The organism is Microbacterium sp. NPDC056044, assembly GCF_042267145.1.
Lineage (GTDB): Bacteria > Actinomycetota > Actinomycetes > Actinomycetales > Microbacteriaceae > Microbacterium.
Genome location: NZ_JBHJWZ010000003.1, coordinates 463,242 through 570,226 on the forward strand (window position 1 = coordinate 463,242; position 106,985 = coordinate 570,226).

Below are 106,985 nucleotides of genomic sequence, written 5' to 3' on the forward strand. Positions count from 1 at the left end.
GCCGGACAGGCGCCGGCGGTCGGGCGGGATCGCGAATTCCCCAGGGAGCGATCTGCGCGAACGATACACCCGCGCATCGCGTCGACGACAGTGGGGCAGTACCGGGGTCAGACGCGGGCGACGGCGTCCTGCCGGATCACGCTCGGCCCCGCCGGCGTCGCCTCGACGGCCAGCTGCGCCGGCAGCTGCTCCTTCATCGCGGCGACGTGGCTGATGACGCCCACGGTGCGTCCGCCCTGCCGCAGCTCGTCGAGGGTGCGCATCGCGAGGTCGAGCGTCTCCTCGTCGAGCGAGCCGAAGCCCTCGTCGACGAACAGGGTGTCGAGCCGCACCCCGCCCGCGCGGGCGGTGACGACCTCGGCGAGCCCGAGCGCGAGGGCGAGCGACGCGAGGAAGGTCTCGCCGCCCGACAGCGACTGTGCGGGGCGGGACTGACCCGTGAAGGCGTCCATGATCTCGAGGCCGAGCCCCGAGGCGGCGCCGCGCGCGGCGCGCGCGTCGGTGTGCTGCAGACGGTAGCGCCCGGACGACATGTCGCTCAGCCGCAGGTTCGCTGCGGCCACGATCTCTTCGAGCTCGGCGGCGAGCACGAAGGTCTCGAGGTCCATCTTCATCGTGTTCGGGGCGCGGCCCGCGACGGTGTCGGCGAGCCGGGCGATGGCCGCCGCATCGGCGGCACGCGCGGCGACCCCGGCGTACGCCTGGTCGATCTGCAGCGCAAGGTCGCGGAGGCCTGCCACGAGGGTGCTCGCGTCGCTCTCGGCACGGAGCGCCGCCGTGCGCGCCGTGTCGGCGGCGGCGAGCGCCTGCTGCGACGCGTGCGTGTCGACGGGCTCGGTGGGGGCGCCCGCGAGTTCGAGCTCGAGCTCGAGCATGCGCGCCCGTGCGGCGCCGAGCTGTGTGTCGTGCGCCGAGACCCGCTCGGCGAGCGCCTCGATCTCACCGGGCGAGGCGAGCGCGGCGCTCACCTCGGCAGTATCGGCGAACACGGATGCTGCGACCCTGTCGTCGACGTCGGCCCGCGCCTGTGCGGCCAGCGTCGACGCGCGCTCGGCATCGGCGCGCGCATCGGCGGCCGCGCGGGCCGCATCGCGGATCGAGGTGGCGTGCGCGACGCGGTCGCCGACGCTGGCGTGGTCTCCGCGGGCCGCCTCCACCGCCTCGCGGGCCGCGGCCACGCGCTCCTGCAGCGCGGCGATCCGCGTGCGCGCGTCGGCCAGCTGGTCGGCGAGGGTCGCCCGAGAGGTCTCCGCTTCGAGGTCGAGCGCGGCGAGCTCGGTTCGCTGTGCGGCGAGGGCATCGCGGCGTCCCACAGCCCGCTCGGCGGCAGCGAGGTCGACGGCGGCCGCGGCGAGCTGCTCGCGCAGCGGTTCCGTGCCTTCGCCTCCCGCGCGGGCGGCGGCCGCCGCATGGCGTTCGCGCGCGCCCTTCGCCGCGTCCGCTGCGGCGCGCTCGTGGCGGGCGGCCGCGTCCCGCTGGGTCTCCGCCGCCTCGAGGATCTCGTCGGTCACCGGCTCGTCGGCGAGCGCTGCGGGCGACGGGTGCGCTGTCGCGCCGCACACGGCGCAGGGCTCGCCGTCGACCAGCGTCGTCGCGAGTTCGCCCGCGTACCCGTCGAGCCGGAGCTGCAGCAGTTCGGCGACGCGGGCGGCCGCGGCCGCTGCCGCGGCAGCCGCGTCGCGGTGGACGAGCTCGGCCGCGCGCTGCGCGTCGGCGAGCCCTTCGGCCTCGACTGCGGCGGCGACGCGCGCAGTGAGTTCGTCGTGACGGACCTGCGCCGGTTCGCGGCGGGACGCCGCCTCGCGCTCCGTCTCGAGTTCGGCGTCGATCCGCTCGAGCTCGGCCGGCACCTGTGCTCGCTGGGCGTCGAGGGCGACGATGTCGGTCTCGAGCCTGACCACCTCGGCCGCGGCATCCGTCATCCGCGCGCCGCCGTCGACGAGGGTGGCTTCGTGCACGAGCGCGGCGGTCCACACCGCGAGCTCGCCGGTCAGGCGCTCGACCAGCGCGGCGAGATCGTCGGTGTCCGCGTGGTCTGTGCCCGCGATCGCCCGGGCCCAGGCCGTATCGGCCGAGACGGTCAGGTTCGCGGCGGCCGCGGCGACACGGTCGGCGCGTTGCGCCGCCTCGAGGGGGGCCCGGAGCACCTCGGCCGTCCGCGCGCGATCGAGGCGGCGCCGATCGACCGAGATCTGCGGAGCGGCCTCCTCGAGCGAGGCGAGCCGGTCGCGCGCACGGCCGAGCTCGGCCTGCGCCTTCGCCAGCGCCACCCGCTCGGCGTGCGCCGCCTCCGCGATCGTGCGGGCGTCATCGGCGTCGGCCCGCTCGCGCGTGAGCGTGTCGAGGCGGTACGACGCGCGCTGCTGGCCCAGATCGACCGCCGCGCGCCGGGCGGCGAGGTCGAGCGGCGGCGTCGTCGCCGCGACGTCGGCACCGTCGGCGGGCACCAGCTCGTGCGCGGCGATCAGGCGCTCGGCCTGATCGAGCAGGGTGCGTGCCCGCTCGCCGAGTGCGTCGAGCTCGTGCTGCGCCGCCTTGCTGCGCTCGCCCAGCTCGCGGGCGTACTCCTCGTAGCGGCGCGTGCCGAACAGGGCGCGCAGCAGGGACTGCCGCTCCGTGCCGGAGGCGAGGAGGAACCTCGAGAACCGGTTCTGCGCGAGCAGGATCACCTGCTGGAACTGCTGCGCGTTGAGCCCGAGCACCTCGTCGAGGAACAGCCCGACGTCGCGGGGCTTGCCGGCCCGCCCGATCCAGGCGCCGTCGACGAGCTCTTCGAGCTCGGCGCGCGTGGGCTCGGCGGTGAGCCCGCCGCCGCGGCGCGCGGGCCGCTGGTACTCGGGCGCCCGGGTGACGCGCCAGCGGCGGTCGCCGACCGTGAACTCGAGACGCACCTCGGTCGCGTCCTCGGGCTCGCAGTGGTCGCTGCGCAGGCGCTTGTCGCCGGTCTCGTAGCGGGGCACGCTGCCGTACAGGGCGAAGCACACGCCGTCGAGGATGCTCGACTTGCCCGCGCCGGTGCGGCCGGCGATGAGGAAGATGCCGTCGTGCTCGAACGCCTCGAAGTCGACGCTCTGCTTCTCGCGGAACGGCCCGAACCCCGTGAGCTCGAGGCGGTGCAGCCTCACGCGGTCGCCTCCACCCGTGCGCGCTCGTCGAGCAGCTCGCCGACGAGCTCGGCCTCGCGGGCGGACGCGCCCTCGCCCTCGCGCACGTGCGCGAGGAAGGCGTCGACGAGCTCGGCGTCGTTGCGCGCGGCGCGCACCCGCTCGGCGTACGTGCGGGCGTCGTCGGTGCGCGTGGCAGCCGGTGCGTGGCGCACCTCGGCGCAGAACGGGAACCGTGCGAGGAGGCGCCGCATCGGGTCGCGCTGCGGCAGCGGATCCGTGTACTCGGCGCGCACCCAGTCATCGGTGTGCGCGGCGTAGCGCTCGTCGGCGAGCAGCTCGTCGAGGGTCGCCGTGAGGGTGGTGAGCGTGCGCGGCACCGGCAGCGGCAGCCACTCGACGCGGTCGAGCGGGTCGGGCCCGAGGCCGTCGGCACCGAGCTCGACGAGCCACGACCCGCGCGGCTTGTGGCCCTCGTCGAAGCTGTAGTGCAGGGGCGCGCCGGCGTAGCGCACGCCCGGCGAGAGCTGCTGACGCCCGTGGATGTGCCCGAGCGCCATGTAGTCCACGCCGTCGAAGGTCGACAGCGGCACGATGTCGAGACCGCCCTGCTGGATGTCGCGCTCGAGGTGCGGCGTCGGCTCGACCCCCGCCGCGAAGCAGTGCGCGACCGCGATCGTGCGACCGGCCCGGGTCGCGGCATCCGCCCGCACCAGCTCCATGGCGTGTGCGAGCACATCGGCCTGCGTGCGCACGCCGGGCCAGGCGCCGCGCAGGAGCACCGGCTCGAGATACGGGATGCCGTAGACGTGCACGGGACCGTGCTCGTCGTGGACGGTGACCGGGGTGCCGATCGTCACGGGATCGGTGATGACGTGCACGCCGTCGCGGAGGAGGCCGGCCTGGAAGCCGAGCCGGGCCGCGGAGTCGTGGTTGCCGCTCGTCACGACCACCGTCGCGCCGGCGTCGGCGAGACCCCGCAGCGCGTCGGTCAGGAGCGTGTAGGCGCCCGCGGCGGGGGTCGCCGAGTCGAACACGTCGCCCGCCACGATCACGAGGTCGACGTCGTGCTCGTGCACCTGCGCGACGAGAGCCTCGAGCACGCCGCGGAGCGCATCGAGCGTGGAGTGGCCGTGGAACGACCGCCCGATGTGCCAGTCCGAGGTGTGCAGGATCCGCATGCTCAACACGGTACGTTCGGCCCCCGACATCGCCCGCGAGGCAGGCCGCGGACCCCGCGAACCACCGGGGTGTGAGCGCGTTCACCGCGCAAGCGGCGCGTACCCTCGACGCATGTCCTTGCCCGAGGTCTGCGTGGTGTTCCTGCTGCGCCGCGGGCCGCAGGGCGCCGAGGTGCTGCTGGGACGCAAGCTGACCGGTCTCGGCCAGGGCAAGGTCATCGGGATCAGCGGCTGGGTCGACCAGGGCGAGGGCGCCGACGAGGCCGCCGTGCGCGAGGCCCGCAGAGCGGTCGGCGTGCGGGTCGAGGCATCCGATCTCCATCCCGCCGGAACGGTCGAGTACCACTTCCCCACCCGGCGGGCGTGGTCGCAGCGGACGACGGTGTTCGTGTGCCGGCGGTGGCAGGGCGAGCCGGTCCAGAGAGACGGGATGACGCCGCGGTGGTACCCGCTCGACACCCTCCCCTTCGCGCACATGTGGGACGACGCCTCGCGGTGGCTGCCCGGCGTGCTCCGCGGCGGCACCGTCGACGCGCGGTTCACGTTCGGCGCCGACCTGGCGACCGTGGTGCTCACCGTGGAGTGAGCGGAGTGCGCGCCCGATCCGGCAGGCCACCGGCGGTGCGCCCTCCCCACGGCCTGCCGCCGGACGTATCGTGGAACATGGCGCACAACGCAGACACCGCTCCGCGATCGACCGTGGTGGCGCTCGTCGGAGCCGACAGCGACGAGCTCCTGACCGGCCTCGCCGACGTTCCCGCGCTCGTCGCGCTGTCGCTGCGCGAGGCGGACCCGGCCGTCGCGGCGCACCTCGTCGCCTCGGTGTCGATGCCCTACGTCGTCCACGACGCCGACCCGCTCGAGCACGTGGCGTCGGCCTGGGTCGAGCTGTACGAGGAGCGCGCCACGCTCGGCTCGCTCGAAGCCGAGGTCGGTGCGCTGCTGTCCCTGTTCGCGTCCGGCGAGGCCGTGATGCCCGACTACTACGTCGTCGCGGGTCCCGAGGCGATCGAAGGCACGTGGCGGCACTGGTGGCTCGGGGCGCTCGCCCACCATGCGCCGTCGCGCGTGCTCCCGGTCGAGGCATCCGGCACCGCCTTGCGCGCGAGGCTGCGTACGCTCCCGAGCTCCCGCGCGTGGCCGGAGCCCGCGACCTGGCTGCCGCGCGTGCAGTTCGACATCCCCGACCGCGTGGGACTTCGCGACCAGCCGGGCGCCGCCTGATCCATGGCGGACGTCGAGAGGTTCGCGCACGCCGGCGCGACGCTGGTCGCCGAGCGACGGGGGCACGGCGATCGCGTGTACGTGCTCATCCACGGCATCGGCATGGGCCGCAGCGTCTTCGCCGACCTCGAGCGTCACCTCGGCGACGGCGAGGTCGTCGCGTTCGATCTGCCCGGCTACGGCGAGGCGCCCGAGCCCCGGCGCGTGCTGACGATCGAGCGCACGGCCGACCTGGTCGCCGCCTACCTCCGGGCGCGCGTACGCACGCCCGGGGTGGTGATCGGCCACTCGATGGGCGCGCAGGTCGCACTCGAGGTCGCGGTGCGCCATCCCGCCGTGGTCGATCGCATCGTGCTGATCGGCCCCACGGTGGATCCGTCCGCCCGGACGGCGCCGCGCCAGCTCTGGCGGCTGCTGCGCGACATCGCCGTCGAGAGCCCGAAGGTGATCGCCCTCGGGGCGCGCGAGTACGTCCGCGCCGGGCCGCGGCTGCGCGCGAAGTTCCGGGCGATGCTCCGCCACCGCCCCGAAGACGTGCTGCCCGTCGTGCACGCGCCCGCGCTGGTGGTGCGGGGAGAGGACGACCTCGTGGCGCCGCACGCCTGGTGCCGCGACGTCGCGGACGCCCTGCCCGACGGGCGGCTGGCCGAGGTGCCCGATCACGGTCACGAGACGATGATCCGGGATGCTGCGCCCGCCGCGCGTCTGATCCGCGAGTTCGCCCGATCGGCGTAGCAGGCGCTCACGACTGCCGCGTCGCGGCGGAATCCTGCCATCCCCGTCGCACCCGGCAATGTCGGAACCCCCGCGTAGGTTTCACACTGTCGGAACCAACGGAGGAAACCATGTTCGCTGTATACGCCGCCGAACAGCAGTACCGCCACGACACCTGGTCGCGAGATCGCGAGCACGCGATCCTCGCCTCCATCCGCGAGCGGAAGACCGCTGTCGCCTCGCGTCGCCCGTCTCGCGGGGTCACCCGCCCGCAGCGCGTCGCGTGGGCCCGGCCGATCGGGCTGCGCGTCGCGGAGCACGATCCTGCGGTCTGCGCCGTCGCCTAGCTGCGGTCGAGGTCAGGGGGCCGCGTCGGCGGCCCGCTGTGCCGCGCGATCCTTCGCCACCGCGTCGCCGATCACCTGACCACCGCTGCGCACGAGTGCGCGACGCCACGGGAGCGTGCCCTCGATCTCGATCTGGATCGAGATCGACAGGATGGTCCGGATGAGGACGATGAGCCCCAGGATGGCCGCGTCCTCGAGCGACGGCTTCGAGGTGATCGTGCGGATGAGATCCGCGGCGACGAGCACCTCGAGCCCCAGGAGGATCGCGCCCCCGAGCGTCGTACGCAGAGTGGTGAACGCCTGCTGCCCGCCTTCACGCCGGGCGAGCGAGCGGCCGCCGAGGACGAGCGCGATCACGAAGCCGACGATCATGGCGGCGGCGCCGATCGCCTCGAATCCGACGGCGACGGCGGTGAACACCTCCTCCATGTGCACGCGCCCAGCCTAGGGCCGGGCGCGTGCACATCGGTGGCGGAATCGCGGTGTCAGCCCGCGGTCTCGCGCCGCGGGTGCGCGGGGTCGTCGGTGTCGCCGACGGACACCTGCCGCGCAAGCTCTTCGACGTCGTTCTCCGGCAGCTCGATGCCGGACTGCGTGAGCCGCTGGCGCAGCACGTGCGCGATGCTCTCCAAGGGCTCGGTGCCGACGTCCTGCCGCGTCTGCGCGACGATGCCCGCCACCTTGTCGATGTCGGAGGCGTTGTTCTGCGCCATCGCCGGCAAGCGCTGCTCCTGTTCGGTCCCGAGAGCTCCCGGGGTGCGCTGCGCCTCGCCCGCGGTCTGGGTGTCGCGGGCGCCGTCCTGGCCGTGGTGATCGGTGCCGTCTTCCACGACCCCGATGCCGACCGCCTCGTGGGTCGGCGGGGGCGACGCGGGTGCCGCGGGCTCGGCGTCGGCCTGACCCGGATCGCCCGTCGCGGAAGCGGCATCCTTCGCATCCGGTGCCGGCTCGCCCAGCGTGGGAGGCGCGGCGGGGGCGTCGTCCCGCACCGGCTCGCCCGGCGCCGGCGTACCCTCCGCACCTGCGGCGTTCTCGCGGTCGGGGTAGTTGACCCCCGGCTGCTCGTACTCGTTGCCTGTCGTGCTCATCAGGGCTGTTCCCCTCTGTCGCTGTCGGTCACCATGTCGGGGTCCGCGCCCTGCCGGGCCGCCTCCCCCTCGACGGGGTCGTCCGGCTGCAGCGCGGCGTCGGTGAGCAGGTCGGCCTCGCTCACCGCGGCCGTGCGCTCACGCGCCGCGGTGTCGTCCACCTGCTCCCAGCCGCCGGGCGGGTCGGCGTTCACGACACCGTCCGGGAGGTCGTGGCGTGCTCGATCGCGATCCATGGCGTGCTCCTCTCGTCCTCCCCCAGCCTCCGCCGGCGGGGCGCACGGCGACATGGGGTTGACAAGGGCAGCCGCCGGTGTCGACGCGCGTGCCCCCTCTTATGGACGGGGATTCAGGATGCCGCGGCGCGAGGGATTCGCATCGAACCAGTCCGCGACGTACCAGCACACCGGGATGACCTTGCGATCGCCGCGCTCCTCGAGCTCGTCGACCGCGCGCTCGACGAGCTCGCCGGCATATCCGTGCCCGCGGAACGTCGGGATCGTATAGGCGCGCGTCATGACGACGGTGCGACCGTCGTCGCGGTAGTCCAGCACGCTCACCAGGTCGTCGCCGCGGTGGAGGGTGTACCGCGAGGCGTCGGTCTCTTTGGTGAAGCGGAGCTCGGTCACGCCCACAGGCTACGCCCGCGGCGACGCGCCGGGACGAGTCCGGAGGCATGTCGCAGTGATCGCCCAGCCGGGACTCGGTCTCATGTCACGTGGGACTGAGCAATCTGTCACATTCGGAAACGATCTGGGCTCAGAACCCGTGCGATTTGACGTTTTTGGACAAAGTCGGTAATAATCGGGCTCATGACTGACAACGCGCTGTATCTGTCCGCCCGGGAGGCGAACAGGACTGCCGGCATGATGATGGCCGGTCGCGTTGCCATGTGTTGTCGAATGTGCCACTAGCACGGTGACCCCCGTCGGACTCCCCCTCCGCTTCTGAACACGGATCGTACGGAGTCCCCCGAAGCACCCGTCTGTGCGTCGATCACGCGCACCCGGACCCGCTTCGCACACCGCCCAACGTCGGGCACAGGCCTCCACCGGCCTACGGCCTTTCTCGCCACCGACGACCAGGGCCGCAGCACATCATTCAACCCGGCTCCGCCACCCGGGTTCCTCCCGCAAGGACCATCGTCATGTCGACCACCGCTCTCCTCGACCGTCCCACCACCGCCGCCCCCGTCCGTCACCTCCGCGCCGTGAACCACCCGGTCGCCGTCGAGGCGCCGACGGCCCCGACTCCCGAGCCCGCGCAGCCCCCCGCCGGTCGCGCCCTTCCCGCCGGCACCGCGCCGCGCGGCTTCGCCCTCTACGTGGGCATCGACGAGGCCAAGGCCGCCGCCTCCGGCGTGAACCTCGGCGTCCTCGTCGACGCCCTGCGCCGCACGCTGGCCGAGCTGGCCCCGTCCGCCGAGACCTATGCCACCGTCGCCCTCGCGCCGGTCGGCTCGGGCGGCCGCGACGTCGACGTCGTGCGCCTCGCCCTGCACGAGCCTTCGGCCGTCGCCCGCACCAAGCAGGAAGAGCCCGAGGACGAAGAGCCCGCCTCGGGCGGTGTCGTCGTCGACATCTCGCGCAAGCGCGTGCTCATCGACGGCGAATCGGCCGCGTTCACGTTCAAGGAGTTCGAGCTGCTGCAGTACCTCGTGCTGCGCGAGGGCCGCACGATCGAGCGCACCGAGCTCGTGACCTCGCTCTGGCAGGGCGCCACCGACGAGGACGCCCCGGGCGAGCGCACCATCGACGTGCACGTGCGCCGCCTCCGCGCCAAGCTCGGCCGCTACGAGGACATCGTCCGCACCGTGCGCGGCGTCGGCTACCGCTTCGACCGCCACGCCGACGTCGTCATCCGCTACGGCCACGGCACCCCCTCGCCCGACCGCTTCTGATCGAGGTTCCTCGCACCGCGATGTCGGAGGCCTCGGCGTAGGGTGGGCGGCATGACCACCTCGCTCTCGCGCGTCCCTCGGACGAGGGATGCCGAGCGCTTCGGTCCGCGGGCCGCGACCCGCGATCCCCGGCCCGACTACGGCCGGCCCCTCGAGACGGAGTACCGGCCGCGGCATCCGCTCGATCTCCGCCGCACCGTGCTGTACCAGCGCCACGGAGCCGGCGACCCGACCATGACGGTGTCGGGCACCGTGATCTGGCGCGTCAGCCGCACGCCCGCGGGCATCGCGACGCTCGCGATCCGCGAGACGCATCCCGGCGTGATCCGCGGCGCGGCCTGGGGTCCCGGCCGGGAATGGGCGCTCGCGCAGCTTCCGGCCCTGTGCGGCGCCGACGACGATGCCGGCGACTTCGACGCGTCGCGGCATCCCCTCATCGCCGACGCCCACCATCGCAACCCCGGCCTGCGCCTCTCGCGCACCGACCTCGTCTTCGACGCGCTGGTCAGCGCGATCTTCGAGCAGAAGGTGACGGGCATGCAGGCGTTCGGCGCGTGGCGGCGCGTCGTCACATGGTGCGGCGAGCGCGCCCCCGGCCCGACGCCGGAGCCCATGTTCGCCCCGCCCACCATCGACGGCTGGCAGCATGTGCCGTCATGGGTGTGGCACCGCGCCGGTCTCGAGCCGCCGCAGTCGAAGACCGTCGTACGCGCGGCACGTCGGGGCGCCGCCATTGTGCGCACCGTGGCGGACGCCGACGACGGCGAAGCCGTCGACCGGGTGCTCCTCAGCCAGCCGGGCATCGGCCCGTGGACGTCCGCCGAGACCCGCATCCGCGCGCTCGGCGACGCCGACGCCGTGAGCGTCGGCGACTACCACCTGGCGCACGAGGTCGGCTATGCGCTGGCCGGCCATCGCACGGACGACGATGGGATGCTGCGGCTCCTGGCCGCGTGGCCGGGTCAGCGTCAGCGGGTCATCCGGCTGATCGGGGCCAGCGGGGTGCGCGAGCCCCGCCGCGGTGCGCGCCTGCATCCTGAGGACCACCGCGACCGCTGAATCTCGAGCCGAGCCGCTGCTGCGACCCGGCTCCGCGCGTAGGCTCGCCTCATGTTCGCGGCCGTCATCATGTGGACCTTCTTGGCGCTGCTGTTCGCGATGCCCTTCGCGCTCATGCTCTCGCGCGCCGACACCCGCCGCCGCCAGCGCAACGGGCTCCCGGTGTCGAGCGGCGGCATCGGTGCGATCGACGCCGTGTTCGCCCCGTCTGCGGCGGAGGCACGTGCCGTCTGGGAGGCGCAGACCGAGATCCCCGCACCGGCGCCGACGCCCGGCGACGGCCCCGGCGTGATCCGCCGCGGGCGCATCACCATCGAGCTCGCTTCCTGACCCGGGGCATGCGCGGCGGTCTCTTGTGGATGTCGGAGGCCACGACGACACTGGGACGCGCCACGCGGCCGGGCGCGGCATCCACCACCCACTTCAGGAGTTCGACATGCCCAGCCTCAACCCGTATCTCTCTTTCAAGAACGAAGCCCGAGACGCGATGACCTTCTACCAGAGCGTGTTCGGCGGCGACCTCGACATCTCGACGTTCGGCCAGTACGAGGGAATGGTGCAGGATCCCTCCGAGAACGACCTCGTGATGCACGCGCAGCTCACCAGCCCCGACGGCTTCGTGCTGATGGGCTCCGACACGCCCAGCGGCATGAACTACGAGAAGCCGGCCGGCATCTCGGTCTCGGTGAGCGGCGACGACGAGGCCTCGCTGCAGGGCTTCTGGGACAAGCTCGCCGACGGCGGCACGATCACGATGCCTTACGACACCCCGCCGTGGGGCGGCAAGTTCGGCATGCTCACCGACCGCTTCGGCATCGACTGGATGGTCGCGGTCAACGCGCAGCAGGGCTGAGCCGCGCTCACGCGTACTCGCTGTCGTCGACAGGTGACGGGGCGGGACCGAGCGCCTCGAGCTCGGTCCACACCTCGTCGGGGATCGGCGTGGCGACGAGCTCGTCCAGTTGCGCGAGACGCTGCGACGACGAGATGCCCACGACGGTGGAGTCCACGAGCGGCGAGCGCAGCGAGAAATGCAGCGCCACCGCCGGAAGGCTGACCCCGAAGGCGGCGGCGACGCGCTCGAGACGCGACACCCACTCCTGCAGCTCGGGCGTCGCGGGGCGATAGCCGTACATCGCGCCCTCCCGTGTGCCGGTGGCGAGGATGCCGGCTCCGAACGGCGCCGCGTTGAACACGGTCATGCCGCGTTCGCGGGCATCGGCGAACACCGGCGCGGCAGTCGTGTCGACGACCGTGAAGCGGTTGTGGATGAGCACGGCGTCGAAGAGCCCGGTGCCGACGTAGCGCGCCATCATCCCGACAGGCCCCGCTGCCACGCCGATCGCGTCGACGCGACCCGATTCGCGCAGCTCGATGAGTCCCTCCACCGCACCGCCTCGTCCGACGGCCTCGTCGAACGTGACGGTGTACGGATCGTGCAGATGCAGCAGCGGAAGGCGATCCACCCCCAGGCGTGCGGTCGTCTCGTCGAACGACCGCAGGACGCGGTCGCGGTCGAAGGCGCCGGTCTCGGGATCGCAGTCGACCTTCGAGATCACGCGGGTCGCAGCATCCGTCCCCTTCCGTGCGAGGGCGAGGCCGAGCACCGCCTCGGACCTTCCGCCGGCGTAGTTGTTGGAGGTGTCGATGAAGGCGTGGGTGCTCTCGAACAGCTGCTCGGCGAAGGCGACGGCGGCCTGCTCCTCGGGGGAGCCGGGCTCGGTGCCGCGGCCGAGCGGAGAGGTGCCGAGAGTGACCGGGCTGACGTTGAGGGTCATGGCGTCCGTTCCGTGTGTGGGTCACCTCCAACCTAGCGACCGCCTGAGCGGGCCGCCCCTCGGACTCGGGAGCACCCCTAGGCTGGCGGCATGACCACGACGCGGAAGGGCTGGACGCGCGGCCACTCGGGCTGGGCGCTCGGCACCGCCCTCATGTTCACGCTGGGCATCGTCTTCGGGCTCATCTGGGGCAACGTGCTGCTGGGCGTCGTGCTCGCGGCGGCCGTGTCGATCGGCTGGCTCATGGCGTACGAGTCATGGCGCGGGCGCAACGTCGGGCTCGAGAACCGCGACGACGAAGGCGCCCAGCTGTAGCGGGAGCCCACCCACCCCTACCCCCGGCCGCCGCCGCGTCGTATGGTGAGCGCCAGGAGGTGGTCCGCCATGCAAGCGAGCGTCGGCGATCGCGTGATCATCCACGGCCGCGTCGTCGGTGCTGTGGAGCGCGCGGGTGAGGTCATCGAGGTCCGAGGCACCGGGGACAACCCGCTGCTGGTGGTCCGCTACGACGACGGGCACGAGGCGATCCTGTCGCCGGGAAGCGACTGCGAAGTCCGGCACGCGTCCTGAGACGCGCACCGGACCCGGTCGCCGGATGAGCCCGGCTCAGCCCAGCAGCTCGTAGCGCGACGGCTCTGCGCCGAGCACGTGCTCGCCGAGGAACGCGAACACCGTCTCGTACCAGACGACGGCGTGCTGGGGCTTGAGCACCCAGTGGTTCTCGTCGGGGAAGTACAGGAAGCGGTGCGGCATGCGGCCGTCTTCGTCAGCGTGGTGCTCGGCGAGCTCCGACCACAGCCGCAGGCCCTCGCCGATCGGCACGCGGTAGTCCTTGTCGCCGTGCACCACGAGCAGCGGCGTGCGGATGTCGCCCACGAACCGGTGCGGCGAGTGCTCCGCCATCGCCTCGGGCGTGAAGATCTCCTGCCAGTAGACCGACAGGTCGGTGGTGCCGTTGAACTGGTCGAGGGCCCACAGGCTCGCGTGCGTGACGATCGCGCGGAAGCGATCGGTGTGCCCCGCGACCCAGTTCGCCATATACCCGCCGAACGAGCCGCCCATCGCGGCGGTGCGGGTCTCGTCGATGTCGTCGCGCGCCTCGACCGCGTCGGTGATCGACATCAGGTCGGTGTAGGGCTTGCCGCCCCAGCTGTTCCAGCCGCGCGCGATGAAGTCGAGGCCGTAGCCGGTCGAGAGCGCGGGGTCGGGCAGCAGCACCGCGTAGCCGCGGGCGACGGCGAGCAGCGGCGCCCAGCGCCAGCTCCATGCGTTCCAGCTGTTGAGCGGACCGCCGTGGATCCACAGCAGCAGCGGCGCGGGTGCCTCCGCAGACGCCCCCTCGGGCAGCAGCAGCCAGCCGCGCACCCGTGCGCCGTCCTCGGCGGTGGTCTCGACCTCGGTCATCGAGCCGGGCGCGGCAGGGGCCGGCGCCGGGGTCGCGAGCACGGTCACGGCGCCGTCGCGCGCGATGCGCACGGCGTGCGGCGGCACCACCCATGACGACCGCAGCGCCACGAGGTCGCCCGTGGTGCGGTCGACGCAGACCTGCGCGTACGCGAAGTCGTCGTCGGTGAGGCGCACCGGCGCACCGCCGTCGAGCGGGACGCGGAACACCGGGCCGCGGCCGTTGTCGTCGGCCGCCACGATGAGCGCGGCGTCGTCGTGGTCCCAGGCGAGCTGGCTCGGCCAGCGGTCCCAGCTGTCGGCCAGCCGCCGCGCGCCCGCCCCGTCGATCGCCGATACCCACACCTCGACGTCGCTCGGGCCGGCGGGCGTCGCCTTCGCCGAGCGCACGAACGCGATCGAGGCGCCGTCATGGCTCACGGCCGGCGCCTCGAAGTCGACGCGCGCCTCGTCGAACAGCGTCGTGCGCTCGCCCGACGCCACGTCGATCGCGACGATCGTGCTGCGCCCGCCGCGCGCCTCCTGGCGCTGCACCGACGCGATGAGCGTGGCGCCGTCCGGCGTGAGCGCGGCGGCCGTGTGGTCGAGCGAGCGGCCGGGCTTCGGCGTGAGGTCGCGCGGACGCGGCAGCGTCGCGGGGTACGGCTTCACAGCGGACACGGATGCTGTTGCGCCTGCGTCTGTGCCGGGGGCCGAGGCATCCGTCTCCGCCGCGTCTTCCGCCGCCGCCTCGGCGACCGCCGCCGCGATGGTGTCTTCGAGGGCGTCGATGTCGAGGGCGAGGAGGTGCGGCTCGGCGGGGCCGAGGTCGTGGTCCCAGTAGCGCACGGGGTAGGTGTCGTGCAGGATCGCCGACACCTTCTTCTCCTTGCGCTTGGCGCGCAGCGCCGCCTCAGCCTCGAGCGTGTCGGCGCCGGGAAGCAGGGAGGCCGCGATCACGAGCCGTGCCGACGCGTCGGCCGTCGCGGCGATGCCGTCGACGCCACCCGCGAGCCGCGTCACGGGACGGGCCTCGCCGCCGACGGCGGGCAGCAGCCACAGCTGGCCCGACTCGTCGTCGGCGTCGCCCTCGGCGTCGGGGCGGGCCGACACGAACAGGATGTCGCCGCTCGCTGTGAACGCCGCTCCTGCCTCGCCCTTCGCCGACCGTGTGAGACGGCGGGGCGTGCCGCCGCCCGTCGCCGGCACCGCCCAGAGCGACCGGTCGTAGCCGGTGCCGTCCTTCTTGAGCGCCGCGACCGTGAGCACGGCGGTCGTGCCGTCGGGCGAGAGCGCCAGCGCCTCCACCCGGGGAAGGGCGATGTAGTCGGTCAGCGAATCGAAGGGGGTGGGGTTCGAGGGGGTCGCCATGGCTCCACGCTAACCGACGCCTTCCGGCCGGTGGAACGAGCCGCCGTCAGCTCCACTGCGTGAGCTTGTCGGGGTTTCGCATGATGAAGACGTCGGTGATCCGGCCGTCGCGCACCTCGAGCGAGACCAGTGCGCTCGGCTCGTCGTCGAGCGTCGCGAGGAAGCCGAGCCCGTCGGGCGTCTCGATCGCAACGAGCACCGCGTCGGGCTCGAGACGCGGCAGGCCGAGGAGGAACCGGCCCACCCGGTCGGCGCCGCGCACCGGTCGCAGCGCCGCCGACACGCGGCCGCCGCCGTCGGAGCGCAGCACGACTCCCGGATCGAGCACCGCGACCAGGGCGTCGAGATCCCCCGTGGCGGTCGCAGCGGCGAAGGCCCGGGCGACGGCATCGTGCTCCTCCCGCGAGGCGGCACCGGTGCGGTGCTCGCGGACGCGGCGCCGCGCCTGCGACGCGAGCTGCCGCACGGCGTCGGGGCTCCGCCCCACCGTCTCGGCGACCTCGGCGAACGGCACGCCGAACACGTCGTGCAGCACGAACGTGACGCGCTCCGCGGGCGTCAGCGACTCGAGCATGACGAGGAGGGCCATCGAGACCGAGTCGTCGAGCGTGACGGAATCGATCGGATCGAGAGGAATGGATGCTGCGAGCACCGAGTCCTGCGGAACGGGCTCCGGCAGCCACTCCCCCACGTAGCGCTCGCGTCGGGCGCGGGCCGAGCCGAGCATGTCGAGGCACACGCGACCCGCCACGCGGGTCAGCCAGGCAGCGGGATTGCGGATCGCAGCCCGCTCCTCGTCGGTATGCCGGTACCAGCGCACGTAGGTCTCCTGCACGGCGTCCTCGGCGTCGGCGACGGTGCCGAGCATGCGGTAGCAGAGGCCCAGCAGGGCGCGGCGTTCACTCTCGACCTCGTCGGGTGGCAGCATCCGTTCCCCTTCTTCTCGGCTCTGCTCACATTCTGGCGCGCTGCGTCGTCGGTGTATCGAAAGCACCCGCATCGGGCGGGACGAGAGGAGCAATGCCATGAGGATCGCGGTCGCCGGAGGAACAGGCGTCGTCGGAAGCCACGTCGTGGAGGCGGTGCGCGCGAACGGGCACGACGCCGTCGTGCTCAGCCGCGGCAGCGGGGTCGATCTGATCACGGGGTCGGGTCTCGACGCGGCGCTCGCCGGCGTCGATGCGGTCGTCGACACCGCGAACGTCTCGACGCTGAAGGCGGACGCCGCCGTGCGGTTCTTCGAGACCGCGACGGGCAATCTCATCACGGCGGCCGAGCGGGCAGGCGTGCGTCACGTGGTGCTGCTGTCGATCGTCGGCGTCGACCGCATGCCCTACGACTACTACGCCGGGAAGATCGCGCAGGAGCGCGTGGTCGAGGCGTCGCCCGTGCCGTGGACGATCCTGCGGGCGACACAGTTCCATGAGTTCGCGGCGCAGCTGTTCGCGCAGGCGAAGGTCGGCCCGCTGCACGTCGCGCCGCGCGCGCGGGTGCAGCCCGTCGCCGCCCGCGAGGTCGGCGCGCGGCTGGCGGCGCTGGCGGCCGGCCCCGCACAGGGACGCGCCGCCGACTTCGCGGGTCCGCGCGAGGAGCGCCTCGACGACATGGTCAAGGCGTACGCGCGCCACATCGGTCACGGCGGCTGGATCCCCTCAGTGAGTCTCCCCGGCCCGCAGATGAAGGGCATGCGGTCGGGGCTCGCCCTGCCCGGCCCCGGCGCGCTGCTGGGCACCCAGACCTTCACGGAGTCGCTCGCCGCGCTCGGCTGAGCGGCTCTGCGTGGGGCCGGCTCGGTCGGAGGTCTACGCTGAGCCAGGGGACGGGCCACCCAGGAGGACTCGTGAGACTCGCCATCGCGGGCGGCACCGGCATGACCGGTGGCCATATCGCGGCGGTCGCGCGCGAGCGCGGCCACGACGTCGTCGTCCTGTCACGCCGCACGGGGGTCGAACTGCTGAGCGGGGCGGGCCTCGCCGGTGCGCTCGACGGCGCCGACGCACTGATCGACGTCACGAACGTCGTGACCGCGAAGCCGGACGTGTCGGTGATGTTCTTCGCCGGCGCCACGAAGAGCCTCCTCGCGGCCGGGCGCGTGGCGGGCGTCGCGCACCATCTGGTGCTCACCATCGTCGGCGCCGAGGCGGCGCCTGACGGCTACTACGCCGGCAAGCTGGTGCAGGAGCGGCTCGTCGCCGGCGGCGACGTGCCGTGGACGATCCTGCGCACGACGCAGTTCCACGAGTACGCGGCGATGATGTACCACCGCGGTCACGCCGGCGCCCACGTCGCTCCGGCCGGCCGGGTGCAGCCGGTCGCCGTGCACGAGGTCGCCGCACACCTCGTCGATCTCGCCGAGCAGGGGCCTGCGGGACGCGCGAGAGACCTCGCCGGCCCGCAGGAGGAGAGCCTCGCCGACATGGTGCATCGCTACGCGCATGCGATCGGCCACCGCGCGCCGGTCCCCGTGGTGAACACCCCCGGCGCTCTCGGCCGCGCCTTCCGCTCGGGAGCACTGCTGCCCGGCCCCGAAGCGCTCCGCGGGACGCAGACGTTCGCCGAGTGGCTGGACGCGCTTCCCGACGCCTGAGCCGCTACATCTCCTCGTGGGTGTTCGGGTCGCCGTCCCACAGGCGACCACGCTCGAGGGCGCTGATCGCGGCGACCTGCTCGTCGGTGAGGGCGAAGCCGAAGACGTCGGCGTTCTCACGCTGCCGATCGGCATCGGCCGACTTGGGGATCGGCGTGCTGCCGAGCTGCGTGTGCCAGCGCAGCACGATCTGCGTCGGAGTGACGTCGTAGACCGTCGCGAGCTCCGTGAGGATCTGCTCGGTGAGCAGCTCGCTGCGGCGGGCGAGCGGGCTCCAGCTCTCGGTGCGGATGCCGTGCGTCGCATGGAACGCGCGCAGCTGCTCCTGCGGGAAGTACGGGTGCAGCTCGACCTGGTTCACGGCGGGCACGACGCCCGTCTCCTCGATGAGCTCGGTGAGCTGGTCCTCGGTGAAGTTCGAGACGCCGATCGAACGCACGAGCCCGAGTTCGCGCGCCTCGATCATCCCTCGCCAGGTGTCGACGTACTTGCCGACGCTGGGGTTCGGCCAGTGGATGAGCTGCAGGTCGATGCGGTCGAGACCCAGCAGATCGAGCGAGCCCTTGATGCTGTCGATGGCCTCCTGCCGACCGTGGTGGCGGCCCGGGATCTTCGAGGCGACCAGCAGCTTGCCGCGGTCGACATCGCTGCGCCGCACGGCTTCGCCGACCTCGCGTTCGTTCTCGTAGTTGACGGCCGTGTCGAGGAGGCGGTAGCCGGAGTCGATCGCCGCGACGATGGCCGCGATCCCCTCCTCGCCCCGCAGGTTGTAGGTGCCGAGGCCCAGTTCGGGGAACCAGGCGCCGTCGTTCAAGGTCACGGTGGGGATCGCGCTCATGGTTCCATCCTGGCCCTGAGCCGGCGCCGAGGGGTGCTATCGCGCGATCTCGCGTGGCGAGCGGGTCACGACGACACCGGCACCGATCCGGGGCGGGCGCCGACCAGGGCCTCGGCCGCGCGGGCGGTGCGCGCGGCGAAGCGGGTCGTGTCGGTGCCGCGGGCGAGGGACTGCGCGTTGAGCCCGTCGATCATGCCGATGAGCTCCCACGCCACGTCGCCGGGCTCGGTGGTCGAGAAGGCGCCGGTGCGGCAGCCGTCCTCGATGATCGCCTCGACCAGGGTCTGCCAGCGCTCCATCTGCGCCCGCACCGCGCGCGCGAGGGCGTCGTTGCGGCGCGCCATCGCCCAGCCCTCGACCCACACGACGGTGAGCTCCTCGCGCTCGCCGTCCATGAGGGTGTCGATCAGCGCACCGAGCCGTGCGGCCGGGTCGGCGACGGCGCCGACGACCTGCTCGACGTCGCGCACCTCCTCGTCGACGAGGTCGGCGTACACGCGTGCGACGAGGTCGTCCATGGACGGCTGGTAGTGCGCGACGAGGCCGGAGGCGACCCCTGCCCGCTCGGCGACGGCGCGCAGCGTGAGGGCGCTGAGCCCGTGCTCGCGGGCGATCGCGGTGGCTGCGGCCACGATCTCGGCGGCGCGCTCGGCGGGGGCCTTGCGGGTGCGCGGCCGTGACGATGTGCTTGACATGGTCTCGCCAGCATAGGTATCTTCTCTATTGATCGCTAGATCAATTACTTCGCGAGGCGCGTCTGCCGCCGTCGCGACACCGCTGAACGACGCTGGACGAAGGGGCGACGATGGCCTGGAGAATGCCGCACGAGGGCGATCCGCACGAGCGCACGTGGATGGCGTTCCCGAACGAGGGGCCGACGCTCGGCGACGACCCCGCCGAGCAGGAGCGCTTCTACGCCGCCTGGAGCGCGGTGGCGAACGCGGTCGCCGCCTTCGAGCCCGTCACGATGCTCGTCGATCCGTCCAAGGCCGAGCGCGCCAGCCGCATGCTCGACTCCGCCATCGACGTCGTCGAGACGCCGGTCGACGAGTTCTGGTTCCGCGACCACGGGCCGACCTTCGTCGTCGACGATGACCGCCCGGGCGCGCTGGGCGCCGTGGACTGGATCTTCAACGGCTGGGGCGCGCCGGAATGGGCGTCGTGGGAGAAGGCCGCCCAGCACGCCCGCTTCACCGCCGACCTCGTCGGCGCCGAGGTGGTGAGCTCGCTGCTCGTCAACGAGGGCGGCGGCATCCACGTCGACGGCGAAGGCACAGTGCTCGTCACCGAGACGGTTCAGCTCGACCCGCGCCGCAACCGCTTCGCAGACCGGGCACGCGTCGAGTCGGAGCTGCACCGGACCATCGGCGCGACCAAGGTCGTGTGGCTGCCCCGCGGCCTCACCCGCGACTACGACGAGTTCGGCACGAACGGCCACGTCGACATCGTGGCCACGATCCCGACGCCCGGTCGCGTGCTGCTGCACGCGCAGCAGAACCCCGAGCACCCCGACTTCGAGGTGTCCCGGCAGCTGCGCGAGTTCTTCTCGGGAGAGACGGATGCTGCGGGCCGCCGCTTCGAGATCATCGACCTGCCCGCCCCCGAGACGCTCCGCGATCACGAGGGCTTCGTCGACTACAGCTACGTCAACCACCTCGTCGTGAACGGCGGCATCATCGCGTGCGGCTTCGGCGAGGACCGCGCCGACGCGCAGGCGCGCGACATCCTCGAGGCCGCCTACCCTGGACGCCGCGCCGTGACGGTCGATGCGCGCCAGATCTTCGCGGGCGGCGGCGGCATCCACTGCATCACGCAGCAGCAGCCGGCGGTCGCACGATGAGCGGCCGCTTCCCGGTCGTCGAGAAGACGATCGCCGAGCTGCGCGAGGCCCTCGAGAGCGGAGCGGTCACCAGCGTCGAGCTCGTCGAGGCGTACCTCGCCCGCATCGACGCATATGACGTGCCCGGCACGGCGACGGCCCTCAACGCGGTGATCGTGCGCAATCCCGACGCGCGGGCCGAGGCCGAGGCATCCGATCTCCGTCGCTCCGCAGGGCGCACGCTCGGGCCGCTCGACGGCATCCCCTACACGGCCAAGGACTCGTTCATGGCGAAGGGTCTCACCGTCGCGGCGGGCTCGCCCGCGTTCGCCGACCTCGTCGCGCAGCGCGACGCGTTCTCGATCGAGCGGCTGCGCGGGGCCGGGGCGGTGCTCATCGGACTCACCAACATGCCCCCGATGGCGAACGGCGGCATGCAGCGGGGCGTCTACGGGCGCGCCGAGAGTCCGTACAGCGCCGAGTTCCTGACGTCGGCGTTCGGGTCGGGTTCGTCGAACGGCTCGGGCACCGCGACCGCGGCGAGCTTCGCGGCCTTCGGACTCGGCGAGGAGACCTGGTCGAGCGGCCGCGCACCGGCGTCGAACAACGCGCTGTGCGCCTACACCCCGAGCCGCGGCGTGATCTCGGTGCGCGGCAACTGGCCGCTCGTGCCCACGATGGATGTCGTCGTGCCGCACACCCGCACGATGGCCGACCTGCTCGAGATCCTCGACGTGATGGTCGCCGACGACCCCGAGACGCGCGGAGACTTCTGGCGCGCGCAGCCCTGGATCGAGATCCCGGATGCCTCGGCCCTGCGCCCGGCGTCGTACCCGGCGCTCGCGTCGCCCGACGCCGACAGCGCCGCGGCGACCCTCGCGGGCCGACGGTTCGGGGTGCCGCGCATGTACATCGACGCCGACCCCGACGCGGGCACCAACCCGGACGGCGGCATCGGCGGACCGACCGGCACCCGCGTCGACACCCGGCCCTCGGTGCTCGCGCTGTGGGAGAAGGCGCGGAGGGATCTCGAAGCCGCCGGCGCCGAGATCGTCGAGGTCGATTTCCCGGCAGTGACGAACTACGAAGGCGACCGGCCGGGCGCGCCGACGATCATGACGCGCGGGCTCGTGACCGAGGAGTTCCTGCACCGCGAGATCGTCGATCTGTCGGCGTGGGCGTGGGATGACTTCCTGCGGGCCAACGGCGACCCGGCCCTCGACCGACTCGACGACGTCGACGGCGCCGAGATCTTCCCGCACCCCCACGGCGCGCTGCCCGACCGCTACACCGGCTTCGACGACGACATCGCGACGTACCCGGCGCAGGTGCGCGCGCACCCCTACGCGTCGTTCGCCGACATCCCCGAGATCGCCGACGGCGTGCGCGGTCTCGAAGAGACCCGTCGCATCGATCTCGAGGACTGGATGTCGCTCCTCGGCCTCGACGCCGTCATCTTCCCCGCGGTCGCCGACGTCGGCCCCGCCGACATGGATGTGAACGAGGCATCCGCCGATCTCGGCTGGCGCAACGGCGTGTGGGTGGCCAACGGCAACCTCGCGATCCGCCATCTCGGCATTCCGACGGTCACGGTGCCGATGGGGACGATGGACGACATCGGCATGCCGGTCGGCCTCACGATCGCCGGGCGCGCGTACAGCGACCCCGACCTGCTCGCCTGGGCGGCCGCGTTCGAGGCCCTGCGGCCGCGCCGCACCGCTCCCCCGCGGACGCCAGAGCTCGACGCGTGACGGCGGCGATCCCCGTGGGGATCGCCGCCGCGTACGCCTGAAGGTCGGGCCGTTCGGATCGGGGTCAGCGCCTCGCTTCGATGATGAGGTTGAACGGCGTCTCGGCGACCACGCGGACGCGGGAGAAACCCGCCTCGTTGAGCACCACCGTGAGCCGTGCCGGCCCGGCCTGCGCACCCAGCACGAGCTCGCCGCCATCGGCGATCGAATGCGCGGTGCAGATCATGCTCGATGCCGCGTAGTACGTCTGCCCGACGATGTGGAGGTTGTCCTCCAGCCGGTCGGCGGCGTTCGGCTCGACCAGCAGCAGCGTGCCGTCTTCCGTCAGCGCCTCAGCCGCGTGCCGCAGCACCCCCACGGGGTCGCCCATGTCGTGCAGCGCGTCGAAGAAGCAGATCAGCCCGAATCCTCGTGCGTCGTATGCCTTCGCGCTCACCTGCTCGAACGTGGTGCGCTCCTCGATGCCCGCTTCCCGCGCGTTGCGCCGTGCCTCGGCGATCGATGGCGCGTGCGTGTCGAACCCGTGGAACCGCGAGTTCGGAAAGGCCTCGGCCATCAGCACCGTCGTGTGCCCGTGGCCCACGCCGACGTCGGCGACGGAGATGCCCTGCTCGAGCGCCGCAACGACGCCCTCGAGCGCGGGCAGCCACTGCGAGACGAGGCTCGCCCGATAGCCGTTGCGGTAGAAGGCTGCGGTGCCGTGCGCGAGGCGTGGGTCGTGGTCGCCCCACGCGATGCCCTCGCCGGTGCGGAACGCGTGCAACGCTCGCGCCTCGTCGCTCCACATCGCCGCCGGCGTGTTCCAGGCGGGCGGCAGGTAGACGGGACTGTCCTCGTCGGCCAGCACAAGCGCCTGCTCGGGCGTGAGCGAGAACGTGCCGGCCGCGGCGTCGTACACGACGTAGCCTGCGGCGGCCTGCGAGGAGGCCCAGTCGCGCACGTACCGCTCGGCGCAGTCGGTGCGGTCGGCCAGCTGCTGCGACGTGAGCGGGCCTGCTTCGGCGAGGGCCTGATAGAGGCCGAGGCGCGCGCCCAGGCTCACCATGACCCCGAGGTAACCGGCGCCGAGGTGGTCCACGGCGCGCAGTACGAAGGCGTTCAGCGCTGTCTCATCGACGGTGGTCGTCGTCATGTCGTCGGTCCTTTCTGTTCGATCGACGTGGTGATTCCATGCTCGGGATGCCGCGGCCCCGCGTTGAGAGGCATTCAGACCCTCGTTCGGTCCATTCGTGCCACGATGTGGTGCGAGGAAGGCCGGAGATGTCCGCACGCACGCTCGACGTCAGCGTCATCGCACTGCCCGACACCGGGGTCGCGACGATGTTCGGCGTGCTCGATGTGCTCAACTCGTTCGGTGTGATGGGCATCGGCGATCCCGCCGCTCCCGCTCCGTTTCGCGCGCGGATCGTCGGGGCCGAAGAGGGACCGCTCATGGGAGTGAGCGGGATCCCGGTTCCCGTGTCGCGGGCCGTCGCAGACATCGACGCGACCGACATCGTCATCGTGCCGTCGATCGTGCTCGGGCCGGACGGCTGGCAGCGCGGGCGCTATCCCGAGCTCGTGGACTGGGTGACCCGCATGCACGCGCAGGGTGCACTGCTGTGCTCCGCGTGCTCCGGCATCTTCCTCCTCGCCGAGACCGGCCGGTTCGACGACCGAGATGTGACGGTCCACTACGACTACGCGTCCCAGTTGCGCGCCACCCACCCGGACGTCCGCGTTCATCCGGAGCGGGCACTGATGGTGACGGGCAGGCGGGACGAACTCATCACCTCGGGCGCCTCAACCACCTGGCACGACCTCGTGCTGTACCTGACCGGACGATTCGCCGGCGCCACGCTGGCACAGGAGACCGCCCGCATCTTTGCGCTGCAGTGGCATCAGGACGGTCTCGCGCCGTACATGGTGTTCGAGGGGCGCACCGACCACGGCGATGCGGTCGTCGCCGATGCGCAGGACTGGCTCCGCGCCCACTACTCCGTCACCGCGCCCGTCGAGCAGCTCGTCGTGCGCTCAGGGCTGGCCGAGCGCACGTTCAAACGCCGCTTCACGGAGGCGACCGGAGTGAGCCCGCTGACCTATGTGCAGCGTCTTCGTGTCGAGGAGGCCAAGCGGCGCCTCGAGCAGACCGAGGAGTCCGTCGAGGCGATCGGGTGGCACGTCGGCTACGAGGACCCGGCGTTCTTCCGGCGCCTGTTCAAGCGGGTGACCGGACTGCCGCCTGGCGCGTACCGCAAGCGGTTCCGTGTACCTGTGATCCAGGCCGCGCCCTCCTGAGGACGCGTGTCAGCGCAGGCCGGAGCGCAGGTCCTGCCCGGCATCGCCGATCGTCGCGGCTGCCGACGGGGCTGGGGGCGCAGCATCCGTCCCCTCGTCGTCGGTGTGGAGCGACGGCGGAGCCGCGGCGTACGCGTCGGACAGCTCGCGGTAGGGCTTCGACACGAAGGCCAGCAGCACGACCAGCAGCAGCACCAGGCTCGCGCCGACGAACGCCAGTGCGATGCCGCGCGCCTCGCCCTCGCCGAGCAGCCAGCCCCATGCCTCTTGACCCTCGGGCGAGTTCATGTACGGGATGAGCCAGAACTGCGCGATCGGTCCGATGAGGAAGGCCGAGACCGGCGCCGCCGCCGACTCGACGCTGGCGGCGAAGCCGAACACGCGTCCCTGCTTCTCGAAGGGCACCACGCGCTGCACGATCGTCTGCTCGGAGGCCTCGGCGATGGGCATGAGCGCCATGAAGACGAGGATGCCGAGCGCGTACAGCCACCACAGCTCACGGATCGCGAAGGTCATGCCCAGCAGCGCGATGCCGATGTTGACGAGCAGCATGGTGCGCACGGGGTTCTTGCCGAGACCGAACTTGGCCACGAGCGCGCCGCCGATGATGAACCCGAAGCTGGTGACGCCCAGGACGATGCCCCACATCTCGACCGAGAACAGCGTCAGGCCGTACGGATCCATGAGGGCCATGAAGACGCCGCCCACGAGGTTGTTGAACGTCGAGAAGAGGATCAGCGCGAGCAGCCCCGGCACCACCATCACCGCCGGGATCACGCCCTTGAACCCGAAGCCCTTCGGAGCCTCGCCCTCGACGTGCGCGACGCCGCGCTCGGGGATCGGCACGAACATCAGATGGATCAGGGCCACGGCGGTGGCGGCGATCGCGATGGCGACCGTCCACCCCATGCCGAGCAGGCCGATCGACAGGCCCGAGAACACGCTCGTCACCATGAACGCGATGCCCTGCACGGCGCCGACGAGGCCGTTCGCCTTGTCGCGCCGTTCGCCCGGCACCAGCAGCGTGACGGTGGTCGACAGCGCGATGTTGCGGAGGTTCTCGACCACTCCGCCGACGAGGATGACCCCCGCGAAGGCCCAGAACCAGGGCCCGGTCCAGTCGAGCAGCGCGCTCTCGGGGAACGCGAGGAACATCGCCCCCGCGACCGCGTAGGCGGACGCGGTCACGATGCTCGAGAGCAGCATGACCGCCTTCTTCTTCATGCGGTCGACGATGACGCCGAACACGACGCCGAACACCGCGACGAGCAGCATGTACGACCCGCCGATGATCGCCGTCGCCAGCACCGACTGCGTCTCGAGGTACACCCAGAACGTCAGCGCGAACCACAGATAGCTCGACGTCACGTTGGCGAGCGCGGTGTTGACCAGCACCTGGTAGAAGGCGCGGAGCGTGCGCGCGTCGGGCTGATGCTGGACCGGATCTTCGGATGCTGCGGGCCCCGCTGGGCTCGGCTGGCTCATGACGATTCCTTCGGCGTGTTCACTGATGAGCGGGGACGGGCGAGGGTCTAAAGTGAATGTGGACAGTGTTCACATTCAGTGTTCAGAACGTACACACCCGGCCGGGAGGATGCAATGACTTCACCCGCGCGCGCCTATCATCACGGCCACCTCCGACATGCGCTGATCAGCGAGGGACTGCAGCTCGCCCGGACCGGCGGCCCGGCCGCGGTCACCCTGCGTGAGGTGACCCGCGCCGCCGGCGTCTCACCCAACGCCGCATACCGGCATTTCGCGGATCGCGACACGCTGGTGCGGGCCGTCGCCCGCGAGGCGCAGCTGGCACTCGCCGCCGCGATCACGGCGCGCGTCGAGGCGACGCCGAAGGACCTCTCCGCCGCCGACGCCGCCATCGAGCGGCTGCGCCGCGTCGGCCTCGCGTACATCGACTTCGCGCGCTCCGAGCGCGGCTGGTTCGAGACCGCGTTCTTCACACAGGACACCCACGCCAACGACGGCATCGTGACCCTCGACGACGAGATCGTCGCTCCGTTCCGCCTCCTCATGGACACGCTCGATGCGATGGTCGACGCCGGCGCCCTCGCACCCGACCGGCGCCCGTACGCCGAGTGGGCATGCTGGTCGGCCGTCCATGGCTTCGCCGACATCGCCGTGCACGGCCCGGTCCGGTGGCAGCCCGCGCCGGTCATCGATGCCCTCGCAGCCTCTGTCGTGGAGTCGGCGATCACCGGCGTACGGGGAACACCCGACGCCCCGCCCGCCGGCTGACCCCACAGCCCGACAGGGGCCTCTTGCCGATGTCGGAGCGTGCGGCCAGACTCGCACCGACGGAGGGAGCTGACATGTCAGGATCGGGAACGGCCGACGACCCGTGGCAGCTGAAGACAGCACCGGGGACGAGCGATTACACGATGTACCGCGATGAGGCGGCCGACCCGCCGGCGCTGGTGTGCCAGGTGGGATCGACGACGCTCAAGTACCACCTGAGCGCGATCGACGACCTCGCGGCGTGGCTGCGCGAGCAGGGCGACTGGGTGCCGCTCGGCGCGGCCGACGAGCAGAAGCCGGCCGCCGACGGGACCGTCGAGGCGTGGGGCCGCGACGAGGGCAACCCCGTCGGCGGCTGGTACGGACTGCGCAAGGGCTACCGCGGGAGGTTCGGCATGTACCTGCCGCCGCTGCTCGAAGAACTCGGTCTCGCCGAAGTCACGCACGAGAAGCGCAACAACAGCGTCCGCGCCGTGTGAGCGGGGCCGCCGACCCGGGACGCGGGGCTCCTAGACTTTCGGCCATGCCGCCCTCGCCGGAAGCGTCCACGCTCGCTCGCCCGTCGATGGCGGGGCGCGGGCTGGCGTGGATCGCCGACTACGTCTACGCCGGTCGCCGGCAGCTCGCGGTGCTGTCGCTGCCGTGGGCGATCGGGCAGCCCCGGCCCGTCCCCCGCGCGTGGCGCCGCGGCGACCCTGCACTCCCCGAGGTGTACCTCGTGCCCGGCGTGTACGAACACTGGACGTTCCTGCGCCCGCTCGGCGATGCCCTCGCCGCCGCGGGTCACCGCGTTTCCGTGGTCCATGGCCTCGGCGTGAACCGGCGGGCGATCCCCGCCACCGCCGACCGCCTCGCCGAGGTGCTCGCGCACACCCCGGCTCCCACCGCCGGGCGCGTGCTCGTGGCACATAGCAAGGGCGGACTCATCGGCAAGCACCTCCTCGTCTCCTCTGGGGCCGCAGCGCGCGCCGCGGCTGAGGCCGCCGCGGGCGGCGACCCGGCAGAGGCGGCGGCCGCAGCATCCGATCACGGCAGGCCACTGGGCCTCATCGGACTCATCGCGGTCGCGACGCCGTTCGGCGGGTCGAAGCTCGCCCGCCTGTTCGTGGTGCCGAGCATCCGCGCGTTCCGGCCGAAAGACGAGACGATCCTCACCCTCGGACGCGAGACGTCGGTCAACGGCCGCATCGTGTCGGTGTTCGGGCCGTGGGACCCTCACATCCCCGAGGGCAGCGCGCTCGACGGTGCGACGAACATCGCGGTGCCGACGTCGGGCCACTTCCGGGTACTCGGTGCGCGCTCCACTGAGCGCGCCGTGCTCGACGGCATCGCCGTGCTCACCGGCGCGGATTCCCCGGCCGAGTAGCCCGGCTCAGACCGCCGGCCGGTGCGGCCACCAGTCCGGGAGCAGCGCGAGGTAGATGCGCAGGAAGTCCTCCACACGCGGAGACGGATGCTGCAGCCACCCGTCGATGATCCCCACCGTGCCGTCCGCCAGGAACCGGGCGGCGGCGTCCGACACACTCGCCGGCGACGCCCCCGCGACGGCGACGGGGATCTCGACGCGACCGCGTTCCAGGAGTGTCTCGGTCGTGCCGCGGAAGTGCCGGCTCAGCATCGCGTGGAGCGCTCCCCCGCCGCCGGCCAGCTCGCGGCGGTAGATGTCGACGTGCCGCAGGATGTGGTCGAGCACCCCTTCGGTGACGGTCGCGACGGCGGTCGCAGCATCCGCCCGGTCCTTCATCAGCTCGTCGCGCAGCACGTCGAGCTCGGCCGTGAGCGCGGCCTCGACGAGCGACTCGGGTGAGTCGGCGTGCTCGTAGAACGTCGAGCGGTGCACGCCCGCCGCATCGGCGAGCTGCGTGACCGTCAGGCTCGAGATCGGCCGGTCCGCGGCGAGCGCCAGCGCCGCGGCATACAGGCGATCACGACTGCGCCGCTTGCGGGGGTCCATCGCGCCTCCGGAATTCTTTTCGACAGGTGTAGGTTAACCCATGCATAACCGACAAATGTCGGAGAAGTGATCGGCGCCACCCGATGACGCCGCCAATGGAGGTAATCATGGCCACGTATGACGTCGCGGAGCGTTCCGCCATCGTCACGGGCGCAGGATCCGGCATCGGCCGGGCGGTCGCCCTCACCCTCGCCGCGAGCGGCGCCGCAGTGCTCGTCGCGGACGTGCGGCAGGAGGCCGCGGACGCGGTCGTCGCCGAGATCACGGGCGCCGGCGGCACGGCCGCCGCGTTCGTCGGCGACGTGTCGGACCCGGCCGTCGGCCAGGCGGCCGTCGACGCGGCGGAGGCGCTCGCGCCCCTTCGCATCGCGATCAACAACGCCGGCATCGGCGGCGCGGCCGCACCGATCGGCGAGTACCCGATCGACTCGTGGCAGAAGGTCATCGAGATCAATCTGAACGCGGTGTTCTACGGCACGCGCGCGCAGGCCCCCGCGATCGCGAAGAACGGCGGCGGCTCGATCGTCAACATCTCGTCGGTGCTGGGCTCGGTCGGCATCCCGATGTCGTCGGCGTACGTCGCAGCCAAGCACGGCGTCGTCGGCCTCACGAAGAACGCGGCCCTCGAGTACGGCACGCAGGGCGTGCGCGTGAACGCGGTCGGCCCCGGCTTCATCCACACGCCGCTCGTCGACGCGAACCTCGACGCCGACGCGCAGGCCGGTCTCGCCGCCAAGCACGCGCTCGGCCGTCTCGGCGACCCGCAGGAGGTCGCGAACCTCGTCGTCTTCCTCGCCTCGGACGCCGCCACCTTCGTCAGCGGCAGCTACCACCTCGTCGACGGCGGCTACGCCGCGCAGTAGCATCCGTCGTCCGTCTCCGGACCAGCGGCCCGCGTGCACCCGAAGCGCGCGGGCCGCTTCCCGTCTCCGCGCGAGGTCTACCGCTGCGGCGGGGTCCAGACGAGCGTGTGCCCGGTGGCGGTGAAGGTCTCGTTGCCGGCGAGCTTGCCGGTCGTGGTCGACTCGAGCACGAACCCGAGCGCCTCGTAGAAGTCGCGCGCGGCGTTGCCGTCGAGCACCTCGAGCTCGACGCGTCCGCCCGAGCGGGCGATGAAGTGCTCGACGAGCGCGCGGCCGATCCCGCGGCGGTACCGGCCCGGATCGACGTAGATCCAGGTGATCTCGCCGCCCTCGGGACCGACGCTGCCGGCGATGAACCCGGCGACGGTGCCGTCGTCCTCAGCCACCCACACCTCGTCGTCGAAGAGGCCCTCATTCTCGTAGGTGTCGGCGAGGTCGAGGTATGCGTCGAGAAGGCCGGCACCGCGAAGCTCGTCGAGCCGGGCGGCGTCGTGGATGCGCTGGAGGTCGTCCCAGTCGCGGGATTCATAGGGACGGATGCTGAGACTCACGGTGCCTCCTGGGGCACCGGCGCGGTGCCGCGCCAGGCGGCGAGCACCTCGACGTGACGCAGCAGGAACGCCCGCTCATCGAGCCGTTTGCGCCGCAGCCACCCGGTGACCTCGTCGTTGCTCTTGCTCGCATTGCACGAGCGGCACGCGGGCACGACGTTCTCGAACGTGTAGCGGCCGCCGCGCGAGATCGGCAGCACGCAGTCCTTCTGGAACGGGCCCGCCGTCATGCCGCAGTACGCGCACGCCGCCCATGCCTCGACGAGCGCCTCCCACTCGTCGGGCGTCAGATCGTTGTCGGCGGCCGCCACCCGGCGCGCGCGGCGCCTGGCCGCGCGGGCACGCCTGGACTGACTCACCGCCATGCTCGGAGCCTATTGCCCGGATCAGGCGACGGCGTCGGGCACGCCGTCGAGGAGCTTCTCGATCGTCGTGATCACGCCGTGCTCGAGGTTCGACGGCGCGCGGTAGCGCGCCCGCGACGCCACGTCGGGGTGCGCGTTGGCCATCGCGAACGACAGGGACGCGGCATCCATCATCTCGAGGTCGTTGAGGTAGTCGCCGAACACCGCCGTCTGCGCGGGCGTGATGCCCGTCGCCGCCTGTAGGCGCCGGAGCGCGACGCCCTTGTTGACGTCCTGGTTCATGACGTCGATCCAGTGCGCGCCCGACACGACGACCTGGTGGGTCGCGCGGAGGTCCTCGAGCGACGGCGCGGTGGCCGCAGCGTCCGCGAAGTCGAAGATCGCGACCTTGAGGATCTGGTCGTCGACCGCGAGCAGGTCGGGCACGATCTCGAGGCGCGCGTAGTACTTCTCGGCCTCAGGGAGGAAGGCGTCGTCGGCGCGCTCGATGTAGGCGGACCGCTTGCCGCAGACCACGACCCCGAGGTCGCGGCCTTCCGCGGCGAGCGCGCGCAGGCGCGTGACGAGCGACGCCGTGAACGAGGCATCCAACGCGTCCGAACTGATCTCGGTGTCGCCCTCGACGACGTACGCACCGTTCTCGGCGATGAACACCATGTGGTCGAGATGGTCGGCGAAGGCGCGCTGCAGCGTGGCGAGCTGACGCCCGCTCGCCGGCGCGAAGCGGACGCCGCTGTCGTGCAGGCGGTCGAGCAGCGGCCAGAGGGCGTCGGGGATGCGGCCGTGGCCGTCGAGCAGGGTGCCGTCCATGTCGACGGCGATCAGGCGAAGGTCGGGCGAGGGGAAGGGCATGGTGCTTCAACCCTACGTTCGCGCGCACACGGCACGGGCTGCCCGAGGCTTCACATGAACGGGGCTCGGATGGTGAGAAACACGTAACCAATGCGCGCAGCGACGCGGGTACCTTTGGGGAGGTGACCGCTCCCGTCGATGCCACCACCACGTCCGCCTGGGCCGAGCTCAGCTCGATCCGCGACTCGTTCGCCCCCGATCTGCGCGACTGGTTCGCCATCGATCCGCGCCGCGCCGAGCGCCTGAGCTTCGAGCTCGCCGACCTCCACGTCGACCTGTCGAAGAACCTCGTGACCGACGAGATCCTCGCGGCGCTCGTGAAGCTCGCCGAAGAGACCGGCGTCGCCGAGCGCTACGCCGCGATGCTCGCCGGCGAGCACATCAACACCACCGAGGACCGCGCGGTGCTGCACACCGCGCTCCGCCGCCCGGCAGGCGCCACCCCGGCCCTGGTCGTCGACGGCCAGGACATCGACGCCGACGTGCAGTCGGTGCTCTCGGCCATGACCGCGTTCGCCGACCGTGTGCGCTCGGGCGAATTCGCGGGCGTGACCGGCAAGAAGGTCACGCACATCGTCAACATCGGCATCGGCGGCTCCGACCTCGGCCCGGTCATGATCTCGGCGGCGCTCGAGCCGTACGCGACGGCGGGCATCGAGGCGCGGTTCGTGTCGAACATCGACCCGTTCGACATCGCGAACAAGACGAAGGACCTCGACCCCGAGACCACCCTCTTCATCGTCGCGTCGAAGACCTTCACGACGCTCGAGACGCTGACCAACGCGCGCCTCGCGCGCGACTGGCTGTGGGCCGGCCTCACCGCGTCGGATGCGATCGACGGCTCGGACGAGGCGAAGACGGATGCTGTCGCCCACCACTTCGTCGCCGTCTCGACCGCGCTCGACAAGGTGTCGGCGTTCGGCATCGACACCGATAACGCGTTCGGGTTCTGGGACTGGGTCGGCGGCCGCTACTCCGTGGACTCGGCCATCGGCCTCTCGCTCATGATCGAGCTCGGCCCCGACGTGTTCCGCGAGCTGCTCGCGGGCTTCCACGCCGTCGACGAGCACGTCGCGAACACGCCGCTCGAGCGCAACGTGCCGGTGCTGATGGGCCTCCTCAACGTCTGGTACTCGAACTTCCTCGGCGCCCAGTCGCACGCGGTGCTCCCCTACGCCCAGCAGCTCTCGCGCTTCGCCGCGTACCTGCAGCAGCTGACGATGGAGTCCAACGGCAAGTCGGTCCGCTGGGACGGATCGCCGGTCACGACCGACACCGGCGAGGTGTTCTGGGGCGAGCCCGGCACCAACGGCCAGCACGCGTTCTACCAGCTGATCCACCAGGGCACGCGCCTGATCCCCGCCGACTTCATCGCGTTCGCGAACCCCGCGTACGCGCTCGAAGACGGCGGCCGCGACGTGCACGGACTGTTCCTGTCGAACTTCCTCGCGCAGACCAAGGCCCTCGCATTCGGCAAGACCGCCGAAGAGGTCGAGGCCGAGGGCACCACCGGAGCGCTCGTCGCCGCACGCACGTTCGCGGGCAACAAGCCGACGACGTCGATCTTCGCGCCGGCGCTCACCCCCGCGGTGCTCGGGCAGCTCGTCGCGCTGTACGAGCACATCACCTTCACGCAGGGCGTCATCTGGGGCGTGAACTCGTTCGACCAGTGGGGCGTCGAGCTCGGCAAGCAGCTGGCCCTGCAGATCGCGCCGGCGATCGAGGGCGACGCGGACGCGATCGCGGCGCAGGATGCCTCGACCCGCGCCCTCCTCGCCTACTACGCGGCCCACCGCAAGTAACGCGCACGGCGGCCCGGCGCACCACGCCGGGCCGCAGCATCCGATCTCCCGTCCGCCGCGCTCCAGGCCTACGACCGGAGGCGAGTCGCCAGGCGGGTCGCGGTCATGTACGCGATGGCCTCGATCGAGATCATCGGGTTGACGCCGGACGCCGTCGGGAAGGTCGAGGCGTCGGCGACGACGAGGTTGGGAACCTCCCACGTGGCGCCGTCCGGGTCGACCGCACTCGTGGCCGCGGAGCCGCCCATTCGGGCCGAGCCCATGATGTGCAGGGCCGCCATCGAGCACCGGCCGGGGCCGTAGCCTGCGGCCGCGCAGCGGGCGATGAACGCATCGAGGGGTTCGCCGGTGGAGCGGGTCCATTCGATGCCGGCCTGGTGCCCCGAGAACATCCGCAGCGCGCCGGCCGCCTCGAGGATGCGGGAGGCGCCGGCGACGCCCGCCTGGACCCGGGAGGCGTCGCGGTCCGACAGGAGGTAGTGCATCGTCGGCTCACCGGACTTGTCGACGCGCACCTCGCCCGAGTCCTGGTCGCGGGTGATCACGCCGACGCTCGAGTAGTGCGCGAGGCGCTTCATCACGTCGAGGTGCGCCTGCGCGCCCCGCCACGACTGGAACGCGACCGAGAGGCCCGGGTTCGCCGCAGCCGTCTCGTACACGGCGCCGTAGCCCGAGCCGTCGACGTCGGCGTGCTCGGCGGAGTAGCGCGCCTGCATGGCGCCCTCCCACGGGCGCACCTCCTCGTCGAACTCGGCCCACACGGCGGTTGCGGGGTGCAACCGCAGGTGCTTGCCGATGTTCGGGTTCTCGAGGCCCGAGCGGCGCAGGAGCGCCGGCGTCTGCACGCTGCCGCCCGCCGCCACGACGGCGCGGGCCCGCACCGTGACGGTGTGGCCGGCGGCGGTGCGGCCGGTGACCCCGGTCGCGCGTCCCGCCGCGGTCTCGACCGTGCGCACGTCGACGCCGGTGTACAGGCGCGCACCGGCGGTCTCGGCATCCGCCAGCCAGGTCTTCGTGACCGACTGCTTCGCGCCGATGCGGCACCCGTAGCCGCAGCGGCCGCACTCGAGTCCGGTATCGCAGCCGACGACGTTGCGCTCGAGAGAACCGACATGCCAGCCGAGGCTCGTGAGCCCGCGCTCCATGATGCGGTCGCGCGCCGACGGCTCACTGTACGCGCCGTTGACGCCGAGGCGCGCCCACACCGCATCGAGGGCGGCGTCGTACTCGGGCGTGGTGAACTGCGGCACGCCGTGGGCGGCCCATTCCTCGCGCACGTGGTCGGGGGTGCGGAACGACGTCGAGAAGTTCACGACGGTGCCGCCGCCCAGGCACTGGGCCGACAGGATGCTGAGCTGCCCCTCCGCGGTGGCCGAGGGGCCGGGCGCGTACAGGCGGGCGAGGCCGCCGAGCTCGCTCCCGTCGAAGTCGCGGTCGTCGTAGTACGCGCCCTTCTCGAGCACGATGACGTCGAGCCCCTGCGCCGCGAGCACCGCCGCGGCGGTGCCGCCGCCGGCGCCCGAGCCGACGACGACCACGTCGCAGTCGAGTGACAGGTCCGAGACCGGCGTCTGCGGGTGAAGCGGCGGCGCCGGCGCCTCGGCACGGGGACCCGGCGGGCCCGGGTAGCCCATGGACGCCCACAGCGGCGAGCGCCCGTCGGCGCCCGGGGCGACGTAGTACGACAGCATCGCGGCCGACTTGAGGTTCTGGAACAGCACGCGCTTGAGCGGAACGCGCGAATCCGACAGGGCGATGAGCGCGGCCTCGCGCTTCGCGGCCGGCAGCGCCGAGAACCGGCGCGGCCCGATGCCGAGGAGCACACCGCCGAGGGGCGTGTCCCACAGCGACAGGACGCGGGCGAGGAGCTCCGCCTCTTCCTTGCGCGGATTGGCCTCGAGCATGCCCTCGGCGATCGGGACCGCCCCCAGCCGCGTGGCCGAGGGGATGCCGTTGCCGTCGCCCGGGGCGAAGGTGTCGAAGATGGACTCGAATGTCGCCCGCTGCGCTGCGGTCAACGTCATGGGTGCCTCCAGGTGCGCCGTTGCTCGGGCCAGCATGCCCCATGGACAGGCCGTTCGACAAGGGCTAAGTGAACCGAAATTCACCGCACGCGAACACTTCCACACGTCGTCGCGTCAGTCCGTGTGAGAGATTTCTCATACTCCGATCAGGCCTTTCCCCGAAAAGCGCTCTCACGCTCCGTCCAGGAAACTATCCGCAACCGTCCAGACGCGATGAGGCAGACTCGTGGACTTGTGCGTCCGACCCGAAGGCGCACGGCGCCGATACCCGCGGCGCGAAACCCGAAGGATCGTACGTTCGTCATGCATTCAGAGACCTCACACACGCCTGCCCGCCGCTCACGCCGCCGCTTCTTCGTGCCCGCCATCGCGACCGGAGCCGCCGTCGGCATGCTCCTCACGACCGGCCTCACCCTCGCCTCGCCGGCGCTCGCCGCCGCCGCGCCGCTGGCCGCGTCGGCCATCGCCTCGGCCGCGGCCCCCGAGGCCACCGCCGACTCGTTCCGCGACATCCGCGTCGACGCGCAGGGCACCCTCGTGAGGGCCCGCGTCGCGCTGAGCGACGCAGCCTCCGTCACCACCGACATCGCCACCGCAGGTCTCGACCTGGGCATCGACGACACGTCGGTCGACACCGGCGGCCTCACCCAGGCCGCCGACCGGCTCGCGAAGCTCGACGTCGTTCCGATGCTGCTGGTCCCCGGGCTCACCGCCGACGCGAGCGGCGCCACCGACACGGTGAAGGCCCGCGTCACCGAGCTGCGCGAGCACCTCGACGCCGCCAAGGCGAAGAAGGCGGCCGACGACGCCGCCGCCGCGGCAGCCGCTGCCGCCGCCGAGGCGCAGCGTCAGGCAGAGGAGGCCGCCGCCGCCCTCGCCGCCGCTAACACCCCCGAGGGCGCGAAGGCGACCGCACGCCAGATGGCCGCCTCCCAGTACGGCTGGGGCGACGGCCAGTTCTCGTGCCTCGAGTCGCTGTGGACCAAGGAGTCCAGCTGGAACTTCCAGGCCTACAACGCCGGCAGCGGCGCCACCGGCATCCCCCAGTCGCTCCCCGGCAACAAGATGGCCAGCGCCGGCGCCGACTGGCAGACCAACGCCGCCACCCAGATCGCGTGGGGCCTCGGCTACATCGCCGGGTCGTACGGCACGCCGTGCGCCGCCTGGGGTCACTCGCAGGCCACCGACTGGTACTGATCGGTCAGCTTCTTCAAGAGAGATGGATGCCGCGCCCCGCTGTGGGCGCGGCATCCTCTGCTATGCGGGCTCGGCGGCGTTCCATCGCAGGCGGGCGGGCGCCTCGTCCCACTCCGCCAGCACCGTGTCGGCGGACGCCACCGGGAAGGTCGTGATCAGCCGGCCGTGCACGGCGTAGGCGAGCGCCCACGGGCCTTGCTCGCCGTCGCGGTCGAGCGCCAGCAGCCCGCCCGTCGCGGGTTCGGGCCCGCGCACCGTCGCGCGTGAGACCAGCGAGGTGGCAGCATCCGTCACCCGCGACAGCAAGGTGGACGATCCCTTCCACGGCACGAAGGCGTCGGCGGGGAGGCCGTACGCCGCGGCGAGCGCACCTCCGAGCCAGCGGTCGCGCTTGAGGCCGTACGGTGTCTGGACGGTCGAGAGCAGATAGCCGTAGACGTGCAGCAGGCCGGCGTTGCCGACGGGCCACCGGGCGTCGAGCCCCGCGCGGTCATGCAGCGCGGCGAAGACCTCGGGCGAGATCACCGGGCCGCCGGTGTTCTCGTCGATCACCGTCGACGAGCCCCACGACGCGAACCGCCCGGCCTCGGCGTCGACGTCGATCGCGACGCCGAGCCAGTCGTGCGCGGCGAGCGTGCCGGCGGGATCGTGCCGCGCGCGGCGCGCGGCCTCGTCGAGGTCGTCGAGGGTCGGAATCACGGGAACCCAGCGTAGGCGGTGCCACTTCGGCCGAATTCACGTCGCGTTCACCCTGGGTGGTCATTCCGTCCACACTTCTTGTTCAACATGGACGCTGCGTCCACACCGGTCCCCGACCGCGACGGACGAGAAGGAGTGTTCATGACCCCCACCATCGTCTTCGACTTCGACGGCACCCTCGCGCTCGGCGACGGCCCGATCGCCGCCTTCGCCCGCGCCATCGCGGAGCGCACCGGCGACGCCGCGTTCCCCGCGCGTGCCGAGGCGGCGCTCGCGGCGTTCGCGACCGGCGAGGCCGAGTACCGGGACGGCTACGACGCGGTCACCCGCGTCGCCCGCGCCGAGGGCGTCTCGCCCGAGGTGATCGGCGCGGCGTACGACGCCTCCCGCGCCCTGCTCGGCTCGCCCGATGCCGCCGTCACGGCGCCCGACGAACTCGCGGCGTTCCTCGCCCGCGTCGGCGCCCACGCTCGCCTGCTGCTGGCGACCAACGCCCCCGGCGACGGCGTCACCGCCGTGCTCGAGGAGTGGGGCGTCGCCGAGGTCTTCGACACGCTGCACTTCGCCGTCGGCAAGCCCGACGGGCTCGTGCCCGTGCTGCAGGACGCCCTCGCGCGCGGTCCGGTGCTCGCCGTCGGCGACATCGTCGAGTTCGATCTCGCACCGGCCACGCAGCTCGGCGCCGACACCGCCCTCGTCGGCGCCACCGCCGCGCGGTCCACCGCCGCCGCGACGATGCGCGGGCGCACACTGGCCGATCTGTACCCGCAGATCCAGGCGTGGGCCGAGGCCGCAGCATCCACTCCCGTCCTCTCTTCCTCGTACCAAGAATCCCTCCCGACCGAAAGGCACAACTGACATGCGCAAGCCCCTGCTCATCACCGGCATCGCGGCGTTCGCCGCCCTCGCCCTCGTCGGCTGCAGCAGCAGCTCGACGCCCTCGTCCGCCGGCACCGACGCGGCGACGACCGAATGGCCCGAGTCGATCACGATCTCGCTCGTGCCCTCGGTCGAGGGCGAAGACCTCGCCGAGGCGCTCGACCCGCTGACGACCTATCTCTCGGAGAACCTCGACATCGAGGTCAACGGCGTCGTCGCGACCGACTACGCCGCGACCGTCGAGGCGCTCGGCAGCGACCAGGCGCAGGTCATCATCACCGACGCCGGGTCGCTCTACAACGCCACCGAGCGGTACGACGCCGACCTGATCCTGCGCGACGTGCGCTTCGGCGCCACGTCGTACGCGGCTGTCGCGTACACGAACAACCCCGACAAGTACTGCGACGAGGCGCCGGTCATGGCGACGTACGTGGCCAGCGACATCCAGCTCTCGTACTGCAACGACATCGAGGCCGAGGGCGAGAAGGCCACGGGCTCGGGCGCGGCGTCGCTCGAGGCGCTCGAGAAGATCGACGAGGGCACGCGCGTCGCCCTGCAGGCCGCGACCTCGCCGGCCGGCTACCAGTACCCCGTCGTCGCCATGCGCGAAGCGGGCATCGACACCGACGCCGACATCACCGAGGTGCCGGTCGAGGGCAACAACAACGCCGTGCTCGCCGTGTACAACGGCGACGCCGAGGTCAGCTTCGGCTACTGGGACGCCCGCACCACGGTCACCACCGAGGCGCCGGACGTGGCCGAGAAGGTCGTCGCGTTCGCCTACACCGACATGATCCCCAACGGCGGCGTCGCGGTCTCGAAGAACCTGCCCGCCGACCTGGTCGCCGAGCTCACCGAGCTCATGGCGGGCTACGCCGACTCGTCGGAGGAAGCGGCCACCGTCATGTTCGACCTCGTCGGGCTCTCGGGCTGGACCACCGACACCGCCGACGACGAGATCACCCGCTACGGCGAGATCCTCGCCGTATTCGCGAACTGATCGGACCACGGTGCAGCACACTGAACTGCAGCGCGCGGAGGCCGGGGCTCGCCCCTCGGCCTCCGCGTCGTGGTCGATCCGTCTCGACGACGTGTCGGTGACCTACCCCAACGGCACACGCGCGCTCCGCGGCGTCTCGCTCGACATCGCCGCCGGCGAGATGGTGTCGATCGTCGGGCTGTCGGGGTCGGGCAAGTCGACGCTCATCCGCACGATCAACGGGCTCGTCCCGGCGACCAGCGGCACGGTCACCGTCGGCCCGCACACCGTCACCGGCCTGCGGGGGCACCGGCTCCGGCAGCTTCGCGGCCACATCGGCATGATCTTCCAGGGCTTCAACCTCGCCGACCGCACCAACGTCTACCGCAACGTGCTCGTCGGCCGCTTCGCCCACACGCCCACGTATCGGACGCTCCTCGGCATCACGACCGCGCACGACCGCGACCTCGCCCTGCGGTCGCTGCAGTCGGTCGGCATGCTCGAGAAGGTCTGGACGCGTGCCTCCCAGCTCTCGGGCGGCCAGAAGCAGCGCGTGGCGATCGCCCGAGCCCTCACGCAGGAGCCGAGCGTGATGCTCGCCGACGAGCCGGTCGCGAGCCTCGACCCGCCCACCGCGCACGCCGTCATGAATGACCTGCGCCGGGTGAACGCCGACGAGGGGCTCACGGTGCTCGTCAACATCCACCTGATGGACCTCGCCCGCACCTACACGACGCGCATGATCGGGCTCCGCGACGGCGAACTCGTCTACGACGGCTCGGCCGCCGACGCCACCGAGCACGACTTCGAGACGATCTACGGCCGCCCCATCCAGCCTCAGGATCGGCTGGGCTCGTGAGCACGACCACGATCCCGACCAGGCGCGGGACCGGGCGAGACGCCGTCCCCGCCGAGATCGCGCTGCCGCCCAAGCCCACCACGCGCCTGCGCACCGCGCTCGTCGTCGGCGCGTTCGCGGCGTTCACGATCGCGGCCTGCCTGCCCGCGATCGGCGGCGTGCAGCTCGACTTCGGCGCCCTCATCAGCAACTGGGACAACGGGTCGGGCCTCATGGCGCAGCTGTTCCAGCCCGACTTCTCGTTCCTGCCGCGCACGATCGGGCCGATGATCGAGACGCTGCAGATGGCGCTGGTGGGCGCCGTCGCGGCGGCACTCGTGTCGGTGCCGCTCACCCTGTGGGCGGCGGCGCCGACCAACCCGAACGCGCTGTCGCGCCGCCTCCTCCGCGCCGTCATCAACGTGGTGCGCGCGGTGCCCGACCTCGTCTACGCCACGATCCTCGTGGCGATGGTCGGCGTGGGCGCGCTCCCGGGCCTCTTGACGCTGTTCCTCTTCGACATCGGCATCATCGTGAAGCTCGTGTCGGAGGCGATCGACTCGTCCGACCACTCCTATATGGAGGCCGGGCGCGCCGCCGGCGGCTCGCAGACGCAGATCAACCGGGTCACCGCGCTCCCGCAGTCGTGGCCGCTGTTCGCGAACCAGTGGCTGTACACGCTCGAACTCAACGTGCGCATCTCGGCGATCCTCGGCATCGTCGGCGCCGGCGGCATCGGGCGGCTCCTCGACGAGCGCCGCGCGTTCTACGCCTACGACGACGTCGCGGTGATCGTGCTCGAGATCCTCGTGGTCGTCGTGCTCATCGAGATCGCGTCGAACCTGCTGCGGAGGCGCCTGGTATGACCACCTCGTTCACCAGGGTCGTGCCACCGCGCCCCTCGCGCCTCGTCCCCACGCTCACCGCGGTGGTCGTCGGCGTCATCGTGCTGTTCGCCGTCGTCGGGCTGCCGATCGACTGGAGCGACCTCGCGTCGGTGCCGGCGCAGATCTGGCACTATTGCGTGCTCATGTTCGAGAACCCGAACTGGGAGAAGCTCCCCCGCGCCCTGTTCGAGATGTGGCGGTCGATCTCGATGGCGTGGATCGGGGCGATCCTGTGCGTCCTCGCGGCGGTGCCCCTCGGCATGCTCGCGGCCCGCGGGGTGGGACCGGTATGGATCCGGATGCCTCTGCGCGGGGTCTTCGCGGTGATCCGGGCTGTTCCCGAAGTGATCATCGCGCTGATCCTCCTCACGATCACGGGCCTCACGCCGTTCACCGGCGCACTGGCGCTCGGCATCGCGGGCATCGGCACCCAGGGCAAGTGGACCTACGAGACCGTCGAGTCGGTGCAGGAGGGCGCCTCCGAGGCGGTCCGCGCCGCCGGCGGCAGCACGTCGGAGGTCGCCCGCTGGGCGCTGTGGCCCGCGGCCGCACCGGCCTTCATGTCGTTCGCGCTGTACCGCTTCGAGATCAACATCCGCACGTCGGCGGTGCTCGGACTCGTCGGCGCCGGCGGAATCGGCAGCATGCTCGCGAACTACACCAACTACCGCGAGTGGGATACCGTCGGGATGCTGCTGATCGTGGTCGTCGTGGCGACGATGACGATGGACGCGATCTCGGGCGCGATCCGGCGACGCATCACCCAGGGCGCGCGCCCGCCGCGGAGCACCGCGAGGACGCGCCCCGCCCCCACCCCGACGCCCCAAGGAACGAGGAGCCGCGATGTGGACCGGGTCGCCTGACGCACCGCCGACCGCGCGCATCGCGATGCTCGCGCCCTCGCTTCAGCCGAGCGAGCGCCGCGTCGCCGACGCGATCGCCGGCGACATCGAGGCGAGCATCGAGCGCACCGCCCAGGAGGTCGCCGACCTCGTCGGCGTCGGCCGGGCGACGGTGATCCGCACCGCCCAATCGCTCGGCTACGACGGCTATCCGCAGTTGCGCGTCGCCCTCACGCGCGAAGTCGCGATCGGCGTGCCGGTGGCGGGTGACGCGGCCGACGAGACGATGGTCGGCACCCTCCGCGGCGCCTTCGACCGCTTCGCTGCACGGCTCGGGAACACCGTCTCGGCGGTGACCGAAGAGAGCCTCGAGCAGTTCGTCGGCGTGCTCGACGACGCGCCGCGCCTGCTCGTCGCAGCCAACGGCCTGTCGTCGCCGCTCGGCCTCGACCTCGCGATGCGGCTGGTGTCGGCGGGTCGCCCCGCCGAGTACCTGCCCGACACCCTCGGCCAGCAGATCGCGGCGACGCAGCTCGGTCCGGGTTCGGCGTGCCTCGTGCTGACGGGGTCGGGCGCCAACCGCGCGTCGATCGATGTCATGACCGCGGCGCGCGCGAGCGGCGCGACCGTGCTCGCGATCACCTACTTCCCGCGGTCGGCCGCGGCGGCGCTCGCCGACATCGCCCTCGTCGTCGCCCCGATCGAGGGCTCGTTCCGCGACGAGCTCGTGCACACCTCCCGCGCCGCGCTCATGCTCTTCACCGAGTCGGTGGTCGGCCTCCTGGTCGCACGTCGGGGTGCCCGCGCGCAGGCGGCGCAGTCGGCGACGCTCGCCGTGATCAGCGGGTCGATCTCGGAGCACTCCGCCGGCTGAGCTCCGCGGCGGGGATCATCCGCCTCGGAGCACGGCACGGTCAGTTCGTGGGGAACGGGTTCGGGTCGATCGCCCACGCGGTGACGGCGACCGTCGCCCCCTCCACGATGTCGAGGTCGATCGGCCACGACCCGCGCACCATGCCGGCCGTCGGCGCCGCGTAGACGGTCTTGGTCACCAGCGCGCCGTGCGGCGAGGCCGCATCCCACCCGAGGTACGTCACGGCGTAGCCGCCGGCAGGCACCTCGATGCGCTGCGCACCGGGATCCTGCGCCATGAACGACCCGCCCTGCTCGACTGTCACGTCGAGCAAGTGGGCGTTCTGGTCACCGAACGCGACGTCGGGATAGCCCTCGATCACGCAGGGCTCGTCCGAGAAGTTCATGAGCCGGATCGGCATGCCGCGATGGCCGGTAGCTGCGTCGGGCTCCCCCTTGAGCACTGTCGCCTTCTCGGGGGTGCACCAGTTCGGCTCGAGCGCGACGGATGCCACGTCCGCCGTCTCCGGCACCGGCTCGCCCTGCGCGCCCGGGTCGGGCGGCGCTCCGAAGCTCGTCTGCGCGTCGATCGCGCGCTGCGCCTCGACCTGCGCGGCGATGTCGGCGCGTTCGGCGGCCTCTCCCGCGAGCCCGCCGGCGACCAGCGCGACGATCGCCGCCGCCGCGGCAGCCACGAGCCGGCCGCGACGCCGCGGCGGCTCGGCCCCAGCTGTGTCCGACGATGACCGTGCGATGCGGGCGGCGATGAGCCCCGGCATCCATCCGATCACGAGTCCCCAGAGCGCGCCCGCCGCGGCGGTCGCGCCGAACTCGCCGGTCAGCAGGCCCCGCGCGCCGAACATCGCGAGCGAGTCCCACGTGTCGACGAGGTCGAGCGCGAGTCCGACCGTCGCGCCGGCGGCGACTGTCGCGAACCACGCGCCGAGGAGTCCGCGCGCGACGAGCTGCGCGTACAGCGTGTGGCAGACGACGATGGCGAGTGCACTCAGCGCCAGGCCGACGGTCGTCCAGGCGCCGGGCCAGCCCCACAGGCCGAGGGGCACGACGTCGGGCACGAGCGTGCCGAGCTGCGCAGCCCCGCCCTGGATCTGGCGGAACGCGCCGCGGACGCCGGCGATGAGGAGCCAGAGCACCCCCGCCACGAGACCTGGGACGAATGCTGCCCACGTGGGGCGGGAGGCGCGCGAGGGAGTGCTCATCACCTCACATACTGACGGATGCCGCGACCCGGCCGCAGCCGCGGGTCGCGGCATCCATCCCCCTAGGCGTGGGTGTGCGCGCCCGGGCCGTACAGCTCCGCGACCTTCTGCGAGGTGAACCAGCCGTCGAAGGTGTCGGACTTCGGCCAGCCCTCGGGCGAGTCCTGCCATTCCTCCTGCCGGCCGTACGGGAGCACGTCCATGAGCGGGAAGGTGTGGCTCAGCTGCTCGGTGCCGCGGCCGTTCGTGTGCCACGTGCGATACACCGTGTCGCCGTCGCGGAGGAAGACGTTGACGGCGAACCCGCCGCCGGCCGGGGCGTCGACGTCGGCGCCGAAGCTGCTGCCGGCCGTCGAGAACCAGTCCATGCGGTTGCCGGTGCGCTCCTTGTACTCGAGCGCCTCATCGATCGGGCCCTGCGTCACGATGACGAACCGGGCGTCGTACGCGTCGAGGAAGTCGAGGCGCGTGAACTGCGATGTGTAACCCGTGCAGCCCGGGCAGTGCCACGCCTTCCCCTCGAACCACATGTGGTTGTAGACGATGAGCTGCGACTTGCCCTCGAACACGTCGACGAGGCGCACCGGGCCGTACTCCCCCATCAGCGTGTAGTCGGGCAGCTCGACCATCGGCAGCCGCCGGCGCTGGGCCGCGATGGCATCGAGTTCGCGCGTCGCCGCCTTCTCGCGCACGCGCAGCTCGTCGAGCTCGCGGCGCCACGTCTCGGCATCGACGACGGGCGGAAGGGCGTGAGGGGTCGTGCTCTGCATCGGAACCTCCGAGTGTCGGTTGCGTATGTTGACACTGTACACATCTGGATGCCGCGGTCAAGGGCCTTGCCCGCACCCGCGGTCAGCGTCGTGATCGGCCGCGCACCACCGCCGTAGGGTGGCGTGCATGGGCTGGAAGACGACCGCGTCGCGCACCGTGTACGAGAACCGGTGGATCCGGGTGCGCGAGGACGACGTGGTCGGCCCGCACGGCGCGGGCATCTACGGCGTCGTCGACATGCGGCATCCCGCTGTCTTCGTCGTCGCGCTCGACGAGGACGACCGCGTGTGCCTCATCTCCCTCCCCCGCTATGCCACCGGCGAGATGTCGCTCGAGGTACCCGCCGGCGGATCCGACGGTGAGGATGCACTCGTCGCGGCGCAGCGCGAGCTCGCGGAGGAGACCGGGTACGCGGCATCCCGATGGACGCCGCTCGGCCGCATGAACGCCCTCAACGGCATCGCGAACGCCCCCGAGCACGTCTATCTCGCGCAGGGCCTGCAGCGCGTGACCGATGCCGCGCGCTCGCAAGGCGAAGAGGGCATCGACGAGGTGCGGTGGATGCCGTTCGCCGACGTCCTCGCCCTCGTCGCAGCGGGCAGGATCACCGACGGCGAGACGATCGCCGCACTCGCGTTCGCCGGGATCCACCTCGGCAGATTCCGCTGAGTCCGCCTTCCGAGGAGCCCGCCGAAGGGGACCGTGAGGCTCCCAGGAAACTGATCACGAAAACATAACGGCGGACTCTTGCCAGCGTTATCTGGCCGTTATAGAGTGCTGGCACGGTAGTTGTTTTGCTGTGGCAGCTACCGGCATGTGATTGCAGGACACTCTTGGTGCAAGGGACAAGGGCCGGTCGGTAGCCTCTCCGACCGGCCCTTCACTTTTGCCTTGCGACCAGGCCGTCTCCGCTTTCCGCCCTCGCATCGGCGATGCCTCTCCGACGGGCTGGCGCCCGGCAACGTAGGCAAGTCTGGGAAGATCACGAAAAGATCACAGAAAACCCTTGCTCAGCGTTACCTCACCGTTATAGAGTGCTCGCACGGTAGTTGTTTTGCTGTGGCAGCTACCGACATGTGATTGCAGGACACTCTTGGTGCAAGGGACAAGGGCCGGTCGGTAGCCTCTCCGACCGGCCCTTACTCTTGCCCTCTGCGCTAGTGGTTCACCGCCTTCTCGGCGCCGATGCCGGTGAGCGAGCGCACCTCCATCTCGGACTGCTTCTTCGGGTCTTCCGGCGTCTTGTCGAGCACGCTCACGATCCAGCCCAGGAAGAAGGCGAGCGGGATCGAGACGATGCCCGGGTTCGACAGCGGGAACCACGCGAAGTCGATCGCGTCGGTCTTGAGCATCGACGTCTCGGAACCCGAGACCACCGGCGAGAACACGATGAGCAGGATCGCCGAGGCGAGGCCGCCGTACATGCTCCACAGCGCGCCCTTGGTGGTGAATCGCTTCCAGAACAGCGAGTAGACGATCGTCGGCAGGTTGGCCGATGCCGCGACGGCGAACGCGAGCGCCACCAGGAACGCGACGTTCTGCCCGTTTGCGCCGATGCCGCCGATGATCGCGACGATGCCGATGATGACCACCGTGCGGCGCGCGACCTTGACCTCCGCGCCCGGCTCGGGCTTGCCCTTCTTCACGACCGACGCGTAGATGTCGTGCGCGAACGACGCGGCCGCGGTGATCGTGAGGCCGGCGACGACCGCGAGGATCGTCGCGAACGCGATCGCCGAGATGAGACCGAGCAGCAGTGGTCCCCCGAGCGAGAACGCGAGGAGCGGCGCCGCCGAGTTCGGGCCGCCGGGCGCAGCCGCGATGACCGCGGGGCCGACGAGGGCTGCCGCACCGTAGCCGAGCACCAGCGTGAACACGTAGAAGATGCCGATGAGCCAGATCGCCCACACCACCGACTTGCGCGCCTCCTTGGCGGTCGGCACGGTGTAGAAGCGCATCAGCACGTGCGGCAGGGCCGCGGTGCCGAGCACCAGCGCGAGGCCGAGCGACAGGAAGTCGATCTTCGAGGTGTCGGACACGCCGTACTTGAGGCCCGGGTCGAGGATCGCCGGGTTCTCGGCGACGGCCACGGCCTTGTCGAGCAGCGCCGAGAAGTCGAAGCCGTTGAGCGCGAGCACCCACACGGTCATGACGCCGGCGCCCGCGATGAGCAGGACGGCCTTGATGATCTGCACCCACGTGGTGCCCTTCATGCCGCCGATGAGCACGTAGAGGATCATGAGCGCGCCGACCACCGTGATGACGACGGCCTGGCCGAGCTGGTCGCCGATGCCGAGCAGCAGCGACACCAGGCCACCGGCGCCCGCCATCTGCGCGAGCAGGTAGAAGAAGCACACCACGAGGGTCGTGGTCGCCGCCGCGATGCGCACCGGGCGCTGCTTGAGACGGAACGACAGCACATCGGCCATCGTGAACTTGCCGGTGTTGCGCAGCAGCTCGGCCACGAGCAGCAGCGCGACGAGCCACGCGACGAGGAAGCCGATCGAGTACAGGAACCCGTCGTAGCCGGTCATCGCGATCGCGCCGACGATGCCGAGGAACGACGCCGCCGACAGGTAGTCGCCGGCGATCGCCGAGCCGTTCTGGCCGCCGGTGAACGAGCGCCCCGCGGCGTAGTAGTCGGCGGCGGTCTTATTGTTGCGGCTGGCGCGGAACACGATCACCATCGTGACCGCGACGAACGCGCCGAAGATGGCGATGTTGAGCCAGGGCTCGCCGGGCGACGTGGTCGCCGCTTCCATGAAGCCGCGCATCAGCGTGCCCCTTCCTTCTCGAACTTGCCGGTCTCGATCTCGTCGCGGATCTCGCCCGCGAGTGGGTCGAGCCGCTTGTTGGCGTAGTGGACGTACCAGGTGGTCACGGCGAAGGTCGTGACGACCTGCGCCATGCCGAGGACCATCGCGACGTTGACGCTGCCGAACACCCGGGTCGACATGAAGTCGTGGGCGTAGCTCGCGAGCAGCACGTACGCGAGGTACCAGGCCAGGCACGCGCCCAGCACGGGGAAGACGAAGCTCCGATGGGTGCGCCGGAGCTTCTGGAATTCGGGGGATGCTTGCACCGCGCCGTAGTCGACCTCATCGAGGTTCGTCGTGGCGCTGGGGGCCTCGTTGCCCATGGCGTCTCTCCTTCGAGGGGATCGGCGCGCCCGTCGGCCGCGCCGCTGCGTTGACAGTGCGACCATGCTCGTCCTCGCGCGGAGCAGCCGCAGGCGTGCGCCGTTCGTCGTCGGTGAGCGGTGTCGACGGTGCGACGAACGGCGGCCGGGTCACGACGAACGACGACTACGCTGGCCGCATGCCCGAGTCGATGCTGCTCGCCGCTGCCGCCGGCGTCCTCGCCGGGGCTCTTGCGGTCGGCGTGGTCATTCTGCTCCGGCGCATCGTGGTGGCGTCGAAAGACCTCGGCACCGACGTCGAACAGGCGACGTACCAGACCCTCCATCTCGCGAGCCGCGCCGCCACGCACCTGCGCGGCGGCATCGCCGAGGGCGACGCGACGCGCGCCGGACGCCACCTCAGAGCCCTCCTGGGGTGCGAGACGCTCGCGCTCGTCGACGCCGCCGGCACCGTGACCGTCGAGGGCGACGACGCCGTCCGCGAGGTCGCCGGGCGGCTGGCCGCCGAGGCCCTCACGTCGCGTCGCCCACAGATGCAGCGTCGTGCCCGCATCGGCGAACAGGAGACGGATGCCGTGGCCGCACCGATCATCGCCGCAGGGGCGCCCGCCGGGGCCATCGTCGCGTTCGCGCCGCGCGTGCGGGCAGGGCTCGTGCGCGCGACCGGCGAGGTGGCGGACTGGGTCGCGGCCCAGGTGGAGCTCGGCGAGCTCGACGCCTCACGGGCCGCGCTCGCCGAGGCCGAGGTGCGGGCGCTGCGCGCCCAGATCAGCCCGCACTTCATCTACAACTCGCTCAACGCGATCGCCTCGTTCATCAACACCGACCCGGCGAAGGCGCGCGACCTGGTTCTCGAATTCGCGGACTTCACGAGGTACTCGTTCCGCCGGCACGGCGACTTCACCACGGTCGCCGAAGAGCTCCGCTCGATCGACAGCTACCTCGAGCTCGAGCGGGCGCGGTTCGGCGATCGCCTGAAAGTGACGCTCCAGGTCGCCCCCGAGGTGCTCTCGACGGTGGTGCCGTTCCTGTCGATCCAGCCCCTCGTCGAGAACGCGGTGCGCCACGGGCTCGAGGGCAAGGAGGGTGGCGGACGCATCACGATCGAAGCCTCCGACCAGGGCGCGTTCGCCGAGATCAGCGTCGAGGACGACGGCGTCGGCATCGACCCGGTCGTGCTCGAGCGCGCCCTCGCCGGCGGCGCGCCGGGCGCGCACGTGGGACTGCGCAACGTCGACGCGCGGCTGCGGCAGGTCTACGGCGACGAGCACGGACTCGTCGTCGAGACCAACGTCGGCTCCGGCACGCTGGTGCGGATGAGGGTGCCGAAGTCGCAGCCCGGCCGGGTCGCGGCATCCACCGGTCCCGTCCGTGCGACGGCGACCCTCGAGCGCCCCGAGCGGAGGCGCGAACCGTGATCTCGGTGCTCATCGCCGACGACGAGCAGCCGGCGATCGACGAGCTCGCGTTCCTGCTCGGCCAGGATCCGCGCATCGGCGTCATCCACCAGGCGTCGTCGGGCGCCGAGGCGATCCGGCTGCTCACGCGCGAGAGCGTCGACGCCGCGTTCCTCGACATCCACATGCCGGGCCTCAGCGGGTTCGATCTCGCCCGCGCCCTGCAGCGCTTCGAGCGCCGGCCGGCCCTCGTGTTCGTCACCGCCGACGAAGAGAGCGCGCTCGAGGCCTTCGACCTGGCGGCGGTCGACTACCTGCTGAAGCCCGTGCGCACGGAGCGGCTGCACCGCTCGGTCACGCGCGTCATCGAGGCGATGAAAGCGCAGGCTGCGCCGATGACGGATGCTGCGACCGCCGCTCAGGCGGAGCGCATCGCCGTCACGCTCGGCGGGACGACGCGCATGATCCGCCGCGACGAGGTGCGCTACGTGCAGGCCCAGGGCGACTACGCGCGGCTGCACACCGAGGAGGCGAGCTACCTCGTGCGGGTGCCGATGTCGGATCTCGAGCGCCAATGGGCCGACGCGTTCGTGCGCATCCACCGCTCGTACCTCGTCGCGATCCCGCACCTCGCGCGCCTCCGGCTGGGCGGCGACCACCCGAGCGTCACGGTCGGCGGCGCCGAGCTGCCGGTGAGCCGGCGGTGCCTGCCGGCGCTCCGCGAGAGGCTCGAGTCGACCACGATCAGGCCCCGCACATGACCCCGGCGGAAGCCGGCCCCCCGGACGCGCCGACGCCCGCCCGGGGCCGGGTGCGCGTGACTGCGCCGCACGCGGGCTCGGCCGCAGCATCCGTCCGCTCCGCATCGCTGCAGGCAGACGGAGGGCCCACGAGCGACATCGCCGGCGTGTACGTACGCTCGCTCATCCGCTCGCAGCTGCGGCTCGGGATCGTGTTCGCGCTGGGCTTCGCTGTCGCCACCGCGCTGTTCGTGCTCGCGATCACGCTGGTGCCCCAGCTCGATGCGACGTTCGTGCTCGGTGTGCCGCTGTCGTGGCTGCTGCTGGGGGTCGGCGTCTACCCGCTCGCCATCACGATCGGCGCGCTCTACGTGCGCGCGGCCTCGCGCAACGAGGCGCGGTACCGGGCGCTCGCGGAGGACGAGTGAACGCCGCCATCGGCTACGTCGCGATCGCCGCCGTCGCCGTGGCGTCGGCGCTCATCGGCTTCTACGGCCTGCGGGTCTCGCGCACCACGAGCGACTTCTACGTGGCGAGCCGCACCGTGCGTCCGTGGTGGAACGCGTCGGCCATCGGCGGCGAGTACCTGTCGGCGGCGTCGTTCCTGGGGATCGCCGGCCTCATCCTGCTCACGGGATCGTCGGCGCTGTGGTTCCCGATCGGGTACACCGCCGGCTACCTCATGCTGCTGCTGTTCGTGGCCGCGCCGCTGCGCCGCTCGGGCGCGTACACGATCCCGGACTTCACCGAGGCCCGGCTCGAGTCGCTGTGGGCGCGCCGCGTCACGAGCACGCTCGTGATCGTCATCGGCTGGTTCTACATCGTGCCGCAGCTGCAGGGCGCGGCGCTCACCGTGCGCATCACCACGGGCCTTCCCGCGTGGGTGGGGTCGGTCGCCGTCGCCGTGATCGTGGCGGTGATCGTCGCGGCGGGCGGCATGCGCTCGATCACGTTCGTGCAGGCGTTCCAGTTCTGGCTGAAGCTCACGGCGCTCGCGATCCCGGTGGTCGCGATCCTGCTGCTCGCCGGCGACGTGCAGCCCGCGCTGCCGCCGGTCGAGGCGTTCCCGCCGAGCGCCGGGCCGGGCGACCTCCAGGTCTACCGCACGGTGTCGCTCATGGTGGCGCTGCTGCTCGGCACGCTCGGACTCCCCCACGTGCTCGTGCGGTTCTACACGAACCCCGACGGCGTCGCCGCGCGCCGTACGACCGTCATCGTGCTCGTGCTGCTGTCGGTGTTCTATCTGTTCCCCACGGCGTTCGGATTCCTGGGCCGCGCGTTCGCCCCCGACCTCGCCGGCTCGGGCGACGCCGACGCGCTCATCCTGCTGCTGCCCGGCCGCCTCGTTCCCGGCCCCCTGGGCGACGTGCTCACGGCGCTCGTCATCGCGGGGGCGTTCGCCGCGTTCCTCTCGACGTCGTCGGGCCTGGTCGTCTCACTCGCGGGCGTGATCAGCCAGGACCTGCTGGGCGGCAGCGTGCGCGGCTTCCGCATCGCGGCGGTGCTGTCGTCGTTCGTCCCGCTGGTCGTGGCGCTCGCCACCGAGCCGGCGGGACTGGCCGGCAGCGTCGGGCTCGTGTTCGCCTTCACCGCGTCGACGCTGTGCCCCGTGCTCCTCCTGGGCATCTGGTGGCGCGGGCTCACGGCCCGCGGGGCGATCGCCGGCATGCTCACCGGCGCGGTGCTCTCGGGTCTCGCGATCCTCGGCGGCGGGCTCGTCGGGCCCGCGCTCACCACCCTGCGCCCGTTCCTCGAGCAGCCGGCCGCGTGGACCGTGCCCGTCGCCGTGGTGGTGACCGTCGTCGTCTCGCTCGGCGATCGCCGCAGCATCCCGAAGGGGACGGACCGGTTCCTCACGCGACTGCACGTGCCCGAACCGACTGCGCCGGCCGGACGCGAAGCCTGACCGTCAGACGCCGCCGCCTCCGCCGCCGCCACCGCCTCCGCCCGAGGAGCCGCCGCCCGACGACCCGCCGGAGGTCGACGACGAGGACGCCGACGACGACAGGTTCGAGATGCCGGCCGAGAAGGCTGCGGCGTTGAATCCGCTCGATCCCGCGTACCAGCCCGGCGAGCTGCCCGCCCCGTACAGCACCGCGAGCTCTTCGGCCCACTTCTTCTCCTGGCCGAACACCACGGCGTACGGCAGCAGCGTCTCGTACAGCTTCAGCTTGACGCGCGGGTCCGAGACGTCGACGGGCACGCGCTCGGCGCCCTGCGGCGACTGCAGCATGCGGATGCGATCGGCCTCGGCCCACTCGATGAACTGCTTGAGCCCCGCCAGGTGGTCGCGCGTCTCGGCTCCGACGGCCGTGAGCGGCCGGCGCGAGACGAGCCCGCCCACGAGCAGCGCGACGAGCACCGCCGCGATGATCAGCACGATCGGCACCCACGGCGTCACGTACCCGACCAGCGCGCCGACCCCGAAGAGCACCACCAGCACCGCCGAGCCGATCGCGACGACGAGCGGCCAGGCGCGCGCACCCGCCGGCACCTTGCGTCGCAGCCCCCGGGCCGACAGCTCCGCCGATGCCGCCTTCAGCACCTTCTGCGCCGTCGTCGAGAACCTCGTGTCGCTGCGGCCGAACTCGAACTCCTCACCCGGTACGCCCTTCGGGAAGAGGCCGGGCAGCAGCATCCGTCCGTCCCCGTCGGCGAGCGACGGGTCCACGAGCACGGCCTTCAGCTTCGTGCCGCCGAACCATTTCGGCGGGCCCTCTTCGATACGGATGCTGCCCACGACCGCCTGCTCGAGCACCTCGGCCGGGATCGCCTTCATGGTGTGGCCGAGCAGCACGGCGCTCTCGAGGGCGTCGATGCCGCGCGGCGGCGTGTACTCCGCGATGATGACGGGCCGGCCGGGGTCGTCGCGGAGGTGCCGCCGGCGCATCACGATCGCCAGCACGAGCGCGGTGCCGAGGCCGACCAGCGCGACGCCGCTCTGCAGCCATCCCCACGGCGACGCGAGGTAGCCGGGGTCGAATGCGACGAACGTCTGGGGCGCGAATCCGACGGCGATGGTCATGTTCTGATGCGGCAGCACGTTCTCGGCTGACGCCACCAACGCCCCGTCGACGTCGTCGATCGGGCACGTGTCTGTCGAACCCTGGTAGCCGACGTAGCAGGCCTGCGCGCCGGTGCGGGCGTCTGCCAGGTCGTCGGGCATCGTCACGCGCGCCGTGATGCGCCCGAACGGCTGCCGCCAGTCGAACCCGTTGACGTTCCAGTAGAACTCGTCGACGCCGGTGTCGGCGAAGTACCGCGTCACGTTCTGGAGCGTGTAGGTGAAGACGTAGGTCTGCCGGCCGTGCACGAAGTCGTCGGCGCGCGACGTCACGAGGTAGAAGCCGTCCTCGGACTCCGTCTCCACGGCACGCGGCGCACCGGTCTCGTCGGTGACCGAGACGAGCTCGGGGTGCAGCGGCGCACCCAGGTAGGTCTCGGGGATCTCGCGGCGCATGCCGCGGTTCTGATCGGACTCGGGGAAGAGCGCCACGAAGGTCTCGACGACGGTGACCGTGCTCGTGCCGTCGTCTGCGCGGCCGAGCTGGTACTCGACGTCGAGGCTCTCGAACGTGAAGTCGTCGACGCCTGCGTGCGCCGGGGCGGGGTTCAGTCCCGCGAGCAGCACGCCGGCGAGCAGGGCGAGCACCAGCCCCACGACCTCGAGACGACGTGCGCGACACGACGCGACTGCAGAAGACGCCATGGGGCCAGCCTAGGGTCGGCGCGAGGCTCTAATCTTGACGCTATGACCGATCGCCGTCTCGCCATCGACGCGTGGGAGAGCCTCTTCCGCGCGCAGCACGAGGTCTTCGGCGACATCAACGACGACTTCGACGACGAGACGCTGAGCCAGGCCGAGTACGACGTGCTCCTCACCGTCACCCGCGGCGACGACCTCACCGCACGTCTGCGCGACGTCACCGCCAACATGCTCATCAGCCAGCCGAGCGTCTCGCGCCTCGTCGACCGCATGGTCGCGCGCGGCCTCATCACCAAGTGCGCCGATCCCGACGACGGGCGCGGCGCGCTCGTGCACGCGACGGATGCCGGGGCGTCGCTGTTCCGCCGCATCGCGAGCGCGCACGGCCGGGCCATCGCCGAGCGCATGTCGCTCCTCTCGGACGACGAGCTCTGCCAGCTCCGCGACCTCACCGCGAAGCTCCGCAAGACCCAGACCTCCTACTGATCCCGGATCCGGCTACGGCGTGCGGCGCCGGAGCGTCAGCGACGCGAGGATCAGCGCGCCCACCGCGAACGCCACGACGACGAGCAACGGCCCGAAGACGTCCCACCCCTCGTCGCCCGCGGTCACCGCGTTGATCGTGTCGATGGCGTAGCTCAGCGGGAGGATCTTCGAGATCTGGTACAGCGCCTCGGGCATGTCTTCGCGGGGCATGAACAGGCCGCCGAGGATGATCTGCGGGAACACGATCAGCGGCATGAACTGCACCGCCTGGAACTCGGTGCGCGCGAAGGCGCTCGCGAGCAGCCCCAGCGCGGTGCCGAGGATGGCGTCGACCACCGCGACGAGCCCGAGCTGCCAGAGCGGTCCGTCGACCTGCAGCCCGCACACCCACACGGCGAACGTCACCGTGATGACGGCCTGCAGCGTCGCCATGAGCCCGAATGCGAGGCCGTACCCGACGATGAAGTCGGCCTTCGCGATCGGCGTCGTCATGAGCCGCTCGAGGGTTCCCGACCGGCGCTCGCGCAGCGTCGTGATCGAGGTGATCAGGAACATCACGATGAACGGGAACAGCGCGAGGATCGGCCCGCCGAACTGGTCGAACACCCCCTCCTGGTCGCTGAACAGCCACGCGAAGAGGCCCACGAGCAGGCTGGGAGCGACCAGCATGAGCGCGATCGAGCGCGGGTCGTGGCTCAGTTGCCGCAGCACCCGCCCCGCGGTCGCGAGGGTCAGCACGCCGTTCACGAGGTGCTCCCGTGGTCCGGGTGGTGCGCATGCTCGGCCTGTTCGCGCGCTTCTCTTCGCGTGAGTGGATGCTGCGCCCCGGCCTCCGTCTGCACGCGCGCGTCGCGCTCGATGAGCGTGAGGAACGCAGCATCCGGATCCGTCGTCCCGGTGTCGGCGAACAGGCCGTCGGGTGTCGTGTCGGCGATGATGCGGCCCGCGCGCATGAGCACGAGGCGGTCGCACCGGAGGGCCTCGTCCATGACGTGGCTCGAGACGATCAGCGTCGCGCCGGCGTCGGCGAGGCCGCGGAAGACTTCCCAGAGCTCGGCGCGGAGCAGCGGGTCGAGGCCGACAGTCGGCTCGTCGAGCACGAGCAGTTCTGGCACGCCGAGCATCGCGACCGCGAGCGAGACACGGCTCTCCTGTCCGCCGCTCAGCGAGTCGATCGTCTGGTCGCGCTGATCGGCGAGGCCGACCTGCTCGATGACGCGGTCGACGTCGCTGCGCGGCGCGTCGACGAGCCGGGCGAAGTAGCGCAGGTTCTGCTGGATCGTCAGGTCGCCGTACACCGACGCCGCCTGCGTGTCGTACGCGACTCGCTTGCGCAGCGCGCGCGATCCGGCCGGCTCGCCGAGCACTGTCACGTCGCCGCCGGCGACCTTCTGCACACCCACGATCGAGCGCATCAGCGTCGTCTTGCCGCACCCCGAGGGGCCGAGGAGGCCCGTGATCTGGCCGCGCGGGATGTCGAGATCGAGCCCGCTGAAGACCTCGGTCCTGCCGCGCCGGACGTGCAGACCACGCAGGCTCACGGCATCCGTCCCCGCATTGTTCGTCACGAGATGAATAGTGGCGCTCCGCCGCCCCGCCGTCCAGGCCCGCCGCCGTAGTCTGGCGCCATGCACACGCGCGCGCAGGCGAGGCTGCAGGTCGTCGCCGGTCCGATGTTCGCCGGCAAGTCCGAGGAGCTGCTGCGCCGCGTCCGCCGCGCGCGCATCGCGGGGCTCGAGGTCGAGGTCGTGAGCCACGCCCTCGACGACCGTCGCGGCGAGGGGCTCGTGAGCTCGCACTCGGGGCTGAGCGTGCCGTCGCGCTCGGTGCCCGACGTGGCAGCGCTCGTCGCCGGCGTACAGGGCCGCGGGCTCGACCTGGTCGCGATCGACGAGGCGCAGTTCTTCGGCCCGGACCTGGTCGCAGCCGTCGACGAGCTCGTGACGGGAGGCGTGACCGTGGTGGTGTCGGGCCTCTGCGTCACGTTCGACGGACGGCCGTTCGAGCCGCTGCCGGCGCTGATGGCGATCGCCGAGGACGTCCTCAAGCTCACGGCGGTCTGCGCCGTCTGCGGCGAGGACGCCGCGTTCCACCAGCGCATCGCCGCCGCCCCCACCGGCGATCCCCGCATCCCGACGTCGGCGCAGGTCGGCGGGATCGAGTCGTACCAGGCCCGCTGCCGCCGCCACTTCACCGGCGGTGCACGGGCATAGGCCCTTCGTCCTCTGCCGAAACACGGGTCGATCGCTCGACACGCCGGGTCGCAGCATCCATCACCGGCGTGTCGTGGTTACCGACCCGTGTTTCGGCGCGAGCGCGCCGGGTCGGAGGAGAGGGGCCGGTCAGCACTCGATGACGTTCACCGCGAGGCCGCCCTCGCTCGTCTCCTTGTACTTGTGGGACATGTCGATGCCGGTCTGACGCATGGTCTCGACCACGGCGTCGAGCGACACGTAGTGCGAGCCGTCGCCGCGCAGGGCGAGGCGCGCAGCCGTCACCGCCGTCGACGCGGCGATCGCGTTGCGCTCGATGCACGGGATCTGCACGAGCCCGCCGACGGGGTCGCACGTGAGGCCGAGGTGGTGCTCCATCGCGATCTCGGCGGCGTTCTCGATCTGCCGGTTCGTACCGCCCATCACCGCGGTGAGGCCCCCCGCCGCCATCGCGCACGCCGACCCCACCTCGGCTTGGCACCCGCCTTCGGCGCCCGAAATCGAGGCGTTCGCCTTGAACAGCGAGCCCAGCGCGGTGGCGGTGAGGAGAAATCGACGGATGCCTCGGCGACGGTTCGCCTCGGCCACCTGCTCGTCGTCCCAGCGTGCGGCCTCGTCGGCGGTCGCGGCGTGCCCGCGATAGCCGAGCAGGGCGCTGCCGACCAGCTCGCCGTACGGGGTCACCGCGTTGCCGGCGCCGAGGCCGGAGTCGGCCAGGAAGCGCCACCAGTACATCGCGACAGCAGGCAGGATGCCCGCGGCGCCGTTCGTCGGCGCCGTCACGACGCGCCCGCCCGCGGCGTTCTCCTCGTTGACGGCGAGCGCGAAGGCGCCGAGCCACTCCCCCGGGAGCTCCCGACGGCCGTCGGCCTCGGCGGCCTCGAGCTGCTCGCGGATCGAGGCGGCGCGTCGCTTGACGCCGAGCATGCCGGGGAGCACGCCGCCGGACTGCAGGCCCGCCTCGACGCACGCGGCCATCGCGTCCCAGATCGCGTCGAGGCCCTCGGCGATCTGCTCGTCGGGGCACAGCGCCTCCTCATTGATGCGTGCGGCCTCGGCGATCGTGATGCCGCGCTCGTCGCAGAGCGCGAGCAGCTCCTCGGCGCTCGAGAAGTCCAGCGGGAACGTCTGCGCGCGCACACGCGCCGGTTCGCCCTCGCGACGGATGAATCCGCCCCCGACGGAGTAGTACGTCTCGCGGGCGAGCAGTCCGGCATCCGTCGTCTCCGCCGGCTCGAGAGGAGCGGCAGAGCCCGTCTCGCGCACGCCGGTCGCGGCGAGCGCGCGCGGCGGGCCGTCCGTGCTCGAGGTCCAGGCCTCGAGCGTCATCGCGTTCGGGTGACCGGGCAGTCGCGTTCGCGGCGCGAACACCACGTCGCCGCGCTCGAACGTCACCGCGTGCACGCCGGCCAACTCGAGCGCGCGGCCGTCGGGCCAGGCGCTCCACGCCGAGCGCACAGCATCCGGATCCGCTGTCTCAGGCTCGAGCCCCTGCAGGCCCGCGACCACCGCGTCGGGCGTTCCGTGACCGATGCCCGTGGCGCCGAGCGAGCCGTACAGCGTGCAGGTGACGCGGGCGACCTGCGGCAGAGCCCCGCTCTCGCGGAGGCGGACGACGAAGTCGTAGGCGGCCCGCATTGGGCCGACCGTGTGGGAGCTCGAGGGTCCTACGCCGATGGAGAACAGCTCGAACGCCGAGACGTAGGCGCTCATCGCGACCAGGCTAACCCGATCGCGGTATGCAATCTGCCTCCCGTTATCGACTCGATATGAGCAGGATGCCTCGCCCCTCGCACTCTCGCGGGGCAGCCTGTGCGATCAGGCCACGGTCGGCCGGAACGAGATCAGGCCGACGGTATTGCCCTCGGAGTCCTTGACGAAGGCCTGCCACTCGTCGTGCCCCGCGGGGCCGAGCATGTCGTCTTCGTGCGTGAAGATCACGTGCGGCGGAGAGACCACCTCGGCCCGATCCCCGAGGCGTTCGAGGGCGTCTGTCACGTCGTCGACATGCAGGTACAGCAGCGCGGTCGGGGCGTTGCGGTCGAGCAGCAGCCGCACGCCGTCGAGGTCGAAGAAGAGCAGCCCCGGCGGGTCGAAGATCGCCGTCGCGTCGGCACCGAGGAGGGAGGCGTAGAAGCCGGCGGCGCGCTCGAGGTCGTCGGCGTGCTGGGCCACCTGCACAAGTCTCATGGCGTCATTCTGGCCCCCGCGGTGGCGGGGTGCCAGCGACGTGGCACTTCCCTCCGCAGGGCGGTGGGGAGTATCAATGAGGCAGGCGATCCTGGAGGTTGGCGATGCTGTTCGTGCTCTATCTGATCCTGCTGGTCGGCGGAATGGTGATCCTGGGACTGTCGTTCGCGTCACCGATCCTGCCCGCACTGGTGTTCGTGGCGGGGCTGCTCTGCATCGTGCTCGCGGTCGCCATTCCCATCACCGCAGGCGCCTTCGAACAGCGCCGATAGGCGGAAACGGCTAGGCTCGGGAACTTCATCTGTCCCGGCCGTGGAGGTTTGCCGTGTCTGTTGTCGAGGAGCCCATCTGGCTCACGCAGGACGCTCTGCGTCAGCTGCAGGAAGAGCTCGAACTTCTCGTGCGCGAGGGCGCCGAGGACGAGCAGACCCAGGTGCGCACGCTGGAGTTGCGCGGCATCATCCGCCGCGCACAGGTCGGCGAGCGGCCGGACGACGGCATCGTCGAGCCGGGCATGCGGGTGACGGTGGAGTTCGCCGCAGACGGCGCGCGGGAGACGTTCCTGCTCGGCTCGCGCGCCCTCCTCGGCGCCGACGCCGACCTCGCCGTCTACTCCCCCGACTCCCCGCTCGGCCGCGCGATCTCCGGGTTGCTGCCGGGCGACCGCTTCTCGTACGAGGCTCCGACCGGTGCGACGATCGGCGGCGCGGTGGTCGACGCGGTCCCGCACAGCTGAGCATCGCTCGAGGCAGCCCCCGCGACCGCGGGGGCTGCTTCTGTCTGTGCGCTCATCGCCTGCGGAGGCCGTGGACGGCCGGCGTCAGCTCGCGCGCGAGGTCCCGCGCGAGGAAGCCGAGGCCGATCCGCTCGCCGAGCCTGACTCCGGCGCGGGCATGGGCCCACGATCCCCACACCGCGGCCCGGACGGGGTCCACGCCTCGCGCGGCGAACCCTGCGATGGCACCGGCGAGCACGTCGCCGCTTCCCGACGTCGCCAGTCCGCTGTCACCCTCGTCGAGCGTGTAGGCGCGGCCGTCGGGGTGCGCCACCACGCCGTAGCAGTTGACGACGGCCTCGAATCGCCGGGCGATCTCGCGGATGTCGGCCACCTCGTCGGCGAGCTCGCGGCCGAGCAGGATCCTCGCCTCGTCCTTGTTCGGATTCAGGATGAGGTCGGCGGGCAGGCTGCCGCGGTCGATTCCGGGAAGCACGCCGAGCGCGAAGGCGTCGAGCACCATCGCCCGCGGACTCGTCGCTGCGACGGCGCGCAGCGTCGCCCGGGTCTCGTCGGCGTCACTGAATCCCGGGCCGATCAGCACGGCGTCCGCCGCCGTGAGCTTCTCACGCAGTTCGCCGGCCGGCGGCGCATCGGCATCGTCGGGAAGCGCGAGGACGCCGGCTTCCGGGAGTCCGACGCCGACCTGCGCGTCGATCGACTGCGGCACCGCGAGGACGACCCGCCCGGCGCCGACCCGCAGCGCCGACTCGCCCGCGAGGAGCACCGCCCCGGGCGAGCTGCGCGAGCCCCCGACCACCACGACGTCGCCGCGGGACTTCTTCGAGTCGCCGGGGTCGGGCAGGCCCCACTCCTCGAGGAGCGCTTCCGTCACCGGCTCAGCGCGGCTGGACATCGGGATCCCCGGGGTGAGCGGTGACGTCGGCGCCTTCGCGCTGGAGATGGGTCACGTCCGAGAACGCGGCGAGTTCCCAGCCGGAGCCGGCCCGGACCAGGTGGGTGATCGAGGCGTTCAGCACCGTATGGTCGTCGGCGAACCCGAGCAGCTCGTCCTCCCTCATCGGCAGCAGGATGTAGAGCAGCAGCATGACCACCGCGTCATGCACGACCAGCATCGCCGTCTCGGGGCCGCTCTCGAGCGCCTCGCGCAGGAATGATCGCAGCCGCAGCGCGACGTCGGCCCAGGACTCGCCGCCCGGCGGCCGATGGTAGAACTTGCCGAGGTGGCGGCGGCGCGAGAACTCCTCGGGGTGCAGACGCGCGACGCCCTGCCTCGTGAGCAGATCCAGGATCCCGAGCTCGCGGTCGCGCAACCGCTCGTCGACGAAGATCGTCCGTCCGGCTGCCGCGTCGCCGAGGGCGATCGCCAGCGTCTCGCGGGCCCGGGCGTAGGGCGAGACCCAGTACAGGTCGATGTCGCCGCTGTGGTCGGCGAGCCATGCTCCGAGCGCGGCCGCCTGCTCCTGGCCGGTCGCCGACAGCGGCACGTCGGCGTCGCGCACGTCGAGCGGGATCACGTCGAGGCCCTCGATCTCGGCACGCGTCGCCGCGATGTTGCCGATGCTCTCGCCATGCCGGACCAGCCACAGCTCTCTCACTGCCATCGCCCCAGGCTAGGGATCTCGCCCGGCCGCAGGTACCCATTGACAGGGCGCGACGGTGGCGTCTCACCGTCGTCGCCGATCGTTCACCACACGCCAACCGGACAACGCTGGCGCCGGCGCGGCGCGCGGGCCTAGGGTGTCGGACAGCGCGTCCGGGACAGCACACGACGCGACTTTGATCATCCGCAGCCGCCTGGGGGCGGCGCAACAGATGGGAAGTCGAAATGTCCGAAATCAAGCCGACCATCGTCCTCGTGCACGGCGCGTGGGCCGACGCCTCGAGCTGGAACGCCGTCAGCGTTCCTCTCCAGGCCGAAGGATTCACCGTCCACGCTCCACCGAACGAGCTGCGCGGGCTGACGTCCGACGCGGCGTACATCTCCTCGTTCCTCGCGCAGCGGACGACCGGCCCTGTCGTGCTCGTCGGCCACTCGTACGGCGGCGCGGTCATCACGAACGCCGGCGCGCAGGGCGGCGACGTGAAGGCGCTGGTGTACGTCGACGCGTTCATCCCCGACGAGGGCGAGACCGTCGTCGGCATCCTCGAGGGCTCGGGCTCTGCCCTCGCGGTCGCGGACCCGACCACGGTGCTCGACGTCGCCGGCTACCCCGGCGCGCCCGAGGGCGCGGCCGAGGCCTTCCTCAAGCCCGAGACGGTGCACGACGCGTTCGCGCAGGATCTCCCCGAGGCCGACCGCTGGACGATCGTCGCGACCCAGCGCCCGGCATCGTTCGTCGCGAACGTGACGCCGTCGGGCGCGCCCGCGTGGAAGACGATCCCGAGCTGGGCCGTCCTCGGCACCGACGACCTCGTCATCCCGATCGACACCCAGCGCCGCATGGCCGAGCGCGCCGGCGCCACGATCAGCGAGGTCGACGCGTCGCACGTCTCGATGGTCTCGCAGCCGCAGGCGACGCTGGACGCGATCCGCGCCGCCGCGGCCTCGATCAACTGACCGGCGACCCGACCCACATCGCCGGCATCGCACGCGGCTACGCGCGGGCGATGCCGGCGATGTGGGTGTTGAACGGGACGAACGGCGTGCGGATCCGGTAGCGCTCGATGCTCACGCTCTCGAAGCCGGCGGAGCGGATCGCCCCCTCGAGGTCGCGCTCGCAGGAGCAGCCCTCGAACGTCCACGCCCATGGGCGGCGCAGGATCCGCTGCGCAGCGCGCGTCGCCGTGCCGTCGGCGCCGGCGACGTGCTCGAGGAAGCGGAAGGTTCCGCCCGGACGCAGGATGCGCCGCACCTCCGCGAGCACCGCCGCCGGATCCTGCACCGAGCACAGCACCAGCGACGAGATGACGCAGTCGGCGCTGCCGTCGGGCAGACCTGTCTGCTCGGCCATGCGCTCGCGCAGGTCGAGCCGCACACCGACTCTCTGGGCGGCATCTCGGAGCGGACCCCGCATGGACCGGTTGGGCTCGACGGCCACGAGAGTGCCGCCGGCGGGGAGGTAGCGCAGGTTCGCCCCGACGCCGGGGCCGATCTCGACCACCTCGGAAGGGAGGCCGGCGAAGACGCGCTGCTTGTGTCGGCGCAGATTGCGCTCGATGTAGGGATCCATCACACGAAAGAAGGCGGCGTTGAAGGCGCCGCGCACGGTGTGCTGCTCGAATTCGAACACTGTGCTCGGCTCGCGCGCCGTGATGTCGGACATGTCTCCTCCTGGAGATCTCGTTGTCGGTGACACCAGAGTCCCGCTCAGCCTTCGCGGGCACAGGCGTGGAACTACCTCATTTCGCCCGAACCCCGGGCGCGGGCCCTATCCGGCCCCCTGGGCGGCGAACCAGGCCGCGATCTGGGCTCGCGACGTGAAGCCCAGACCCACCCGGATCCGCTCGACGTGCCCCTCGGCGGACCGCTCGTCGATGCCCAGCCGAGCGGCGATCTCGCGGTTGGTGCAGCCCTCGCTCACCAGCGCGGCCACCAGCATCTGCCGCGGGGTCAGCGATCCCGGCGCGCGCCGCAGGGCAGGCAGCCCGAGGAAGCGGCGGATCGGCGCCACGACGCTCTGCGCGTCGCCCGCATACGGCAGGTGCGATCGCCCCGGCAGCACCACGAGGGTGGCATCGGGGATGCCGGTGGCGAGGGCGGCGGCCTCCGAGACGGGCGCGGCGCGGTCGTGGTCGCGGTGCAGCACCAGCGTCGGGGCCTCGACCTCGGCGAGGAGGTCGCTGACGTCGAGCTCGTAGCTCAGAGCGAGCAGGGATCGGGCGGTCGCCGCCGACGACGACGCTCGCTGGTAGCGCCCGAAGTCCTTCCGCATCGCGGACGTGGCGTCGGGCGCGAAGATGTCGGTGAGCACGTCGGCGCCGAGACCCCAGTGCGACTCGACCAGACCCAGCACGTGTTCGCGAGCACTCTCCGGCGAGATGTTCTCGCCCTTCACCCACCCGCCGTACAGCACGAGCCGCCGCACCGTCTCGGGCCGCTTCGCCGCCCACGCCACCGCGACGAGCGCGCCCATCGACGTGCCGACCACGTCGAACGACGCCGGGCCGCTGATGTCAGCGACCGCAGCCAGCTGCTCCAGCTCATACGCGAGCGAGGGCGCGCGCCCGGACGACGGCGACAGCCCGCACCCGGCGCGGTCGTACCTCACGAGCCTCGCACCGTTCGCAAGGCTCTCGTAGAAGGCCCGCTCGTCGGGCAGCTCCCAGGTCAGCTGCAGATGACTGATCCATCCGCTCACGTACAGGATCGGGCGCCCCGCACCGACCGAGGCGTACGCCACCTCGGTGCCATCAGCCGTCGTCACGCGACCGATGCGTTGCTGCACACGCCCATTATGGCGACGAGCCGCAGTCGGGCATCAGCCCTGATCGACGCTCGACGGCTCTTGCCACGTCAGGCGCGGCTCGCGTTCGAGAAAGCGACCGCAGCGGGCCGCAGCATCCTGAATCGCGTTCTTCTCTTCGGGAGAGAGGTGCCGCAGCATCCGGATCTCGAAGGTCACCGCCCGCGTCGTGAGCGTGCGCTTCATGCCTGCGACCACCTGCCCGTCGACGAGCGCCATGCCGATGGCGGTCTCGCGCCCCCGCGACAGCAGCTCGTCCGCGTCGAGCACCCAGCGCGAGTCCTGATAGCCGCGATACATCTCGTCGAGCACCTGCAGCAGGTGGCCTTCTGGAGAAGTGGATGCTGCAGCCCCGCCGGGAGCGTGCCAGTAGGTGCGATCGCCATGATCGAACGACTCGAGCCGGCCGGCGGCCGCGGCGAGTCCGCGGCGCACGTCGGTGAGCGTGAGCGTCGCCCAGTACGCGAGGTCGCGGTCGGTGGCAGGTCCGTGGGCCGTGAAGTAGCGGAAGGCGAGCTCGGCGAGCGCCTCGTCGCGCTCCATCCGCCGCGGAGCGGTGACCCGGTCGGCGAAGAGCGCGTAAGTGTGCTCCCCGTCGCGCGGGGCGCCGCTGCAGATGAGGGCGTGCAGCTCGAGGTGGCCGGCCAGGAGCATGAGCTGCATGCCCGTCAGCTCGTGTCCGCGCTCGGCCAGGGCGTCGGCGAGCTCCGCGCGGGTGCGGCCGGGCGCCTCGGCGAGCGCCTCGAGCACGGCATCGGCGACGACGGTCAGGCGATCGCCGAGCGGGACGAGCTGCTGGTCGATGATCGGCAGCACCCGGTCGCGGGTGAGCTCGAGAAGCCACAGCGCATCGTCGGCGTGCACGTAGTGCCACGTCGGGCGCAGCACGTGCGTCCTCAGCACCCGCTCGCTCGCCAGCAGCCCGGCGAGGTCGGCCTGGCGCGGATCCCGCGTGCGGGTGGCCACGGCCCACGCCGACTGCGATGGGTTCTCGGCCTGGACGGCGAGCAGCGACCGGACGACGTGTTCTGCGCCGTCGAGCGGCGCCGCGAGATGCTGCGAGCGCAGCCGCCAGCGCGCGATGTCACGATCGGTGAGCACACGACGAGCGTAGGCGGCGGGCGCGCCCGGGTCGACGGGCGGCCGTGCAGACCCGGGCGGCGCGAAGCTCACAGCATGGCGGTGAGCACACCTCCGTCGGCTCGCAGCGCGGCGCCGTTGGTCGCCGAGGCGAGCGGACTCGCCAGATAGGCGACGAGGTGCGCGATCTCGGTGGGATCGATGAACCTCTGCAGGAGCGTCGTGCCGTCCTGGCCGATGATCGCGTTCTTGATCGCGTCGACTGGCGCGGACTGGGCATCGGCGATGGCCTCGACGGTTGCGGCGACGCCGTCGGAGTAGGTGGGGCCACCGAGCACGGTGTTGACGGTGACGGCGGTGCCGCGCGTGAGCTTGGCGAGCCCGTTGCCGAGGGCGACCATCGCGGCCTTCGTGACGCCGTAGTGCACCATGTCAGCCGGGACGTTCACACCCGACTCGCTGCTGATGAAGATGAGGCGACCCCAGCCGCGCTCGCGCATGCCGGTCAGCACATGACGCGACAGGCGGACGCCGCTCATGACGTTGACGTCGAGGTAGCGAGCCCACTCCTCGTCGGTGATCGCCGCGAACTCGGCGAGCCCGAACAGCCCGACATTGTTGACGAGGATGTCGACCTCGCCGAGCCCGTCGAGAAGGCGCGCCACGTCATCCGGCGCGGCGAAGTCCGCCACGAGCCCGGTGTGGTCCGCGCCGGGATGCTCCGTGCGCAGTCGCGCCACGGCCTGATCGACGCGCTCGGGGCTGCGTCCGTTGACGATGACCCGCACGCCCTCGGCGGCGAGGGCCGATGCGATGGCGAAGCCGATCCCCTGCGTCGATCCACTGACGAACGCCGTCTTGCCCTGTAGCTGCAAATCCATGGGTGAACCCTCCTCCGTGATGCCGCAGCATCCGCTTATTACTTGCCTGGGAAAGTAAATGTACTGCCATTCAGTTTCCTGAGCAAGTTCTTGCGCGCCCTGCGCGGCGTGCACCAGGGGTGCCGTAGCCTCAGACCATGCCGTCAACGCCCGTGCCGACCGGCCTCAGCGCAGACCACCTGGAGGTCTGGGCAGCCGTGGCCACCCTCCTGGAGCGACTGCCCGCGGCGCTCGACGCCCAGCTCCAGCGAGACAGTGGCCTGACCCACTTCGAACACGGATTGCTGTTCGCGCTCGACACCGCTGACGAACGCACGCTGAGGATGAGCACGCTCGCCGGCTATGCGAGCAGCACGCTCTCGCGCCTGTCCCGCGCGATCTCACGCCTGGAGCGGAAGGGCCTTGTTCGTCGACGCGTCGACCCGTCCGACGGGCGCGTGACGCTCGCTGTCCTGACCGACGAGGGCCACGACCTGCTCGTCGAATCCACGCCCGCTCATCACGCTCTCGTCGAGCAGTTGGTCTTCGCGCCGCTCACCCCGAGCCAGGTGCGTCAACTCGGCGCCATCAGCCGGCGCCTCGCACAGGCCATCGATCCGGCGGAGACCTGGAGCGCAGGAGGAGAGCGCCCCGAGCCCGCGTGACCAGGGCATCGAGACTGCCTGTCCCCTATACTCCACTGAAGTATCCCCCCAAGTACGACGCCGTATTGCTCAGGTACGACGTCGTATCCCCGATGCGGGCCCCCGCCCGCCGTCCATCGGAGTGCATGTGGTCCGAGTGCAGCCGAACACGCCCGTCGGCAGCGATGCCCCGACGCGCGCGGCAGTCCGCGCCGCCCAGCGACGGAAGCGCTCACTTCTGCTCCTCGGCGTCATCCTCGTTCTCGTCGTCGCGATCGCCGTTGTGATCTGGTTCTTCCTCACGCGCGGGTCCGGCGAGCCCGCCGAGCAACCGGCATCGACGGGCGAATGTCAGCCGTCGAGTCTGCGGATCACCGCGGATCCGGCCATCGCGGCGGCGCTCGAGGCCATCGTCGCCGACCCGCCGGCGGCGTCCGCGGGTTGCCTCGACGTGACCATCAGCGCCGAAGACAGCGCGGTCACCGCCGCGGCGCTGGCGGCAGGTTCGGCGCCCGACTTCGACGTCTGGGTGCCCGACTCCGCGATGTGGCCCGCGCGTGCGGCCGGCCAGGCCGTGCTCACCGGCGTGGACGCCGCAGACCTCGTCGTCGGCGCCACCGTTGCCAGCACCCCCGTCGTCTTCGCGGCGACCGAACCCACGGCGACGGCCGTCGGATCGGGCGCCGGGTTCTCGAGCCTCGCCGGCCGCACGGTGGCCGCCGTGCTGCCGGATCCGGCGAGCGTCGCCGCGAGCTCGGCCGCGCTGCTCGCGCTGCAGACCGCGGTGAGCGGAGACGCGCGCGCATTCACCGCGCTCGTGCTGGGCCTCGACACCGGCGTCGTCCCCACAGCCACCGACGCTCTCGCAGCGGTCGCGGCGGCGGCGACGCCGACGATCGCTGTGACCACCGAGCAGGCGGTGCTCGAATACCGCAAGGGAGCGCAGTCCGCGCTCGTGCCGATCTACCCTGCCGACGTGAAGCCCGCCCTGGGCGTGCCGCTGGTCACCGTCGACGGCGCTTCGGCCGACACGCTCGAGGCCGTCGAGGTGTTCGCGGCAGCCGTGGCGGACGGAGGCGACCACCTCGCTGAGTATGGCCTTCGCGATGCGGCGGGCAATGCCCCGAACCCGGATACGGAAGCGGCTGCTGCGGTCGTGACAGCCGAGGTCACCGACAGCGCGAACCAGGCCGAAGCACTGCGCACATGGCAGATGCTCACCGCACCGTCGCGGATGCTGTCCCTCAACGACGTCTCGGGTTCGATGCTCCAGCCCGCGACCGCCGACATGCGACGCATCGACCTGTTCGAGCAGGCGGCCGTACGTGCCGTCAACTCGCTGTCGGCCGAATCGTCGCTCGCGACCTGGGTGTTCTCGAGCAGGCGGATCGGCGGACAGGACTGGCAGGAGATCGTCCCGTTCGGCCCGCTCGGTGACCCGGCGCACAAGCAGCGGACGATCGACACCGCGAACGGGCTCGACAGCCTGGTCGGCGGCGGGACCGGACTCTACGACAGCGTGCTCGCGGCGGTGCAGTACATGCGCGACACCTATGTCCCGGGTCAGGTGCACCTGGTCCTGCTGAACACCGACGGGGTCAACGAGGACGACGACGGCCTCGACCTGCCGCAGCTGCTCGCGCAGCTCGAGACGCTCCGCGATCCGGCGAAGCCCGTCGCCGTCATCGCGATCGGCTACGGACCCGACACCGACCAGGCCGCTCTCGAGCAGATCGCCGCCGCCACGGACGGCGCGGCGTATCAGGCGCTGCAGCCGACCGACATCGGCACCGTGCTCATCGACGCGGTCACGCAACGCGGCTGCCGCCCGAACTGCGGCTGAGCGCCGCAGGCGGGTGACGGCGCTCCGTCAGCCCTGCGCGGGACGGAGCGCCGTGCTCGTGAAGTAGCTCACCTCACCGTTCGCGTCCTCGACTCCGAACACCCACTTGCCGGAAGGCGTCGCCCGCACGTCGATCACGATTCCGCGGGCGGTCGTCGTGAACACATCGTCACCGGGCTTGAAAACGGTATCGCTCATATCTCGGATGCTACGAGCGCCCGTTCTGCGCCGCCTCCCCCGTGGGGCGGAGATCGACTAGGAGTTGAGCTGCTCGACGACGTCGTCCGCCGATGCCTCGATCGCTTTGCGCAGCTTGTCGTAGTCGTCGGAGTCGATCGCCTTGCTGATCCGCTTGTCGGACCGCTGAAGCGCCTTCTCGACGTTGTCCGCCCAGCGATCGTCGACCACCGCGACAACCGCCGAGGTGCCGGGCGCGAGGTACTCGTCGACGTCGACGCCGAACTGCTTCTCTTCGCGGTTCTTCTTGATCTTGCCGAGGATCGCTCCGATGCCGGCGCCGACGGCGGTAGCGGCCAGCAGCGGCGGGGCGAACAGGCCGACGACGACGCCGGCACCCGCGCCCCATGCGGCGCCCTTGCCGACGGACTTGTCGCCGTGCTCCTTGACCTGGACCTTGCCGTCCTTGTCGCGGACCAGCACGACCGCGCCGATGATCTCGTAGCCACCGGCGTCCTGGCCGCTTCGGAGCGCCTGGTAGTCGTCGGATGCGGCGGCAGTGTCATCGTAAGAGCCGACCACCAGCGCGAGGTTCTCCGTACCCATCGATCTCTCCTTCGGTTGATCTCGGGGCGACCGGCCGGCCGCTCCCGGACTCTGGGTCATCAGGGTGCTGAGATCCTATTGCGGGCTCTGCTCGCTGACGAGGCTCCGGCGGGTGAATTCTCGCGGTCTTCTGGACCGACGCCCGGGGGCACGACCTCGGTGCACACGGGGCGTGCGCCTCACGCGCAGACGCGGACTCTGCGCCCCTCGAAGCTGACGACGTCGCCGACCTGGAGCTGCCGTCCGCGGCGGCGATCGACCTCGCCGTTCACGAGGACGTAGCCGTCGATGATGGCTTCCTTCACGTTCCCACCGGAGTCGAGGAGCCCGGCGAACTTGACGAACTGGCCGAGGCGAATCCCCTCCCCGCCGATCGAGACGTCTTCAATCGGGGCTGCGCTCGTCATCCCCGCATGCTAGCCGACGGCGTGGCGGCCGATGCCGGTCGGCGCCTACACGAAGGCCGCCAGGGCCTCACGAAAGGTGTCGCTCGAGGTCATCGCCCGTTCGGTGATCACCAGTGCGTTGCTGCCGACCCGCCTCGTGTAGTCGCCTTCGCACGGGATCGTGACGATCTTCGTCATGCCGGCACGCCAGGCACGCTCGACCGCGTCGAGGTCCCGTCGCAGCGCTCGCGCGATCCGTTCGCCGTGCGCATCAGTCGCTCGTGCATCGCCGGATCGAATTCCCTTCCCGCATGCTGCAGGGCGTCCGCCCACATGGAGGGCCACGCGGCTTCCCAGTCCTGCCGCGTGACCGCCGGCGGCACGCCGCCGCTTTCGCGCCGCGGAGTGTCGGTGAGCAGCGGCGGCAGATCACCGCCGTTCGGACGAAGGTCGAAAGCCTCTCGGATCCAGAGCAGCTCGAGCAGAGGGCTCGCTCGATCCTCGACCGAGATCACCATGTCGTGCGGCCAAGGATTCCCAGGGACCGGCTCGGTGGATCGCATTCTCCTCCTTGCGACGATCTCCTCATCGTTCCGGAATCGGCACCGAGGCGGAACCCCCGCACGTGCGCGCTTACCAGACGGTGCCGCCGCCGATCGAGATGCCGCCCCAGGTCAGCGCGATGAAGATGCCTGCGAAGACGACGGGCGCGATGCCCTTGCCGTTGCGAGCGAGTCCCTTGAGGAGACCGATCACGGCGAGGACGGCGGCGACGATGGACAGACCGCCGCCCAGGATCAGCCCGATGAACAGCGGGATGGGCATGAGCACGAGGCCTGCGAGAGCGACCCAGAAAGCGGCCCAGGCGGTCGGATTGGAGCGACGTTCAACGGAGGATGACATAGCCCCATCATGTCGTGCCGCGCCGTCCCCCATCGTCCTGGCGGCATCAGGCGATGGCGCTCCACCGGCGAGCGCCACGCCGTCGTCAGGACGGGTAGTCGGGGTTGTTGCCCGTCGGTATGTCGATGTTGATCTGCTGGAAGGGGTTGAGGTAGAACAGCGCGAACAGGCGGATCAACTCCTCGAACGCGGAGTAGATCGTGGGCGCGAGCGGAATCGGCAGACCGGCTTCGCGGATCTTGATGAAGATCGGCCAGGCTTCCGCGACGGTGCGTTCCAGCACCGGCCGCCGCGTGAGCTCGAGCATGTCGGTGACGGTGTCACCCAGCATGTACCGGGTGACCGCTTCGAAGAGCGGCTGGGTCACAAGGGTGAAGTCGATGTACTCGCCGAGATTGACCAGCATGTCAGCGAGCTTCACGCCCTCGTCGGTGCGAGCCAGGATCGGCACGAGCACCTGCTGACGCTGTTGCTCGGCCTGCTCCCAACTCACCGGGATGAACTCGTCGTTCACGCCGAGCATCGACGCGGTCACCTGCCACAGGTGCAGGTAGGCGTCGGACTCGTCCTGAGGAATCCGGACGCCCCACTCCTTGAGCTTGTACATGACGCTGGAGGCGAGGCTGTGCCAGGTGACGAGGATGTCGAACTGGCTGATGGGCACCTGCTCGTCGGCCGACGCGCGCCAGTGCGGCGACTGCGGCAGGAGGTGCCGCACGGCGGAGTGCGTCAGCCGTGTCTTCACGCACGTCACGCCCATCTTTCCGTCCGGCCGGTACGCGTGATACGTGCCGATGTCGTAACCGAGCTTCGCGGTCTTGGCGATCCGGTCGCGGATGTCGGCACCGCCCTTGGACCAGTAGACCGCCCGCGCCTCACGCGGAATGGCCGCGCTCATCATGCCGCTGTTCATTCCGTAGAGGACCCCGAGGTAGAGCCCCCGCTTCGTCGCGAAACGGGACGCGACGTCCAGCTTGCGCAGGTCGGTCCACGCCGGCAGCTTCCGCGCCATGTCGACGATGCCCTGCACATCGGCAGGCAGCCCCGACGGCACAGCCTGTCCGTTGAAGACCCAGGGCTTGAGGATGCGGTTCACCTCAGGCACGCCGCCACGGTCGAGGAGCGAAGCGATGACGGGGTCGACGGGGTCGTCCCAGACGAATCGCGGATCACGGGTGGTGTTCGTCTGGGCGATCGAACCGAGCGACGACCAGGTCCACGCGTGGGCGGGCGTGACCGCCGCGAGGGCACCGGCTGCGCCGAGGGCACCTCCAGCCAGAAGAAGTCTGCGCCTGCTGATATCTGCCACGTGAGAACTCCCTTGTTCGGCACGGATGACTCGATGATGTGAATCATCGTTCACTTCGCATCGTAGGGCGAACACCGTTGCTTGACAACCGGCGGGCGCTCTCTGCGCGCTCAGTCGGCGTGCTGCGGTGGCCACACCACCCGGAAGCGTTCGAAGACGATCTCTTCGTCTTCCGACCAGTGACGCCCCAGCGCCGCGGAGACGCGCGTCCAGTACCGACGGTGCTCACGTTGCCAGCTCGCGAGGCTCAGATCATCCTCGCCCTCATCCGCGGCGAAGGCGGCATCAGCACTCGCGAAGTCACCCAGGCGCAGTTCGACACTTCGAATGATGATCGTCGGCACGCCGCGACCGTCGCACGCGATCCAGTGAGACCCGATCCGAGGAACCTCGTCGCCGCGGGCGACGAAATCTGCGACGAGTTCCGACGTCGCCCGCTTCCGCCCGCTCAGAACCTCCGCGAGAAGTTCGTCGGCGAGCCGCTCGGAATCACCGAAATGCTCCACGGTGTACTCAGGACACGCCGCGACCGCTTGCGGGCAGGCCGCGGCGTACTCCAGCCACATCCGCCGAGCCGCTTCGACGTCAACCGGGATCGCACGCGATGAAGACATGGTTTCATCGTGCCAAAACGCGGCGGCCGGGTGTCGAACCCGAGCCGCAGCCGGCGAGGTCATCCGTGCGACGAGTTCGGGTCAGCCCCCGTCTCGTAGACGTACACGTTGACCCGCTCCCCGCGGAGGACGAAACGGATGAGCTTGTCGCCGCCGTACATAGCGGGCAGGTCCACGGTGGCATCGTGCCTGTTGAGCGAGCAGCCCTCACCACTGAGCCCATCGCGCAGCCCCTGCACCGGAACCGCCACGAACAGGCACGTCACGCCATGGCGCGATCTTCCGCTCCAGATGTTGAAGCCCTGGAAGTTCTCGTAGCGGCGAAGCTCATCGACGCTGATACCGAATTTGTCGAGCGTGCCGTAGTGGTCGGGCGGCCTGTCCAGCTCGTCGCCGACCGATCTCAGGCCGAGGACGGTGTCCGGAGTGGGGATGTAGCTCCCGTACCCCTGGCCAGGAGGCAGCGGCGGCATCGTCGCCACGTCTGTTTCAGCGCGGAGCGGCGTGGCGATGTCCGCCAGCAGTTGTGACATCCACGCGACCCCGGCGACATCCAGGCTGAGCGCGGCGAGCGCCCCAGCCAAGATCACGACTCGATGTCGGCGCCACCACTGCTCCGCCGGAGCCCTGCCGGTGGCGGAAGCGGCGAGTGGCTCTTCCGGTCGGACGTGCTCGGCGACGTCGCGGTTCTCACGGCGGTTGGCCGCGTCGGTGGCTGCCTCCGCGATCGGCGCTGATCCTGGCTGCGAGCCCGGGCCGCCCTCTGGGACGGAGAGGCGCTTCGTACTCAGGGCCCGCTCCGACGCGTCGTCGACGGCGAAGGTCCGCCGTCGTTGTGCTGCCTCGAGTTCGGAGAGCCGGGCCAGAGCTGCCGGATCCTCAGCGATGTCGGCGTCCGGTCCATACGCGCGTCGTCGGAGGAGTTCCAACTCGTCCAACTCCGCTAACTCAGCTGACCCCCGCGGGTCATCCATAGCCCGATTATCCGCCCCGGACATCCACCGGGGAATAGCGCGACCGAGGGGATCCCGCCGCAGCCGTGGCCCCACGAATCTGAAGCGACGCACCCCGCTCACAGTGCGCGCCCGAAGGACTCGAACCCCTCACCTTCAGACCCGTAGTCAAGCGGCGACGCGGCGAACTTCCGCGTGGCGGCCATGAGGGGAAGCCAGCGGCGTTCAGTTGGCGGAAGTGCGAGAGGATCAGGAGTATGGATGCCCGACGTGTCGCCGCGAGCGATCCCGCGGTCGAAGAACTTCTTAGGAGCATCGAGGAGTTCGCTGCCGGTGGGTATCAGGTCGACCGTGTGATCCCTGCCGTCTGCGCATGCGGGAACGATTCGTTTCTGCTCGTCTTCGACGATGAGATCGGGGTCGCAGCCAGGGTGTGCACCGCGTGCGAAGCGGAGGTCGGGATAGCCGACTCCGACGAGCATTTCGACGACGTGGAAGCCGTCCGGCAGGCGCAATGCTCGTGCGGAAACGACGTCTTCACTGTCGCCACGGGATTTGCTCTCGACCAACGCGACGAGGTGCGCTGGGTATCGGTGGGGCTGCGGTGCACGCGGGATGGGATCGCGGGAGTCTACGTCGACTGGAAGGTTGACTACGCACCCACGGAGCACCTCCTCGCCAACGCGTAGGCGCGAGCGTCACGCTCCATGCAAACGTTTGGCGCAACCCCGCTCGGGAGTCTGATGGTCGTGCATGTCGTCGTGTCACGTTGCGCATGACGAACATCGACAGCAAGATGTCGTCCTCGACAGCGTGCGCACCGGATGCTGTCTCGTGAGGAGCGGACGGGTTCTGAGATGGCTGTGGTCGAAGATGTTCGGGCGCTGGGCGGCGAATTGGAGCGCTCGTACCAGGTGTACGTGCGGGGGCGATTGAAGTTTCGCGTGGGGCAGCTCGTCTACGTGGCCTTCTCCCTCGATGAGACGGTGATGGGCTTCGCCTTCCCGAAGGAGGAGCGGGCGGCGCTTGTCGGCGGTAACCCCCCTGATTCGGTACGCGGACCCGCACGGTCCACGACCCACTGGCGACAGAGTTGGCTTTGCTGCCGGAGGTTGGCCATCGGCGTTGCGCCCGGAATGTCTCGCCGATCGTGGGGAATGAGTGGAGCAGCGGTATTGCTTCAGCAGGTGTGAACAACGACGTCGCCACCGCCCTGCACAGAAGTCAGCTCATCGACTTGACGACGACCGGTCGCCGTAGCGGGCTACCTCGTCGCATCGAGATCTTCCTGCACGATGAGGACGGGGTGCTGTTCATCACGGGGATGCCGCGTCGAGACCGCACAAGGGACTGGATACACAACATCACTGCGGACCCCAACGTCGTCGTGCATCTGAAGAAGGGCATCGAGGCCGACGTTCCTGCCACAGCGCGGGTAATCACCGATCCCCATGAGGCTCGGCCGCTCATCGAGGCTGCCGCACGCCGATGGCGCAGAGACGATGTCGACGAGATGATCGCGCACAGTCCGCTGATCGTGCTGACTCCGGCTACCGCGCCCGCCGCCTGACGGCACCCCGAGACTCCGGCGCGGCCCGGCGGGGAATCCAGGGCTCTGCCGGCCGACCCTGCTGATTCGCGGTCAGACGGCACACTCGCGGAATCAGGGTCAGCGCGGGCGGGAGAGGTGTTGCCGATCACCCGCCCGCGGGGGCGATCGAGTCAGCTGACCGGAGCAAGCTCCAGGAGGCTCGACATCGCGTCGCCGATCTTGGCGACGATGGCTTCCTCGTTGAGGACCGCCCCGTCGGGAGCGAACTCTTCGCCGATGCGCAAGCCGGCGATCGGCTCGACGATCGTGAGCTGCAGCGAATTGAGGACGGGTGTGATGGCCTCGACGGCGCTCTTCTTCTCGTAGAAGTTGTACGTGACGATGGCGACGCGCTTGCCGTTCCACTGCTTGTAGACCCAGTCCAGCGAGTTCTTCTGGATTGCCGTCACGCTCGAGTTGTACTCGGGCACCAGGAGCACGAACGCGTCGGCCGCGCCGACCTTCTCCGTCCACGCGGCGACCTTGTCGTGCTCGATGACGAAGTCATCGAAAGCCGGGACGACAGGGGTGTCGAGGAGCGGCAGCGAGATGTCGTCGAGGGTGGCGACGGTGACCTCGATGCCCTCGCGGGCGGCGAGATCCCCCTCGACGTGGGCAATGACGGCGTTGCCGACACTGTTGGGGCGGGCACTGCCGGGGATCACGAGTACCTTCACGTTGTCTTCCTTCTCTGTTGGGGTGGGAGGGTTGCGCGCGGGCGCAACAGTTGGCCCGCCGGCAGACGAGTTGCGTCAGCAAGCGGAGCGGGATGGGTTCCTCGGCGGCGAGGTTCGCCTGGAATCAGTGAGCCGGTGTCGGCGAGGCGTCCTCGCCGTGCGGCGGGACGGCGAGAGCCGGGTGACCGACGGGGATCGTGCAGCCGTCAGGACCGCACATGTCCGCGTCGTCGGCACCGCCGAGGAGCTGAAGCGATGTCACGCGGTCACCCGCTCACGCTCGTTCCAGGCGCGTGCAAGCGCGTCAACGATGACGTCGACGGGCTGCGCGCCCGAAATGCCGTACTTCCGATCGATCACCAGGAAGGGCACTCCACGTGAGCCGAGCGAAACCGCCTCCTGATGATCGGACTCGACTTGGGCACGGTACCGGCGGTCGGTGAGCGCGGCGCGAGCCCCGTTCTCGTCGAGGCCGAGACGAGAAGCGAATGCCGCGAGCTCGTCGACGGTCCAGATGTCGGCCTTTTCGCCGAAGTTGGCGCGGAAGAGCAGGTCCCATGCGGCCTGATGCCTGCCCTGGTCGGTGGCCCAGGCCAGGAACTCATGAGCGAGCGTCGTGTTGCCGATGCTGTTGTCGGCTACGTGGTATTCGGCGATGCCGTCTTCGTGCGCGATCGCTTCGACCCTCTGTGCCATCTGATCGATCTGGGCGGTGTCGATCCCGCGCTGGGAGCTCATGTACTCAGCGAAGTCGTAGCCCTGCCCGTCGGGAAGATCGGGCAGCAGTCGGAACGATCGGTGCTGGAGCTCGACCTGCCCGTTTTCACTGAATCGGCGCACCGCCTCGTTGACCCGCTCGTTTGCGATGCCGCACCAAGAGCAGACAATGTCCGCCCACATTTCAACCTTCACGCTGCTCATCCCTCGAGAGTATCATCCGAACTCGTACTATCCGACTTCAGATCGTCCTGACTCCTTGCGATAGACTGGCCCCATGATTCCCGCAGTCGACCTGGAGACGCCCGCGATCAAACCGTGTGCCGCGGTTGACGACCCCTTCACGTCCGACTTCACATGGCTGCTGCATCGGGCCGAGCGCGTGCTCACTCAGAACTTCGACGAGGCGTGCCGCAATGTCGGGCTGAAGGACATGCGCGACACTCTTGTGCTGGCCGTCGCCGGCGATGGCGAGACGCGGACGCAGATCGAGATCGCGCAGACCCTGGGTTTGGACAAGACCACGCTGGGGGCGATCATCGATCGCCTCGAGAGTCAGGGGTACATCGTCCGTTCGACCGACCCGTCGAACCGCCGGATCCGCATCCCCACGACGACGGAGCACGGGCAGGCGATTCTCGCGCGCGCCCTCGTCGCACGCGACGAGGTCGTCGCCGGCACCTTGTCGTCGTTCACCGGAGACGATCTGCACGTCCTGCGAACTCTTCTGTGGAGGCTCGCAACCGCCTCATCATGAGGTGTCCGCGCGCGATACCGCCACCTCTCTCGAGAACCTCCGCGGCGAGTTTGAAGTAGGGAACGACGACGGTGTCCCGGCCGAGTGGGACGCTCGGCCGGGACACATGTCGGCGGCACCCGTCAGCTGCGTGACAGCACCGCGTGTGTGATCGCCGAGAGCGGCTCGTCCACGTCGGTGGAGGGTCTCGCGGCCTCGATCTAGTGCACACATAGGTGCACACATACGTGTGGCGTGCTGTGATGCCATGTGGCGTCCTCGCCACTACCACTATCACCCGCAGAAACAAGAAAAGCGCCGGTGAACCGGCGCTTTTCTCAAGGTTACTGTCTCAACACAGTGCGCGCCCGAAGGGACTCGAACCCCTAACCTTCTGATCCGTAGTCAGATGCTCTATCCATTGAGCTACGGGCGCATGTTGCTCGCTCTCGCGCACAACGTCGTCAAGAATACCTGACGGATGCGCGCCGCGCGAATCGGCGGGCGGATGCTGGTTTCCCGGGCGTGTCCGCACGCGCCGGCGCGCCCCTACCCGCCGTCAAGAGCACGCAGCTGCCGCTGCAGCGCGACCTGCCGGTACGACGTGTCGATGAGCTCCGCGAGGAGCTCCCAGTCACCGGCGTCCGCCTCCACGCGGATCGCGAGCCACCCGTGCGCTCCCTCGTAGGGCGGCACGAACACGTCGTCGCGCTCGAGCAGCACGGGTCGCTCGAGATCGTCGGGGATGAAGACGACCGCGGGTTCGGGACCGACCCCGACGATCGCGAACTGCCGCTTCCCGGCGCGGAACGTGCACCGGCCGTGCGAAATCGCCTCGACGGCCTCGGGATACGGCAGGCACAGCGCGCGCACGCGCATCGGGAGCCCATGCTCCGGCGGGAACCACATCGGATGGGTCAGGGCCGCATCGCCGTCCACACCGCGAGCGTAGCCGCGACGTCGGACAGCGTCAGGACTCGAGCTCGCTGACGTCGATGCCCGAGATGCGCGGCGAGTGCGGGGCGGACGAGGGCAGGGCCGCAGCATCCGTCTCCGGATCGTCGTGATGGCGCTTGTGCGCGGCGAGGCGCGGCAGATCGACGAGGCGGATCGACTGCATGCGGGCGGCGCGCATGCGGTCGTAGTCGGGGTCGAGCTCAGGGCGCATGCCCTCGACGCGCAGGCGGCGCTGCAGGTTGGCCTCGACGTCGCCCCAGGCGGCGTCGCGCGACTGCTCGATGAAGGTGCGCACGACGTGCGGGTCGTCGGCCATGCGACGAAGCGCCGTCGCCACCCCGGCGTACTGACGCCCGCGGCGGCGGAGGTTGCGGGTGTCGCGATCGCGGTAGTCGTGCGTGCCGTCGGGGTCGGTGAACTTGCCCCACGCCTTCTTGCGCTGGCGCTTCACGAGCGCGGCGGCCTGCTCCTGCTCGTCGGCGAGGCCGAGGAGCGTCTCGCGCGCGAACGGCGTGAACGCGACGACGTCGAACTGCTCGTCGTGCGCGATCGTCTCGACGAGGATGCGGTTGCGGATCGCCAGGCGCGCCGCGGCGGACGCGATGGACACGCCCTCGGCGATCGCCTCTGCGGTCTTGCCCATCGAACCTCCCCTCAAAGGCTAGCGTCCGCAGGGCCCTCCCGAGTCAGCGAGAATCATAGACGCGGCTCGTCGACGGCGACGACCGGACCGAGAGGCATCACATGGCGAAGCGGCCACCCCTGGACGTGCGCGGGCGCACCACCGTCATCACCGGCGCGGCCGCGGGCATGGGAGCCGACGTCGCACGGCAGCTCGCCGCGCGGGGAGCGCGCATCGCCCTCCTCGACCGCAATGCCGACGGGCTCGCCGCGGTGGCAGCCACCCTCGACGGCACCGGGCACACGACGCACGTCATCGACCTCACCGACGACGAGGCCGTCACCGCGGTCGTGGCCGAGGTCGAGGCATCCCATTCCGGCATCCAGTCGCTCGTGACGTGCGCCGGCTCGTCGATGCTCGGCGACATCGACCAGGTCACGATGGCCGAGATGCGCTGGCTCATGGACGTGAACCTGTGGGGCACCGTCAACGTCACGCAGGCGCTGCTGCCGGCGCTCCGGCGCGAGCCGGCCGCGCACATCACCCACCTGGTGTCGATCTACGGGCTCGCGGCCCCCGCGGGACGCATTCCCTATGCGATGAGCAAGTTCGCGGTGCGCGGGTTCACCGAGTCGCTGCGGCACGAGCTCGAGCGCTCGACGATCACCGTCGGCGCCGTGTACCCCGCGGGCGTGAAGACCGGCATCATCCTGCACGGCCGGTACGCCGCCGCGATCGACCCCGCGGTCGCCCAGCGCGCCGCGGCGGCGCAGGCCGCGATGTACCACACCGAGCCCGCCGACGCGGCGGCGCGCATCGTCGAGGCGACGATCCGCCGGCGCCCGCGCACGATGATCGGCCGCGAGGCGCGCCTGGTCGACGTGCTGGCACGCGTGACTCCGGCGCACTACTGGGCGCCGATGCGCCGTCCGCTCCGCGACGCCATCGACACCACGACGCCGGTGCGCTGACACCCGGCCCCGCACCGCACCGCCCCATCCGTGTATCAAGCGGTGCACGCCGAATCAACCCCCTGCACGGGTGGATGCCTCGCGCGTAGCGTCGGTCTCATCCCTCTTGAGAGGAGAGATCGATGGGATTCATGGAAGACGCGAAGGAGACGGCCAAGGCCGTCGGCGAGAAGATCCAGGACGCGTGGGAAGACACCACCGATCGAGTCGGGGACAAGGTCGACGAGATGAAGGCTGATGCCGACGTCAAGAAGGCCGAAGCGGAGCGCGACTCGGTGAAAACGCGCAACGAGATCAAGGAAGACCTGCGAGACAACTGACCCGCAGATACGACGAAGGCGGAGCCGCCCGGGGGGCCGGCTCCGCCTTCGTCGTCGGTGCGCGCGTGCGTCGCGGAGCTCAGCCGATCGCGGCGATGCGCCACGAAGCGGTGACGGATGCCTCGGGCTCGATGACGAGGAGACCGGCGTCGTAGTCGTACGACCCGGCGTTGAAAGCGTCGGGCGCGCACGTCATGGGTTCGACGGCGAGGCCGAGGCGGCTCTGCGCGGCGTCGGGCTTGTCGGCGGTGTGGACCTGGACCCACGGGCAGGCGGCATCCCACGACATCTCGACGCCCGAACCCGCGGGATCGGTGACGCGCACCGTGGCGATGCCGTCGGCGTCGCGGATCAGACCCGAGTACGCGTGGTCGATCTCGGCGGCGCCGATCGCACGCGGCGAGCGGAAGTCGAAGCGCTCGGGGTCGTCGGCGTCGACCGCGACGAGGTCGGTCGGGATGAGACGGTCGGGCGTGACCGCCAGCACCTGCGCGGCGGGCAGCTCGAGCGTCCAGCCGTCGACACGGCCGTCACCGGCGACCAGGTACGGGTGCGGACCGGTGCCCCACGGGGCCGGCTCGTCGCTCTCGTTGTGCGCCGTGACCGACTGGGTGAGCCCGTCGGGTCCGAGCGAGAACGTCGTCAGCACGACCAGGCGCCACGGGAAGAACGTCTGCGGCTGGATCACGGCCGCGAGGGTCACGTGGTCGGGGCCCTTGTCGATGGCCTCGAAGTCGAGCCACGTGGCGAGTCCGTGGAGGGCGTGCGAGCGCGCCGGCTCGGTGAGCGGCAGCTGGAAGTCGCGGCCGCCGAACGAGTACCGGCCGTCGACGACACGGTTCGGCCAGGGGGCGAGGGTCGCGCCGCGGTGCGCGGGGCGCACCTCGTCGGCCTCGAACGGCACGACGAGGTCGCGGCCGCGGTACGTGAGCGAGCGGAGCGTCGCGCCGACGCTCGCCACGACGGCTTCGTAGTCGCCGGCGCGCAGGGCGTGCTGGGTTCCGGATGCGGGGGGACGTGCCATGAGGGCTCCTTGAGGATCGGGGATGCCGCCACCCAGAGTAGCGGCGAGGCTCGGGACGCCTCGAAACAGGGGGTCGAGGTGCGACGGGCGGGGTGGCGTCCCGGGCGACGGACCTCGAAACAAGGGATTCGCGCCGACACCGAGGGCGATGCCCCCGGTCTCGCGCGGAATCCCCGGTCTCGTCGAGACCGGGGACTCCGGGAGGGGTCAGAAGCCCTGGGCGAGGCGGTAGTACGCCTGGTTCCAGCGCAGCTCCCGCTGGAAGCTGCGGACAGTGGTGTCGTCGTCGATCACGACGAGCTCGGTCGCGGCGATGTCGGCGAAGTCGCGGAACACGTCGATTCCGACCGCGGTCGTCATGACGGTGTGGTGCGCGGCGCCCGCGGCGAGCCAGCAGGCGGCGCTCGTCGCGAAGTCGGGCGCGGGCTTCCACACCGCGCGGCCGACGGGCAGCTTGGGCAGGTCGGGGGCGTCGACGTTCTCGACGACATTGGCCACGAGGCGGAAGCGGTCGCGCATGTCGCTCATCGCGACGACGAGCGCGGGACCGGGGTCGGCGGTGAAGACCAGGCGCACCGGGTCCTCCTTGCCCCCGATGCCGAGCGCGTGCACCTCGAGGCGCGCCTTGGCGGTGGTCAGCGACGGCGACACCTCGAGCATGTGGGCGCCGAGGATCCGCTCGCTGCCGGGCACCAGGTCGTAGGTGTAGTCCTCCATGAGGCTCGCGCCGCCCGGAAGGCCGGCGCCCATGACGTTGGCGACACGCACCAGGATCGCGGTCTTCCAGTCGCCCTCGGCGCCGAAGCCGTAGCCCTCGGCCATGAGCCGCTGCACGGCGAGGCCGGGGAGCTGCTTCAGCGCGCCGAGGTCCTCGAACGACGTCGTGAAGGCGCCGAAGCCGCCCTCCTCCAGGAACGAGCGCAGGCCGAGCTCGATCGCCGCGCCGTCGCGCAGCGACCGGTGGCGGTCGCCGTCCGGCAGCAGCTCGGGCGCGACGTCGTAGGTTTCGAGGTACTCGGCGACCAGCGCGTCGATCTCGGCGTCGGTGGCAGCATCCACCGCCTCCACCAGCTCGTTCACGCCCCACGTGTTGACCTGCACGCCGAAGCGCAGCTCGGCCTCGGTCTTGTCGCCCTCGGTCACCGCGACGTAGCGCATGTTGTCGCCGAAGCGCGCGAGCTTGAGCGAGCGCGAGGCGGCCCAGCCGGCGGCGGCGCGCTGCCAGTCCTCGACCTGCTGCAGCACGGCCGGGTTCGACACGTGGCCCACGACGGTCTTGCGCGCGACGCCGAGGCGCGTCTGGATGTACCCGAACTCGCGGTCGCCGTGCGCGGCCTGGTTGAGGTTCATGAAGTCGAAGTCGATGTCGGCCCACGGCAGCTCGACGTTGGCTTGCGTGTGCAGGTGCAGCAGCGGCTTCTGCAGGGCGTCGAGGCCGGCGATCCACATCTTCGCGGGGCTGAACGTGTGCATCCACGCGACGACGCCGATGACGTCGTCGCGGGCGTTGACGTCGAGCGCGAGGCGGCGGATCGAGTCGGAGTCCTTGAGGACCGGCTTCCACACGACCTTCACCGGCAGCCCGGAGAGGCCTTCGGCGACGGCCTGGGACTGCTCGGCGACCTGGCGCAGGGTCTCTTCGCCGTAGAGGTTCTGGCTGCCGGTGACGAACCAGACCTCGTACGTGTCGAGCGAGGTGGACAGGGGCGTGCGGGTCATCGTGGGTCCTTCGTGGGTCAGAGGGCGGAGACGGCGGCGGCTTCGACGGCGAGGCCGACGCGGTAGCGGTCGAGGTAGGCGGCGAAGCCCGCGACATCCGCGGGATCCGGATCGGCGGTCGCCACGGCCGCGTCGGCGAACACGCGGTCGTCGAGATAGGAGGCGAGCGTGATGATGGATGCCTCGGCCGAGGCATCCGTGTTCCCCACCGCCCGCGCATACGCGGCGAGCACCGCGATGCCCCACGCGCCGCCTTCGGAGGCGGTGTCGCCGACCGAGACCGGGGCGCCGAGTGCGCCGGCGAGGAAGCGCTGGGCGACGCCGGTGGTGCGGAACATGCCGCCGTGCGCGAACATGCGGTCGAGCGCGACTCCCTCGCCGGCGAGCACGCGCATGCCGAGCGCGAGCGTGCCGAAGACGCCGTAGAGCTGCGCGCGCATCGCGTTGGCGAGCGTGAAGCGGCTGTCGGGCGTGCGGACGAAGAGCGGACGCCCCTCGGTGAGCCCGGCGATCGGCTCGCCGGCGAGGTGGTTGTAGGCGAGCAGGCCGCCGCCGTCGGCCTCGCCCGCGAGGGCTTCGCGGAAGAGCGTCTCGTAGACGGCGTCGTCGGTGAGCGGGGTTCCGGTCGCCTCGGCGAACCGCGCGAACATGCCCGCCCACGCGGCGAGCTCGCTCGCACCGTTGTTGCAGTGCACCATCGCGACGGTGTCGCCGACGGGGGTGGTCACGAGGTCGAGCTCATGGTGCACCTCGGTGAGCGGACGCTCGAGCACGACCATCGCGAAGATGCTCGTGCCGGCGCTCACGTTGCCGGTGCGGGGCGCGACGGCGTTGGTCGCGACCATGCCGGTGCCGGCGTCGCCCTCGGGAGCGCAGAACAGGACGCCGGGGCGCAGCGCGCCGGACGCGTCGAGCAGCGCCGCGCCTTCAGCCGTGAGCGCGCCCGCGGGCGCACCCGCGACGAGAGAGGCGGGCAGGAGCTCGGCGACGTGCGCGACGGGCAGCCGCCCGGCGGCCAGGTCGTCGTAGCGCGCGAGGAGGCCGGCGTCGTAGTCGCCGGTCGCGGAGTCGATCGGGAACATGCCCGACGCGTCGCCGACGCCGAGCACCTTCTCGCCGGTGAGCCTCCAATGCACGTACCCCGCGAGCGTCGTGACGAAACGGATGTCGGGCACGTGCCCCTCGCCGTCGAGCACGACCTGGTGCAGGTGCGCGATCGACCAGCGGAGCGGGATGTTGACGCCGAAGGCGTCGGTGAGCTCCGCCGCGGCGGGCCCGGTGTTCGTGTTGCGCCACGTGCGGAACGGCGCGAGCAGCTCACCCGCCTCGTCGAACGCGAGGTAGCCGTGCATCATCGCCGAGACGCCCATCGCCCCGAACGTGTCGGGCGCGACGCCGTGGCGCTGCTGCGCGTCGGCGACGAGGTCGGCATACGCGGCCCGGAGCCCCGACCAGACGTCGTCGAGCGCGTACGTCCAGAGGCCGTCCTCGAGCCGGTTCTCCCACGCGTGCGATCCGACCGCGAGCACCGTCGCGGGATCGTCGGCGTCGACGAGGCAGGCCTTGATGCGCGTCGATCCGAGCTCGATCCCGAGCGCGGTGCGGCCGTCGCGGATGGCCTGGGCCGCAGCATCCGTCATCGCTCGCCCTCCTCTTCGCGGCGCTCGTCCGAGCTCTGTCCGTAGACGTTCTGGTACCGGTCGTAGAGGCTGTCGATCGCGGCCTGCGGAATCGGGATGAGCGGCCCGGCCTCCCGCGCGTAGTGCACCGTGCGGGCGACGTCCTCGACCATGACGGCGGCCTTCACCGCGTCCTTGGCCGAGACGCCGATCGTGAAGGGCCCGTGGTTCTGCATCAGCACGGCGCGGCTGCGGTGGCCGGTGAGCGTCTCGACGATGCCGCGGCCGATCGAGTCGTCGCCGATGATCGCGAACGGACCGACCGGGATCGGCCCGCCGAACTCGTCGGCCATCGCCGTGATGACGCAGGGGATCTCCTCGCCGCGCGCGGCCCACGCGACGGCGAAGGTCGAGTGCGTGTGCACCACTCCCCCGACCTCGGGCATGTTGCGGTACACGTAGGCGTGCGCCGCGGTGTCGCTCGAGGGGCTCCGCTCGCTGCCGAGGCTCCCCGGCACGACGTTGCCGTCGAGGTCGCACAGGATCATGTTCTCGGGCGCGAGGTCGTCGTAGCTCACGCCCGACGGCTTGATCACGAAGAGGTCGGCGCCGGGCACGCGCCCCGACACGTTGCCGCCGGTCCAGACGATGAGGTTGTAGCGGACGAGCTCCGCGTGGAGCTTCGCGACATCGGCACGGACGCCCGCGATGGATGCCTCGACCTCGGGGCTGAACGTCGGGGCCGGCGTCGCCGGTTCGGGGCTGGTCACGGGGTCCTCCGTCGGGTCTCGTGTGAAACGGGCGGGCCCATTGGGCCTCGGCCGCCTATGTTACCGGTAACAACGATGATCCGCACCGCTGCATCGTCGGCGGCGCGGTCAGCGCGGCGGCGCGGTCGAGGCCCGCACGACGAGACGCGGCGGAGCGGGGACGGATGCCGCCACCCCGAGCACCTCGGCGACGGCACGGCGCGCCTCTCCCCCGAGGTCGAGACCGACCGTGGTGAGCGCCGGGCGGTAGTACGCGGCATCCGGGTTGTCGTCGAAGCCCACGATGCTCACGTCCCCGGGCACGTCGACACCGGCCGCACGGAGCCCGGCGATGAGTCCGAGTGCCATCTGGTCGTTCGCGACCGCGATCGCGGTCGGGCCGCCGGGTGCGCGCAGCGCAGCGGCGATCCGGGACGCCAGGGCGGCCCCCGACCCCGCCGTCCAGTCGCCACTCCAGCGCGGGCCCGGCTCGATCCCCGCGGCGGCGAGCGCACGCAGCACGCCCGCCTCGCGGGAGCGTGCCTCGAGCCATTCGTCGGGACCGGCCACGCGGCCGACGCGCCGATGCCCGAGGTCGAGGAGGTGCGAGATCGCGAGCGCAGCGCCCGCCTCCTGCTGGTCGGTGCCGGGGCCGGTGTGCAGCGCCGCGATCGCGACGCCGGGGTGGGCTTCGACCAGCGCGGTGAGCGTCGCCGCGTGGGGCGCGAGCACGATGAGCCCGTCGACCCCCTGCGCGAGCAGACGGTCGGCAGCGTCGCGGACCGATGTCTCGGCCGAGGCATCCGCGTACGCCGTCGCGATCCACCGTCCGGCATCGCGGGCGGCCGTCTCGAGCGCAGCGATGCCGACGGCGGGGCCGTACAGGGTGGCGTCGGAGGCGATGACTCCGAGCGTGCGCGTCGTGCGGGTGCCGAGAGTGCGGGCGGCATTGTTGACGCGGTAACCGAGGTCGCCGATCGCCTGCAGAACGCGGTCGCGCGTCTCGGGGCGGATGTTCGGCTGATCGTTGATGACGCGCGACACCGTCTGCGTCGAGACGCCCGCGGCACGCGCCACGTCACGCACCCCGATGCGCCGGGAGCCGGCTCGCCCGGGCGTGCTGTCGTCCATGGCGCACACCTTATCCACGACTCGGCACCCCTCGCCGCATCGGTGCATCCACATGTGATCCCTCACTTTTCCGCCAGCACGAGGCGTACAGCCGCATCGTTGACGACCAGGACCCATCTCGCGTTACGGAACTGTTACCGCTAACATCTTGCGGTGGTACGGAATGTGAGGGCTAACATTCCATCGTCCGGCCGTACCGCAACGGCCCGACACCTACACCGAGCCGGCAATGATGCCGGACCAGAACGAGGAGGTTTTGGAAATGCAGAAGAAGACGCTTCTCGCCGGGTTCGCGCTCCTGGGGGCTCTCGCCCTCACCGCGACCGGCTGCGCCGGAACAGACAGCAGCGCCGGGGGCGACGGCGGGGGCGACGACGTCGTCACCGTCGGGTTCGCACAGACCGGGTCGGAGTCGGGGTGGCGCTCGGCGAACACCGAGTCTATGAAGGAGGCCTTCTCGACCGAGAACGGGTTCGAGCTGATCTTCAACGCGGCCGACAACGACACCGCTGCGCAGATCGCCGCGGTGCGCGACTTCATCAACCAGGGCGTGGACGCGATCGTGATCGCCCCCATCGTCGAGGACGGCTGGGACGACGTGCTGCAGGAGGCGGCGGATGCCGGCATCCCCGTGGTCCTCGAAGACCGCACCGTGTCGGCGTCGGACGACCTCTACGCCAGCTGGGTGGGCCTGGACTTCAAGAAGGAGGGCGTGATGGCCGGCGAGTGGGCGGCCGAGGCCTTCGCTGACACCCCGACCAAGATGGTGGTGCTCGAGGGAACGACCGGCTCCGCTCCGGCGAACGACCGCGCGGAGGGCTTCGACGAGGCCGTCAAGGGCACCGCGATCGAGAAGATCGACTCCCAGACGGGCGACTTCACCCGTGACGGCGGCAAGACGGTGATGGAGGGCTTCCTCCAGAAGTACGGCGTCGACGGCATCGACCTGGTCTATGCCCACAACGACGACATGGCCCTCGGCGCGATCGAGGCGATCGAGGCCGCAGGCGCCGAGCCGGGCGTCGACATCCAGATCGTGTCGATCGACGCGGTCAAGGACGGCATGCAGGCGCTCGTCGACGGCAAGATCAACTACATCGTCGAGTGCAACCCGCTGCTGGGCGAACTCGCCGCCGGCCTCGTCACCGACGTCCTCGCGGGCGAGGACGTCGAGAAGGAGGTCTACGTCGAGGACCAGACCTTCACGCAGGAGCAGGCGGCCGAGGTCATCGACAGCCGGCCGTACTGATCGCGCAGCCGATCCTGTATCAAGGTAGGTCGAAAGCACACCGCCGGGAGACCGTCGAGGTCTCCCGGCGGATGTGCCGACGCTGAAGCCCGAAAGGCAGCTGAGTCACCATGTCCGCGGACACCGCAGTCCCGCCGGTCGTCGAGATGACCGGGATCACCATCCGATTCCCCGGCGTGCTCGCCCTCGACCACGTCGATTTCACCCTCCGCCCCGGCGAGGTCCACTCGCTCATGGGCGAGAACGGCGCCGGCAAATCGACCCTCATCAAGGCGCTCACCGGCGTGTACCCGATCGACGCCGGCGAGATCGTCGTGAGCGGGAGCGCGCGGCGCTTCGCCGGCACAGCCGACGCGCAGGCCGCCGGCATCTCGACCGTGTACCAGGAGGTCAACCTCTGCGGGAACCTGTCGGTCGGGGAGAACGTCATGCTCGGCCACGAGCCCCGCACCACGAGAGGGATCGACTGGAAGGCCGTGCACCGTCTCGCCGCCGCGCACCTGCAGAGCCTCGGGCTCACCATCGACACCCGGTCGATGCTCTCGAGCCATTCGATCGCCATCCAGCAGCTCATCGCCATCGGACGGGCGATGGTGCTCGACGCGAAGGTGCTGATCCTCGACGAACCCACGTCGAGTCTCGATCGCAGCGAGGTGGAGCAGCTCTTCGGCGTCGTGCGGGACCTCCGCGACAAGGGCGTCGCGATCCTCTTCGTGAGCCACTTCCTCGACCAGATCTACGAGATCTCCGACCGCATCACGGTGCTCCGCAACGGACGGCTGGTCGGCGAGTACCCGGTGAGCGAGCTCCCCCGCGGCGAGCTCGTCACGAAGATGATCGGCCGCGAGCTCGATGAGCTCACAGCCCTCGCCTCCGTCGCCGACCGGCCCATCGACCGCAGCGGTGTGCCGGTGCTGCGCGCGAGCGGAGTCGGCAGACGCGGCATGCTCGAGCCCGTCGATCTCCAGGTGTACGACGGCGAGGTCGTCGGCGTCGCCGGCCTGCTCGGCTCGGGTCGCACCGAGCTGGTGCGCCTGCTGTACGGCGCCGACCGCGCCGAGACCGGCGACATCGAGGTGGCCGGCCGGCCGGCGAAGCACTCCTCGCCGCGACGGGCGATCGAGAACAAGATCGCGTTCTCGTCCGAGAACCGCCGCGCGGAGGGCATCATCGCCGACCTGACCGTGGCCGAGAACATCGTGCTCGGCATCCAGGCCCGCCGCGGCGCGATGCGCCGGATCTCGAAAGCGGAGACCGACGCCGTCGTGGCCGAGTACATCGCGGCGCTGGGCGTCCGCCCCGCCGATCCGACGATGCTCGCCGGAAACCTGTCGGGCGGCAATCAGCAGAAGGTCCTGCTCGCCCGGTGGCTCGCGACCGCTCCCGAGCTGATCGTGCTCGACGAGCCCACCCGCGGGATCGACGTCGGCGCGAAGGCCGACATCCAGCGCAAGGTCGCGGAGCTCAGCGCGCAGGGGCTCTCGGTCATCTTCATCTCGTCCGAGTTGGAGGAGGTGCTGCGGATCGCGCAGCGGATCGTCGTGATGCGCGACCGCCGCAAGATCGGCGAGCTGGACTCGAGCGACGTCGATCTCGACGGGCTCATCGACTACATCGCCAACCAACCCGAGGAGAGTGCGGCATGAAGGCCCTCATGAGGCACCGGCTGTTCTGGCCGATCGTCGCCCTGCTCGCTCTGATCGCGATCAACACCATCGCCCGCCCGCAGTTCATCCTCGTGACCCTGCGCGACGGCGAGCTGTACGGGGCGCTCATCGACATCCTCCGCAACAGCGCCCCGCTGATGCTCGTCGCCCTCGGCATGACGATCGTGATCGCGACCCGCGGCATCGATCTCTCGGTCGGCGCGATCATGGCCGTCTCGGGCGCCGTGGCGCTCACGATCATCGACGGCTCGCCCGATCCCGGCAACCTCGGCACCGTCGCGGTCGCTCTCCTGGTCGCGCTCGCGGTGTCGCTCGTGCTCGGCGCCTGGAACGGCTTCCTGGTCGCGGTCGTGGGGATCCAGCCGATCATCGCGACGCTCGTGCTCATGCTCGCCGGCCGCGGCATGGCCCTGCTGATCACCGAGGGCTTCATCACGACGGTCAACAGCGCCCCCTACGAGTTCCTCGCCACGGGGTACCTGATCGCCCTCCCCTTCGCCCTTCTCATCTGGGTGATCGCAGCTGTCGTGATCGCCCTGCTCGAACGGCGTACGGCGCTGGGCATGCTGACCGAGGCCGTCGGGATCAACCCGGAGGCGAGCCGTCTCGCGGGCGTCCGGGCCCGCGGCATCGTGTTCGGCGCGTACGCCGCCAGCGGACTGCTCGCCGGCATCGCCGGAATCATCTACAGCTCCAACATCCGCGCCGCGGATGCGAACGCGGCGGGGCTGTTCATCGAGCTCTACGCGATCCTGGCCGTCGTCCTGGGCGGCACCTCCCTCATGGGAGGCAAGTTCACGATCGCCGGCACGGTCATCGGCGTGCTCACGATCCAGACGCTGGAGGCGACCATCCTCTTCCTCGGTGTGCCTTCGGCGCAGAGTCCCGTGTTCTTCGCGCTCGTCGTCATCGTCGTCGTGCTCGTCCAGTCGCCGCGGCTGCATCGCTGGGCACGGAGCGCGCTCCACTCGGCGCGAACCCGCAGCCGATCCGACGCCGACGCCCCAACGGGAGTGGCATCGTGACCAAGAGCCTCGAAGCGACGGGCGTTCGCACCGCCCCCGCGTCCCGCTACGCGACCTTCATGAGCAGGCACGCGTCGCTGATGCCCACGTTCGCCGCTGTCGCGATCCTCATCGTGCTGCTCATCGGCGCCCAGGCGCGGTTCCCCCGCTTCCTGAGTCCGGGCAACCTCTCCGCGCTGCTCCTGGACAACGCCTACCTCGTCGTGCTCGCCGTCGGCCTGACGTTCGTCATCCTCACCGGAGGCATCGACCTGTCCGTCGGATCGGTGATGGCGTTCACGGGCATCCTGGGGGCGAGTCTGCTCTCGCAGGGAGTACCGGCCGTCGTGGCGATCCCGGTGATGCTCGTCGCCGGCGCCGTCATCGGCCTGCTCATCGGTATCCTCGTCCAATACTTCGACGTGCAGCCCTTCATCGCGTCCTTGGCAGGCCTGTTCCTGGCCCGGGGTCTGGCGTTCGTCGTGAGCCTGTCGTCGATCCGGGTGGAGGACCCGGTCGTCCTGTGGCTTCAGCGCACGCGCTTCAGCGTCGCCGGCTGGTACATCACGCCCACCGGGATCATCGCGCTGCTGGTCGTGGCGGTCGCGTTCGTGGTGCTCCTGTGGTCCCGGTTCGGCCGCACGGTGTACGCGATCGGCGGCAACGAGCAGTCCGCCCGGCTGATGGGGCTCAACGTCGCGCGCACCAAGATCGCGGTGTACGTCATCAGCGGCCTCTGCGGCGGGCTGGCCGGGCTGCTGCTCACCGCCTACTCCGGGGCCGGCTACCCGCGCAACGGGATCGGCACCGAGCTCGACGCGATCGCCGCGGTGGTCATCGGCGGCACGCTCCTCACCGGCGGCACCGGCTACGTGCTGGGCTCGCTGATCGGCGTGCTGGTCTACGGCACGATCAAGAAGCTGATCTCCTTCATGGGCGCCGAACAGGCCTGGACCCAGATCATCATCGGAGCGCTGCTGCTGCTCTTCATCGTCGTGCAGCGCGTGATCGTCGCGCGGTCGCAGCGTCGCAGGTAGGAGGGCGACACCACGTCTGCGCACAGCGGCCGCACCTCGCTCCGCCGGGATAATGGCCTGATGGACGAGGCGCGGCCGCTGCTGCAGCTCTCCGGGGCGACGGTGCGCTTCGGGGCTGATGCCGCGATCGACGGCGTCGACTTCCGCCTCTTCCCCGGCGAGGTGCACTCGCTCATGGGCGAGAACGGAGCGGGCAAGTCGACGCTCATCAAAGCGATCACCGGAGCGCTCCCCTTGGACGCCGGGGTCCTCTCCCTTTCGGGTCACGTCGTCCACTTCGGTTCACCGCACGATGCCCAGGCCGCGGGGATCAGCACGGTGTACCAGGAGATCGACCTCCTGCCGAACGTCTCCGTCGCCGAGAACATCGCGCTGGGCCGCGAACCGCGGCGCGCCGGCATGATCGACTGGCGCCGGATGAGGCGCGAGGCCCATGAGGTGCTCAGCGACCTCGGGCTCGACATCGACCCCGGATCGCGCCTGGGCACCCATTCGCTCGCGGTGCAGCAGCTCGTGGCGATCGCCCGTGCGATCTCGACCGACGTGCGCGTCCTCGTGCTCGACGAGCCGACGTCGAGCCTCGACCTCGACGAGGTCGCCGAGCTCTTCCGCGTCATCCGCGATCTCAAGCAGCGCGGAGTCGCGATCCTCTTCGTATCGCACTTCCTCGACCAGGTCTACGAGATCTGCGACCGGGTGACCGTGCTGCGCGACGGCAGGTTCATCGGCGAATACCTCACCCGCGAGCTGCTGCGCATCGACCTGGTGCAGGCCATGCTCGGCCGCACGGCGACCGCCCTCACCACGGCGCCGCGGCCGGAGGATGCGTCCGAGACGCCGCGTCCGGCGCTCACCGCGCGAGGGGTCACCGCAGGCCCCGGCATCCGCGACGCGGATCTCGATCTGAACGAGGGCGAAGTGCTCGGCGTCGCAGGACTCCTCGGCTCCGGACGCACGGAGCTCGCCCGCGCCCTGACCGGGATCGATCGCGTCGACAGCGGGGTGATCCGCCTCGAGGGCTCCGGTGCGACGCCCTCCGGTCCTCGATCGGCGATCTCGCTGGGGGTCGTCTATTCGTCCGAGAACCGCCGCACCGAGGGGATCATCAGCGAGCTGAGCGTGCTCGAGAACATCACCCTCGCGCTCCAGGCCGACAGAGGCATGATGCGCCGCATCCCGCCGGCCCGACAGCGTGAGCTCGCCGCGAGCTGGGTCGAGGCTCTCGACATCCGACCTCCCGACCTCGATCGCCCCGCCGGCACCCTCTCGGGCGGCAATCAGCAGAAGGTGCTGCTCGCACGGCTGCTCGCCCTGTCGCCGCGGGTGCTGGTGCTCGACGAGCCCACCCGCGGAATCGACGTCGGCGCGAAGGTCGAGATCCAGAACCTGGTGGGCGAGATGGCCGCGAACGGACTCTCCGTGATGTTCATCTCGGCCGAGCTGGAGGAGGTGCTCCGCGTGGGGCATCGCGTGGCGATCCTGCGCGACGGCCGGATCGTCGACACAATGCCCTCGGATTCCCTCACCGTCGACTCGCTCCTCGCCCTCGTCGCCCGACCGGAAGAGCTCGATGAGTGACCCTCGTGTGACGGCCGACGACGGATCGACGCGGGCCGCGAACATCTTCGACGTCGCCCGTCTCGCGGGGGTGTCGCACCAGACGGTCTCGCGCGTCATCAACGACCTCCCGAATGTGCGGCCCGCGACCCGCGCCCGCGTGGAGCAGGCGATCGCCCAGCTGCGGTACAGCCCCTCCCCCGCCGCTCGCGCCCTCGTCACCCGGCGCACGCGCACCATCGGCCTCGTCACCCCGGGTGTGCCCGACTACGGCCCGACGTCGATCGCGACGCACTTCAACATCGCGGCGCGCGCGGCGCGCTACAGCGTCGACACCGTCAGCGCCGTCGACCCCGATCCCGCGGCGATCAAGGGCGTGGTCGAGGGGCTGCTGCGTCAGCGGGTGGATGCCGTCGTCCTCATCGTCGTCGACATCGGAGTGCTGGAGGTGGTGCGCGGGCTGGACCTCAGCATCCCTCTCGTCGCCGCGACCGCCGCGGCGAGACGGGGTCCGCACATCGTGTCCATCGACCAGTACCGCGGCGCCCGGTCCGCGGTGCGTCACCTCGCCGAACTCGGTCACACGCGCATCCTGCACCTCGCGGGACCCACGCGCGCGCCCGATGCGCTGGAGCGCATCCGGGGGTGGCGGGACGAGCTCGCCGAGCGCCGGCTCGAGATCCTCGAGCCGCATCACGGCGACTGGTCGGCCGCGAGCGGTCACCGGGTGGGGCTCGACCTCGACATCGAGCCCGGCAGCGCCGTGTTCGCCGGAAACGACCATATGTCGATCGGCCTGCTGTCGGCGCTGCGCGAGCGCGGTCTGCGGGTTCCGGAGGACGTCAGCGTCGTCGGGTTCGACGACGTCCCGGAAGCAGGGTTCCTCTACCCCCCGCTCACCACGGTGCGTCAGGACTTCGGCACGCTGGGCGAGCTCATCATGCAGAAGGTGCTGGTCGCGGTCGAGGAGCCCGACAGCGTCACCGAGGACACACCGCTGCCGACGCATCTCATCGTCCGCGAGTCGACGAGCCCGCCCGGAGCCTGATCCCGCCTGCCCTGCGGCCCGGCGGAGGTGGCAGTCTGGAGTCATGCGCATCGCCCTCACCGGTTCGTCCGGAAAGCTCGGCACCGTCGTCGCCCGCGAACTCCGCGCGGCCGGCTACGACGTCATCGGCATCGACGTCGTCGGCAGCCGCGGTCCCGACTTCGTGCAGGTCGACCTCACCGACTACGGGCAGGTGGTCGACGCCTTCTCCGCGGTGAACGACCGCCACGACGGGTTCGACGCGGTCGTGCATCTCGGCGCGATCCCGGCCCCCGGCATCCGCTCCGATGTCGCGACCTTCCACAACAACATGACGGCGACGTTCAATGTGTTCTGGGCGGCCGTGAGGCTCGGCATCCATCGCATCGTCTACGCGTCGAGCGAGACCGTATTGGGGCTGCCCTTCGACGCACCGCCGCCCTACATCCCTGTCGACGAGGAGTACCCGCCGCGGCCCGAGTCCGTCTATTCGCTGGTCAAGACGCTCGAGGAGCGCATGGCGGTCGAGCTCGTGCGCTGGCACCCCGACCTGTCGATCACGGGCCTGCGGTTCTCGAACGTGATGGTGCCCGAGGACTACGAGGCCTTCCCCTCGTACGACGACGACGCGCTGACGCGCAAGTGGAACCTCTGGGGCTACATCGACGCGCGCGACGGCGCGCACGCGGTGCAGCGCGCGCTCGAGGTCGCGCCCGCGGGCTTCGAGACCTACATCATCGCCGCCGCCGACACGGTGATGTCGCGCCCCAACGCCGAGCTCGTCGCCGAGGTCTTCCCGGGGGTCGAGACCCGCGGGTTCGGCGAGCACGACACGCTCCTCTCGATCGACAAGGCCCGCCGTCTCCTGGGCTACGACCCGCAGCACTCCTGGCGGGACGAGGTGGGCTGAGCAGCGCTGCCACGCACGGACAGCGGCGCCGGGATGTTCCCGGCGCCGCTGCGCGTTTCTGAGGGGCGATCAGCCGAGCAGATCGCCGACCAGGTCGTCGACATCGCTCGAGACACCGCCGACGACGTCATCGACGTGCGTGCCGATGTCGCTCGTCAGATCGCCGACCTCGGCGCCCACGTCACCCGTCGAGATGCCGGTGTCGTTACCCGAGCCGACGTCGGTCCCGTTGGCGGCCGAGTTGCCGTTGCCGATGTCGTTACCCGACCCGACGGGCGCGTCGATGCTCACGTCATTGCCCGAGCCGATCGGGGCGCTCACCTCGTTGCCCGAGAGCACCGGGGCGTCATTGCCCGAAAGGATCGGGCCGTTCGCGACGTCGCTCACGAGCGGGCCGTCGATGAGCCGGCCGTCGAATCCGAGGGTGCCGATCGTGTTGTCGTTCGCGTCCAGCGCGTCATCCACCCACACCCAGCCCTGGAAGGCGTCCAGCGAATCGAGAGCGTCGACCGACGTGTGGGTCTCGTCCGACGTGGACGTGTGGTCGTCGGCGTTGGCGGGGATCGACATTCCTGCCACCGCCAGCGCCACGGCGCCGATCCCGGCGGTTCCCAGCAGTCCAGCTCGCGTCATCTTGCGCATCGGATCTTTCCTTCCGTTCCGTGACGTGCGGTGATCACCGCACGTCGGGTCATCCGGAGGCGTCGCCGGTGCGGATTGGTCGATCTGCACCAGGTATGGTCGGCCGCGGATGCATGATCCGCGGAATCACGCAGGTCTGAGCAGTTTCCTGAGAGGTCCCTGAGCGCCGGCCAGAGCGGGGCACTACCCCGGCCGCCGCGGTGGCAGGCGATCGTCGTAGGCTCGGAAGCGGCTAAACGCGAGGAGGTGCGGCATGGCCGAGGATCCCAGGGTCGCCGCCGCTCGCTACCGCTCGGCACGCGAGAGCGACGCAGAGGAGACGGATGCCGCGCCCGAAGGCTCGCGGGCCGCGCAGGCGTACTCGGCGGCCGATCGCGCGGCGGTCGTCGAGACGGCGATCCAGCAGGCGATCCGCCGTGGCGAGTTCGATGACCTGCCCGGCGCGGGCAAGCCGATCCCGGGGCTCGGCGAGACGCACGACCCCGACTGGTGGATCCGCCGCAAGATCGAGACCGAGCAGCTCACGGGGCTCGGCCCGCCCGCGCTCATGCTGCGCGTCGAGAGCGCCGAGCTCGACGCGAAGCTCGACGCCCTCTCCCACGAGAGCGAGGTGCGCGAGGCCCTCGACGACTTCAACCGCCGGGTGATCGAGGCCCGGCGCCAGCTGCTCGGCGGCCCGCCGGTCGTGACGCCGACCCGCGACGTCGAGGCCGAGACGGCCGCCTGGCGCGAGCGGCGGGATGCGAAGGCCGTCGTAGCGGACGACACGGATGCCGCGTCCCCGCGCCGCCCGTGGTGGCGGCGTCCGCGCGGCTGACGGCGCTCACTTCACGGAGCCCAGCGTGAGGCCGGTGCGCAGCAGCCGGTAGCTGAAGACGTAGACCACGAACACCGGCAGCGCGGAGACGACGGCGAAGGCCATCATCCGGGGCCAGTCGATGCCGAACGCGCCCGCCTGCTGGGCGATCAGAGCGCTCATCGGATACTTGTCGGGCGACAGCATGAACGTGATGCCGTAGAGGAACTCGCCCCACGAGACGAGGAAGACGATCGCGCCCACCGTCAGCACGCCGTTGCGTGCGAGCGGCAGTGCGAGTGAGAAGAACGCGCGCAGCGTGCGAGCGCCATCGATGAGACCGGCCTCCTCGATCGCGAGCGGGATGGCCGAGAAGAACGGGCGCAGCAGCAGCACCGCCCACGGCAGCAGCATCGTCGCGTCGGCCAGCACGAGGCCAACGTTGGTGTCGAGCAGCCCCCACTGCGCCAACAGCCAGAACAGCGGGATGAGGTTGGCCGTCTGCGGAATCATCTGCAGGATCACCAGCAGCGCAAGCGCCGGCACGACGATCCGGCTGGTGACGCGCGCCAGGGCGTAGGCGGCCGGGATCGCGAACGCGAGGCACACCACGGTGGTGCCGACGGCGATGATGGCGGACTGCTGCATGGACGCGCCCAGTTGCGGGTCCGCGAGGGCTGACGCATAGGCATCGAGCGTCGGGGTGAACAGCAGGGACGCCCGCGAGCTCAGCACCTCGCTCTGGCTCTTCAGCGACGTCAGCACGATCCACAGCAGCGGCAGGCCGTACAGCAGGTAGAGCAGCAACCGGACGGTGAAGGCGACGGGCTCTCGTCTGCGGCGCAGCGTCGACTGTGCGGTGCGGGACCGGGCCATCACGAGGCCTCCTCGGTGCGGCGCACGTCACGGGCGTAGACGAGCGCGAAGACGATGATGACGGCGAGGGCGAGCAGGGCGGTGGCCGCGCCGGCACCGTAGTCGAGCCCGCGGAACGCCTGGACGTACGCGAGGTACGGAAGGGTCGTGGATGAGGTGCCCGGTCCGCCGGAAGTCATGACATAGATGAAGTCGAAGCTGCGGAACGCGTAGACGATCGTGAGGACGGTCAGCACGGTCGCCGCAGGGCGGGCCTGGGGAGCGAGGATGTACCGCACGCGGTGACGCGGTCGTGCACCGTCCACCTCGGCGGCCTCGAGCACCGACTCGTCCACCGACAGCAGGGCGGCGCGGAAGACCAGCGCATTGAAGGGGATGACGGCCCAGGCGTTGACCAGCGCGACCGACCAGAGGGCGAGTTGCGGTTCGAAGAGGAAACCCAACCCGTCGGGGGCGAGTCCCGTGCTCCGCAGGGCCTCGTTGACCAGTCCGTGGTCGCTCAGCAGGAATTTCCAGATCGAGCCGTTGATGACCGGCGGCAGCGCCCAGACGAAGACCATCATGCCCAGCAGGAACGACCCTCCGCGGGTGCCGGACCAGACCGACACTGCGACGGCGAACCCGCCGGCCATGCCGAGGACGGTGACCACCAGCACGAACACCACCGTGTTGAGCAGCACCTGTGGGAAGTCCGGGCCGGCGAACAGCGCCGCGAAGTTGCCGAGACCGACGAACTCCCAGTCGCGGTTGAGCGTTGCACCGGTCACCTCGTGGACACTCATCCGTCCGAGCTGCAGGAGCGGCCAGACGGCGAGCGCCGCCAGGAGCGCGGCGGCGGGCAGGGCGAGCGCGATCCGGCGATCGCGCCACGGACGGCGACGCGGGGTCGCCCCCGGCGGAGAGGCCTCCGCCGGGGACGACCGCGGCGCGCGGGCGTCAGGTCGAACAGTCGACACTGCGGTCACGTCTTCAGCCGTTCAGCAACGGGGTGAGCTGCGCCATGAGCTCGTCAGCGAGGTCCTGCGGCGAGCCGGCTCCGGCGATGGCCTTGCTCCAGTAGTCGCCGACCAGCCCCTCGACCGAGTTCACATTCTTGGACGGCACCTCGGGGCTGGGCGACGGGCGGCCCTGATCCGCCACGATCTCGGCGAACACGCTGAGGATCGGGTCGTCGCTGATCTCCTTCGCGGACGCCGCATCGGAGCGGGTCGGGATGGCGCCGAAGCCCTTCAGCAGCGCGAGCTCACCGTCGGTGGAGAAGAACGTCGTCTCGAGGTACTCCTGAGCGAGATCCTTGTGCTTCGAGAACGCACCGATGTTCTGCACCTCGCCGCCGAGCAGCACGCCACCCTCGTCGGTGATGGGCAGCGGGGCGACTCCGTACTCGAAGGCGGCCTCCTGAGCGGCCGCGATCTGCCAGTTGCCGTTCACCGCGAAGAGCGACGAGCCGGCGGCGAACTCCTGGAAGGGCACCGTCTGGTCCCACGTGGTCGCTTCCTTCGACAGATAGCCGCTATCCACCCAGTCCTGCAGCATGGCGTACGTGTTCGCCATGGGCTCCGCCTGCGCGTCGCCGTAGCTGAAACCCTCAGAGGTGAACCAGGGGAATCCCTGCCACTGGCTCTCGAGGCCCGGCTTGCCGGTGAGGGTGATGCCCTGCTTGCCCGCGGCGACGGCCTTGGCCATGTCCGCTTCGAGTTCGTCGATCGTGGCCGGCGGGGCGTCGATGCCGAGCTCCGTCATCAGGTCCTGGTTGTACCAGAGGCCCAGCAGGTTCACGAAGCCCTGGACGCCGTACAGCGTGCCATCGATCTTCTGCATCGCTCCCTCGGGGAACTGGTCGGCGCCGTCGAAGTCCTCGAACCAGTCCATCGGCTCGATCGCGCCCGACTGCGACAGGTCGTACGTGCCGGACGCGCCGAAGATGATGACATCCGGTCCCGTCTTCGCACCGGCGGCGGTGACGGCCTTCGTCGTCATCTGCTCGACGGGAATGTACTGGTAATCGACCGTGACGTCGGGGTTCGCGTCGGTGAACGCCTTCGCCATCTCGTCGAGCGTGGCGACCTGGCCGTCGGTGTTGTAGTAGTGCCACACCGTGAGCGTGACCGCCCCGTCGCCGGACCCTTCGCCACTTTCGCCGCCCCCGGCGCAGCCGCTCAGCGCGAGTGCGGCGACGGTCACTCCGGCGGCCAGTCCGGCCAGCGGCCGTAGACGAGTGTGCTTCATTGCTTACGCCTCTCTGTGGTGTCTGCGATCGAGCGGTTGATTTCATCGATGAAATTCGAGATCCGGGAACCGCTCCTTCGGCATCATGCCCATCGAAATGGTTTTCGTCAACCTCGTCCTGCGGATTCCTCGCCGCGTTGGCGGAGCTTGACACTCGGGCCGCCAGCCGAATAGCGTTCCTCAAGTTCATCGATGAAATGAGGAAGCGCGTGACACGTACGCAGACCGCAGTCCGACGTTCGTCCGCCGCGACCCGCGCTCCGCATCGCGTGCCGATCACCGTGGGGGCGACGATCGGGACCGCCGACCGCCGCCTGTTCGGCTCCTTCGTGGAGCACCTGGGGCGTGGCGTGTACGGCGGCGTGTTCGACCCGGGCCACCCCGAGGCCGACGCCCAGGGCTTTCGCTCGGACGTGATCGCCCTGGTGCGCGAGCTCGGCGTGACGATCGTGCGGTATCCCGGAGGGAACTTCGTCTCGGGTTACGACTGGCGCGACGGCATCGGGCCGGTCAGCGAGCGCCCGCGGCGCCTCGACCTCGCTTGGAAGTCCATCGAGACGAACGAGTTCGGCACCGACGAGTTCATCGCCTGGTGCCGCGCGTCGGGTACAGACCCGATGCTCGCGCTCAACCTCGGTCTCGGCGACGTCCGCTCGGCGCTGCAGCTGCTCGAGTATGCGAACCACCCGGGCGGGACGACCCTGTCCGACGAGCGGATCGCGAACGGCGCACCCCGTCCCCACGACGTGCGCGTCTGGTGCCTCGGCAACGAGCTCGACGGGCCATGGCAGCTCGGCCACAAGAGCGCCGAGCACTACGCCGACGTCGCAGCGTCCGCCGCGAACGCCATGCGCATGTTCGACCCGTCTCTCCAGCTCGTCGTCGTCGGCAGCTCGAACGCCGACATGCCGACGTTCGGCACGTGGGAAGAGACCGTGCTCGAGCGCACGATCGAGCTCGTCGACTTCCTCTCGTGCCACATCTACTTCTTCGAAGACGACGACCTCGCCGCCTTCCTCCGCTCTGCGGACAAGCTCGACGACTTCCTCGACGGGATCCAGGACGTGATCCGCCGCGTCGCCGCACGGCACCCCGGCGCGCGGGACGTGCGCATCAGCCTCGACGAGTGGAACGTGTGGAACTTCCGCGCGTACGACGACATCAAAGCGGCCCGCGACTTCGAGCAGGCCCCGCGCCTGCTCGAACAGGAGTACACGGTCGCCGACGCCGTCGTCGTGGGATCGCTCCTGCAGAGCATCCTGGCGCACTGCGACACGGTGTCGATCGCCGCGCTCGCGCAGCTCGTCAACGTCATCGGGCCCATCCGCTCCGAGCCGGACGGCACCGCGTGGCGGCAGACGACGTTCTTCCCCTTCGCCGCCGCTGCGCGCAGCGCCGGTCACACCGTGTTCGCGACGCACACGCCCGACGACGCCGTCGTCGCCACCGTGACGCGTGATGCGTCCGGTTCTGTTGCGCAGGTCCACGTGACGAATCGTTCGACGGATGCGCCGGCCGTCGTGGAGATCGACCTCGCGGGACTCGCCCCCCGCGAGGTCGTGCGCGCCGAGATCCTGTGGGACCCCGATCCCTACGCCGCGAACACCACGGACGCCCGCAACCGTGTCGCTCCGCGCACACCGGCGACGGTCCTCGACGGCGATCGCCTGCGCTTGACGATGCCGCCCATATCATGGGCAGGGATCGAGCTGAGCTGTTCGGCCGACGGATGAAGGGGGTCGTGCGCCCGCCGATGACCAACGTCACCATGGCAGATGTCGGCGAGCGCGCCGGCGTGACCGCGCGCACGGTATCCAATGTGCTGTCCGGTAGCGCGGCGGTGCGCCCCGAGACCCGCGAACGCGTGCTGCGCGCGGTCGACGAGCTCGGGTACCGGATGAACACGTCGGCGCGAAGTCTTCGCACAGGGCGCACCGGAACCATCGGCCTCGCGATCCCCGACCTCGGCATCGACTACTTCAGCGACCTCGCGAGTCGCATCATGGTCGAGGCCGAGCGCTACGGCTGGGCCGTCGTGATCGAGCAGACCGGCGCCCGCCGCGAGACGGAGCTCGCGATCCTCTCGGGGGCACGCCGGCAGCACTCCGACGGGCTGATCTTCCAGCCTCACGCCCTCGGCCCCGGCGACGAACGCCACCTGGCGGGCAACGACCGACTCGTGATCCTCGGCGACCGCATCTTCCACGGCCCCGTCGACCACGTCGGCATGGCCAACACGGAGGCCGCCGCCCTCGCGACGCGGTACCTGCTCGATCGCGGTCATCGCCGCATCGCCGTCATCGGCTCGAACCCCCACGTCAGCACGGTCACGGCGGCGTCGCTGCGACTGGACGGCTACGCCCGCGAGCTGGCCGGCCGAGGCATATCGATCCGAGACGAGTACATCGTCGTGGCACAGGAGTGGCACCTGCGTGACGGGGCCGCCGGCATGGCGCAGCTCCTCAGCCTCGCCGAACCGCCCGATGCGGTCTTCTGCTTCAACGACACGCTTGCGTTCGGCGCGCTCCACGCACTCGCCGCCCGGGGGCTGCGCGCCCCCGACGACGTGGCGGTCATCGGCTTCGACAACGTGCCGATGGCAGAGTTCTCGGTTCCCCCCCTGACGACGGTCGAGCCTGGAACGGGACAGATCGCCAAGCACGCTGTCGACCTGCTCGCCGCGCGCGTCGAGGGACGCGCGACGGCGCCCACCGAGCTCGTGACCGACTGCTCGCTCGTGGTGCGCCGGTCGGCGTGATTCCGAGCCCGTCGACTGCGCCTCCCGGGATCCGGGTCAGCGGCGGGGGATCGTCGAACCGCGGATGACGAGCCGGACCGGCAGGTGGTGGGTGCCTTCGCCGATGTCGACGCCGTCGATAGCGTCGAACACGCGCTGCGCGGCCTGACGTCCGAGCTGCTGGAGGTTCGCGTCGATGCTGGTCAGCTGGGGGCGCGAGTTCGTCGCCAGCACCTCCCAGTTGTCGTAGCCGATCACGGCGAGATCCTCCGGGACGCTGCGTCCGAGGTCGCGGGCGGTGTCGAGCACACCTCGGGCGATCTGGTCGGAGCCGCAGAAGATGGCGTCCACCTCGGGGTGACGCTGCAGCAGAAGGGCCGCAGCATCCCTCCCCCAGTGCTCGCTCCATTCGGCGAACATCGGCTCGCCGACGAGTTCGAGGCCTGCCGCGTCCAGCGCCGCCCGGGCACCCGCGATGCGGTCCTGCGCGGCGGCGTACGACGGGTCGCCGGTGATGTGGGCGATGCGGGTGCGCCCGCACGAGATCAGATGCTCGACCGCCATGCGGCCGCCGGTGTAGTTGTCGGGGGTGAGGGAGAGGTCGCGAGGGTCGTCCGACGGGGCGTACGCGTAGACGACCGGCACCGGGATCTCCTGCCCGAGCGAGGGGCGCGGGTCGGTCTGGCGTCCGACGACGATGATGCCGTCGACCCGGCGGCTGAGGAGGGCCTTGAGATGGTGCTGCTCGCGGATCGCGTCGCCGCGGGCGTCGCACAGGAAGACGCTGATCTGCCCGGCGCCGAACGCGTCTTCGGCGCCCATCAGGATCGGGATCATGAAGCGGCCCTCGAGGTCGCTCGTGAGGAGCCCGACCGTTCCCGTGCGCCCGGCGAGCAGCCCCTTCGCCATCGCGTTCGGCGTGAACGACAGCTCGTCCGCGGCACGCAGCACGCGCTGACGCGTGGCGACGGCGACGTCGTCCCGGTTGTTGAGGGCTTTCGACGCCGTCGCGATCGACACCCCCGCCCGCCGAGCCACATCGCTCAGGGTCGCGGCCTTCGAGCCGTTCTCATTCGCTGCCACGGGCACACCTCCTCCAGTCCTGAAACGTTATCGAAGAACGTCCTTGACGTCACGACATTCACCGCGATAACTTGCTCGAAATGGCTTTCGCTCATTTCGATAGCCCATGCACCCCACCGCAGCGGTGCCGACCCGATCGGCGTCATCCGCTCGAAGAAGAGCCAGAGGAGACAGTTGCATGATCACCACCCGACGTCGTGCCGCGCTGCGAGCGGCCACGGCCCTCGTCACGGCGGGCGCGCTCATCGGAGGCCTCGCCGCCTGTGCCGGCAGCGACACCCCCGCCCCCGCCGAGTCGATCCCCGCTGAGGGCGTCGACGACGGCTCGACGCTGACGCTCTGGACCCGCGCCCCGATGGAGGCGCAGGCGAACCTCCTGGTCGACGCGTACAACGAGAGCCACGAGAACCAGGTCGAGCTGACCGTCGTCCCCAACGACGACTACGTCGCGAAGGTCGGTGCCGCCGCCGGCTCGGGCGGCCTTCCCGACCTCTTCGCCGCCGACATCGTCTACGTGCCCAACTGGGTGCAGCAGGGCCTGTTCGCCGACATCACCGAGCAGATCGACCAGCTCTCGTTCAAGGACTCGATCAACAAGGGCCACCTGTCGGCCGGTACCTACGAAGGCGCCGAGCACGTGCTGCCCTTCGTGCTCGACCTGTCGATGCTCATGTGGAACAAGGAGCTCTTCGAGGAGGCCGGCCTCGACCCCGAGAAGGCCCCGGCGACGCTCGCCGAGTTCGCCGACGCCGCGAAGGCGATCCAGGACCTCGGCAAGGATGGCGTGTCGGGCACCTCGGCAGGCTTGAACTGCGGTGGATGCCTCGTCTTCACGTGGTTCCCGACCATCTGGGCCTCGGGCGACCAGGTGATGAACGAAGACGGCACCGAGTCGCTGCTGAACAGCGACGCCGCGCAGGAGGTCTACTCCACGTGGAAGGACCTCTACGACGCGGGCGCCGTGGCGCCGGGCTCGTCCGACGAGACCGGCCCGACCTGGGTCGCGGGCTTCCAGGAGGGCAAGGTCGGCATCATGCCGTACCCCGCCACCCTCCTGTCGGGCCTCGAGTTCGACGCCGGCGTCGCGGGTCTTCCCGGCATCGACAGCGGCGCCTCGACCTTCGTCGGCGGTGACGGCATCGGCATCTCGAAGGACTCGAAGCTGTCGCCCCAGGCGTGGAACTTCCTCGCGTGGATGATGTCGGAGGACGCCCAGGTGCAGGTCCTCGCCAAGGAGGGCAACGCGGTCTCGCGCTCCGACCTCGCCGACAACGAGTACGCGGCCCAGGACCCGCGCCTCGTCACCATCAACGAGGTCGCCGGCCAGGGCGACACCCCCGTCGCGCTGCAGTTCCAGCAGGCGTTCAACGCCCCGGGCAGCCCGTGGCTGACGCTGGTGCGCAACGCCGTGCTGCAGGGCACCGACACGGTCGACGCCGACAACGACGAGATCACCGCGGTCCTGAGCCAGTGATCCACGCGGGCGGTGCGCGTCGCCCGGCGATGCGCACCGCCCGTCCTCTCCCCCCGACCACACCTCATCCAAGGAGCGACGTGGCCTTCTCCACCGTTGCGCGCCGCGCGAGAGCACCGCGCACGAACCGCCCGAGCCGGTCGGCCCTCGGCGGGCCCCTCCAGGGCTGGCTCTACGCCCTGCCCACGGCCCTGTTCGTGGTCGCCCTCTTCCTCATCCCGCTGCTGCTCGTGCTGCAGATGTCGGGATCGGACTGGCCCCTGCTCCGGGGCAACCAAGGCTGGAACTTCCCCGAGAACTACGCGGACGCCGTGAACCAGCGGCTGTTCTGGGACTCGATCTGGTTCACCCTGAAGTACACGATCATCACGACGGTGCTGCTGATCGGGCTCGGCCTCGGCCTCGCCCTCCTCGTGCAGGAGTCGACGGCCTGGAAGGGCTTCCTCCGCACGTCGTTCCTCGTGCCGAGCGCACTGGGCCTGGCCTCAGCATCCCTCCTCTTCTATGTGCTGTACTCCCCGTTCGCCGGGCCGTTCGCCGATCTCATGCAGGACTGGGGCTTCACGTTCCTCGGCACCCCCGAGGGTGCGCTGTGGTCGACGGTGTTCCTCATCGTGTGGCGCTACGCGGGCTTCTACATGCTGCTCATGCTCGTCGGGCTGCAGGGCATCCCCGACGACGTCTTCGAGGCCGCGCGCATCGACGGCGCATCGCGCTGGCAGACCTTCCGGCACATCACCGTGCCGCTGCTGCGCCCCACCTTCGCGCTCACGATCGTGCTGTGCGTGACGGGGTCGCTCCTGGCATTCGACCAGTTCTACATCCTCACCAAGGGCGGACCCGACAACAGCACCATGACCATCGTGCAGCTCATCTACAACGTCGCCTTCCAGGGGCAGAACAACCTCGGGGTCGCCGCCGCGCTCTCGGTGATCGTGCTGGCAGCCCTGATCGTCATCAACGTCGTGCAGATCCGCGCGTTCCGTAAGCCCGAGGAGGCGTGACATGGCTCTCACCGACACCACCTCGACCCGCACGATCGTCGCACCCGACTATCGGCCGACGCGCCCGCGTCACGGCGCCGGACGCCTGGTACTCGGCATCCCTTATGCCGTCTTCACCGGCGCGCTCGCGATCATCTTCCTGTACCCGCTGGTGTGGACGACCGTCTCGTCGTTCAGCCCGCAGGCGGGCTCCGCGCAGACGGAGGGCTGGGGCTTCGGCAACTACGTCTCGCTCGCGAACTTCCAGGCGGGCATCTGGGTCTACCTCGGCAACTCGCTGTTCGTGTCGCTCTTGACCGTCGTGCTCACGCTCGTGATCTCGTTCCTCGGCGGCTACGCGTTCGCGCGCTTCTCGTTCCCGGGCAAGAACCTGCTGTTCCTCACCGTGCTTGCGATCCTGATGGTGCCGTACGCGACGCTGCTCATCCCGCTGTACGTGATCCTCAACGCGATCGGCCTCAACAACTCGCTGGTCGGCGTCGCACTCGTGCTGACGATGTTCCAGCTGCCGTTCTCGATGTTCATGATGCGCATCTCGTTCGAGTCGATCCCGCGCGAGATGGACGAAGCGGCCCTGGTCGACGGCTGCAACAGCTTCTCGGCGCTGTGGCGCGTGCTGCTGCCCGCGGTCAAGCCGGGCCTCATCACGGTCGGTCTGTTCGCCTTCCTCACGGCGTGGAACGACTTCATCGCGCCGCTGATCCTCATCAACGACACCAACCGGATGACGCTGCCGCTGGCCGTCGCGAACCTCCGCGGTCAGGTGATGGGCGTCGTCGACTACGGCGCGACGGAAGCAGGCGTCGTCGTGCTGGCACTGCCGTGCGTGGTGCTGTTCCTGGTGCTGCAGCGCCACTACGTCCGCGGATTCATGTCGGGAGCATTCAAGGGATGACCATGCAGATCAGCACCACCGCACCTCAGGCCCCCGTCGCACCCTCGCGCGGCCGCCTGCGCCCGCTGGGCCAGGACGAGGTCCGCATCACGGGCGGATTCTGGGGCGACCGCCAGGCCGTCAACGCCGCCGACACCTTCGCGCACATCAGCGCGCGCCTCGAGTCGGAGGGGTGGCTTCCCAACTTCGACCTCGCCGTCTCGGGCGGGCTGCCCGAGGGGCGCCGGGGCCGGGAGTTCTCGGACTCCGAGATCTACAAGTACCTCGAGGGCCTCGCGTGGGAGATCGGCCGCACCGGCTCTCCAGCGCTCGAGGAGCGCTTCCGCGCGGTCGTGGCGCGCGTCGCCGCGGCGCAGGAGGCCGACGGCTACCTCAACACGAAGTTCGGCCGCCCGGGTCAGGGCGAGCGCTGGTCCGACCTCGAGTGGGGTCACGAGCTGTACTGCCTCGGCCACCTGTTCCAGGCGGCGGTCGCGCGGGCGCGCACGCGCCCCGATGCCGACGACGGGCTGCTCGAGGTCGCGCGGCGCGCGGCCGACATGGTGTGCCGCGAGTTCGGCGCGGACGGGCGCGATGCGATCTGCGGCCACGCGGTCGTCGAGGTCGGCCTCGCAGAGCTCGCCCGCGTCACGGGCGACGACCGCTACCTCGAGCAGGCGCGCCTGTTCGTCGAGCGGCACGGCCGCGGCACCCTCCGCGACATCGAATGGGGCCGCAAGTACTACCAGGACGACGTCGCGGTGCGCGACGCCGAGGCGCTGCGCGGTCACGCGGTGCGGGCGAACTACCTCGCGGCGGGCGCGGCCGACGTCGCCGTCGACACCGGCGACGACGAGCTGCTCGAGGCGCTGCGCCGCCAGTGGGACCGCACCGTCGCGCGCCGCACCTACGTCACGGGCGGGCAGGGCTCGCACCACCAGGACGAGGCGTTCGGCGAGGACTGGGAACTGCCCGCCGACCGCGCCTACTCCGAGACGTGCGCGAGCGTCGGCTCGATCATGTTCTCGTGGCGCCTGCTGCTGGCGGAGGGCGACCCGCGCCACGCCGACCTCATCGAGCGCACGCTGTACAACGTGGTGGCGACCTCGCCCGCGCCAGACGGCCGCTCGTTCTTCTACGCGAACACACTGCACCAGCGCGTGCCGGGCGTCGCGGCCGACCCCGACACGACCTCGCCGCGTGCCTCGTCGTCGCTGCGCGCACCCTGGTTCGAGGTGTCGTGCTGCCCACCGAACGTCGCGCGCACGCTCGCGAGCCTCGATGCCTACGTCGCGACCGCCGACGACGAGGGCGTGCAGCTGCACCAGTTCGCGCCGGCCGCGGTGCGC

The 106,985-nt window shown here is 70.8% G+C and carries 116 protein-coding genes and 1 tRNA gene (1 of these 117 only partly in view); 58 read left to right on the forward strand and 59 right to left on the reverse strand.

The genetic code is table 11. From position 1 onward, the window contains the following. Positions 1-107: 107 nt before the first annotated feature. Both ACFC1I_RS10985 and ACFC1I_RS10990 read right to left on the reverse strand, forming a co-directional pair. Positions 108-3,125: an AAA family ATPase gene (locus ACFC1I_RS10985; RefSeq protein WP_376008871.1), complete on the reverse strand. Its 3,018-nt coding sequence runs from the start codon at positions 3,123-3,125 to the stop codon at positions 108-110. Next, complete coding sequence (locus ACFC1I_RS10990; RefSeq protein WP_376008873.1) at positions 3,122-4,285, reverse strand: exonuclease SbcCD subunit D; 1,164 nt, start codon at positions 4,283-4,285, stop codon at positions 3,122-3,124. Before ACFC1I_RS10990 ends, ACFC1I_RS10985 begins: the two co-directional genes overlap by 4 nt. A gap of 112 nt (positions 4,286-4,397) precedes the next feature. Here ACFC1I_RS10990 and ACFC1I_RS10995 point away from each other — a divergent pair, with 112 nt between their 5' ends. From ACFC1I_RS10995 to ACFC1I_RS11010, 4 genes are all read left to right on the forward strand, one after another. Further along, positions 4,398-4,871, forward strand: a complete 474-nt coding sequence (locus tag ACFC1I_RS10995; protein ID WP_376008875.1) for an 8-oxo-dGTP diphosphatase — start codon at positions 4,398-4,400, stop codon at positions 4,869-4,871. A gap of 77 nt (positions 4,872-4,948) precedes the next feature. Next, entirely contained in the window at positions 4,949-5,509 is a 561-nt protein-coding gene (locus ACFC1I_RS11000) for a hypothetical protein (protein ID WP_376008877.1), read from the forward strand. A gap of 3 nt (positions 5,510-5,512) precedes the next feature. Further along, positions 5,513-6,244 (forward strand): alpha/beta fold hydrolase, encoded by a 732-nt coding sequence (locus ACFC1I_RS11005; RefSeq protein ID WP_376008879.1) that lies wholly within the window; start codon positions 5,513-5,515, stop codon positions 6,242-6,244. A 110-nt stretch (positions 6,245-6,354) separates the two neighbouring features. Next, positions 6,355-6,570, forward strand: coding sequence for a hypothetical protein (locus ACFC1I_RS11010; protein WP_376008881.1), 216 nt, complete (start codon positions 6,355-6,357; stop codon positions 6,568-6,570). 12 nt (positions 6,571-6,582) lie between these two features. Here the strand turns inward: ACFC1I_RS11010 and ACFC1I_RS11015 are convergent, their stop codons facing one another. From ACFC1I_RS11015 to ACFC1I_RS11030, 4 genes are all read right to left on the reverse strand, one after another. Beyond that, positions 6,583-6,999, reverse strand: a complete 417-nt coding sequence (locus tag ACFC1I_RS11015; protein ID WP_376009367.1) for a DUF1622 domain-containing protein — start codon at positions 6,997-6,999, stop codon at positions 6,583-6,585. Between the two features lie 56 nt (positions 7,000-7,055). After that, a complete protein-coding gene (locus ACFC1I_RS11020) occupies positions 7,056-7,658 on the reverse strand; it encodes a hypothetical protein (RefSeq protein WP_376008883.1) in 603 nt (200 codons plus the stop codon). Next, complete coding sequence (locus ACFC1I_RS11025) at positions 7,658-7,894, reverse strand: hypothetical protein (protein ID WP_376008885.1); 237 nt, start codon at positions 7,892-7,894, stop codon at positions 7,658-7,660. Before ACFC1I_RS11025 ends, ACFC1I_RS11020 begins: the two co-directional genes overlap by 1 nt. Before the next feature lie 99 nt (positions 7,895-7,993). After that, positions 7,994-8,287 carry a GNAT family N-acetyltransferase gene (locus ACFC1I_RS11030; protein WP_376008887.1) on the reverse strand — a complete coding sequence of 98 codons (294 nt, stop codon included), beginning with the start codon at positions 8,285-8,287 and terminating at the stop codon, positions 7,994-7,996. Positions 8,288-8,805: 518 nt separating this feature from the next. Here ACFC1I_RS11030 and ACFC1I_RS11035 point away from each other — a divergent pair. The 4 genes from ACFC1I_RS11035 to ACFC1I_RS11050 all read left to right on the forward strand — a co-directional run bounded on the left by ACFC1I_RS11035 (position 8,806) and on the right by ACFC1I_RS11050 (position 11,470). Next, on the forward strand, positions 8,806-9,558 hold the full coding sequence (locus ACFC1I_RS11035) for a winged helix-turn-helix domain-containing protein (protein WP_376008889.1): 753 nt from the start codon (positions 8,806-8,808) through the stop codon (positions 9,556-9,558). 51 nt (positions 9,559-9,609) lie between these two features. Continuing rightward, on the forward strand, positions 9,610-10,617 hold the full coding sequence (locus tag ACFC1I_RS11040; protein WP_376008891.1) for a DNA-3-methyladenine glycosylase family protein: 1,008 nt from the start codon (positions 9,610-9,612) through the stop codon (positions 10,615-10,617). A gap of 51 nt (positions 10,618-10,668) precedes the next feature. Next, positions 10,669-10,947, forward strand: a complete 279-nt coding sequence (locus tag ACFC1I_RS11045; protein WP_376008892.1) for a hypothetical protein — start codon at positions 10,669-10,671, stop codon at positions 10,945-10,947. Between the two features lie 106 nt (positions 10,948-11,053). Further along, entirely contained in the window at positions 11,054-11,470 is a 417-nt protein-coding gene (locus tag ACFC1I_RS11050) for a VOC family protein (protein ID WP_376008894.1), read from the forward strand. Positions 11,471-11,477: 7 nt separating this feature from the next. Here ACFC1I_RS11050 and ACFC1I_RS11055 read toward each other — a convergent pair whose 3' ends face one another. Beyond that, positions 11,478-12,395: an aldo/keto reductase gene (locus tag ACFC1I_RS11055; protein WP_376008896.1), complete on the reverse strand. Its 918-nt coding sequence runs from the start codon at positions 12,393-12,395 to the stop codon at positions 11,478-11,480. 90 nt (positions 12,396-12,485) lie between these two features. Here ACFC1I_RS11055 and ACFC1I_RS11060 point away from each other — a divergent pair, with 90 nt between their 5' ends. Both ACFC1I_RS11060 and ACFC1I_RS11065 read left to right on the forward strand, forming a co-directional pair. After that, positions 12,486-12,710: a hypothetical protein gene (locus ACFC1I_RS11060; protein ID WP_376008898.1), complete on the forward strand. Its 225-nt coding sequence runs from the start codon at positions 12,486-12,488 to the stop codon at positions 12,708-12,710. Positions 12,711-12,779: 69 nt separating this feature from the next. Beyond that, a complete protein-coding gene (locus tag ACFC1I_RS11065; protein ID WP_045297722.1) occupies positions 12,780-12,965 on the forward strand; it encodes a DUF1918 domain-containing protein in 186 nt (61 codons plus the stop codon). A gap of 36 nt (positions 12,966-13,001) precedes the next feature. Here the strand turns inward: ACFC1I_RS11065 and ACFC1I_RS11070 are convergent, their stop codons facing one another. Beyond that, on the reverse strand, positions 13,002-15,149 hold the full coding sequence (locus ACFC1I_RS11070; RefSeq protein WP_376008900.1) for a S9 family peptidase: 2,148 nt from the start codon (positions 15,147-15,149) through the stop codon (positions 13,002-13,004). A gap of 46 nt (positions 15,150-15,195) precedes the next feature. Continuing rightward, on the reverse strand, positions 15,196-16,077 hold the full coding sequence (sigJ, locus tag ACFC1I_RS11075) for an RNA polymerase sigma factor SigJ (RefSeq protein WP_376008902.1): 882 nt from the start codon (positions 16,075-16,077) through the stop codon (positions 15,196-15,198). 97 nt (positions 16,078-16,174) lie between these two features. Between sigJ and ACFC1I_RS11080 the strand changes: the two genes are divergently transcribed. Beyond that, a complete protein-coding gene (locus ACFC1I_RS11080; protein ID WP_376008904.1) occupies positions 16,175-16,918 on the forward strand; it encodes an SDR family oxidoreductase in 744 nt (247 codons plus the stop codon). A 71-nt stretch (positions 16,919-16,989) separates the two neighbouring features. Then, on the forward strand, positions 16,990-17,736 hold the full coding sequence (locus ACFC1I_RS11085; protein WP_376008906.1) for an SDR family oxidoreductase: 747 nt from the start codon (positions 16,990-16,992) through the stop codon (positions 17,734-17,736). Positions 17,737-17,740: 4 nt separating this feature from the next. On the opposite strand, the gene ACFC1I_RS11090 is transcribed toward ACFC1I_RS11085, so the two are convergent. Together ACFC1I_RS11090 and ACFC1I_RS11095 are read right to left on the reverse strand one after the other, a co-directional pair. Continuing rightward, entirely contained in the window at positions 17,741-18,574 is an 834-nt protein-coding gene (locus tag ACFC1I_RS11090) for an aldo/keto reductase (protein ID WP_376008908.1), read from the reverse strand. 65 nt (positions 18,575-18,639) lie between these two features. Beyond that, a complete protein-coding gene (locus ACFC1I_RS11095) occupies positions 18,640-19,269 on the reverse strand; it encodes a TetR/AcrR family transcriptional regulator (RefSeq protein ID WP_376008910.1) in 630 nt (209 codons plus the stop codon). 110 nt (positions 19,270-19,379) lie between these two features. Between ACFC1I_RS11095 and ACFC1I_RS11100 the strand changes: the two genes are divergently transcribed. Together ACFC1I_RS11100 and ACFC1I_RS11105 are read left to right on the forward strand one after the other, a co-directional pair. Further along, on the forward strand, positions 19,380-20,414 hold the full coding sequence (locus tag ACFC1I_RS11100; RefSeq protein WP_376008912.1) for an agmatine/peptidylarginine deiminase: 1,035 nt from the start codon (positions 19,380-19,382) through the stop codon (positions 20,412-20,414). Beyond that, entirely contained in the window at positions 20,411-22,144 is a 1,734-nt protein-coding gene (locus ACFC1I_RS11105) for an amidase (RefSeq protein WP_376008914.1), read from the forward strand. Before ACFC1I_RS11100 ends, ACFC1I_RS11105 begins: the two co-directional genes overlap by 4 nt. A gap of 64 nt (positions 22,145-22,208) precedes the next feature. Here ACFC1I_RS11105 and ACFC1I_RS11110 read toward each other — a convergent pair whose 3' ends face one another. Then, positions 22,209-23,276: a class I SAM-dependent methyltransferase gene (locus tag ACFC1I_RS11110; protein ID WP_376008916.1), complete on the reverse strand. Its 1,068-nt coding sequence runs from the start codon at positions 23,274-23,276 to the stop codon at positions 22,209-22,211. A gap of 128 nt (positions 23,277-23,404) precedes the next feature. On the opposite strand from ACFC1I_RS11110, the gene ACFC1I_RS11115 reads away from it, so the two are divergent. Next, positions 23,405-24,421, forward strand: a complete 1,017-nt coding sequence (locus ACFC1I_RS11115; protein WP_376008917.1) for a GlxA family transcriptional regulator — start codon at positions 23,405-23,407, stop codon at positions 24,419-24,421. A 9-nt stretch (positions 24,422-24,430) separates the two neighbouring features. Here the strand turns inward: ACFC1I_RS11115 and ACFC1I_RS11120 are convergent, their stop codons facing one another. Next, complete coding sequence (locus ACFC1I_RS11120; RefSeq protein ID WP_376008920.1) at positions 24,431-25,906, reverse strand: MFS transporter; 1,476 nt, start codon at positions 25,904-25,906, stop codon at positions 24,431-24,433. Between the two features lie 114 nt (positions 25,907-26,020). On the opposite strand from ACFC1I_RS11120, the gene ACFC1I_RS11125 reads away from it, so the two are divergent. From ACFC1I_RS11125 to ACFC1I_RS11135, 3 genes are all read left to right on the forward strand, one after another. After that, on the forward strand, positions 26,021-26,674 hold the full coding sequence (locus ACFC1I_RS11125) for a TetR/AcrR family transcriptional regulator (protein WP_376008922.1): 654 nt from the start codon (positions 26,021-26,023) through the stop codon (positions 26,672-26,674). A 74-nt stretch (positions 26,675-26,748) separates the two neighbouring features. Continuing rightward, positions 26,749-27,153: a DUF6855 family protein gene (locus ACFC1I_RS11130; RefSeq protein WP_376008924.1), complete on the forward strand. Its 405-nt coding sequence runs from the start codon at positions 26,749-26,751 to the stop codon at positions 27,151-27,153. A gap of 44 nt (positions 27,154-27,197) precedes the next feature. Continuing rightward, the gene (locus tag ACFC1I_RS11135; RefSeq protein WP_376008927.1) at positions 27,198-28,040 is read left to right on the forward strand and encodes an esterase/lipase family protein; all 843 of its coding nucleotides are present in this window, start codon (positions 27,198-27,200) and stop codon (positions 28,038-28,040) included. A 6-nt stretch (positions 28,041-28,046) separates the two neighbouring features. On the opposite strand, the gene ACFC1I_RS11140 is transcribed toward ACFC1I_RS11135, so the two are convergent. Further along, on the reverse strand, positions 28,047-28,628 hold the full coding sequence (locus tag ACFC1I_RS11140) for a TetR/AcrR family transcriptional regulator (RefSeq protein WP_376008930.1): 582 nt from the start codon (positions 28,626-28,628) through the stop codon (positions 28,047-28,049). Positions 28,629-28,735: 107 nt separating this feature from the next. On the opposite strand from ACFC1I_RS11140, the gene ACFC1I_RS11145 reads away from it, so the two are divergent. Beyond that, the gene (locus ACFC1I_RS11145; protein ID WP_376008933.1) at positions 28,736-29,491 is read left to right on the forward strand and encodes an SDR family NAD(P)-dependent oxidoreductase; all 756 of its coding nucleotides are present in this window, start codon (positions 28,736-28,738) and stop codon (positions 29,489-29,491) included. 77 nt (positions 29,492-29,568) lie between these two features. Here ACFC1I_RS11145 and ACFC1I_RS11150 read toward each other — a convergent pair whose 3' ends face one another. From ACFC1I_RS11150 to ACFC1I_RS11160, 3 genes are read right to left on the reverse strand one after another with little or no spacing between them, the layout of a single operon-like run. Further along, a complete protein-coding gene (locus ACFC1I_RS11150) occupies positions 29,569-30,042 on the reverse strand; it encodes a GNAT family N-acetyltransferase (RefSeq protein ID WP_376008935.1) in 474 nt (157 codons plus the stop codon). Beyond that, positions 30,039-30,407, reverse strand: coding sequence for an HNH endonuclease (locus ACFC1I_RS11155; RefSeq protein ID WP_376008938.1), 369 nt, complete (start codon positions 30,405-30,407; stop codon positions 30,039-30,041). The genes ACFC1I_RS11150 and ACFC1I_RS11155 overlap by 4 nt, the downstream gene beginning before the upstream one ends. A gap of 21 nt (positions 30,408-30,428) precedes the next feature. Then, positions 30,429-31,259: a Cof-type HAD-IIB family hydrolase gene (locus tag ACFC1I_RS11160; protein ID WP_376008941.1), complete on the reverse strand. Its 831-nt coding sequence runs from the start codon at positions 31,257-31,259 to the stop codon at positions 30,429-30,431. Positions 31,260-31,381: 122 nt separating this feature from the next. Between ACFC1I_RS11160 and pgi the strand changes: the two genes are divergently transcribed. Beyond that, positions 31,382-33,061 carry a glucose-6-phosphate isomerase gene (gene pgi, locus ACFC1I_RS11165; protein WP_376008943.1) on the forward strand — a complete coding sequence of 560 codons (1,680 nt, stop codon included), beginning with the start codon at positions 31,382-31,384 and terminating at the stop codon, positions 33,059-33,061. 68 nt (positions 33,062-33,129) lie between these two features. Here the strand turns inward: pgi and ACFC1I_RS11170 are convergent, their stop codons facing one another. Beyond that, on the reverse strand, positions 33,130-35,085 hold the full coding sequence (locus ACFC1I_RS11170; RefSeq protein ID WP_376008946.1) for a GMC family oxidoreductase N-terminal domain-containing protein: 1,956 nt from the start codon (positions 35,083-35,085) through the stop codon (positions 33,130-33,132). 303 nt (positions 35,086-35,388) lie between these two features. Here ACFC1I_RS11170 and ACFC1I_RS11175 point away from each other — a divergent pair, with 303 nt between their 5' ends. Then, a complete protein-coding gene (locus tag ACFC1I_RS11175; RefSeq protein ID WP_376008948.1) occupies positions 35,389-36,282 on the forward strand; it encodes a phospholipase in 894 nt (297 codons plus the stop codon). Positions 36,283-36,342: 60 nt separating this feature from the next. On the opposite strand, the gene ACFC1I_RS11180 is transcribed toward ACFC1I_RS11175, so the two are convergent. Next, complete coding sequence (locus ACFC1I_RS11180) at positions 36,343-36,981, reverse strand: amino acid deaminase (protein WP_376008951.1); 639 nt, start codon at positions 36,979-36,981, stop codon at positions 36,343-36,345. Positions 36,982-37,122: 141 nt separating this feature from the next. Between ACFC1I_RS11180 and ACFC1I_RS11185 the strand changes: the two genes are divergently transcribed. The 6 genes from ACFC1I_RS11185 to ACFC1I_RS11210 are packed head-to-tail and all read left to right on the forward strand — an operon-like array spanning position 37,123 to position 42,280. Continuing rightward, the gene (locus ACFC1I_RS11185; RefSeq protein ID WP_376008954.1) at positions 37,123-37,839 is read left to right on the forward strand and encodes an HAD family hydrolase; all 717 of its coding nucleotides are present in this window, start codon (positions 37,123-37,125) and stop codon (positions 37,837-37,839) included. A 1-nt stretch (position 37,840) separates the two neighbouring features. After that, positions 37,841-38,860, forward strand: coding sequence for a phosphate/phosphite/phosphonate ABC transporter substrate-binding protein (gene phnD / locus ACFC1I_RS11190; protein WP_376008957.1), 1,020 nt, complete (start codon positions 37,841-37,843; stop codon positions 38,858-38,860). A gap of 10 nt (positions 38,861-38,870) precedes the next feature. Beyond that, entirely contained in the window at positions 38,871-39,698 is an 828-nt protein-coding gene (gene phnC / locus ACFC1I_RS11195; protein WP_376008960.1) for a phosphonate ABC transporter ATP-binding protein, read from the forward strand. Then, entirely contained in the window at positions 39,695-40,543 is an 849-nt protein-coding gene (gene phnE, locus ACFC1I_RS11200) for a phosphonate ABC transporter, permease protein PhnE (protein WP_376008963.1), read from the forward strand. Before phnC ends, phnE (ACFC1I_RS11200) begins: the two co-directional genes overlap by 4 nt. Next, complete coding sequence (gene phnE / locus ACFC1I_RS11205; protein ID WP_376008966.1) at positions 40,540-41,427, forward strand: phosphonate ABC transporter, permease protein PhnE; 888 nt, start codon at positions 40,540-40,542, stop codon at positions 41,425-41,427. The genes phnE (ACFC1I_RS11200) and phnE (ACFC1I_RS11205) overlap by 4 nt, the downstream gene beginning before the upstream one ends. Then, positions 41,408-42,280 carry a MurR/RpiR family transcriptional regulator gene (locus tag ACFC1I_RS11210; protein WP_376008968.1) on the forward strand — a complete coding sequence of 291 codons (873 nt, stop codon included), beginning with the start codon at positions 41,408-41,410 and terminating at the stop codon, positions 42,278-42,280. The genes phnE (ACFC1I_RS11205) and ACFC1I_RS11210 overlap by 20 nt, the downstream gene beginning before the upstream one ends. Positions 42,281-42,320: 40 nt before the next feature. On the opposite strand, the gene ACFC1I_RS11215 is transcribed toward ACFC1I_RS11210, so the two are convergent. Both ACFC1I_RS11215 and ACFC1I_RS11220 read right to left on the reverse strand, forming a co-directional pair. Continuing rightward, positions 42,321-43,478, reverse strand: coding sequence for a DUF4232 domain-containing protein (locus ACFC1I_RS11215; protein ID WP_376008971.1), 1,158 nt, complete (start codon positions 43,476-43,478; stop codon positions 42,321-42,323). Positions 43,479-43,540: 62 nt separating this feature from the next. Continuing rightward, positions 43,541-44,248, reverse strand: a complete 708-nt coding sequence (locus ACFC1I_RS11220; RefSeq protein WP_376008973.1) for a DUF899 domain-containing protein — start codon at positions 44,246-44,248, stop codon at positions 43,541-43,543. A gap of 127 nt (positions 44,249-44,375) precedes the next feature. Here ACFC1I_RS11220 and ACFC1I_RS11225 point away from each other — a divergent pair, with 127 nt between their 5' ends. Beyond that, positions 44,376-44,918, forward strand: coding sequence for an NUDIX domain-containing protein (locus tag ACFC1I_RS11225; protein WP_376008976.1), 543 nt, complete (start codon positions 44,376-44,378; stop codon positions 44,916-44,918). Between the two features lie 488 nt (positions 44,919-45,406). Here ACFC1I_RS11225 and ACFC1I_RS11230 read toward each other — a convergent pair whose 3' ends face one another. Beyond that, the gene (locus ACFC1I_RS11230; protein ID WP_376008979.1) at positions 45,407-47,023 is read right to left on the reverse strand and encodes a cation acetate symporter; all 1,617 of its coding nucleotides are present in this window, start codon (positions 47,021-47,023) and stop codon (positions 45,407-45,409) included. Continuing rightward, complete coding sequence (locus tag ACFC1I_RS11235) at positions 47,023-47,388, reverse strand: DUF485 domain-containing protein (protein WP_376008982.1); 366 nt, start codon at positions 47,386-47,388, stop codon at positions 47,023-47,025. Before ACFC1I_RS11235 ends, ACFC1I_RS11230 begins: the two co-directional genes overlap by 1 nt. Before the next feature lie 179 nt (positions 47,389-47,567). Between ACFC1I_RS11235 and ACFC1I_RS11240 the strand changes: the two genes are divergently transcribed. From ACFC1I_RS11240 to ACFC1I_RS11255, 4 genes are read left to right on the forward strand one after another with little or no spacing between them, the layout of a single operon-like run. Continuing rightward, positions 47,568-48,806: a sensor histidine kinase gene (locus ACFC1I_RS11240; RefSeq protein WP_376009370.1), complete on the forward strand. Its 1,239-nt coding sequence runs from the start codon at positions 47,568-47,570 to the stop codon at positions 48,804-48,806. Continuing rightward, positions 48,803-49,546, forward strand: a complete 744-nt coding sequence (locus ACFC1I_RS11245) for a LytR/AlgR family response regulator transcription factor (protein WP_376008984.1) — start codon at positions 48,803-48,805, stop codon at positions 49,544-49,546. Before ACFC1I_RS11240 ends, ACFC1I_RS11245 begins: the two co-directional genes overlap by 4 nt. After that, positions 49,543-49,953 (forward strand): hypothetical protein, encoded by a 411-nt coding sequence (locus tag ACFC1I_RS11250; protein ID WP_376008987.1) that lies wholly within the window; start codon positions 49,543-49,545, stop codon positions 49,951-49,953. The genes ACFC1I_RS11245 and ACFC1I_RS11250 overlap by 4 nt, the downstream gene beginning before the upstream one ends. Next, positions 49,950-51,431 (forward strand): cation acetate symporter, encoded by a 1,482-nt coding sequence (locus tag ACFC1I_RS11255; RefSeq protein WP_376008989.1) that lies wholly within the window; start codon positions 49,950-49,952, stop codon positions 51,429-51,431. The genes ACFC1I_RS11250 and ACFC1I_RS11255 overlap by 4 nt, the downstream gene beginning before the upstream one ends. A gap of 3 nt (positions 51,432-51,434) precedes the next feature. Here the strand turns inward: ACFC1I_RS11255 and ACFC1I_RS11260 are convergent, their stop codons facing one another. Next, complete coding sequence (locus ACFC1I_RS11260) at positions 51,435-53,234, reverse strand: DUF2207 domain-containing protein (protein WP_376008991.1); 1,800 nt, start codon at positions 53,232-53,234, stop codon at positions 51,435-51,437. Between the two features lie 42 nt (positions 53,235-53,276). On the opposite strand from ACFC1I_RS11260, the gene ACFC1I_RS11265 reads away from it, so the two are divergent. Next, positions 53,277-53,717, forward strand: coding sequence for a MarR family winged helix-turn-helix transcriptional regulator (locus ACFC1I_RS11265; protein ID WP_376008994.1), 441 nt, complete (start codon positions 53,277-53,279; stop codon positions 53,715-53,717). Between the two features lie 12 nt (positions 53,718-53,729). On the opposite strand, the gene ACFC1I_RS11270 is transcribed toward ACFC1I_RS11265, so the two are convergent. Together ACFC1I_RS11270 and ACFC1I_RS11275 are read right to left on the reverse strand one after the other, a co-directional pair. Further along, positions 53,730-54,464 carry an ABC transporter permease gene (locus ACFC1I_RS11270; RefSeq protein WP_376008997.1) on the reverse strand — a complete coding sequence of 245 codons (735 nt, stop codon included), beginning with the start codon at positions 54,462-54,464 and terminating at the stop codon, positions 53,730-53,732. Continuing rightward, positions 54,461-55,285 carry an ABC transporter ATP-binding protein gene (locus ACFC1I_RS11275; RefSeq protein WP_376008999.1) on the reverse strand — a complete coding sequence of 275 codons (825 nt, stop codon included), beginning with the start codon at positions 55,283-55,285 and terminating at the stop codon, positions 54,461-54,463. Before ACFC1I_RS11275 ends, ACFC1I_RS11270 begins: the two co-directional genes overlap by 4 nt. Before the next feature lie 60 nt (positions 55,286-55,345). Between ACFC1I_RS11275 and ACFC1I_RS11280 the strand changes: the two genes are divergently transcribed. Next, complete coding sequence (locus tag ACFC1I_RS11280) at positions 55,346-55,930, forward strand: thymidine kinase (RefSeq protein ID WP_376009002.1); 585 nt, start codon at positions 55,346-55,348, stop codon at positions 55,928-55,930. Positions 55,931-56,059: 129 nt separating this feature from the next. Here ACFC1I_RS11280 and ACFC1I_RS11285 read toward each other — a convergent pair whose 3' ends face one another. Together ACFC1I_RS11285 and ACFC1I_RS11290 are read right to left on the reverse strand one after the other, a co-directional pair. Further along, on the reverse strand, positions 56,060-57,643 hold the full coding sequence (locus tag ACFC1I_RS11285; protein WP_376009004.1) for an L-serine ammonia-lyase, iron-sulfur-dependent, subunit alpha: 1,584 nt from the start codon (positions 57,641-57,643) through the stop codon (positions 56,060-56,062). A 105-nt stretch (positions 57,644-57,748) separates the two neighbouring features. Beyond that, positions 57,749-58,120 carry a VOC family protein gene (locus ACFC1I_RS11290; RefSeq protein ID WP_376009006.1) on the reverse strand — a complete coding sequence of 124 codons (372 nt, stop codon included), beginning with the start codon at positions 58,118-58,120 and terminating at the stop codon, positions 57,749-57,751. Between the two features lie 104 nt (positions 58,121-58,224). Here ACFC1I_RS11290 and ACFC1I_RS11295 point away from each other — a divergent pair, with 104 nt between their 5' ends. Further along, complete coding sequence (locus ACFC1I_RS11295) at positions 58,225-58,392, forward strand: hypothetical protein (RefSeq protein ID WP_376009008.1); 168 nt, start codon at positions 58,225-58,227, stop codon at positions 58,390-58,392. A 53-nt stretch (positions 58,393-58,445) separates the two neighbouring features. Continuing rightward, positions 58,446-58,856, forward strand: coding sequence for a GreA/GreB family elongation factor (locus ACFC1I_RS11300; RefSeq protein WP_376009011.1), 411 nt, complete (start codon positions 58,446-58,448; stop codon positions 58,854-58,856). A 52-nt stretch (positions 58,857-58,908) separates the two neighbouring features. On the opposite strand, the gene ACFC1I_RS11305 is transcribed toward ACFC1I_RS11300, so the two are convergent. Beyond that, on the reverse strand, positions 58,909-59,751 hold the full coding sequence (locus tag ACFC1I_RS11305; RefSeq protein WP_376009014.1) for an NAD(P)H-hydrate dehydratase: 843 nt from the start codon (positions 59,749-59,751) through the stop codon (positions 58,909-58,911). Next, a complete protein-coding gene (locus ACFC1I_RS11310; RefSeq protein WP_376009017.1) occupies positions 59,735-60,460 on the reverse strand; it encodes a histidine phosphatase family protein in 726 nt (241 codons plus the stop codon). The genes ACFC1I_RS11305 and ACFC1I_RS11310 overlap by 17 nt, the downstream gene beginning before the upstream one ends. Before the next feature lie 224 nt (positions 60,461-60,684). Between ACFC1I_RS11310 and ACFC1I_RS11315 the strand changes: the two genes are divergently transcribed. Next, positions 60,685-61,416 (forward strand): alpha/beta fold hydrolase, encoded by a 732-nt coding sequence (locus ACFC1I_RS11315; protein WP_376009020.1) that lies wholly within the window; start codon positions 60,685-60,687, stop codon positions 61,414-61,416. A 37-nt stretch (positions 61,417-61,453) separates the two neighbouring features. On the opposite strand, the gene ACFC1I_RS11320 is transcribed toward ACFC1I_RS11315, so the two are convergent. The 4 genes from ACFC1I_RS11320 to ACFC1I_RS11335 form a co-directional block, all read right to left on the reverse strand. Beyond that, positions 61,454-62,122 (reverse strand): class I SAM-dependent methyltransferase, encoded by a 669-nt coding sequence (locus ACFC1I_RS11320; protein ID WP_376009023.1) that lies wholly within the window; start codon positions 62,120-62,122, stop codon positions 61,454-61,456. A 105-nt stretch (positions 62,123-62,227) separates the two neighbouring features. After that, positions 62,228-63,244 (reverse strand): alpha/beta fold hydrolase, encoded by a 1,017-nt coding sequence (locus tag ACFC1I_RS11325; protein ID WP_376009026.1) that lies wholly within the window; start codon positions 63,242-63,244, stop codon positions 62,228-62,230. A 33-nt stretch (positions 63,245-63,277) separates the two neighbouring features. Then, positions 63,278-64,363, reverse strand: coding sequence for a winged helix DNA-binding domain-containing protein (locus ACFC1I_RS11330; RefSeq protein WP_376009028.1), 1,086 nt, complete (start codon positions 64,361-64,363; stop codon positions 63,278-63,280). A 68-nt stretch (positions 64,364-64,431) separates the two neighbouring features. Beyond that, complete coding sequence (locus ACFC1I_RS11335) at positions 64,432-65,223, reverse strand: SDR family NAD(P)-dependent oxidoreductase (protein ID WP_376009031.1); 792 nt, start codon at positions 65,221-65,223, stop codon at positions 64,432-64,434. 137 nt (positions 65,224-65,360) lie between these two features. Here ACFC1I_RS11335 and ACFC1I_RS11340 point away from each other — a divergent pair, with 137 nt between their 5' ends. Beyond that, positions 65,361-65,867, forward strand: a complete 507-nt coding sequence (locus ACFC1I_RS11340; protein WP_376009032.1) for a MarR family winged helix-turn-helix transcriptional regulator — start codon at positions 65,361-65,363, stop codon at positions 65,865-65,867. Between the two features lie 127 nt (positions 65,868-65,994). Further along, positions 65,995-67,689 carry a hypothetical protein gene (locus tag ACFC1I_RS11345; protein WP_376009034.1) on the forward strand — a complete coding sequence of 565 codons (1,695 nt, stop codon included), beginning with the start codon at positions 65,995-65,997 and terminating at the stop codon, positions 67,687-67,689. Positions 67,690-67,716: 27 nt separating this feature from the next. Here ACFC1I_RS11345 and ACFC1I_RS11350 read toward each other — a convergent pair whose 3' ends face one another. From ACFC1I_RS11350 to ACFC1I_RS11390, 9 genes are all read right to left on the reverse strand, one after another. After that, positions 67,717-67,887, reverse strand: a complete 171-nt coding sequence (locus ACFC1I_RS11350; RefSeq protein WP_376009037.1) for a hypothetical protein — start codon at positions 67,885-67,887, stop codon at positions 67,717-67,719. 57 nt (positions 67,888-67,944) lie between these two features. Beyond that, positions 67,945-68,472, reverse strand: coding sequence for a DUF1269 domain-containing protein (locus ACFC1I_RS11355; RefSeq protein WP_376009040.1), 528 nt, complete (start codon positions 68,470-68,472; stop codon positions 67,945-67,947). Between the two features lie 179 nt (positions 68,473-68,651). Continuing rightward, positions 68,652-68,879 carry an RNA-binding S4 domain-containing protein gene (locus ACFC1I_RS11360; protein WP_376009042.1) on the reverse strand — a complete coding sequence of 76 codons (228 nt, stop codon included), beginning with the start codon at positions 68,877-68,879 and terminating at the stop codon, positions 68,652-68,654. Between the two features lie 45 nt (positions 68,880-68,924). After that, positions 68,925-69,056 (reverse strand): hypothetical protein, encoded by a 132-nt coding sequence (locus ACFC1I_RS11365; RefSeq protein ID WP_376009044.1) that lies wholly within the window; start codon positions 69,054-69,056, stop codon positions 68,925-68,927. Then, positions 69,053-69,376 carry a hypothetical protein gene (locus tag ACFC1I_RS11370; RefSeq protein WP_376009047.1) on the reverse strand — a complete coding sequence of 108 codons (324 nt, stop codon included), beginning with the start codon at positions 69,374-69,376 and terminating at the stop codon, positions 69,053-69,055. Before ACFC1I_RS11370 ends, ACFC1I_RS11365 begins: the two co-directional genes overlap by 4 nt. A gap of 115 nt (positions 69,377-69,491) precedes the next feature. Next, positions 69,492-69,761: a hypothetical protein gene (locus ACFC1I_RS11375; protein WP_376009049.1), complete on the reverse strand. Its 270-nt coding sequence runs from the start codon at positions 69,759-69,761 to the stop codon at positions 69,492-69,494. Between the two features lie 85 nt (positions 69,762-69,846). Beyond that, positions 69,847-71,070 (reverse strand): oxygenase MpaB family protein, encoded by a 1,224-nt coding sequence (locus ACFC1I_RS11380; protein ID WP_376009052.1) that lies wholly within the window; start codon positions 71,068-71,070, stop codon positions 69,847-69,849. 110 nt (positions 71,071-71,180) lie between these two features. Then, positions 71,181-71,684 carry an ASCH domain-containing protein gene (locus ACFC1I_RS11385; RefSeq protein WP_376009055.1) on the reverse strand — a complete coding sequence of 168 codons (504 nt, stop codon included), beginning with the start codon at positions 71,682-71,684 and terminating at the stop codon, positions 71,181-71,183. Positions 71,685-71,743: 59 nt separating this feature from the next. After that, complete coding sequence (locus ACFC1I_RS11390) at positions 71,744-72,658, reverse strand: hypothetical protein (RefSeq protein WP_376009058.1); 915 nt, start codon at positions 72,656-72,658, stop codon at positions 71,744-71,746. 236 nt (positions 72,659-72,894) lie between these two features. On the opposite strand from ACFC1I_RS11390, the gene ACFC1I_RS11395 reads away from it, so the two are divergent. Then, on the forward strand, positions 72,895-73,326 hold the full coding sequence (locus ACFC1I_RS11395; RefSeq protein WP_376009061.1) for a hypothetical protein: 432 nt from the start codon (positions 72,895-72,897) through the stop codon (positions 73,324-73,326). Between the two features lie 500 nt (positions 73,327-73,826). Beyond that, positions 73,827-74,207, forward strand: coding sequence for a nitroreductase family deazaflavin-dependent oxidoreductase (locus ACFC1I_RS11400; RefSeq protein WP_376009063.1), 381 nt, complete (start codon positions 73,827-73,829; stop codon positions 74,205-74,207). A 152-nt stretch (positions 74,208-74,359) separates the two neighbouring features. Here ACFC1I_RS11400 and ACFC1I_RS11405 read toward each other — a convergent pair whose 3' ends face one another. From ACFC1I_RS11405 to ACFC1I_RS11415, 3 genes are all read right to left on the reverse strand, one after another. After that, the gene (locus ACFC1I_RS11405; protein WP_376009066.1) at positions 74,360-74,905 is read right to left on the reverse strand and encodes an NADPH-dependent FMN reductase; all 546 of its coding nucleotides are present in this window, start codon (positions 74,903-74,905) and stop codon (positions 74,360-74,362) included. Between the two features lie 124 nt (positions 74,906-75,029). Continuing rightward, a complete protein-coding gene (locus tag ACFC1I_RS11410; RefSeq protein WP_376009068.1) occupies positions 75,030-75,167 on the reverse strand; it encodes a hypothetical protein in 138 nt (45 codons plus the stop codon). Continuing rightward, complete coding sequence (locus ACFC1I_RS11415; protein WP_376009071.1) at positions 75,164-75,826, reverse strand: DsbA family protein; 663 nt, start codon at positions 75,824-75,826, stop codon at positions 75,164-75,166. The genes ACFC1I_RS11410 and ACFC1I_RS11415 overlap by 4 nt, the downstream gene beginning before the upstream one ends. A gap of 73 nt (positions 75,827-75,899) precedes the next feature. On the opposite strand from ACFC1I_RS11415, the gene ACFC1I_RS11420 reads away from it, so the two are divergent. Beyond that, positions 75,900-76,379 (forward strand): MarR family winged helix-turn-helix transcriptional regulator, encoded by a 480-nt coding sequence (locus tag ACFC1I_RS11420; protein ID WP_376009074.1) that lies wholly within the window; start codon positions 75,900-75,902, stop codon positions 76,377-76,379. 342 nt (positions 76,380-76,721) lie between these two features. Here the strand turns inward: ACFC1I_RS11420 and ACFC1I_RS11425 are convergent. The 3 genes from ACFC1I_RS11425 to ACFC1I_RS11435 form a co-directional block, all read right to left on the reverse strand. After that, positions 76,722-76,794: transfer RNA gene (locus ACFC1I_RS11425), tRNA-Arg, on the reverse strand. 113 nt (positions 76,795-76,907) lie between these two features. After that, a complete protein-coding gene (locus ACFC1I_RS11430; RefSeq protein ID WP_376009077.1) occupies positions 76,908-77,297 on the reverse strand; it encodes an MmcQ/YjbR family DNA-binding protein in 390 nt (129 codons plus the stop codon). A 31-nt stretch (positions 77,298-77,328) separates the two neighbouring features. Next, positions 77,329-77,958, reverse strand: a complete 630-nt coding sequence (locus ACFC1I_RS11435; protein WP_376009080.1) for an asparagine synthase — start codon at positions 77,956-77,958, stop codon at positions 77,329-77,331. 101 nt (positions 77,959-78,059) lie between these two features. Between ACFC1I_RS11435 and ACFC1I_RS11440 the strand changes: the two genes are divergently transcribed. Both ACFC1I_RS11440 and ACFC1I_RS11445 read left to right on the forward strand, forming a co-directional pair. Then, positions 78,060-78,908: an SDR family NAD(P)-dependent oxidoreductase gene (locus ACFC1I_RS11440; RefSeq protein ID WP_376009083.1), complete on the forward strand. Its 849-nt coding sequence runs from the start codon at positions 78,060-78,062 to the stop codon at positions 78,906-78,908. A 122-nt stretch (positions 78,909-79,030) separates the two neighbouring features. Next, on the forward strand, positions 79,031-79,228 hold the full coding sequence (locus ACFC1I_RS11445) for a hypothetical protein (RefSeq protein ID WP_376009085.1): 198 nt from the start codon (positions 79,031-79,033) through the stop codon (positions 79,226-79,228). Positions 79,229-79,307: 79 nt separating this feature from the next. On the opposite strand, the gene ACFC1I_RS11450 is transcribed toward ACFC1I_RS11445, so the two are convergent. The 5 genes from ACFC1I_RS11450 to ACFC1I_RS11470 all read right to left on the reverse strand — a co-directional run bounded on the left by ACFC1I_RS11450 (position 79,308) and on the right by ACFC1I_RS11470 (position 85,470). Then, entirely contained in the window at positions 79,308-80,252 is a 945-nt protein-coding gene (locus ACFC1I_RS11450) for an aldose 1-epimerase family protein (RefSeq protein WP_376009087.1), read from the reverse strand. Positions 80,253-80,459: 207 nt separating this feature from the next. Next, positions 80,460-81,971: an L-arabinose isomerase gene (gene araA / locus ACFC1I_RS11455; RefSeq protein WP_376009090.1), complete on the reverse strand. Its 1,512-nt coding sequence runs from the start codon at positions 81,969-81,971 to the stop codon at positions 80,460-80,462. Positions 81,972-81,988: 17 nt separating this feature from the next. Continuing rightward, a complete protein-coding gene (locus ACFC1I_RS11460; RefSeq protein WP_376009092.1) occupies positions 81,989-83,611 on the reverse strand; it encodes a xylulokinase in 1,623 nt (540 codons plus the stop codon). Then, positions 83,608-84,360, reverse strand: coding sequence for an L-ribulose-5-phosphate 4-epimerase (locus ACFC1I_RS11465; RefSeq protein WP_376009094.1), 753 nt, complete (start codon positions 84,358-84,360; stop codon positions 83,608-83,610). Before ACFC1I_RS11465 ends, ACFC1I_RS11460 begins: the two co-directional genes overlap by 4 nt. Positions 84,361-84,468: 108 nt before the next feature. Then, complete coding sequence (locus tag ACFC1I_RS11470; RefSeq protein ID WP_376009096.1) at positions 84,469-85,470, reverse strand: LacI family DNA-binding transcriptional regulator; 1,002 nt, start codon at positions 85,468-85,470, stop codon at positions 84,469-84,471. 262 nt (positions 85,471-85,732) lie between these two features. On the opposite strand from ACFC1I_RS11470, the gene ACFC1I_RS11475 reads away from it, so the two are divergent. The 7 genes from ACFC1I_RS11475 to ACFC1I_RS11505 all read left to right on the forward strand — a co-directional run bounded on the left by ACFC1I_RS11475 (position 85,733) and on the right by ACFC1I_RS11505 (position 93,921). Beyond that, on the forward strand, positions 85,733-86,719 hold the full coding sequence (locus tag ACFC1I_RS11475) for an ABC transporter substrate-binding protein (protein WP_376009098.1): 987 nt from the start codon (positions 85,733-85,735) through the stop codon (positions 86,717-86,719). A gap of 110 nt (positions 86,720-86,829) precedes the next feature. Then, a complete protein-coding gene (locus ACFC1I_RS11480) occupies positions 86,830-88,365 on the forward strand; it encodes a sugar ABC transporter ATP-binding protein (protein ID WP_376009101.1) in 1,536 nt (511 codons plus the stop codon). Continuing rightward, complete coding sequence (locus tag ACFC1I_RS11485) at positions 88,362-89,411, forward strand: ABC transporter permease (protein ID WP_376009104.1); 1,050 nt, start codon at positions 88,362-88,364, stop codon at positions 89,409-89,411. Before ACFC1I_RS11480 ends, ACFC1I_RS11485 begins: the two co-directional genes overlap by 4 nt. Further along, positions 89,408-90,427 (forward strand): sugar ABC transporter permease YjfF, encoded by a 1,020-nt coding sequence (locus ACFC1I_RS11490; protein WP_376009106.1) that lies wholly within the window; start codon positions 89,408-89,410, stop codon positions 90,425-90,427. Before ACFC1I_RS11485 ends, ACFC1I_RS11490 begins: the two co-directional genes overlap by 4 nt. 60 nt (positions 90,428-90,487) lie before the next feature. Continuing rightward, on the forward strand, positions 90,488-92,005 hold the full coding sequence (locus ACFC1I_RS11495; protein ID WP_376009109.1) for a sugar ABC transporter ATP-binding protein: 1,518 nt from the start codon (positions 90,488-90,490) through the stop codon (positions 92,003-92,005). Next, positions 91,998-93,032, forward strand: coding sequence for a LacI family DNA-binding transcriptional regulator (locus ACFC1I_RS11500; protein ID WP_376009111.1), 1,035 nt, complete (start codon positions 91,998-92,000; stop codon positions 93,030-93,032). The genes ACFC1I_RS11495 and ACFC1I_RS11500 overlap by 8 nt, the downstream gene beginning before the upstream one ends. A gap of 43 nt (positions 93,033-93,075) precedes the next feature. Next, positions 93,076-93,921 (forward strand): NAD-dependent epimerase/dehydratase family protein, encoded by an 846-nt coding sequence (locus ACFC1I_RS11505; RefSeq protein WP_376009113.1) that lies wholly within the window; start codon positions 93,076-93,078, stop codon positions 93,919-93,921. A gap of 69 nt (positions 93,922-93,990) precedes the next feature. Here ACFC1I_RS11505 and ACFC1I_RS11510 read toward each other — a convergent pair whose 3' ends face one another. After that, the gene (locus ACFC1I_RS11510) at positions 93,991-94,563 is read right to left on the reverse strand and encodes a hypothetical protein (RefSeq protein ID WP_376009116.1); all 573 of its coding nucleotides are present in this window, start codon (positions 94,561-94,563) and stop codon (positions 93,991-93,993) included. A 253-nt stretch (positions 94,564-94,816) separates the two neighbouring features. Between ACFC1I_RS11510 and ACFC1I_RS11515 the strand changes: the two genes are divergently transcribed. Next, positions 94,817-95,380, forward strand: a complete 564-nt coding sequence (locus ACFC1I_RS11515) for a DUF1992 domain-containing protein (RefSeq protein WP_376009119.1) — start codon at positions 94,817-94,819, stop codon at positions 95,378-95,380. Positions 95,381-95,386: 6 nt separating this feature from the next. On the opposite strand, the gene ACFC1I_RS11520 is transcribed toward ACFC1I_RS11515, so the two are convergent. Genes ACFC1I_RS11520 through ACFC1I_RS11530 form a run of 3 tightly spaced genes read right to left on the reverse strand, consistent with a single transcriptional unit; the run spans position 95,387 to position 98,464 of the window. After that, entirely contained in the window at positions 95,387-96,235 is an 849-nt protein-coding gene (locus ACFC1I_RS11520) for a carbohydrate ABC transporter permease (protein ID WP_376009121.1), read from the reverse strand. After that, complete coding sequence (locus ACFC1I_RS11525; RefSeq protein ID WP_376009124.1) at positions 96,235-97,200, reverse strand: carbohydrate ABC transporter permease; 966 nt, start codon at positions 97,198-97,200, stop codon at positions 96,235-96,237. Before ACFC1I_RS11525 ends, ACFC1I_RS11520 begins: the two co-directional genes overlap by 1 nt. A gap of 4 nt (positions 97,201-97,204) precedes the next feature. Further along, a complete protein-coding gene (locus ACFC1I_RS11530; protein WP_376009127.1) occupies positions 97,205-98,464 on the reverse strand; it encodes an extracellular solute-binding protein in 1,260 nt (419 codons plus the stop codon). A gap of 209 nt (positions 98,465-98,673) precedes the next feature. On the opposite strand from ACFC1I_RS11530, the gene ACFC1I_RS11535 reads away from it, so the two are divergent. Then, entirely contained in the window at positions 98,674-100,197 is a 1,524-nt protein-coding gene (locus ACFC1I_RS11535; protein WP_376009130.1) for an alpha-N-arabinofuranosidase, read from the forward strand. Positions 100,198-100,217: 20 nt separating this feature from the next. Then, complete coding sequence (locus tag ACFC1I_RS11540; RefSeq protein WP_376009133.1) at positions 100,218-101,222, forward strand: LacI family DNA-binding transcriptional regulator; 1,005 nt, start codon at positions 100,218-100,220, stop codon at positions 101,220-101,222. A gap of 36 nt (positions 101,223-101,258) precedes the next feature. Here ACFC1I_RS11540 and ACFC1I_RS11545 read toward each other — a convergent pair whose 3' ends face one another. Continuing rightward, positions 101,259-102,290, reverse strand: coding sequence for a LacI family DNA-binding transcriptional regulator (locus tag ACFC1I_RS11545; RefSeq protein ID WP_376009135.1), 1,032 nt, complete (start codon positions 102,288-102,290; stop codon positions 101,259-101,261). A gap of 172 nt (positions 102,291-102,462) precedes the next feature. Between ACFC1I_RS11545 and ACFC1I_RS11550 the strand changes: the two genes are divergently transcribed. From ACFC1I_RS11550 to ACFC1I_RS11565, 4 genes are all read left to right on the forward strand, one after another. After that, positions 102,463-103,758 carry an ABC transporter substrate-binding protein gene (locus tag ACFC1I_RS11550; protein ID WP_376009138.1) on the forward strand — a complete coding sequence of 432 codons (1,296 nt, stop codon included), beginning with the start codon at positions 102,463-102,465 and terminating at the stop codon, positions 103,756-103,758. An 80-nt stretch (positions 103,759-103,838) separates the two neighbouring features. Then, a complete protein-coding gene (locus ACFC1I_RS11555) occupies positions 103,839-104,762 on the forward strand; it encodes a carbohydrate ABC transporter permease (RefSeq protein ID WP_376009141.1) in 924 nt (307 codons plus the stop codon). Position 104,763: 1 nt separating this feature from the next. Further along, entirely contained in the window at positions 104,764-105,657 is an 894-nt protein-coding gene (locus ACFC1I_RS11560; protein ID WP_376009144.1) for a carbohydrate ABC transporter permease, read from the forward strand. After that, positions 105,654-106,985, forward strand: partial view of a glycoside hydrolase family 127 protein gene (locus tag ACFC1I_RS11565; protein ID WP_376009147.1) — the 5' portion only. It continues 615 nt past the right edge of the window; only the first 1,332 of its 1,947 coding nucleotides appear in the window; it begins with the start codon at positions 105,654-105,656; its stop codon lies off the right edge, out of view. The genes ACFC1I_RS11560 and ACFC1I_RS11565 overlap by 4 nt, the downstream gene beginning before the upstream one ends.

What these genes read in the sequence shown, in the direction of transcription:
- phnE (WP_376008966.1), top strand. Translation starts at nt 40,540, where the DNA reads ATGACCACCTCGTTCACCAGGGTCGTGCCACCGCGCCCCTCGCGCCTC.
- ACFC1I_RS11090 (WP_376008908.1), bottom strand. Translation starts at nt 18,574, where the DNA reads ATGAGCGCGATCCCCACCGTGACCTTGAACGACGGCGCCTGGTTCCCC.
- ACFC1I_RS11445 (WP_376009085.1), top strand. Translation starts at nt 79,031, where the DNA reads ATGGGATTCATGGAAGACGCGAAGGAGACGGCCAAGGCCGTCGGCGAG.
- ACFC1I_RS11435 (WP_376009080.1), bottom strand. Translation starts at nt 77,958, where the DNA reads ATGGGCAAGACCGCAGAGGCGATCGCCGAGGGCGTGTCCATCGCGTCC.
- sigJ (WP_376008902.1), bottom strand. Translation starts at nt 16,077, where the DNA reads ATGCTGCCACCCGACGAGGTCGAGAGTGAACGCCGCGCCCTGCTGGGC.
- ACFC1I_RS11115 (WP_376008917.1), top strand. Translation starts at nt 23,405, where the DNA reads ATGTCCGCACGCACGCTCGACGTCAGCGTCATCGCACTGCCCGACACC.
- ACFC1I_RS11515 (WP_376009119.1), top strand. Translation starts at nt 94,817, where the DNA reads ATGGCCGAGGATCCCAGGGTCGCCGCCGCTCGCTACCGCTCGGCACGC.
- ACFC1I_RS11000 (WP_376008877.1), top strand. Translation starts at nt 4,949, where the DNA reads ATGGCGCACAACGCAGACACCGCTCCGCGATCGACCGTGGTGGCGCTC.
- ACFC1I_RS11360 (WP_376009042.1), bottom strand. Translation starts at nt 68,879, where the DNA reads ATGACGAGCGCAGCCCCGATTGAAGACGTCTCGATCGGCGGGGAGGGG.
- ACFC1I_RS11160 (WP_376008941.1), bottom strand. Translation starts at nt 31,259, where the DNA reads ATGCCCTTCCCCTCGCCCGACCTTCGCCTGATCGCCGTCGACATGGAC.
- ACFC1I_RS11025 (WP_376008885.1), bottom strand. Translation starts at nt 7,894, where the DNA reads ATGGATCGCGATCGAGCACGCCACGACCTCCCGGACGGTGTCGTGAAC.
- ACFC1I_RS11080 (WP_376008904.1), top strand. Translation starts at nt 16,175, where the DNA reads ATGAGGATCGCGGTCGCCGGAGGAACAGGCGTCGTCGGAAGCCACGTC.
- ACFC1I_RS11485 (WP_376009104.1), top strand. Translation starts at nt 88,362, where the DNA reads ATGAAGGCCCTCATGAGGCACCGGCTGTTCTGGCCGATCGTCGCCCTG.
- ACFC1I_RS11480 (WP_376009101.1), top strand. Translation starts at nt 86,830, where the DNA reads ATGTCCGCGGACACCGCAGTCCCGCCGGTCGTCGAGATGACCGGGATC.
- ACFC1I_RS11250 (WP_376008987.1), top strand. Translation starts at nt 49,543, where the DNA reads ATGACCCCGGCGGAAGCCGGCCCCCCGGACGCGCCGACGCCCGCCCGG.
- ACFC1I_RS11040 (WP_376008891.1), top strand. Translation starts at nt 9,610, where the DNA reads ATGACCACCTCGCTCTCGCGCGTCCCTCGGACGAGGGATGCCGAGCGC.
- ACFC1I_RS11210 (WP_376008968.1), top strand. Translation starts at nt 41,408, where the DNA reads ATGTGGACCGGGTCGCCTGACGCACCGCCGACCGCGCGCATCGCGATG.
- ACFC1I_RS11100 (WP_376008912.1), top strand. Translation starts at nt 19,380, where the DNA reads ATGGCCTGGAGAATGCCGCACGAGGGCGATCCGCACGAGCGCACGTGG.
- ACFC1I_RS11140 (WP_376008930.1), bottom strand. Translation starts at nt 28,628, where the DNA reads ATGGACCCCCGCAAGCGGCGCAGTCGTGATCGCCTGTATGCCGCGGCG.
- ACFC1I_RS11335 (WP_376009031.1), bottom strand. Translation starts at nt 65,223, where the DNA reads ATGGATTTGCAGCTACAGGGCAAGACGGCGTTCGTCAGTGGATCGACG.
- ACFC1I_RS11130 (WP_376008924.1), top strand. Translation starts at nt 26,749, where the DNA reads ATGTCAGGATCGGGAACGGCCGACGACCCGTGGCAGCTGAAGACAGCA.
- ACFC1I_RS11450 (WP_376009087.1), bottom strand. Translation starts at nt 80,252, where the DNA reads ATGGCACGTCCCCCCGCATCCGGAACCCAGCACGCCCTGCGCGCCGGC.
- ACFC1I_RS11110 (WP_376008916.1), bottom strand. Translation starts at nt 23,276, where the DNA reads ATGACGACGACCACCGTCGATGAGACAGCGCTGAACGCCTTCGTACTG.
- ACFC1I_RS11225 (WP_376008976.1), top strand. Translation starts at nt 44,376, where the DNA reads ATGGGCTGGAAGACGACCGCGTCGCGCACCGTGTACGAGAACCGGTGG.
- ACFC1I_RS11285 (WP_376009004.1), bottom strand. Translation starts at nt 57,643, where the DNA reads ATGAGCGCCTACGTCTCGGCGTTCGAGCTGTTCTCCATCGGCGTAGGA.
- ACFC1I_RS11370 (WP_376009047.1), bottom strand. Translation starts at nt 69,376, where the DNA reads ATGGTGATCTCGGTCGAGGATCGAGCGAGCCCTCTGCTCGAGCTGCTC.
- ACFC1I_RS11470 (WP_376009096.1), bottom strand. Translation starts at nt 85,470, where the DNA reads ATGGACGACAGCACGCCCGGGCGAGCCGGCTCCCGGCGCATCGGGGTG.
- ACFC1I_RS11305 (WP_376009014.1), bottom strand. Translation starts at nt 59,751, where the DNA reads ATGTCCAGCCGCGCTGAGCCGGTGACGGAAGCGCTCCTCGAGGAGTGG.
- ACFC1I_RS11415 (WP_376009071.1), bottom strand. Translation starts at nt 75,826, where the DNA reads ATGAGCAGCGTGAAGGTTGAAATGTGGGCGGACATTGTCTGCTCTTGG.
- ACFC1I_RS11015 (WP_376009367.1), bottom strand. Translation starts at nt 6,999, where the DNA reads ATGGAGGAGGTGTTCACCGCCGTCGCCGTCGGATTCGAGGCGATCGGC.
- ACFC1I_RS11005 (WP_376008879.1), top strand. Translation starts at nt 5,513, where the DNA reads ATGGCGGACGTCGAGAGGTTCGCGCACGCCGGCGCGACGCTGGTCGCC.
- ACFC1I_RS11560 (WP_376009144.1), top strand. Translation starts at nt 104,764, where the DNA reads ATGGCTCTCACCGACACCACCTCGACCCGCACGATCGTCGCACCCGAC.
- ACFC1I_RS11500 (WP_376009111.1), top strand. Translation starts at nt 91,998, where the DNA reads ATGAGTGACCCTCGTGTGACGGCCGACGACGGATCGACGCGGGCCGCG.
- ACFC1I_RS11540 (WP_376009133.1), top strand. Translation starts at nt 100,218, where the DNA reads ATGACCAACGTCACCATGGCAGATGTCGGCGAGCGCGCCGGCGTGACC.
- ACFC1I_RS11020 (WP_376008883.1), bottom strand. Translation starts at nt 7,658, where the DNA reads ATGAGCACGACAGGCAACGAGTACGAGCAGCCGGGGGTCAACTACCCC.
- ACFC1I_RS11310 (WP_376009017.1), bottom strand. Translation starts at nt 60,460, where the DNA reads ATGGCAGTGAGAGAGCTGTGGCTGGTCCGGCATGGCGAGAGCATCGGC.
- ACFC1I_RS11185 (WP_376008954.1), top strand. Translation starts at nt 37,123, where the DNA reads ATGACCCCCACCATCGTCTTCGACTTCGACGGCACCCTCGCGCTCGGC.
- ACFC1I_RS11290 (WP_376009006.1), bottom strand. Translation starts at nt 58,120, where the DNA reads ATGAGACTTGTGCAGGTGGCCCAGCACGCCGACGACCTCGAGCGCGCC.
- ACFC1I_RS11230 (WP_376008979.1), bottom strand. Translation starts at nt 47,023, where the DNA reads ATGCGCGGCTTCATGGAAGCGGCGACCACGTCGCCCGGCGAGCCCTGG.
- ACFC1I_RS11475 (WP_376009098.1), top strand. Translation starts at nt 85,733, where the DNA reads ATGCAGAAGAAGACGCTTCTCGCCGGGTTCGCGCTCCTGGGGGCTCTC.
- ACFC1I_RS11320 (WP_376009023.1), bottom strand. Translation starts at nt 62,122, where the DNA reads ATGTCCGACATCACGGCGCGCGAGCCGAGCACAGTGTTCGAATTCGAG.
- phnD (WP_376008957.1), top strand. Translation starts at nt 37,841, where the DNA reads ATGCGCAAGCCCCTGCTCATCACCGGCATCGCGGCGTTCGCCGCCCTC.
- ACFC1I_RS11240 (WP_376009370.1), top strand. Translation starts at nt 47,568, where the DNA reads ATGCCCGAGTCGATGCTGCTCGCCGCTGCCGCCGGCGTCCTCGCCGGG.
- ACFC1I_RS11390 (WP_376009058.1), bottom strand. Translation starts at nt 72,658, where the DNA reads ATGGATGACCCGCGGGGGTCAGCTGAGTTAGCGGAGTTGGACGAGTTG.
- ACFC1I_RS11155 (WP_376008938.1), bottom strand. Translation starts at nt 30,407, where the DNA reads ATGGCGGTGAGTCAGTCCAGGCGTGCCCGCGCGGCCAGGCGCCGCGCG.
- ACFC1I_RS11105 (WP_376008914.1), top strand. Translation starts at nt 20,411, where the DNA reads ATGAGCGGCCGCTTCCCGGTCGTCGAGAAGACGATCGCCGAGCTGCGC.
- ACFC1I_RS11065 (WP_045297722.1), top strand. Translation starts at nt 12,780, where the DNA reads ATGCAAGCGAGCGTCGGCGATCGCGTGATCATCCACGGCCGCGTCGTC.
- ACFC1I_RS11120 (WP_376008920.1), bottom strand. Translation starts at nt 25,906, where the DNA reads ATGAGCCAGCCGAGCCCAGCGGGGCCCGCAGCATCCGAAGATCCGGTC.
- ACFC1I_RS11315 (WP_376009020.1), top strand. Translation starts at nt 60,685, where the DNA reads ATGTCCGAAATCAAGCCGACCATCGTCCTCGTGCACGGCGCGTGGGCC.
- ACFC1I_RS11145 (WP_376008933.1), top strand. Translation starts at nt 28,736, where the DNA reads ATGGCCACGTATGACGTCGCGGAGCGTTCCGCCATCGTCACGGGCGCA.
- ACFC1I_RS11340 (WP_376009032.1), top strand. Translation starts at nt 65,361, where the DNA reads ATGCCGTCAACGCCCGTGCCGACCGGCCTCAGCGCAGACCACCTGGAG.
- ACFC1I_RS11550 (WP_376009138.1), top strand. Translation starts at nt 102,463, where the DNA reads ATGATCACCACCCGACGTCGTGCCGCGCTGCGAGCGGCCACGGCCCTC.
- ACFC1I_RS11050 (WP_376008894.1), top strand. Translation starts at nt 11,054, where the DNA reads ATGCCCAGCCTCAACCCGTATCTCTCTTTCAAGAACGAAGCCCGAGAC.
- ACFC1I_RS11530 (WP_376009127.1), bottom strand. Translation starts at nt 98,464, where the DNA reads ATGAAGCACACTCGTCTACGGCCGCTGGCCGGACTGGCCGCCGGAGTG.
- ACFC1I_RS11060 (WP_376008898.1), top strand. Translation starts at nt 12,486, where the DNA reads ATGACCACGACGCGGAAGGGCTGGACGCGCGGCCACTCGGGCTGGGCG.
- ACFC1I_RS11495 (WP_376009109.1), top strand. Translation starts at nt 90,488, where the DNA reads ATGGACGAGGCGCGGCCGCTGCTGCAGCTCTCCGGGGCGACGGTGCGC.
- ACFC1I_RS11350 (WP_376009037.1), bottom strand. Translation starts at nt 67,887, where the DNA reads ATGAGCGATACCGTTTTCAAGCCCGGTGACGATGTGTTCACGACGACC.
- ACFC1I_RS11055 (WP_376008896.1), bottom strand. Translation starts at nt 12,395, where the DNA reads ATGACCCTCAACGTCAGCCCGGTCACTCTCGGCACCTCTCCGCTCGGC.
- ACFC1I_RS10995 (WP_376008875.1), top strand. Translation starts at nt 4,398, where the DNA reads ATGTCCTTGCCCGAGGTCTGCGTGGTGTTCCTGCTGCGCCGCGGGCCG.
- ACFC1I_RS11170 (WP_376008946.1), bottom strand. Translation starts at nt 35,085, where the DNA reads ATGACGTTGACCGCAGCGCAGCGGGCGACATTCGAGTCCATCTTCGAC.
- ACFC1I_RS11125 (WP_376008922.1), top strand. Translation starts at nt 26,021, where the DNA reads ATGACTTCACCCGCGCGCGCCTATCATCACGGCCACCTCCGACATGCG.
- ACFC1I_RS11510 (WP_376009116.1), bottom strand. Translation starts at nt 94,563, where the DNA reads ATGCGCAAGATGACGCGAGCTGGACTGCTGGGAACCGCCGGGATCGGC.
- ACFC1I_RS11395 (WP_376009061.1), top strand. Translation starts at nt 72,895, where the DNA reads ATGGATGCCCGACGTGTCGCCGCGAGCGATCCCGCGGTCGAAGAACTT.
- ACFC1I_RS11220 (WP_376008973.1), bottom strand. Translation starts at nt 44,248, where the DNA reads ATGCAGAGCACGACCCCTCACGCCCTTCCGCCCGTCGTCGATGCCGAG.
- ACFC1I_RS11070 (WP_376008900.1), bottom strand. Translation starts at nt 15,149, where the DNA reads ATGGCGACCCCCTCGAACCCCACCCCCTTCGATTCGCTGACCGACTAC.
- ACFC1I_RS11095 (WP_376008910.1), bottom strand. Translation starts at nt 19,269, where the DNA reads ATGTCAAGCACATCGTCACGGCCGCGCACCCGCAAGGCCCCCGCCGAG.
- ACFC1I_RS11295 (WP_376009008.1), top strand. Translation starts at nt 58,225, where the DNA reads ATGCTGTTCGTGCTCTATCTGATCCTGCTGGTCGGCGGAATGGTGATC.
- ACFC1I_RS11045 (WP_376008892.1), top strand. Translation starts at nt 10,669, where the DNA reads ATGTTCGCGGCCGTCATCATGTGGACCTTCTTGGCGCTGCTGTTCGCG.
- ACFC1I_RS11460 (WP_376009092.1), bottom strand. Translation starts at nt 83,611, where the DNA reads ATGACGGATGCTGCGGCCCAGGCCATCCGCGACGGCCGCACCGCGCTC.
- ACFC1I_RS11355 (WP_376009040.1), bottom strand. Translation starts at nt 68,472, where the DNA reads ATGGGTACGGAGAACCTCGCGCTGGTGGTCGGCTCTTACGATGACACT.
- ACFC1I_RS11265 (WP_376008994.1), top strand. Translation starts at nt 53,277, where the DNA reads ATGACCGATCGCCGTCTCGCCATCGACGCGTGGGAGAGCCTCTTCCGC.
- ACFC1I_RS11175 (WP_376008948.1), top strand. Translation starts at nt 35,389, where the DNA reads ATGCATTCAGAGACCTCACACACGCCTGCCCGCCGCTCACGCCGCCGC.
- ACFC1I_RS11260 (WP_376008991.1), bottom strand. Translation starts at nt 53,234, where the DNA reads ATGGCGTCTTCTGCAGTCGCGTCGTGTCGCGCACGTCGTCTCGAGGTC.
- ACFC1I_RS11420 (WP_376009074.1), top strand. Translation starts at nt 75,900, where the DNA reads ATGATTCCCGCAGTCGACCTGGAGACGCCCGCGATCAAACCGTGTGCC.
- ACFC1I_RS11135 (WP_376008927.1), top strand. Translation starts at nt 27,198, where the DNA reads ATGCCGCCCTCGCCGGAAGCGTCCACGCTCGCTCGCCCGTCGATGGCG.
- ACFC1I_RS11505 (WP_376009113.1), top strand. Translation starts at nt 93,076, where the DNA reads ATGCGCATCGCCCTCACCGGTTCGTCCGGAAAGCTCGGCACCGTCGTC.
- ACFC1I_RS11375 (WP_376009049.1), bottom strand. Translation starts at nt 69,761, where the DNA reads ATGTCATCCTCCGTTGAACGTCGCTCCAATCCGACCGCCTGGGCCGCT.
- ACFC1I_RS10990 (WP_376008873.1), bottom strand. Translation starts at nt 4,285, where the DNA reads ATGCGGATCCTGCACACCTCGGACTGGCACATCGGGCGGTCGTTCCAC.
- ACFC1I_RS11440 (WP_376009083.1), top strand. Translation starts at nt 78,060, where the DNA reads ATGGCGAAGCGGCCACCCCTGGACGTGCGCGGGCGCACCACCGTCATC.
- ACFC1I_RS11280 (WP_376009002.1), top strand. Translation starts at nt 55,346, where the DNA reads ATGCACACGCGCGCGCAGGCGAGGCTGCAGGTCGTCGCCGGTCCGATG.
- ACFC1I_RS11365 (WP_376009044.1), bottom strand. Translation starts at nt 69,056, where the DNA reads ATGACGAAGATCGTCACGATCCCGTGCGAAGGCGACTACACGAGGCGG.
- ACFC1I_RS11385 (WP_376009055.1), bottom strand. Translation starts at nt 71,684, where the DNA reads ATGTCTTCATCGCGTGCGATCCCGGTTGACGTCGAAGCGGCTCGGCGG.
- ACFC1I_RS11235 (WP_376008982.1), bottom strand. Translation starts at nt 47,388, where the DNA reads ATGGGCAACGAGGCCCCCAGCGCCACGACGAACCTCGATGAGGTCGAC.
- ACFC1I_RS11215 (WP_376008971.1), bottom strand. Translation starts at nt 43,478, where the DNA reads ATGAGCACTCCCTCGCGCGCCTCCCGCCCCACGTGGGCAGCATTCGTC.
- araA (WP_376009090.1), bottom strand. Translation starts at nt 81,971, where the DNA reads ATGACCCGCACGCCCCTGTCCACCTCGCTCGACACGTACGAGGTCTGG.
- ACFC1I_RS11520 (WP_376009121.1), bottom strand. Translation starts at nt 96,235, where the DNA reads ATGGCCCGGTCCCGCACCGCACAGTCGACGCTGCGCCGCAGACGAGAG.
- ACFC1I_RS11035 (WP_376008889.1), top strand. Translation starts at nt 8,806, where the DNA reads ATGTCGACCACCGCTCTCCTCGACCGTCCCACCACCGCCGCCCCCGTC.
- ACFC1I_RS11010 (WP_376008881.1), top strand. Translation starts at nt 6,355, where the DNA reads ATGTTCGCTGTATACGCCGCCGAACAGCAGTACCGCCACGACACCTGG.